We start from the raw sequence: 111,046 nt of genomic DNA on the forward strand, positions 1-111,046 counted from the left end.
CCCAGGCGTTGGGTTCGTCAAAGTAGGCCAGGCCATCGCTGTTGAAGGCGTCGATGCTGGGGTAATGCGGCTTCAGCACCCAATCGCCCCGGGCATTGATCAGCCCGTAGCGTTCTCCATCGAGCGATGCGGCCGTGGTGGGGGACTCGCCAAACGGCTTGGCATCGCGAAAGCGGGGTTCAATCACCCAGCGGCCCGCGCGGTCCACAAAGCCCTGGGTGCGCTGGTTGCTATCCTTTTTCCACAGCGTGGCGCGGGCCAGGCCGTTCGCGCCGAACAGGCCCAGTTCATGAAAAGCTTCGTCGCTGGTGGGCTGGCCCTCGCGGTTGATGGGGCGCCATGCATCCTGGCCCACCTGCACGGCACTCACCCCGTTGCGGAATGGGTGGGCGTTGTCGAAGGTCGGGGGGATGACCACCGCACCCGCCAGGTCTACAAAGCCCCAGCGGCCCCTGTCGCAAAAGCGCGCCAGTCCGTCTTCTGAAAAGTTGCGTGCGTTCTGCAGCGCGGGCGGCACGCGCCAGCAGCCTTCGCCATCGATATAGCCCCACAGCGAGTTGTCGGCCTGGGCAGCGCTGACCCAGCCGCCGCGCCCGTCGGCGTTGAAGCGCAATATCGCCTTCAAGCCTTCTGGTGGCACCACGGCCCGCCCGGGGTGGACGATGACCAGGGCCGGGCTCTGGCAACTGGGTTCCAGCGGAATGCTGGCCAGCCAGGGAGGGGCCGGTTCGGTGGTGATGTCGCTGTCTTCGTTCATTGTGCTCGGGGGCTCTCCGCGCGGCATCCTACCGAGGGTGTCTGGCCGGGCGCGTAACCATTTGCACGCCTTGGCAAATGCCCCACACCTTGGGCTGCACCTGACACCTTGGCGACTTTTTTCTACGTAGTTACCCTGATTTTTTGAACCATCCTGTCGATCTGCCCGGCCTTCGTTCGTCGTGCAGGTGAAGGTCCACCAACGGGCCCTCAACCCATCACTTTCAGGAGAACCCCATGCGATTCATGATCATCGTCAAAGCCACCGCCGAATCCGAACAAGGCTGCATGCCCAGCGCCGCCCTGATGGCCGAGATGGCCCGCTACCACGAAGAACTGGCCCATGCGGGCGTGCTGCTGGACGGCAGCGGCCTCAAGCCCAGCGCGCAGGGCTGGCGTGTGCGCTACACCGCCAGCGGCCGCACCGTGACCGACGGGCCGTTCACCGAAACCAAGGAACTCATCGCCGGCTACACCCTGATCCAGGTGCGCAGCAAGGGCGAGGCGCTGGAATGGACGCGCCGCTTTCCCAATCCGCGGGGTGAGGGGCTCGATGCCGAGATCGAAGTGCGCCAGCTCTTTGAGATGGAGGACTTTGCCGGCGTCGAAGGCGTGGAGAAATTCCATGACCTCGAAGCGATGCGCGGCTGAAACCAACCGGGAGGACCCTCTACCATGATCAAGAGCATTGCCCTTGTGCTGCTGGCGGCGCTGGGACTTTTCCTGGCGTTTGCTGCCACCCGCCCCGACACCTTCCGCGTGGAGCGCAGCCGCGTCATCTCCGCCCCGCCCGAGCGTGTGTACGGCCTCATCCACGACCTGCGCCAGTTCAACACCTGGAACCCGTACGAACGCAAGGACCCCGCCGCCAAGGGCGAGTACAGCGCCAACACCATCGGCCCCGGCGCGCGCTATGCGTGGCAGGGCGACAAGGTGGGCACCGGCAGCATGGAGATCGTCGATGCCACGGCCCCGGCGCGCGTGGCAATGAAGCTCGACTTTGTGGCCCCGTTCGAAGCCCACAACCAGGTCGAGTTCACGCTGCAGCCCGAAGGGGCAGGCACCACCCGCGTCACCTGGGCCATGCATGGCCCTGTGCCCTACCTGGCCAAGATTGCGCACCTGGTTTTCAACATGGACCGCATGGTGGGCCAGGACTTTGAAGACGGCCTGGTCAACCTGCAGGCTGTGGTGCAAAAGCCTGCCGGCTGAGCCCCATCCCCTGTTGCGCTTTGCAAAACCTTTCGTTTCGCTTTACCTTCCTTACTCCTCAGGAGCACCTCATGCACCAACAAATCTTCGTGAACCTGCCCATCGAGAACATGGCCCGCTCGCAGGCGTTCTTCCGCGCACTGGGCTATGACTTCAACCTCCAGTTCACCAACGACCAGGGCGCCTGCCTGGTGGTGGGCGAAAACCTCTTCGTGATGCTGCTGGTCAAGGACTTCTACCAGACCTTCACCAGCAAGACGATTGCCGATGCACGCACCACCTCCGAGGTGCTGGTGTGCTTCTCTTGCCAAAGCCGTGCAGAAGTCGATGCGCTGGTGGACAAGGCCGTGGCTGCGGGCGGCACCACCCCCCGCCCTGCGCAGGACCTGGGCTTCATGTACTCGCGCAGCTTTGACGACCTGGATGGGCACACCTGGGAGTTTGTGCACATGGTGGACGCCAGCAAGGCGCTGGGATGAGAACGTGTGAATGAATGCGCCGGATTCATTCACACCTTTTGATCGCGTGAAACCCTCTACCCTTCCCGACCGCGATGCCCTGCACCGCACCATCGACTCGGTGTGGCGTATCGAGGCCGCGCGCATCATCGCCAGCGTGGCGCGCATGACGCGGGACGTGGGCCGGGCCGAGGAGCTGGCGCAGGACGCCCTGGTGGCCGCGCTGGAGCACTGGCCTGCCACCGGCCTGCCCGCCAATCCGGCGGCGTGGCTGATGACCACGGCCAAGCGCCGCGCCATCGACCACCTTCGCCAGCAGGCGCTGCACACGCGTGAGAACGAAGCCCTGGGCCACGACCTCGAAGCGCTCGAAGCGCAGTACGCGCCCGACGTGGTGGAGACCCTGATGCACGTACAGCAGGACGACATTGGTGACGACCTGCTGCGCCTCATCTTCACCGCCTGCCACCCCGTGCTGCCCACCGAGGCGCGTGTGGCGCTCACCTTGCGGCTGTTGGGCGGGCTCACCACGGCTGAGATCGCACGCGCGTTTCTCGTGCCCGAGCCCACCGTGGCCCAGCGCATTGTTCGCGCCAAGCGAAGCCTGTCTGCGGCCCACGTTCCGTTTGAAGTGCCCGGCCCTGCGGAGCGCGCGCCGCGACTGGCCTCGGTGCTGGAGGTGATCTACCTCATCTTCAACGAAGGTTATGCCGCCACGGCGGGCGATGACTGGATGCGCCCCGCTTTGTGTGGCGAGGCGCAGCGACTGGTGCGCGTGCTGGCCAGCCTGGCGCCCGATGAGCCCGAGGTGCAGGGGCTGGTGGCACTGCTCGAAATCCAGGCCTCCCGCCTGCCCGCACGCACCAACGCACAAGGCCAGCCCGTGCTGCTGATGGACCAGGACCGTGCGCGCTGGGACCACCTGCTGGTGCGCCGGGGGCTGGCAGCCCTCGACAAGGCCGAGCAGCTGGCACGCATGGGCCATGCCTGGGGGCCCTATGCGCTACAGGGTGCGATTGCGGCCTGCCATGCGCGCGCGCACCGCGCACAAGACACCGACTGGCACCATATCGTGGCGCTGTATGACGCACTGCTGCAGGTGGCGCCCTCGCCTGTGGTCGCTCTCAATCGCGCCGTGTCGGTGGGCATGGCCCTGGGTCCGGCCGCAGCACTGGCCCTGGTGGATGAACTGGCCGCAGAACCCAGCCTGCGCCACTACCACTGGCTGCCCAGTGTGCGGGGCGACCTGCTGGCCAAGCTGGGGCGCCAGACGGAAGCTTGTGCAGAGTTTGAACGGGCCGCCAGCCTGACGCGCAATGCGCAGGAGAAGGCCTTGCTGCTGGCGCGAGCGCGAGCGTGATGGACATGCACTGCAGCCGGCGCGCTGCGTGAAGCAGGTCGGAGCAGGGCAGGATCAGCGTCGACGCTTCTGGGTGCGGCCGTGTGGCGTGGCCACCTTGGGCGCCAGACCCAGCGCGGCACGCGCCAGCGCATCGGCCGCCCCATTGCGGTGGCGGGGAACCCATTGCAGGTCCACCTGTGCAAACCGCTGCAGCACACGGCGCGCCTCGTCAAACAGCGGTGCCAGCCGCTCGATAGGCGCTACGGCCTGCTCGCCCAGTTGCTCCACCAGCACGCTGCTGTCGCTGAGCACCTGCACGGTGGTTGCAGTGGCCACCACCTGGGGTTCCAGCCACTGCAGCGCCCGCAGCAGCGCGCGCAGTTCGGCCTCGTTGTTGCAACCGGTGAAGGTCGTGGCTTCAGAAATGGTGTGTTGCGTGGCCCCACCGGGCCCCACCAGCACTGCCCCCAGCCCCATGCGCCCGGGGTTGGGCACGGCGCTGCCGTCGCAGTGCACCACCCAATGGGCGGGTTCGGTGGCCACGGCCTATTTGTAGAACGCTTCGACTTTGCCCTTGAGCTTGATCATCAATGGCTGGCCCTTGCGGTCCACCGTCTTGCCTGCGGGCACTTTCACCCAGCCTTCGCTGACGCAGTATTCCTCGACATCGCTGCGGTCCTTGCCGTTGAAGCGGATGCCGATGTCGTGCTTGAACACCTCCGCCACATGGTGCGGGCTGCGGGGGTCCACCGACAGGTGATCGGGCAAGGGGGGTGGCGTGGTGGAGGTGGTTGCGTCGGTCATGCAGAAGGCTCAGTGTGAAAAGGCAATGGGAAAGAAAACAAAAACGGAAAGCGCGGATTCTCCGGGATTTGGTCCTGCAGTGCTGCGCCAAGCCCCTGCCGCCCTACCGCGCGAGAGGCGCAACGCCGATCAGCCAGGCATGCGCCCAGAACGCAAAGCCCACCCAGGCCACAGCGCCCACCACCACGGCCACGCCCGTGCCCGCCGCAGTGCCGGGCGCGTAGCCGGTGTTCATCGCCCGGTCGCGCTGCCGTGCGGCCCGAAAGCTCAGCACGGCCCACAGCAAAAAGCTGCCAAACAGCAATACATCGGCCAGGTTGCCGTTGGACAGCAAATGTGCCAGCGCCCACACCTTCACGCCCAGCACCATGGGGTGGTGCAGCCGGGCCTTGATGGCATTGCGCGGCACGTAGGTGGCGGCCAGCAGGATGAAGGCAATGAGCGTCAGCAGCGACGCAGCGTGCCGCATGCCAATGGGCGGCACCCACAGCACCACCGGCTGCTGCCGCGCCAAGCCATAGCCCCACACGATGAGTGCCAGGCCCACGGCGGAGACCAGTGAATACAACCCCTTCCACGGCATCTCACCCATGCGTGCCAGCGTCTGCGTGCGCCAGCCATCGGCCACGATGCGCACCGAATGCACGCCCAGAAACAGCACCAGTCCAAGAACCAGGTACGCCATGGAAAAGCCTTTCATGTCATCGTGAATCTGCGTGCAGGTAGTGCGATGTCAGCAGGCTGCATCGCCCCCGCATTTGTTGCTGCGGATTATGGGCAGGGCGCCCGATGTACTCGCTGTGTGGGGGCTTGCGATGATTGCCACGCGCCGCCATCATGCCGCCCATGACCGCCAGCCCACCCGAAGATCCACCGCTGCGAGCCTTGCCCAACCTGGGCCCAGCGTCTGAGCGCATGCTCCACGCGGCGGGCATTTGCACCCCCGCAGCATTGCGTGCGCTGGGCGCCGTGCCCGCCTTTGTGGCCGTGCGCCAGGCCGGGCAGCAACCCAGCCTCAACCTGCTTTGGGCCCTGGAAGGTGCGCTCAGCGGACGCGACTGGAAAGCCGTGGCACTGCATGAACGCACCGCACTGCTCATGCAGCTGGACGACCTCAGCACACGGAATTTGCCCGGGTTTTACAAGTAAAAAGTGACCCTGGCGCTTTCCCATAAAGCGCTTGTAGCTATAAATTAGATAGCAAATTGGTGCGCGGGCCACGCCCCATCATTCCACCGCATGCTGCGCCAGCAGCGCCCCCACCTTGGGTTTGGCGCAGCGCTGCAGCGTTTGCAGCAGCGTGTAGCTGGGCTCCGCCACCCTCCAACGCGTGCGCAGGTCGTGCTGCATGCGCGCCAGCAGCGCAGCGGCCATCTCGGCATCGGCCAGCGCCCGGTGCGCCTGGCCCGTGCGCGGCAGGCCGTGGTAGTCCACCAGCGAGCCCAGCTTGTGGCTGGGCGCCTGCGGGTACAGCCGCCGCGACAGCAGCACCGTGCACGCAAACGGCTGCGGCGCGGGCAGCCCGGCCAGGGCCAGCTCGGCCTGCCAGAACTTGCTGTCAAACGAAGCGTTGTGCGCCACCATGGGCGCATCGCCCACAAAACGCGCCGCGTCCTGCATCACCTCCGCCGCATCGGGCGCGGCGTTCACCATCGCGTTGGTAATGCCGGTGAGCTGGGTGATGAACGACGGTATCCACACCCCCGTTTTCATCAGGCTTTGAAAACGGTCCACCACCTGCCCTTGTTCCAGCAGCACGATCGCCACCTCGGTCGCACGCGCGCCCTGGCCGGGCGAGATGCCGGTGGTTTCAAAGTCGATGACGGCGATGGGGGGCATGGAGTGGAGGTGCAAAAAGAAAGAATTGTGCCGCTGCACTTGGCCATCGTTGTGTGAACCGGACGGGAATGCGCGTTCTACACTGCCCCACGCACTTTTCTGGAAGGGCGATTTCATTGCCTTTGTGGCGACGCCCGGCGACCTGGGCCTGGTGCGCAAGGTGGCGCGGTCCTTTCGGTCCCACGCCGCGTTTGCGTCCGAGGGCATTGCGGCACCCCGGCGCATCCCCGGCGTGGACTATTCAGACCACGCGGCCTACCTCGACGCAGGCTATCCCGCGTTGATGGTGACCGACACCGCCCCCTACCGCTATCCGCACTATCACACCCGCCAGGACACCCCGGACAAGGTGGATTTCGACCGGCTGGCCCGCGTGGTTCAGGGGCTCGAAGGCGTGGTGCGCGACCTCGCGCATTAGGGCAACGCTGAACAAGTCCCTCGCGCACCGCGCATCCCTGCTTTGGGCGGTCTGCCGCGTTGCAAATCCTCGCGATAGCTACGGCCATCGCTGTGGCTTGCGCCTTGCATCCCATCCCAAACCATGGCGCGCGCCATCGCGGGGACTTGTTCAGCGTCGCCTTAGCCGGGCGCACCAAAGACCGAGGAGTCGCGGTGGGGGGAGTGATGCCATCGCACACGGTGGCGAGACTCTCTGGCACGGAAAGCCTTTTCTTGGCGCCCTGTAATGGCCTGTAATCGTCAGCGCGCATTCGGCTGCCTACATTGACTCCCCCGGCCCGACACATCGTCGATCTTCATCTTTGAGGAGTTCCACATGGCTACCACCGTCACCATCGCCCAAGACACCTCCCGCGAAATCGATCTCGGCAATTCCAACGGCATGAGCATTGCTGCTCCGGGTGCCAAGGCCAGCGTGCACGTCGACTATCAGAATCCGGCGGGCTCTGGAAACTACAGCAGCGCGATCAAGGGATCGGCCGGCTATGGCAATCCGTTGACGGTGCCCGCCGGTGGCACCAAGGCCGTTCTCAAGACGGATCTTGAATCGGAGCATGTGCGCGTCGGCGCCAGGGATGCCGGCATCACCGTCACCTATTGAACGTTCTGCGCGATCTTGCGCGGGTGCTTGTCAATCCCTCGCAGCGCGCGGATGCTCCAGAAAAAACCGCAGCATCTCCTGCGTGGCGTCCACGCCGCGTGGGTCGGTGTGGCTGCCGCCAGCGTGCCCGCCCGCCCACGCGTGGCCTGCGCCGTGCAGCACCCAGTGTTCTGCCACCACGGGGCTGGGCAATGCCCTGCTGGAAGAGGCCGGGCCTGGCCGCGCATACACCCTGCGCGTGTAGCCCTGCCCGCTGGCGGACTGGCCTGTGTGCACGGCCTCGACCGTCTGTGCTGCACCGCCTGGGGCGGTAGCCAGGGCGGCGAGCGTGGCCTGGACCAGTTGCTCGCCGTTGTGGGCGTGCACGGTGGTGTCGGCGTCGCCATGGAACACGATCATCGGCGGAGGCGGCAGTGCAGGGGCCTCGGCGGTGGGGTGGGTGGCGGCGCCGGGTTTGGCGCCGTTTTTCATGGCCGACAGCGCGCCCATCACGTTGTGTGCCGCGCCCGCCTGCAGGCCGGAGTGCACGCCCACAGCGGCAAACAGCTCGGGGTATTCGCGGCCCAGCAGTGCGGCCATGGCGCCGCCAGCCGACAGGCCCGCCACGTAGACGCGTTGCGCATCCACCGGGTGGCGCGCCATCACGTCCTGCAGCATGGCGACGAGCAGCGCGGGCTCGCCGCTGCCCCGGTGCTGGTCGCCAGGGCGAAACCAGTTCCAGCAGCCGTTGGGGTTGGCGCTGTGGGGTTGCTCGGGATACAGCACCAGGGCGTTGGCGGGGGCGGCTGCGTCGTTCATGCCTGTGCCGGTGGCAAAGTCCACGGGGTTCTGCGTGCAGCCGTGCAGCATCAGCACCAGCGGCATGGGGGTGCCTGCCGTGGCGCCCGGGGGCACGTACAGGTGGTAGTGGTGCGGGTGGCGCCGTGCATCGGCGTGGGTGAAGACCACGCGGGTGAAGCTGCCGGGCGGCTCAGCCAGCGGGTGATTGTTGGCGGCGGGGCGTGGTGCTGTGGGGGCCTTTGGCTCGGCCTGGGGGGTGGGGGCGCTGCGGTCGATGACCACGGCGTCTTCCACATCTTGCGCGGCGGCGGCGCTGCGCCAGCGTGGGGCCTCGTCGCCTGCGGGTGATGGCGCTTGCAACGGCGTAGCCCCTGCGCTGGCAGGTGTCGGTTCGTTGCTGTGGCGCGCCACGGCTGCGCCCAGGGTCTGCTGGATGGCCCGCGTGGCGTCGGCCAGCTGGCCACTGCGCACCAGCTGGGTGGCTTCGCCCATCAGGCGCTTGAGATTGAGGTTCCAGTCCATGGGGACTCCTTGTGTGGGTGGGCGCGCCAGCGGTGCGCTGCGGTCCGGGTCGGTGGTGTTCAATGCATGCGCCCGGCCAGGGCGGTCTTGACGGCCGCACTGGCATGGAACGCGCCCAGTACCGTCACCGAGGCAATCGTGGCCTGCGCCAGGGCGGGCGGCACGTCGTCGTCGATGCTGGCCAGGCCCAGCACGCGGATCTCCAGCGCCTGGCCCGCCGCCAATACGGCCTCCAGCTCGGCCCGGCCAAAACGCTGCAGCCCCAGCACAAGCATCTTGCGGGCCACCACCTGGCGCACGGCGTCGTTCTGGGCGGTCAGCTGGTTGCGGATGGCGGTGCGGATGAAGTCGGTGCGGTTGGCGTAAAAGCCTTCTGAGACCAGCAGGTCAATGTGGCCCAGGTCCACGAAGCCCAGGTTGATCGTGACCTTCTCGGACTCGGGCACCTTGCCGCGCGACGGGGCGATGGGAACGATGTTGTTCATCGGGGAAACTCCATAAAACATCCAATGGGATGGTGTATGGATGGCATGTGGATGCCTGGGCACGCTGTTTCAAGAGCCGTGGCCCAAAGAAAAAGGAGCCCGTGGGCTCCATGGCTCGGTGGTTTTGCTATGAAATATGTAGCTATTAGCGCTTGATAGAAAAGCGCTGGAGCCCATTTCTTCTTGAATTTCTGTGCAAGACGCTGACGGTGCTCCCGGCATCGCGGCAGGGTGCGGCGTGCCTCCGACCCCTGCCCCACCTTGGGGAAACAGCCGTCCGGGGGCCTAACGCTCAGCCTCTCAGTACAAGGTCAGTTCCTTGTGCTCGCCCAGGCTGCGCGGTGGCTCGCCCGTGATGGCGGCCTTGGCCATCTTGAAGAGCTGTACCATCTTGCTTTCATCCACATCCCAGTATTCGGCATGGCGGATGCGCACGGCCAGCAACGCCAGGTTGGGGTCGGACACGCCACCCGGGAACCACGCCTGGGCCATGGGGGACCACAGGGCTTGTTTTTGCGCAGGGTCGTCCACAGCGCGTGCCTGGCCCGACAGCGACACGTAGCTGTCGTCTTCCGGGTTGGCATACGACACGTTGACTTCGCCATCGGTCAGCAGGCGTTCGTACAGCTCGCCCGACTTGGGGATGAAGAAATACAGCTCGCCGTGTTCGTCAAACTGGCGGTTTTGCGTGGTGAGCGGGTGCGCGTGCAGCATGCCCGTGGAGGTGCGGTGCGTGAGCATGCCAAACCGAATGTCCTTGATGAGCTTCCACAAGGTTTCGTGGCCGGGGGTGTCGTGGTGCATGGGGGGCTTCCGTGAAATGGAGGGGTGCTATGACTCTAGGCCGCCTGCGCCCTGCGCCGCGTCGTCCCCCTGCCCGCCTGTGCGTGGGCGCTTGTCCGACATCCCGTCCGACCCGCCCAGACAGGATGGTCAGGACCGGGCGCTACCTATGCCGCCCGTGCGGCTGCACCGGTAGCTCCGCCTTGCGCAGCACCTGCCGTGCTGTCACGGTAAAGCGTGGTACGCCAGGTGGAGGGAAGGCGCTTCACGCCTTCTTCAAAAACTCCGACTTCAGCAGCATGCTGCCCAGGTCGGTCTTGCAGTCCACGTTGTGGCCATCGGCGCCATCCACGAGGCGGATGCTCTTGATCTTGGTGCCCTTCTTGAGCGTGGACGATGAGCCCTTGACCTTGAGGTCCTTCACCAGAATCACGGCGTCGCCATCGGCCAGGGGGTTGCCATTCGCGTCCCGCACGATGCCGTCGCCCGCTTCTGCGGCATCGGACTCGCCAGCATCGGCCACCTGCGGCCATTCAAAAGCGCAGTCGGGGCACACGTAGTTGCTGCCATCGGGGTAGGTGTTCTCCTGGCCGCATTGGGGGCAGGCGGGAATGGTGTGGGGCATGGTGGGTCCTCTCTGTGGTTGTTGTAGTGGTTGTGAAATCGGTGCGCAGAGTGTCGTCGCTTCAGAGCGGCGCCCGTTGCTCCAGCGCAAACGGCGGCAGGCCTTTGAGCAAGCGCTGGCCGTAGCTGGTGCGCGTCAGGCGCTTGTCGTAGCAGTACACATGCGCCATGTCTTCTTCGGTACGAATCGCGCGGCCCACCCATTGGGCCAGCCGAATCGCCGTGGCGGGCACCACCAGTTCGCTGAACGGGTCGCGGCCCACGGCGCGCAGCCATTCGGCGCGGGCCTCGCCCACGGGGTCGTCGGGTGGGGCAAAGGGCAGCTTGGTGATGAAGACCGATTCGCACAGGCGCCCGGGCAAATCCAGCCCCTCGCCAAACGACTGCATGCCAAAGATGACCGAGGGCTCGCCGTTCTCCACCCGCTCGCGGTGGCGGCGCAGCAGCTGCGTGCGCGGCAGCGCGTTCTGCACCAGCACCACGCTGCGCATGGCGGTGGGCAGCGCATCCACCGCCTGGCGCATCTGCTCGCGTGAGGTGAACAGCACCAGCGCGCCGTATTCCACGCGGGCAATGTCGTGCAGCAGCGCATCGACCATCTCGGTGGTGAACTGCGCGGCGTTCTTGGGGTCGGCGCGGGTCTCGGCCGCAATTAGCGTGCCCTGCGCGGCGTAGTTGAAGGGGCTGGGCACTTCCAGTGTTGTCGTTGCCTCGTCACCATGCAGGCCCGCCTCGCGCAGGAAGAAATCAAAGTGCCCGCAGCTGGTGAGCGTGGCCGATGTCAGCACCGCACCGCGCACCGCGCTCCACAGGTGGTTGCGCAGCGTGGTGCCAGGCAGGATGGGGCTGGAATGCGCCTTGACCACGATGAAGTCGCCATCCACCTCCAGCGTGAACCATTTGGCGGCCGGCACCGCGCCTTCGGGCGCGTCCTGCAGCAGTAACTGGGCCGTGGCGTGCAGCTCTTCCAGGCGTGGGGCCAGCATGCCGATTTGTGCGTACAGCGTGGACAGGCGCTTGGCCTCGTCGGGCTTGTCGCGCATCTCGGCGCGCAGGGCTTTGCTGATGGCGCGCAGGGCATCGAGAAAGCCCTCGGCACTGGCGGCCAGCAGGCCCAGCGGGGCAATCAACTGTTCAGGCAGCTCGCCCCGTGGCACGCGCACACGCGCCGGGCCCCAGGCGCTGGGCTGGCTCTTGAGCTGGGCGCCGTACACATCCATCACGATGCGCGCCAGGTCCTGCAGCGTCTGCCGCAGCTGGGCGGAATGTTTGGGGATGTCGGCAATCTCTTCGACCTCCAGCAGCGCGCCAATGCGCAGGCCCCGGCTGGACAGGCGCTCGATCCAGGTGATGCGCGACAAATCCATGCTGCACGCAAACTGGTCGAGCGCCGTGGCGGGCAGGTGGTGGGCTTCGTCCAGCACCAGGAGGCAGTTGTCCAGCTCGGGCAACACGCGCGCGCCCAGCGATGAAAGCAGCAAATCGTGGTTGGCCACGATCACCTGCGCACCCACCAGCTCCTTGCGTTTGTCGTAGTAGGTGCACTGGCTGAAAGCCGGGCAGTGTTTGCCGGTGCACGATGCGCCCTCGGCTGCCACGGGGCTCCACACCTCGGGCTCGGGCGGCGTGTCCAGGCTGTCGCGGTCACCATCCCAGGCGCCTTTCGACAAGGTTTGCGCCATCGTCGAATAGAACTGGATGCGCGCCTCGGTTTCGTGCCGGGGGCGCTTGGCGCGGGCGGCCGCTTCCTCCTCGGCAAACAGGTCGTCTTCGCCCTCTTCCTCCGCCTCGCCCGTGCCCGCCAGGCGGTCGAGCTTGAGCTTGCACACATAGCGCCCGCGCCCCTTGGCCAGCGCAAACTTGAAGGGCTGGGGCAGCAGTGCGGCCAGTGCGGGCAGGTCCTTGTTGACCAGCTGCTCTTGCAGCGCCACCGTGGCGGTAGAGATCAGCACCCGCGTGCCGCGCGACAGCGCCAGCGCAATGGCAGGCGCGCAGTAGGCCAGCGACTTGCCCACGCCCGTGCCCGCCTGGATCACGGCGATGGACCGCGTGGGCGCGTCTTCACCACTTTCTTCATCCACCTTGCCCAGCGTGGCGCTGCTGAACGTGCGCGCCACCTGCTCGGCCATCAGCCGCTGGCCAGCGCGGCTGCGAAAACCCTCGGTGGCTGACACCACCGCATCGAAAGATTCAAGGGCCTGCGCGGCCCACACCTGTTGAGACATACAGTAGTGTCGCATGCCGAAGACAGGTTGACGCTGGGCAGTGCCTTGTGGCGGATGGGCGGGCTGCCCCCCCGCAGCTGCCTTGAAAGAAAATCCCCGCACAGCTACAGGAGAGCAAAGATGCAGGGGGGAAATGCGTGGGGATTTGCGCTGAACTGCGGTTCGCTGCTGCGCTGCAGGCCATGGGCAATGGCAAGCGCAAGCTGTGTTCCGGGTGGGGCGAAAAGTGTGCAACGCATCCTGCTGCGGGTGCTGTGGTTTGCGGTGCTGCTGTGCATGGTGGGTGCATCGGGCGCATGGGCACAGCAACCCGCATCGTCGGCTGCCCAGGCAGGCAGCCCTGCGCGCCAGCAGTTGCTGGCGCAGGAGCTGGTGCCGCAGCACCCTGCCCGGTATGCATGGATGCGCGCGGCAGAGGCCCAGGGACAAGGGGCCGATGCGCTCTATCTGCGGCTTGCATTGCTCGACGAATGGTTGCTCGCCCTGGAAGGGCGGCCGGCGAAGGCCAGTCGCACCATCGAAGTTGCCATCGCTCACGGGCGCGAGGTCGATGCGGACGATCTGCAGCGCCGGGCGCGTGCGGTCTGGCCCTCCCTCCTCAAAGCCCAGCTACGGCCGCTATGGGACATGGACGGCCCCGATGTTCCGCTGCCGTCCGAGCTGGATGCCCTGGGCGCGGACAGCATTGCCCAAGAAGGCCCTGGCCTCTGGGTGCACCGGGCCAAAGATGGCCGGCCTCGGGGCCTTTACCTTTGGCTGGGCGTGCGCAATGGGCTGGGCGAGCCCGTGCCTTTGCCGGAGTTTGCGCTGCGCCTGGGCCGCCCCGGCCAGCAGGCGGCTGCGCCGTTGATGCAATGCTATTTGCCCCGGTACAGCACGCGGCAGTTCGTCCCGTCGCAAAGCACCCAGCATTACCTGTGCCGCGCGGGCGAGGGTGGTTTTGGGTTGCCGCCAACGGGCGTGGGGTGGCTGGCGCAGATGGGTGAGTGGTTCAGCCAGGGCGCGTCCCTGCAGACCGAAGTGCCCCAGCACGACCAGGCCTTGTCGCGCACGGGCCGAATCCTGGGCCAGGTGGACAACCCGGCGGTGGACGACTTCCTGCGTGGTGCCCGTGAATCCGCCGAGAAGCAGCAACAACTGCAAAAAGAACGGGCCCAGGCGGCGGCCGCAACGGCAAAGAAGGCCCGTGAAGCCACGCCAGCGCGCCGCTCTGCTGAGCCGCTACCGCTATGGCTCAAGCGGGTGGCGTTCTTGGGCGGGGTGGTGGGCGCATTGGTGCTCTATGGCCTGCTCGCGCACCACGTCAGCGTGGCAGTGGCGTCCGGGGTGCTGTGGTTGGGCCTGGCCATTCCGAGCGCGATCTACTTGCGTTCGATCTGGACCATGGGCGGGACCGACGGCTGGGGCAAACTCGTGGCCATCGTCCTGTCAGGTGCAGCCATCGCGGCGCCTTTTGTGGGAACGCTCGCCGCGTACACGGTTTACAAGCTGGTGGTGAGCGCGCGGGCGCGCCGCAAGGCGATCCTTTTCTTGATCGGCGTGATCGTGGTCATCGTGCTCAACGCGCTGGAGCGGTGGTTGTTCTGGTGACAGCAGGCTCCGCACGCCCGCAGCCGTGCAGGGCCTGGGCCTACAGTGCGGGGCGGCCAGCGGCGCTAGGGTGAAGGGACTCCACGTTGCATACCAAGGCCCCGCATGAAAACGACCCCCACAGCCCCCCGCAAGGAAGAGGAGATCATCCCCTCCGCTCCTGTGCCCGCCCGCACCGAGCGGCGCGTGAACACCACCCAGCCCCAGCCGCACCCTGGCAGCGGACCCGAAGACCTGAGCGGGCCCGAACCCCGCCTGCCCCACGAGCGCGACGAGGCGGTCAACATGACCGACGGCGAACCCGACGCCAAGATGGAGCAGGCCTACCGTGATGTGAAACGTGGCCTGCAGGACACGGACCGGGGGCCACCGGCCGACAAGGCGTACCAGAAGCAGAAACGGTAATGCTGCTAATTTGATAGCTATTTGCGATTGATGGATAAGCGCTAGAGGCCAATTCTTATCAGTTTTACGGCACCCGCGCCGCCCTGAACCAGCGCGGCAGGTGGTCATGGGCGTGCACCAGCGATTCAAGCACGCCGTGGCTGCGCTCCACCACCTCAATGCCCGGCGCTTTGAGGTCCGGCACGATCACTACCGCGACCCCTGCGGCTTGCGCTGCGCGTGCGCCGTTCTCGCTGTCTTCAAACGCCAGGCACTGTGCGGGGTCCACGCCCAGGCGCACAGCCGCCAGCTGGTAAAGGGCGGGGTCGGGTTTGCCGCGCGGCACCTCGTTGCCGCCAGCCCAGGCGTGAAAGTGCTGCAGCACGCCCACCCTGCCCAGGCGGTGCTCGATCTCGTCGCGCCGCGACGATGAGGCCACCGCGCAGGGCACGCCTGCTTGCCCCAAGGCGTGCAGCAGCGAGGCGGTGCGGGTTTGAGGGGAAACAGGGGCTCTGGCCCCGCGTCCCACAGGCGCGCAGCCACATCGGACTGCACCTGTTCGAACATCTGCGGACCACCCAGCAAAGCCGTGAGCATGGTGTCGGAGTCGGTGGAAGCGCGCCCCACCACTTGCAGGTAGTCGGCCTCTGCCAGTGCAATGCCCCGCGCCCGTGCGGCGTCCAGCCAGGCGCGCAGGGTCACGCGCTCGGAGTCGACCAGCAGTCCGTCCATGTCGAAGATGGCGGCGGTGAAGGGCGGGCGAGGTGTCTGCATCGAAATATGATGCCTGCAAAAACCACTGCTTCAGTCCATCCGAGGGAACATGGAAACCACGACGCGATTCACGCTGGTCTGCAAGAGCGATACCGATGCCGATGCACTGCATGCGGTTTTCAACACTCCCGATGGTGCCGGGCTTGAAGCGGCGGTCAGGGCCTTCTTCGCGGCCCGCAAGCTCACCATCCACCCCACGGACCACCTGGGCTTTGACCGCTACGAGCGTTCGGGCCTGGTGATCGACGCGGCATTCACCTCGGGCTCTGCCGATGTTGGTGATTTCATCAAGCCCTTGTCCAAGGTCTGCCATGCGCTGCATGCCGAGCTGGTCGATGATGAGGTCGCCCGCAAGCTTGAATATGGCTTCATCGACGGCAAGAAAAAGCCGCCCGTAGATGTCGTGGCCTTGATGAAGACCCTGGCCCCGACCGCCCAGCTCGGCCGTGTGGGAAAGATCATCGAGGCTGCCGAGCGCGAGCAGAACGACCCGACCTATGCCTTCATCCGCGCCATCGGGTTCTCCAAGAACCAGGCCACCGTGCAGGCCCTGCTGGAGAAGGGGGCCGACCCCAACAGCACATTCTCTTCCGGCTACTCCTGCCTGAACAAGGCCATCACCGACAAGCGCGTGAAGGTCGTGCAGCTCATGCTGGAGCATGGCGCCGACCCCAACCTGCCGCACAAGGGCTATCCCAACCTGTACGAGGCCTGTCGGTTCTCTGCACCCAAGATCGTGGACCTGCTGCTGCAGCACGGTGCCGACCCCGATGGGCGCGCTCAGGGCGCATCGGAAACCAGCTACCCCATCGAGATCGCCATCTACTACCACCAAGCCAAGATCGTGCAGTTGCTGCTGGACAAGGGCGCCACAACCCGCGGCCTGCCCAAGCTGGCCAATTTGCTGGAGCTCACGGCCCGCTCGTTCGACGCCATGTACGAGAACCTGGACGGCAAGCTCGCTATCCTGAAACTGCTGGTGCGCGACCCGGCGTGGAAGGCCGAACTCGTGCAACGCCGTGACCGGCTGACCGGAATGCTCCAGCAGTCTTTCGCTGCCTACAAGTACCAGACGCCCAAGGACCGCAAGGACTTCGACGACATCCTGGCTTTCATGGCGGCTGCTTGAAGAAATACTGCGGGCTCAGCCGCGCTGCTGCAGCGCCCGCTCGATCCGGTCACGCCGCACCGTCGTCTTGGGCACCTTGAACGGGAACCACGTGCGTACGTCCTCTTCGAGCCCGATGCCGTGCATGTAGTTGTAGATGGCCTTCTTGAGCGCGCCGCCCAGCGCGTCGTGGTCGACGCCCGTGGGGTCGATGAAGGCCACGTCGTTCTTGGCGAAGTCGCCCGGGGGCAGGGGCGCCAGCGTGACGCCGTATTCCTCGGGGTTTTTGCCGACGGGCGAGTGCACGGTGCAGGCAAAGCGGTGGAAGAACCCGCTCTGGATGCAGCCGTTGGCGAACAGCTGGCGCACGTATTCGAGCGCGTCCACGGTGTCCTGCACGGTCTGCGTGGGAAAGCCGTACATCAGGTACGCATGCACCAGGATGCCCGCGTCGGTGAACGCCCGCGTCACGCGAGCCACTTGGTCGACCGACACGCCTTTTTTCATCAGCGTGAGCAGCCGGTCTGACGCCACTTCGAGCCCGCCCGAGATCGCGATGCAGCCGCTGTCGGCCATCAGCTCGGCCAGGTCGGGCGTGAAGGTTTTTTCAAACCGCACATTGCCCCACCAGCTGATGCCTGCGTTGCGCGCGATCAGCTCGGTGGCCAGTGCCTTGAGCGCCTTGGGCGGTGCGGCCTCGTCCACGAAATGAAAGCCGGTCTGCCCCGTCTCGCGCACGATCTGCTCGATGCGGTCGGCCAGCACGGCGGCGCTGGCGCCCTCGTAGCGGCTGATGTAGTCCAGGCTCACGTCGCAAAAGCTGCACTTCTTCCAGTAGCAGCCATGCGCCACGGTGAGCTTGTTCCAGCGCCCATCGCTCCACAGGCGGTGCATGGGGTTGAGCATGTCCAGGAGCGATAGATAGCGGTCCAGCGGCAGGCCGTCCCAGGTGGGCGTTCCCACCTCGGCAAAGGCGATGTCGGCTTCCATCATGTTGATGTACTGCACCGCGCCATCGCCGCCTTCTCCATCATTGCGCACAAAGGTCCGCACCAATCGCTGGCGGCTGCGCTCGCCGCGCAGGTGCTCCAGCAGCGCCAGCAGCGGGCGCTCGCCCGCGTCCAGCGTCACGTAATCAAAGAAGTCGAACACACGCGGGTCGGCCAGTTCGCGCAGCTCGGTGTTCACAAAGCCGCCGCCCAGCACGGTGGCGATGTGTGGGTAGCGCGCCTTGATGGCCTGGGCGATGCGGAACGCCGCATACACGGACCCCGGGAACGGCACGGACAGCAGCACCACGGTGGGCTGGTGCTTGGCAATCGCTTCGTGCGTGAGCTGCTCCAGCAGCGCGTCCACCAGCGTGGGCGGCGCAGCGAGTGCTTGGGCCAGCGGGTCAAACGTGGGCTGGCTGCCCGCCAGTGATTCGGCGTAGCGCACGAACTCAAAGCGCTCGTCCACCGCGTCGCGCAGCACGTCGGCCAGGTCGTTCAGGTACAGCGTGGCCAGGTGCTTGGCCTTGTCCGTCAGGCCGAGCGCGCCAAAAGCCCAGCCCAGCGGGTCGCCGCCTTCGTCATCCACATACACATCCAGTGTGGCAAAGCGCGGGCCCTCGGGCAGGTAGTTCCGTCCCACGATGCGGTGCGCCAGCGTGCTGTCGCGGCCTTGCAAGAAGGCAATGGCGGGGCCGATGGTGACGAGGTAGCGGTCCTTTTGCGCCGCAAAACTTTGCACGGCGGGGCTCTGCTTTTTGGCGGGCAGCGCATCCACCTGGGCGGCCACCGCGCGCAGCCCTTCGGGCGAGAGCAGGCGCAGCACCAGCGCCAATGCCAGGTCTTCCTGGAACGCCGTCACCCCCCGCGAACGCAGAAAGCCCGTGAGGTAGGCGGTGGAGGGGTATGGCGTGTTCAGCTGCGTCATCGGGGGGATGACGGAGAGGACGCGCGGGGCGGGTGAGGCGGGGGCGACGGCAGACATGGTGGAAACAGGCAATGGGGCGATGCGGTGCCGCCGCAGGGGTCGTGGAACCCCCGATTATCCCGGCCCGGCTTTATCCCTGGTGGGCGGGGGGCGCCGGGGGCACCGCAGCCGCGTGGGGTTTGCCACAGGTCATCCCTGGTAGTTGTTCTTCACCCGCACATAGTGCTCGGCTGAATATTTCAGGTACGCAATCTCTGCATCGGTGAGCGCGCGCTGGCGCACCGCCGGGCGGCCGATGTAGAGGTACCCGCTCTCCAGCACCTTGCCGGGCGAGACCAGGCTGCCCGCGCCCAGCATCACGCGGTCTTCGATGATGGCGTCATCCATCACGATGGAGCCCATGCCGATGAGGCATTCGTTGCCGATGCGGCAGCCGTGCAGGATCACCGAATGGCCCACCGTGACGTAGTCGCCGATGACCAGCGGCGAGCCTTCGGGCTTGCTGGGGTTGCGGTGCGACACATGGCCCATGGTCAGGTCCTGCACGTTGCTGCACACGCCCACGGTGATGCGGTTCACATCGCCGCGCAGCACGGCGTTGCACCACACCGAGCTGTCGCGGCCCAGCGTGACGTCGCCGATGACCTGGGCAGAGTCGTGGATGAAAACGCCGGTGTCCAGGACCGGGGCGGTGTCGAGGTAGGGAGCGAGGGGCATCTTGGTGTCAGGCTGCGTGGAAAGAACGGGCGAGCGTAGTGCAAATTGCACCTCACGCTGGTTTGCTGGCCAGGGTGGTGGTGTGGGTCAGCGCGCTGGGGCGCGGCGAGGGGCAGGTTTCGCAGAGGTTGCAACAGGGGCTGCCGCTGCCTTGCCCGTGCTTCCAGCCTGGGATTTTTTTACGGGGGCCTTGGCCTCATGGGTGGGTGCAGCGTAGAACCCCAGGAACATGTCCACCGCATCTCCCACTACTTGCGCTTGCTGTGCGGCGCTCAAGGGTGGCTGGCCCATGGCCAGCTGGGGCCAGAACGCAAATGCCTTGACCATGCCCTGCAGTTGCTGCGCGGCGTAGGGAACATCCATGGTGGCGCGCAGGCGGCCATCTTGCTGGGCCGCGCGCAACCAGCGCGGCAGGCCCTCTTCCTTGGCCGAGAGCTTGGCGGTGATGCCGCGCGCGCGCTCGGGGGTGTGCATCATGTCGGCCATGGCCACGCGGCTCAGGTCGATGAAGCTCGCGTCGTTGAGCAGGCGCATCTTTTGCGCCAGCAGCTCCAGCAGCTGGTCGCGCAGCGGGCGCGTGGGGGTGTAGGCCAGTTCGTCGGGTGACTGGCTGCGCTCCCACATCAGCAGCAGGATGGCTTCGAACAGTTCTTCCTTGCTTGGGAAGTGGTTGTACACCGTGCGTTTGGACACATCCGCCGCTGCGGCCACGCGGTCCATGCTGGTGCCGTTGAAGCCGTGTTCGCGGAACTCGCCGATGGCGGCCTGCACGATGGCATCGCGCTTGCGGTCGGTCAGGCGAGGGGTGGGCTGGGAGGCGATCATGCGCAAATTTTACACCGGGTAGTTTACTTTTCTAAAAAGTGAACTACACTGTGCAGTGTAATTTCTATGTCGCAGATCTGGTGTCACTCTCCATCGTCCCCTGCCGCCGTCTGCTCCCGGCACTTTGTGTCGCCTTCGTTGTACTGATCGCCATGGCCTACAGCCTCTTTTCCCGCGCCGCCCAGCCGGTGGCCGCCTATGAACAGTCGCCGCAGTTTGCGGGTGGCAAATTTCGCAACGTGGCACCCCGCCATGCGCTGGGCGCCCTCAAGACGCTGGAGGTGATGTGGCGCTTTGCCACCGGTAAGCCCGACGACTCGGTTCCGCGCCAGCCCGTGCCGGTGTACGCGGTGATGCGGTCAGACCTGCTGGCCGCGCCCGACCTGAGCCTGTGGCGCCTGGGCCACTCCACCATGCTGCTCAAGATCAATGGCCAGTTCTGGCTGACCGACCCGGTGTTTTCCGAGCGTGCCTCGCCGTTCCAGTTCATGGGGCCAAAGCGCTTTCATGCACCGCCTATCACCATCGACGAGCTGCCGCCCATCACGGGCGTGGTCCTGTCGCACGACCATTACGACCACCTGGACTACGCCGCCATCCAGAAGCTGGCGCCCAAGGTCGAGCACTTCATCACGCCGCTGGGCGTGGGTGACCGACTCATCAGCTGGGGCGTGCCTGCAGCCAAGGTACAGCAGTTCGACTGGTGGCAGGGCACCACCATTGGCGGGCTGCAGCTGGTGGCCACGCCTGCGCAGCATTTCTCGGGCCGGGGCCTGTCGGACGGCAACAGCACGCTGTGGGCCTCGTGGGTGCTGATCGCGGGTCAAGGCGCTGACCAAGTCCGCGTCTTCTTCAGTGGCGACACGGGCTACTTTGACGGCTTCAAGGCCATCGGCGAGCGGTTCGGCCCGTTCGATCTGACGCTGATCGAAACGGGCGCCTACAACGCCGACTGGCCCGACATCCACATGCACCCCGAGGAGAGCCTGCAGGCCCATCTGGACGTGAAGGGGCGCCATCTGTTCCCCATCCACAACGGCACGTTCGACCTGTCGCTGCACCCCTGGGTGGAGCCGTTCGAGCGCATCACCGCGCTCGCGGCGGCAGCGCAGGTGCCGCTGGTGGCGCCCATCATGGGCGAGCGGCTGGACATCCGAGCGCCCGCACCGTCCACGCACTGGTGGCGCAAGGTGGAGCCGCAGGCCGAGGCCACGGCAGTGGACCGAAGCGTGGCCCTGGCCCCGCAGCCCGGCGCGTGGTGATTTACCGCATGCGCGCCAGCCCGCCCACCACGCGCGCGGCGGCCACGATCTCGGCTTCGCTATAGCCTGCATACCCCAACAGCCAGCCACGCCGCGTGGACTGCATCGCATAGCGCGATAGTGGCGCCAGCATCACCCCGGCGGTGAGCGCCTTGCGGCTCAGGGTCTCGTCGTCACTGCCTGGGGCGGCTTCGTACAGCAGGTGCATGCCCCGGTCGCTGGGCGCCAGCTGAAGGGCTCCGCCGCTCGCCTCGGCCAGCGCGTCAACCAGCACCCGCTGGCGCGCCTGGTACAGCTCGCGCATCTGCCGCAGGTGGCGCAGCAGGTGGCCTTCGGCAATGAAGCGCGCCAGCACCGCCTGGGTGTCGCCCGGTGCATGCCGGTCGGTGATGGCGCGGGCCATGGCAAAGGCCTCCACCAGTGCGGGCGGCACCACCACAAAACCCAGGCGCAGGCCGGGGTGCAGTGTCTTGCTGAAGGTGCCCACGTACAACACGCGCTCCGAGCCCGGCAGGCTGCACAGGGCGGGTACGCGCTGGGCAGCGCCGCCGTACTGAAACTCGCCGTCGTAGTCGTCTTCCACCACCCAGGCGTCGTGCGTGCGCGCCCATTGCAACAGGGCCTGCCGCCGGGCCAGGCCCATGCACACGCCGGTGGGGAACTGGTGCGTGGGCGTGACCACCGCCATGCGCGCGCCGGGCCACTGGGCCGCACCCTCGTCGATGCGAAGGCCCTGCGCATCCAGCGCCACAGGCCGCGCCAGCACGCCGTGGCCCAGCAGGCTGGCGCGGATGCCTGGGTAGCCAGGGTCTTCCACCAGCACCTCATCGCCCACGTCCAGCAGCAGCCGCGCGATCAGGTCGATGCCCTGCTGCGAGCCCGAGCACACTACCACCTGCGCCGCATCGCAGCGGATGCCGCGCGACGCCCACAGCCACAGTGCCACGGCCTGGCGCAGTTCGGGGTCGCCCGCAGGGTCCAGGTACTGTGCGCGTGCGCTGCGCTGGCCGGGGCGGGCCTGGCGTGCCAGGCGGTCCCACAGGGCAAACGGAAACGTGTCCACTTCGGGCGCGCCGATGCGGAATGCGCGTGCCGCCACATGCGGCGGGCGCCAGCGGGCAGCCGTCTCGGCAATGAGCTGCCCGCGCCGCGAGAGCCCACGCGGCGGCGCCACCAGCCCTTGCGGAGGCGGTGCGCCTGCGGCCTGCGAGACATAGGTGCCGTCGCCGACACGCGCCTCCACATACCCTTCGGCCTGCAGGCGCTGCACGGCCCACAGCACGGTGTTGCGTGACACGCCCAGGCTGGCTGCGTGCTCGCGCGACGGCGGCAGGCGCGTGCCCGCCGGCAGGCGGCCCTGTTCGATGGCGCTGCGCAGCTGTTCGTACACCTGCTGGCGCAACTGGCCCAGGCGCCCGTCCCGGGGGGCTGTGGTCTTGGGATTGGCTCCGGCAACTGGCATGAATTGGCCCCTTGGTTGTGGTGATGCAACCATAAACTGAAGAGCCATTTTAGAAATCCCGGGCTTGTGTTTCCTCCAAGGCCCGGCCACCGCAAGAAAGACCTATCCATGGCCGAGCACACCGCCACTATCACCTGGTCCCGTGGCAACGATGACTTTCTGGACAAGCGCTACCACCGCACCCACACCTGGCAGTTCGATGGCGGCGCCACCGTGGCCGCGTCGTCGTCACCCCATGTCGTGCCGCTGCCGTATTCCGACGCGGCAGCGGTGGACCCGGAAGAAGCCTACGTCGCGGCCCTGTCGAGCTGCCACATGCTGTGGTTCATGGACTTCGCCAGCCGCGCGGGCTATCGGCTCAACAGCTACGCCGACGCCGCCGTGGGCACCATGGCCAAGAACGCGCAGGGGCAGCTTGTCGTCACCCACGTGCAGTTGCGCCCCGTCACGCGCTTTGATGGGGCCCACGCGCCCAGCGCTGCCCAGCTGGACGACCTGCACCACCGCGCCCACACATCGTGCTTTCTGGCCAACTCGGTCAAGACGCAGATCGACTGCGCGCCCGTGCTCGAAGTGGATGGAGCCTGACATGACCATTGCCAACCGCCAGTTTCAAGTCACCGACCCGGCCGCGCAGCAGGGACTGGTGCAGGCCCAGCCCCTGGCCACCCTGGTCGTGTCGCACGAGGGCACGCTGCACGTGAACCATGTGCCTTTGTATCTGGACCCCTCGCGCGGACCGCACGGCACGCTGGTGGGCCATGTGGGGCGCGGCAACGGCGTGTGGCCGCTGCTGCCGCAGCAGGCCGTGGCCGTGTTCCACGGCCCCCAGGCCTATGTGTCGCCCTCGTGGTATCCGTCCAAGGCCATCGACGGCAAGCAGGTGCCCACCTGGAACTACGCCACCGTGCACGCCCACGGCACGCTCAGCGCGGTGGACGATCCAGTGCAGTTGCGCGCCATCCTGCACATTCTGAGCGAGCGGCACGAGGCGCACCGCCCCGACCCTTGGCGCATTGACGATGCCCCGCCCGACTACATCGACAAGCTGCTGGGCGCCATCGTGGGCATCGAGCTGGCGGTGGAGCGTTGGGAAGGCGTCTGGAAGGTGAGCCAGAACCGCACCGACACCGACCGCGCGGGCGTGGTGCAGGGCCTGATGGCCGAGGGCACATCTGCAGCACAAGACATGGCCGCGCTGGTGCGGGTGGCTTGATGCCTTGAGTACACGCAAGCATCAAAATTGATAGCTTGTGGCGCTTGATAGATAAGCGCTAGAGCCTGTTTTGACCATATTTTTTAGGTGGCTGAAATCGTTCATCACTGTTCGGGCTGAGCCTGGCGAAGCCGTGCGCGGCGCTTCGACAGCCTCAGTGTGAACGGGTTATGGACGAATCATCCCTCCAGCAGCTCCACCCGCAGCGCCACCACTGGCCCGGCCACCGCAGGGTGGGCGGCCAGTGCGTGCACGGCCAGGTCTACCGTGGCTTGGGCAACGGCATCGGTCAGCACCAGCACTTGGGGCTCGCTGCCCGTGGGCAGCGCTTTGTCGCAGGCCAGCTCCACACGCTGCACGGGCACGTGCTGCGCCGCCAGCCAGGCAGCCACGGCTTCGATCTGCTGGGCGCTGTGCACAGGCACGCGCAGGTAGTGGCGGGTGTGCACGGCTGCGCGGGGCAGCACGGCCAGTTGCTCGTCCACGGCCTCGGGATGAAACCCCAGGTGCGGCACGCGCTGCTGTGCACGGGTGCCATCCAGGCGCGCCACGTCCACCAGGTCGGCAATCACGGCCGATGCGGTTTGCTCGGACCCCGCACCCGCGCCGTAGAACATCGTCACACCCGACGCATCGCCCTTGACCATCACCGCGTTCATCGAGCCGTTCACTTGCGCCAGCAAATGTGCGGCAGGCACCAGCGCAGGTTGCACGCGCAGCTCCACGCCGTCCACATCGCTCTCTTTGCGCCGCTTGGCCACGCCCAGCAGCTTGATGCGAAAGCCCAGTTGCTCGGCGCAGGCCACGTCCAGCCCCTGCAAGCGGGTGATGCCCTCCACCTGCGCATCGGCAAAGCGCACCGGCATGCCGAACGCATTGGCCGCCAGCAGCGAGATCTTGTGCGCAGCGTCGACGCCCTCGATGTCAAACGTCGGATCGGCCTCGGCATAGCCCAGCGCCTGGGCCTGCGCCAGCGCTTCGGCAAAGCCAACACCCTCATCGCGCATCTTGCTCAGGATGAAGTTGGTGGTGCCGTTGATGATGCCCGCCACCCATTCGATGCGGTTGGCCGTGAGGCCCTCGCGCAGCGCCTTCACGATGGGGATGCTCACCGCCACCGCGCCTTCATAGGCCACGGCCACGCCGTGCTGGCGGGCGGCGGCAAAGATATCGTTGCCGTGCGTGGCCAGCAGCGCCTTGTTGGCCGTGACCACATGCTTGCCCGCGCGGATGGCGGCCAACACCCAGTCGCGCGCAGGGCCGGTGCCGCCAGCGGCTTCCACCAGCACATCCACATCGGGGTGTGTGGCCACCTGCATGGGGTCGTTGGTCAGGGCCACATCTTTGCCCACCACGCTCATGGCGCGGGCGAGGCTGCGGGCGCATACCACCACCAGCTTGATGTCCCGCCCTGCGCGGCCTGCGATGAGCGCCTGGTTGCGTGCCAGCACGCGAAAGGTGCCCGCGCCCACGGTACCAATGCCGATCATGCCCACACGCAGGGGGCGCATGGCCGCAGTGGGCGACTGCAACGACGGGGCTTCGAGGGACTGGACGGGATCTCGGTACATGGACTTCTCCGGCTAACGAACGAACAAACAAAAAAACCCAGCTGCCAGAGCTGGGTTTCGTGCATTCGTCTTGGGGGAGAAGAGAGCGATCACCAGGTGGCTGCCGAAACGGCCACCTGCGCGTGCTCAGGTGGCCGCGGTGGTAATGGTGGTAATCATTCGTGCATCCAGTGCCCGCTGTTCACCATTGGCCCGCGTGAGTGCGGGCGGCATCATGCCCATGCCTTGGAAGGCAGCGGCGCGTGCGGTGAAGGGGATGGAGGTGTACGACATGAAGGGCGCAGTGTACCGGATGCGTGCCGGGGCCCGTCAACCCGTTTCTGTGGGCCTGTGGCGCGAAGGACTCACCGACCTTCGGTGGCTGCCACGCGCACCATGCGGATCGCATCGAACGGGCAGCGCACCGCACACAGCGCGCACCCGGTGCAGCCCGGCGCATCGTGCAGGGTGGAACACTTGGGACCCCAGGGCCCCGTGCCTTGCACCTGCAGCGACAGCACATGCGGCGGGCACACCGCAATGCACCAGCCGCAGCCGGTGCAGCGCTGGGGGTCGATGGTGGGCAGTGCCTTGGGGGGGGTCGTGGTCATGTGGTGCGGTGCTGCTGGCAGTGTGCCCCTGGAGCGGGCTCCCCACAAGGAGCGCGCTACAGTGCCCCTCATGAACGCAGAACCCCACTCCACCATCACCCGCCATCTGTTGATCACCGGCCATGTGCAGGGCGTGGGCTACCGCTGGTCCATGGTGCAGGCCGCCGAACGCCTGGGCGTAAAGGGCTGGGTGCGCAACCGCCAGGATGGCCGCGTGGAGGCCTGCGCATGGGGCACCGAGCAGGCCGTGCTGGCCCTCATCGACTGGGCGCAGCAGGGGCCTGTGCATGCGCGGGTGGAACGTGTGGTGGTGGGCAATGTGCCCGATGGTGGCGAGGCCCCGCAGGGGTTTGTGCAGCGAGAGACGCTGTAGCTGCGCCGCTGCTATGGGCGCAGGCCCAGTTGCCTCAGCAACTCCATCGCCCCCGCAGGCGCTCGCTCTTTCGCGCCGTTGATGAAGTAGACGAACACATCGCGCGGCCGCTCGCCGCCGGTCCAGGTGCGCACGCCATCGGCCCACTGTGCAATCGCCTCGTGCGTGTAGCCGGTGGGCACATCGGCCTGGCTGCGCATCAGCCGCAGGTAGGCAAAATCGGCCTCTGCATCTGCGATGGCGGGAAACTTTTCGGAGTCCGTGTAGACAGGCACGCAGCCGTATTGGCGGGCCAGCGCCACGAACTCTGGCGTGGCAAAACTCGGGTGGCGCGCATCCAGGGCGTGGCGCAGCCGCAGGCCATCCACCTGTTGTGGCAGCAGGGCCAGAAAGGCCTCGAAGTCCCGTGGCTCAAACACCTTGGTCGGCATGAACTGCCACACGATGGGCCCGAGCTTGTGCTTGAGTTCCGAGATGCCGCTCTCCACAAACCGCGTGATCGACTCGCCTGCCTCCGCCAGCACGCGCCGGTGCGTGGCGAAACGGTTGGCCTTGAGCGAGAACAGGAAACCTTCGGGCGTTTCATCCCGCCACTTGGCGAAGGTGGGCGGCTTGAAGGTGCTGTAGTACGTGCCGTTGACCTCGATGGAGGTGAGCTGGCGGCTGGCGTACTGCAGCTCCTTGCTGTGCGCGAGGCCTGCGGGGTAGAAGTTGTCGCGCCAGGGCTCGAAGGTCCAGCCGCCGATGCCGATGCGGATGTTTTGGCTTCTGCTGCTACTGCCTGCGTTGGTGCTACCAGTGCTGTCCACGGTGTTCCCCTCATGAATCCACGGAAGGGCCACTGTAGCAGCGGCCTGCTGCGCCTGGAGAGCCCACAGAGCGGTGCTATGGCTGCGGGCCGGGCAGCTCGACCCGCGCCTCCAGCCCCGCACCATCCTCACGCGGCCCCAGCACCAGCCGGCCGCCCAGCGCCTGCGCCAGCTCGTTCGCAATGGCCAGGCCTAGCCCCGTGCCGCCTGTGCCGCGGTTGCGCGAGTCTTCCAGCCGCACATAGGGTTGGAGCACGGCGGCCAGGTCAGCTTCCGGTATGCCCGGCCCCCGGTCCAGCACGCGCAGCAGCCACTGGCCGTGATCTCCAGCCTCCAGACTCACTTCAGCCGCGCCCGCGAACTTGAGCGCGTTGTCCACCAGGTTGCACACCAGCCGGCGCAGGGCCTGCGGGCGCGAGTCGCAGGTGCCCGGGTCTGCGTGCAGCAGCGTCACGGGCAGGCCCGCATCGGCGTAGTCGAACGCAATGCTCTGCAGCAGCGCGCGCAGGTCCACGCGCTGTGGGGGCTCCTGGGCCGCCTGGGACGAGCGCGCGTAGGCGATGCCCTCTTCCACCAGCGACTGCATCTCGGCCAGGTCTGCGTGCAGCTTGCCCTGCAGCGCGGTGTCGTCCAGCAGGTCGGCGCGCAGGCGCAAGCGGGTGATGGGCGTTTGCAGATCGTGCGAGACGGCGGCCAGGATGCGCATGCGCTCCTCCAGGTGCGCCTGGATGCGCTGCTGCATGCGGTTGAAGGCCTGGGCAGCGCGCTGCACCTCGCGCGGGCCGTCCTCGGCCAGGGGCACGGCGGCGCGGTCGGCACCCAGCGCATCGGCCGCATCGGCAAGCGTGCGCAAGGGCCGCGTGGCCGCGCGTACGGCCCAGGCGCACAGGCCTACCAGCAGCGCCAGCTGTAGCGCCAGCGCGCCCAGAACCCAGGGCGAGACCTGCAACCGGGGCTCGTCCATGTCCACGGCCAGCGGCGTGCCGTCGCTCAACTGGAGCTGCAGGCGCAGCTCGGTGCCGGGCACGAGGGGGTCGACCACCCGCACCGTCTGGCCGGGGGGCAGCGTGGCGCCCACGGCGCCTGCAATCAGGCGGGCCAGGTCGGACGGGTCTTCGGGTGCGTCCAGCGGCGCGGTTAGCGCAAACCGGTAGTTGCGACGCGCCAGCCGGTCCACCCACTGCGCACGCTCCGCGGCGGGCAGGCGGTCCAGCATGGCCATGGAGCTGGCCACATCGCTCGCCAGGTACGACACCATGGCGCGGCGCATGGTCATGCTGCGCTCGGTGATCGCCAGCACGAAGGTCAGCGCATGCGCCAGCGCCAGGCCCAGTGCCAGCACCAGCAGGATGCGACCGAACAACGAGCGGGGCCACCAGCGCAGCGTCATGCGGCGGCTCCTCCCGGCGCGGGTGCGATTGCCGGTGCGGGCAACACGCCGGCGCAGAACACATAGCCCTCGTTGCGCACGGTCTTGATATAGCGTGAGCCGCGTACCCCGTCGCCCAGCCGCTGGCGCACGCGGCTGACCAAGAGGTCGATGGAGCGGTCGAACACATCGGCATCGCGACCCTGGGTGAGCTGCAGCAGCTGGTCGCGTGTGAGGATGCGCTGGGGGTGGTCCAGCAGCACGCGCAGCAGCCGGTATTCGGCGCCCGACAGCGCCACCACCGCGCCCGTGGCATCGAGCAGGTGGCGCGCCGTGGTGTCCAGCCGCCAGTCGCCGAACGCAAGGTGGCGCGCGGGCTCGGCCACCGCCAGGTTGGGCGGCAGCATGCGCGTGCGCCGCAGCACCGCGTGGATGCGCGCCAGCAGCTCGCGCGCGGCAAAGGGCTTGGTCAGGTAGTCGTCCGCGCCCAGCTCCAGGCCCAGGATGCGATCCGCCTCGTCGCTGCGCGCGGTGAGCATGATGATGGGCAGCGGCGGCGTGCCGGGGCTGCGCAGCTCGCGGCACAGCGCGATGCCGTCGGTGCCCGGCAGCATCAAGTCCAGTACCAAGAGGTCGATGCGTTGCGTGGCCAGCACCTCGCGCATCTGCCTGCCGTCGGCTGCCACGCTCACCTGCAGGCCCTGGCGCTGCAGGTACTCGGCCGCCAGCTCGCGGATGCCGGCGTCGTCATCGACGATGAGGATGTGGTCGGGCGGGGTCGTCGTCGTCATGGGCGCTGATTGTCCAGGCTTTGGCGCCTAGCGGTGAGGCCGGTACGGGCCCGCATGTATCTGAACTTGTCTGCCGGTGCCGCCGACACGCGCGCATACCAAAAGGCCTGTGCAGGACAAACCGCCGATACGTACGCTGGCTTCAATGCAGTCTTCCTGAACTTCACGAGGACTTGCCATGAAACCATCCTTCGCCCTGGCCGCCGCTGCGCTGGCCCTGGGCCTGGCGCACAACGCCAGCGCGCAAGAGGCTGCCACCCAGCCCGCCACGGCGCCGCACCCCAAGGCCCCGCTGGGCCGCTGGATCACCGAAAGCGGCAACCTGGAGGTGGAGATTGCTCCCTGCCCCACTAACGCCAATGGCACTGCCAGTGCGAACACCGGTGGCAGCAGCGGCACCAACACCCTCTGCGGCAAGGTGGTGCGCGTGCTGGCCAACCGGTCGATGAGTGCACCCGGCACCGAGATGGCCGCGGCCGACGCGCGGCCCGCGCTGGGCATGACGATGCTGTCCGGCCTGCGCGACAGCGGCAGCGGCGAGTACCAAGGCGAGATTTACAACCGCGAGAACGCCAAGACCTACCGCTCCACCCTCACCCCCGCTGAGCCCGACCAGCTGCTGGTGCGCGCGTATGTCGGTATCCCGCTGTTCGGCAAGACGCAGGTGTGGCGTCGCCCGGCCGCAGAGCGTGGGGGCGTGCAATGAGCATGGCCGCCACCTCCCCCTGGCTGGCCGTGGCCGCTGGCATGCTGACTGTGGGCGCGCCCTGCGTGCTGCCCATGTTGCCGGTGGTGCTGGGGGCGTCGGTGGCGGGCGGCCCAGCGCAGCGCACGCGTCCGCTGTTCATCGCGCTGGGGTTTGCGCTGTCGTTCGCAGCCGTGGCGCTGCTGTTCAGCAGCTTCACGCAGGTGCTGGGCTTGTCGCCCGAGGGCTTGCGCCGGTTCGCCGCCGCAATGCTGCTGGTGTTTGGCGTGCTCACGGTGTGGCCCAGGCCATTCCAGTGGCTGAGCCAACAGGCGGGTGGCGTGCTCAACCGAGCGGCCAGCCTGGGGATGGGCGCATCGGCGGGCAACTGGGGCGGGCTGCTGCTGGGTCTGAGCCTGGGTGCGGTGTGGACGCCCTGCGCCGGGCCGGTGCTGGCCTCCATCCTCGCGCTCATCGCCACGGAGCCGCCCGGGGTCAGCACGGCGGTGCTGTTGCTGGCCTATTCCACCGGCGCCGCGCTGCCCATGCTGGCCATCGCCTACGGCGGTCAGGCCGCGGCCAGTCATGTGCGCCGCATCTCGCGCCATGCACACCGCGTGCAGCAGGTTTTTGGGGTGGTGGTCATCGCCGTCGCGCTGGCCATGCTGCTGGAGGTGGATGGCCAGGTCACAGCGTGGCTGTCGCAGTTCTATCCCTCAAGTTTTGGAGGGCTGTAAGCGGCCCTCAGCAAGGAGTTTCACCATGACATCGCGCATTTCTTCACCCATCTCGTTTCAGCGCCGCACGTTCCTGGCGTCTGCAGCATCTGTGGCTGCCGCCGTAGCGGCACCCGCCCTCACCCACGCAGCAGGGCCCGCCGTCCAGGCGGCCACGCTGCCCGACTTTGGCGCGGCACCCGAGTTCACGGGCATCGAGCGCTGGCTCAACTCCGAGCCGCTCAGCCTGGCCCAGCTGCGCGGCCGCGTGGTGCTGGTGGACTTCTGGACGTATGCCTGCATCAACTGCATCCGCACGCTGCCCCACGTGAACCGTTGGGCCGAGCTGTACACGCCCCAGGGCCTCACCGTGGTGGGTGTGCACACGCCGGAGTTTCCGTTTGAGCGCACCACCAGCAACGTCGAGGTGGCCATGCGCCGCCATGGCGTGAAGCACCCCGTCGCGCAGGACAACCGCTACGGCACCTGGAAGGCCTACAGCAACCAGTACTGGCCCGCAGCCTACCTCATCGATGCGCAGGGCCGCATTCGCTACAAGCACTTCGGCGAAGGCGAATACGACCGCACCGAGGCCGTGATCCGCGCGCTGCTGGCGGCGCGGAGCTAGGCGTCTGGCTCCACCGTTCACCCATTTTTATCCCGTCATTTCTCTGCCCGCTCTCCACTCACCTTTGCAGGACTTTTGCACCATGCCGTACCCCCGCCTTCAATTTGCCCTGGTCACACTCGCCGCGGCCGCTGCCGCCCTCTGCATGGCCGCTGCCAGCCATGCGCAGGCACCGCAACTGCCACCACCGGACGCCACCTACCCCGCCACACTGCAACTGATGCAGGGCTTTCCGCCGCCGCCCGACAAGGTCGTGCGCCTGGCCAACATCCTCAAATACCCCAACGTGCGCTGGGCCGCGCACCACCTGCGCGAGCTGGGCCCCACGGCCGCCGTCTGGCGCGGCGCCGGCGCACCCAGCGCGCTACTCGCCGCAGCCCGCGCGCTGGACGATGCACTGCCGGTGCCCGACGGCAAGGGCGGCACCACCACGCTGGCTGACTGGCAAAAGGCCACCTACACCGATGGCCTGCTGGTGCTGCACCGGGGCCGTGTCGTGTACGAGCGCCACCACATCGGCATGCAGCCGCACCAGCCCCACGTGCTGTGGTCCATGAGCAAATCGCTCACCGGCCTGCTGGCCACTGAACTCATCCAGGAAGGCGTGATCGACCCGAAAGCGCTGATTCCCCGCTACCTGCCCGAGCTGGCCACCAGCGCCTGGGCCGATGCCACCGTGCAGCAGACCCTGGACATGACGACCGGCGTGCAATACGCCGAGAACTTTGCCGACCCTGCGTCCGGCGTTTTCCAGTACCTGGCCGCCGCAGGCCTGCAGCCCGCGCCGCCCGGCAGCAACGCCGCCAAAAGCATGGCCGAGTTCCTGCCCACGTTGAAGAAAGAAGGGGAGCACGGCACCGCGTTTGCGTACAAGTCGGTGGACACGGAAGTACTGGGCTGGCTGCTTCAGCGCGTGACGGGCAAGAGCTACGCCACGCTGCTGTCCGAGCGCATCTGGTCGCGCCTGGGCGCGCAGGAGGATGCCTATGTGTTTGCCGATGCGAACGGTGGCCAGTCCACCAGCGTCGGCGTGAACGCCACGCTGCGCGACTTGGGGCGCTTTGGAGAAATGCTTCGTGCCAATGGCAGCTTCAACGGCCAGCAGATCATCTCGGCCGCCACCATTGCCGAGCTGCGCAAGGGTGCCGATCCCACGAAATTCAGCAAGGCCCCCGGCACGGCCATGCGCACGGGCTACTCGTACCACAACCAGTGGTGGGTGCCGCACGATGCGGACGGTACGCTGGAAGCCAAGGGCCTGATGGGCCAGCACATCCACATCAACCCGGCGGCAGAACTGGTGGTGGTGAAGCTATCAACACACCCGGTGCCCAACACGGCCTTCACCCACGCGCTGGACCGGCAGGCGTTTGCTGCGCTGGCAGCGGCGGTGCGGGCTCGCTGAGGGTGAAGAAGAATCGGCCAAGGCGGCGCCCCCGGCGCTGCGCCTGAACCGTTAGCTACTTCACGAGCGTGGCGGTCAGCGTGATCTCTGGCACCGAGGCCAGCGCCTTCGACAGCGGGCAGTTGGCCTTGGCATCGGCCGCTAGCTTCTGAAAGGCCGCGTCGTCCATGCCCGGCACCTTGGCCGTGAGCGTGAGGGCGATGCGGTCAATCACAAAACCATCGCCTTCCTTGCTTAGCCGCACGCTGGCCGTGGTGTCGACGGTCTCGGTGGCGATGCCAGCCTTCTCGGCGGCAAAAGAAAACGCCATGGTGAAGCAGGCTGCATGGGCAGCGCCCACGATCTCCTCGGGATTGGTGCCCTTGCGGTCGTCGCCGAAGCGGCTGGCAAAGCCGTAGGGGTACTTGTCCAGTGCGCCGGTCTCGGTGCTGATCTGGCCCTGGCCGGACTTGCCGGCACCTTCCCAGTGAACGCTGGCTTTCTTTTCAGACATGGTGTGCTCCTTGTGGTGAATGGGGTGAACCGCCCATGTCACCACGCCCCGCCGCTCGGGCGTGTGGGACACCGTCGCGTCGTGCTGTCCATCTTGAACGTGCATCGTGGCGGGCATGGGTGCCCGTTGCAGCGCTAGTGTGGTGTTGCATGCTTGACGGCACATTGAAAGCCGATGGATTTTTGGTCAGGGCAAGGCGCAAGCCACAGCGACACCCGTAGGTATCGCGCGGATTTGCAACGCCGCCCTGGCCGAAAAGACCCGGTTAGAAGTGCCGGATAGCGTCCAACACCACACTAAACGTCTTCAATGAGGGGCTGGGTCCGCACCATGCGGATCGCATCAAACGGACACCGCACCGCGCACAAGGCGCACCCCGTGCAGATCGCAGCAGCAGGATAGAGCCAGGCGACCACGACAGCATTGCAGCTCAGCGCACGCAGCACCGCTGGTCGAGCGCTGCCGTGGTGGGCGGGCTGTAACCACCATCGAAGGCGGGTGCGCTGGCGATACCGTGCGTGCACGCCCCTGCAGCAGCAACAGTGCCTCCAGCATCATCCGGCACCTTCACATCCATGGACACGTCCAGGGCGTCAGCTACCGCTGGTCCATGATGCTGGCTGCCCAGCAGCGCGGTGTGCAAGTGCCGTGATGGCAGAGCCTGCGGAGCCTTGGGCAGGCCTTGTACAGAGGGACACGGTGTAGGAGCAGGGAGGTTGGTCAGCTTGCACCGTGTCGGGTGCCGCGCTGCTGCACCAACCGACGGATTGGTCTTGGTGACCGTTCAGCCCTTGCGCTGCAAGTCCCGAGCCCCATAAGCACAGTACCCAGGCTTGGGGCTCTTCTTTTGTGGGTGCAGCCGGCACGTCTCGGGCCGCTTGTCATACACCGTGCACAGCCGGGTCTTCGGGTCCAGAAAATTGCAGTCCCCGCTGGCCCGCCGCGCCATCGTGAAGATCGCGTTCTTGTGATTGAAGTGGTCAATCAACCGCGCCTTGAGCAGCCGCTTGGCAATGTGCCGCAGCTCTTCATGCTCGGCCTCGAACGGGTCTACCAGCTCAAGCCGCACCAGGTCGGGCAACAGCACTTCCAGCGGCATCGTGCAGCAGTTGGCCGCGCAGGTGTCGCACAGGCCTGCGCGGTAGCGGGTCCAGGTGTCGAGCCGGTCGACGTCAACGATGGCGATGGGATATCTCAACGATCAGACGTCGATATTGCCCGCCCGCAAAGCGTTCGTTTCAATGAAATCCCGCCGGGGCTCCACCTCATCCCCCATCAGCATCGTGAACACCCGGTCCGCCTCGATCGCGTCGTCGATCTGCACGCGCAGCAGGCGGCGCACGTTGGGGTCCATCGTGGTTTCCCACAGCTGCTCGGGGTTCATCTCGCCCAGGCCCTTGTAGCGCTGGCGGGATGTGCTGCGTTCGGCTTCGCTGATCAGCCACTTCATGGCCTGGCGGAAGTCGCCGACTTTTTCTTCCTTCTGCTTTTCGCCTTCGCCGCGCAGGGCCTTGGCGCCCTCGCCCAGCAGGCCGCGGAAGGTCTCTGCGGCTTCGGCCAGGGCGGCGTAGTCGGCGCCGTGCACGAAGTCTTGCGTGATGACGCTGCTCTTGATGTTGCCGTGGTGGCGGCGGCTGATGCGCAGCAGGGGCTTGTCGGTGCGGGCGTCGAACTCGCCAGCCACTTCGGCGGGGGCGCCGGTGGTGTTCAGTTCGCGCAGCTTGGCCTGCAGGGCCACGGCGCTGGCTTCAGCGTCGGCCACGGTGTCGAGCTTCAAGCTCACGCCGTCGGCAATGGCGCGCAGGGCTTCGGCGTCCATGAAGTTGCCCAGGCGCGCAATGACGCTCTCGGCGATCTGGTGCTTGCGCGCCAGTTCGGCCAGGGTGTCGCCGGTCAGCGTTTGTGGGTTGGCACCGCCGGTGGTCACGCTGGCGTGGTTGAGCGCAATGCGCAGCAGGAAGCCGTCGAGCGCGGGGGCGTCCTTCAGGTACAGCTCTTCCTTGCCAGCTTTCACCTTGTACAGCGGTGGCTGGGCAATGTAGATGTGGCCGCGCTCGACCAGCTCGGGCATCTGGCGGTAGAAGAAGGTGAGCAGCAGGGTGCGGATGTGGGCGCCGTCGACGTCGGCGTCGGTCATGATGATGATGCGGTGGTAGCGCAGCTTGGCCACGTCGAAGTCGTCGCCACCCGTGGTGCCCCCGGCCTTGCCGATGCCGGTGCCGAGGGCGGTGATCAGCGTGAGGATTTCGTTGCTGGTCAGCAGCTTTTCGTAGCGGGCTTTTTCCACGTTCAGGATCTTGCCGCGCAGCGGCAGGATGGCCTGGAACTTGCGGTCACGGCCCTGCTTGGCAGAGCCACCGGCGGAGTCGCCCTCCACGATGTAGATTTCGCACAGGGCGGGGTCTTTTTCCTGGCAGTCGGCCAGTTTGCCGGGCAGGCCCATGCCGTCGAGCACGCCCTTGCGGCGGGTCATTTCGCGGGCCTTGCGGGCGGCTTCGCGGGCGCGGGCGGCTTCCACGATCTTGCCGCAGATGATCTTGGCGTCGGCCGGGCGCTCCTGCAGGTAATCGGTCAGCAGCTTGCCCACGATGTCTTCCACGGGGGCGCGCACTTCGCTCGATACCAGCTTGTCCTTGGTCTGGCTGCTGAACTTGGGCTCGGGCACCTTTACGCTGAGCACGCAGCACAGGCCTTCGCGCATGTCGTCGCCGGTCACTTCGACCTTGGCCTTCTTGGCGAACTCGTTTTCTTCGATGTACTTGTTGATGACGCGGGTCATCGCGGCGCGCAGGCCGGTGAGGTGGGTTCCGCCGTCACGCTGGGGGATGTTGTTGGTAAAGCAGAGCACTTGCTCGCTGTACGCGCTGTTCCACTGCATCGCCACTTCCACGCCGATGTGGGTGCCAGGGATGCCGCCATACGTCTCGGCCGGGCGCTCGCCCGCTGCGTAGAACGATGTGGGGTGCAGGACGGTCTTGCCCTTGTTGATGAACTCCACAAAGCCGCGCACGCCACCAGCGCCCGAGAAGTCGTCTTCTTTGCCGCTGCGCTCGTCCTTGAGGCGAATGCGCACGCCGTTGTTCAAGAACGAGAGTTCGCGCAGGCGCTTGGCCAGGATCTCGTAGTGGAACTCGTTGTTCTCCTTGAAGATCTCGGTGTCGGGCAAGAAGTGCACTTCGGTGCCGCGCTTGTCGGTGTCGTCCAGCACCTGCATGGGCGAGACTTCCACGCCGTCCACCGTCTGCACGATGCGGTTCTGCACAAAGCCCTTGCTGAACTCCAGCGCGTGCACCTTGCCTTCGCGGCGCACGGTCAAGCGCAGCATCTTGCTGAGCGCGTTCACGCAGCTCACGCCCACGCCATGCAGGCCGCCCGAGACCTTGTAGCTGTTCTGGTTGAACTTGCCGCCCGCGTGCAGTTCGGTCAGTGCGATCTCGGCGGCCGAGCGCTTGGGCTCGTGCTTGTCGTCCATCTTCACGCCGGTCGGAATACCCCGGCCGTTGTCGGTGACGCTGATGGAGTTGTCGGAATGGATGGTGACGACGATGTCGTCGCAGTGGCCGGCCAGGGCTTCGTCGATGGAGTTGTCGACCACCTCGAACACCAGGTGGTGCAGGCCGGTGCCGTCGCTGGTATCGCCGATGTACATGCCGGGGCGCTTGCGTACGGCCTCCAGGCCTTCGAGGATGGTGATGGCGCCTTCGCCGTAGCTTTCGCTGGCCCCGGCCTGGTTGGTGTCGATCTTGGCGAGGGTGGGCTCAACATGGCCGGAGACGCCGGTGTCTTCGGGCTCGGAGGGGATGTTGTCAACGGTCATGGTGGGCCTTGGGATCCGTGGAAACCGGGGTTTCCAATGTGTCAATATGGGTCAAATTGGGCTCTGGCGCTTATCCAGTAAGCGCTAGCAGCTATCAAAACGGTAGTCGTCGTGGTCAGGCTGTGCAGCAGGGCGGGGGCCGCCTCAAATGCGCATTGGCATGACCACGTACTTGAAGCTGTCGTTCTCGGGGATGGTCAGCAGCGCAGAGCTGTTGCCGTCCGAAAGCTCCACCTTCACCATGTCCTGGCCCATGTTGGCCAGGGCGTCGATGAGGTAGGTCACGTTGAAGCCGATCTCGATGGTGTCGCCACCGTAGTCGATGTCGAGCTCGTCCACGGCCTCTTCCTGCTCGGCGTTGTTCGACGCCACGCGCAGGGTGCCGGGCTCCAGGTTCAGGCGCACCCCCTTGAACTTGTCGCTGGTCATGATGGCCGTGCGCTGCAGGCTGGCCAGCAGCGGGGCGCGGCCCAGGGTGATGCTGTTCTTGTGGTTCTTGGGGATCACGCGGTTGTAGTCGGGGAACTTGCCCTCGACCAGCTTGGTGACGAACTCCATGCCGCCAAAGGTGAACTTGGCCTGGTTGTTGGCGAACTGCATCTCGATGTGGGGCTGGTTCTCGCCGCCCGCATCGCTGAGCAAACGCTGCAACTCGATCACGGTCTTGCGCGGCAGGATGACTTCCTGCTTGGGCACTTCCACATCCAGCGTGGCGCTGGCAAAGGCCAGGCGGTGGCCGTCGGTGGCCACCAGGGACAGTTGCTTGCCCTCAGCCACGAACAGGATGCCGTTGAGGTAGTAGCGGATGTCCTGCACCGCCATGGCAAACGACACCTGACCGAGCAGGTCTTTCAGCGTCTTTTGGGGCACGGCGAACACGGGGCCGAAGGCGGCGGATTCCTGCACCAGCGGGAAGTCTTCTGCGGGCAGGCTTTGCAGCGTGAAGCGGCTCTTGCCGCCTTTCAGGATGAGCTTGGACTGGGCCGATTCGAGGCTCACGGTCTGGTCGCCCGGCATGGTGCGCAGGATGTCGATGAGCTTGCGCGCGCCCACGGTGGTGGTGAAGTCGCCGGTGTCGCCGCCCAGCTCAGCCGTGGTGCGGATCTGGATTTCGAGGTCGCTGGTCGTCAGCTGCAGGGCATTGCCCGTCTTGCGGATCAGCACATTGGCCAGGATGGGCAGCGTGTGGCGGCGCTCCACGATGCCAGCCACGGACTGCAGAACCGCGAGAACCTTGTCTTGTGTTGCCTTCAGGACGATCATGTCTTCAACCTCTTGTGGTTTTTGGGACGGTGCGTGGACAGCGGCACAGGTCGTGCCTCCCCCTGCTGTATAACCCGCCATTTTGCCCGTTTACCGGGCGGGTTCTTTTCGGGGTCTCTCCCACCGGTTGTCAGCCTTTCAGGGTCTGTTCCAGCACATGCAACTGCTGGTTCAACTCGGTCAGCTGCTGACGCTCGCCCGAAATCTTGCGCACGGCATGCAAAACGGTGGTGTGGTCGCGCCCGCCAAACAATTCTCCGATTTCGGGAAGACTCTTTTGCGTCAGTTCCTTGGCCAGGTACATCGCAATCTGGCGCGGCCGGGCAATGCTGGCTGGGCGCTTCTTGCTGTACATGTCGGCGACCTTGATCTTGTAATAGTCAGCCACCGTCTTCTGGATGTTTTCCACAGAAATCTGCCGGTTCTGAATCGACAGCAGATCGCGCAGCGCCTCGCGGGCGAGCTGGATGGAAATCTCTTTCTGGTTGAAGCGCGAATAAGCCAGGATCTTGCGCAGCGCGCCTTCGAGCTCCCGCACGTTGGAGCGCACGTTCTTGGCCACGAAAAAGGCCACTTCTTCGGGCATCTCGGTGCCTTCGACGCGGGCCTTGTTGATCAGGATGGCCACGCGCATTTCCAGCTCGGGTGGCTCGATGGCCACCGTCAGGCCCGAATCGAAGCGCGACACCAGCCGCTCGTGGATGTTGGCCAGGCCTTTCGGATACGTGTCCGACGTCATCACGATGTGAGACTTCTTGGCCAGCAAGGCTTCGAACGCGTTGAAGAATTCTTCCTGCGTGCGGTCCTTGTTGGCGAAGAACTGCACATCGTCGATCAGCAGCAGGTCGAGCGAGTGGTAGCGCTCCTTGAATTCATCAAAGGTGCGCCGCTGGTAGGCCTTAACCACATCCGACACAAACTGCTCGGCATGGATGTAGAGAACTTTGGCGTCGGGCTTGTCCTGCAGCAGGCGGTTGCCCACAGCGTGCACCAGGTGGGTCTTGCCCAAGCCCACGCCGCCATAGATAAACAGCGGGTTGTACAGGTGGCCGGGCATGCCCGCCACGTGCATGGCGGCCGAGCGCGCCATGCGGTTGGCCGTGCCTTCCACCAGCGTCTCAAAGGTGAGGCCTGCATTGAGCCGGTTGCGGAATGCGCCCGCTGAGGCTTCATCGCTGTGGCTCGATGGCGGTTCGGACTGCGTTGCGGTGTTCGATGGTTCAGACGCTGCGGGGCGTGCGTAAGTGCGTACAACGGATTCCCGCTGAGCGAGCGCTAACTCTAGGGTGACGGGCTGGCCATACAGGCCTTCGAGTAAAGCGGCGATGCGGCCCGCATACTGTGCCCGGATCCAGTCGAGCTTGAACCGGTTGCCCACCAGCACGGTGACCTTGGAGAAGTCTTCGGCCACCTGGGCAATCAGGGGCTTGATCCAGGTGTTGAACTGCTGCTCGGGCAGGTCTTGCGCCAGTTGCTCTACGCAGGCTTGCCACAGGCCCTGGCCGGCATCTGCACCGGGTGAATGTTGGGGGCTGCGGGAGGGTTCCTCGATCATTTCAGGGGGATTCTTGTTGTGGATAGGAGGAACGGGGCTGGGCGGCGGATTGTAGCTTGTCAAATAGTTATCCACAATTTGAAAACTGCGGTGGTCAGAGGTGTTGATAGTCGTTCAGGGGGCGCTGTGGTGCTGGCGTGTACCCATTGAAAACCGCAGCCGTAGTTGCCGTGAACCCGCGATAAGCTGCGATAAAACAAGCCGAAACGTGATCCGGAGATAAGCCTGCCAGCCAAAAGGCATTGCCAGCAGCTGGCTAGCCTGCGATAATCTCGGGTTTCCCTGAATGTGTTCAGGGTGATTTGACCCGGCGCGCCGTTATTTCTGCCCCGTGGATCTGCCGCCAAAGTCCTGTTGTACAGGGCGTGGCTGCGCAGATTGCAGGGGGTTCAAGAGCAGCAGTCCGGAACTGAACCTCAAGGAATAGCACCATGAAACGTACTTATCAGCCCTCCAAGACGCGCCGCGCGCGCACCCACGGTTTCCTCGTCCGCATGAAGACCCGCGGCGGCCGTGCCGTTATCAACGCACGCCGCGCCAAGGGCCGCAAGCGCCTGGCCGTCTAAGGCCGCTACGGTCTACGGCCTGCTCCCCGCCTGTTCCCGGCTTGTACCGCCAGGTTCCAAACGGGGCGCTTGCATGCACAGGCTGAAAACCCGTCCGCAGTTCCAGGCCACCATGGCGGGGGGCACTGTCTCCCGTACAGCGCATTTTGTGCTGCACCGTCTGGTGCTGGATGCCGAAGGTGCTGCGGCTGACCGCCAAGCCAGTGCTGCTTTACCCACAGGGCCCGGCTCCTTGCCACAACAGCAAGGGCCGCAGGCCCTGTTTGCCGTGCAGGGCGTCTGGCTGGGTGCCATGGTGCCCAAGCGCTGGGCGCGCCGCGCGGTGACCCGCAACACCATCAAGCGACAGATCTACACCGTGGGCGCCACGTTTGAAGCGCGGCTCCCGCAGGCCGCCCATGTGGTGCGTCTGCGCACGGCGTTTGACCGCAAGCAGTTCGTGAGCGCTACGTCCGACCAGCTCAAGCAGGCGGTGCGGGCAGAGCTGTTGCAGCTGTTTGGCTACGCCGCACGGCGTGCAGGTGGGGCCGGTGCTGCTTCCCCCGCGCAGCAACAAGGTGGTGTTGCAGAGCCGGTGGTGCCATGCTGATGCAGCGCCTCTTGATCGGTGTCGTCAAGGGCTACCGGCTGTTCCTGAGCCCTTGGCTGGGTTCGTCGTGCCGGTTTGAACCGACCTGCTCGGTCTATTCGCTGCAGGCGCTGGAGCAGCATGGCGCTGCGGCGGGTAGCTATCTCACGGTGCGCAGGCTGGTACGCTGCCACCCCTGGTGTGACGGGGGCCATGACCCGGTCCCGCAACAATTGCCGCGCAGCATGCGGCTTTTCTCGCGGCTTCATCCTTCCAACACCCAACCATCCTCACCAAAGAAGTCTTCATGAACGACATTCGCCGCACCATCCTGTGGGTGATTTTTGGCTTTTCCATGGTTCTGCTGTGGGACAAGTGGCAGCTGCACAACGGCAACAAAGCCACCTTTTTCCCCACCACGCCCGCCGTGACGGCACCCGCCGCTGCTGGCGCTGCGTCGGGCGCGACCGGGGCTGCCAGCGTGCCTTCCACGAGTGCACCCGTGGCCGCTGCAGCGACGGGGGCCTCCGCCGTGCCGGGCCAGCCAGCGGCTGCTGCGGCAGCACCTGCCCCCCGCGAGCGCATCGAGGTCAAGACCGACCTGTATCGCCTGGTGTTTGACAGCGAAGGCGGCTCGCTCACGCATGCCGAGCTGCTCAAGCACGCCGACATGGCCGACAAGGCCCGCAATTTCCTGTTGCTGGACGAAAGCGCCCAGCGCGTTTATGTGGCGCAAACCGGCCTGATCGGTGGCACGTTCCCCACCCACAAGACTGCCATGACCGTGGTGCCCGGCCCGCGTGAACTCAAGGACGGTGAAGATGAAATCAGCGTTCGCTTCGAATCGCCTGCACAGGGCGGCGTGAAGCTGGTCAAGACCTGGACCATCAAGCGTGGCGCCTATGACATCGCTGTCAAGCACGACATCGTCAATACGGGCAGCGCGGCGGTGTCGCCCCAGCTGTACCTGCAATTGGTGCGCGATGGCAACAAGCCTCCCGGAGAGTCGTCGTTCTACTCCACCTTCACCGGCCCGGCCGTCTACACCGACGCCAAGAAGTACCAGAAGATCGAGTTCAAGGACATCGACAACGGCAAGATCGACATCCCCAAGGACTCGCCCAACGGCTACGTGGCCATGGTGCAGCATTACTTCGCCACAGCATGGCTGCTGGCCGACGGTGTGCAGCGCGAGCCCTTCACTCGCAAGGTGGACACCAACCTGTACTCCGTGGGCATGCTGACCTCGCTGGGCGCCATCGAGCCCGGTGCCACCAAGACCATCGATGCGCGCCTGTTCGCTGGCCCGCAGGTCGAAACGATGATGGAAAAGCTGTACCCCGGCCTGGAGCTGGTCAAGGACTATGGCTGGCTCACCATCCTGTCCAAGCCGCTGTACTGGCTGCTGGACCAGCTGCACAAGCTGCTGAACAACTGGGGCTGGTCCATCGTCGCCCTGGTGCTGTTGCTCAAGATCGCGTTCTACTGGCTCAACGCCAAGGCCTACGCCAGCATGGCCAAGATGAAGGCCATCAACCCCAAGATCATGGAGATGCGCGAGCGCCTGAAGGACAAGCCGCAGCAGATGCAGCAGGAGATGATGCGCATCTACCGCGAGGAGAAGGTCAACCCTATGGGCGGCTGCTTCCCTATCATGATTCAGATCCCTGTGTTCATTGCGCTGTACTGGGTGCTGCTGTCCAGCGTGGAAATGCGCAACGCGCCCTGGATCGGCTGGATCCACGACCTCTCCACGCCTGACCCGTTCTTCATCCTGCCCTTGCTGATGACGGCCAGCTCGCTGCTGCAGACAGCCCTGAACCCCGCGCCGCCAGACCCGATGCAGGCCAAGATGATGTGGTTCATGCCGCTGATCTTCAGCGTGATGTTCTTCTTCTTCCCGGCCGGCCTGGTGCTGTACTGGCTGACCAACAACATCCTGTCGATTGCGCAGCAGTGGCTCATCAACACCCGCATGGGCGTGCCACCGCAATTTAACTTGCCGAAGTTCAAGTGATGCCGCAGCGGCAACGCTGACATCAATGAACTGACTCCCGAAAGGCCGCGCAAGCGGCCTTTTTCTTGCCCATCCACCCTGTACAGTCACCACCATGCTTGCCCGCCACCAAGACCCCATCGTCGCCATCGCCACCGCCCCGGGGCGTGGGGCCGTCGGCATCGTGCGCGTGTCAGGGCGCGGGTTGGATGCGCTGGTGCAGGCGGTTTGCGGGCGCACCCTCAAGCCCCGCGAGGCCACCTACCTGCCCTTTCGCGATGCGCAGGGCCAGGCCATCGACCAGGGGCTGGCGCTGTACTTTCCCGGCCCGCACAGCTACACCGGCGAAGACGTGCTGGAGCTGCAGGCCCACGGCGGCCCGGTGGTGCTGCAACTGCTGCTGGCACGCTGCCTGGAGGCGGGTGCCGCCACCGACCCTGCTACCGGCCAGCCCAATCTGCGCGGCTTGCGCGTCGCCCAGCCGGGCGAGTTCACCGAACGAGCCTTCCTGAACGACAAGATCGACCTGGCCCAGGCCGAGGCGATTGCCGACCTGATCGACGCCAGCACCGAGGCGGCTGCCCGCAGCGCCAGCCGCTCGCTGACCGGGGCTTTTTCGGCCGAGATCCATGGCCTGCGTGATGCCCTCATCCACCTGCGCATGCTGGTGGAGGCCACGCTGGACTTCCCTGAGGAAGAAATCGACTTCCTGCGCAAGGCAGATGCGCATGGACAGCTATCGAATTTGCAGCAAACATTGGCCTCTGTGATGCAGCGGGCGCGCCAGGGCGCGCTGCTGCGCGAGGGCATCAAGGTGGTGATCGCAGGCCAGCCCAATGCCGGTAAAAGCTCGTTGCTCAACGCGCTGGCGGGGGTCGAGCTGGCCATCGTCACCCCCATTGCAGGCACCACCCGCGACAAGGTGCAGCAGACCATCCAGATCGAAGGTGTGCCCCTGCACATCATCGACACCGCCGGCCTGCGCGACAGCAGCGACGAGGTGGAGCGCATCGGCATCGCCCGCGCCTGGGACGAAATTGCCGGGGCCGACGCGGTGCTGTTCCTGCATGACCTGGAGCGTGCGAATGCTCCTGAATACATAGCTGGTGACGCCGATATAGCAAGCGCCATGGCCCAAAAAATGCCCAAGAGCATTCCCGTGATTGACGTCTGGAACAAGCTCGACCGGGCGCCAGGGGCGGCTGCGGCGGCGGGTGAAAACGCCCGGCCTGGCGTGCACCTGTCTGCCCGGACGGGCGAGGGCCTGGATGGTCTGCGGCGCCTGCTTCTGGAAGTAGCCGGCTGGCAGTCTGCGCCGGAAGGCCTCTACATTGCCCGTGCCCGGCATGTGGAGGCTTTGCAGGCCGTGGGGGCTCACTTGCAAGAGGCGGCCGACCAGCTGCAGGCCCAGGGCCCGGCGCTGGATCTGTTGGCCGAAGAGTTGCGCCTGGCTCAGAATGCCCTCAGCGCCATCACCGGCGAGTTCAGCTCGGATGACCTGCTGGGCGTCATTTTTTCCAGTTTTTGTATTGGCAAATAGGTCCGCAGAAGTGCGACTGTTCGTGCAGTTTGAACGGGCTGGCCTCCGACCAGAACGCACAGGCCGCCGCCTGTCGCTTATGTTGTAAATGGACGTAAACAGCGCTTGTGCGCAATCTGTAACAAGGGTACTTTCGGCAAACCATGAATGTTCCCACGCCTGTTGTTTCCAAGGTAGACCTGCAAGGTCTGATCGATGCCATCGCACAGGCCAGTGCCGACGACAGCATGACCAACCCACTGACCCAGGCGCAGTGGGACATCCTCTCGTCTTACCTTCTGCCCGTGGTCATGCCCGCCGGACAGGTGTTGTTCACGCAGGGCGCTACAGACCGTACCTTGTATCTGGTGGAAAGCGGCAGCCTGAGCGTGCACTATCAGGACGAAAAAGAGCGCTTGCGTCTGGCGATCGTCGGGGCAGGCTCCGTGGTGGGCGAAGGTGCGTTTTTCTCGCACCGCTCCCGCAGCGCCACCGTGCAGGCCAGCGCGCCCTGCAAGCTGTGGAGCCTGACCGCCATCCGCTTCACCGAACTTTCCATCCGCCAGCCTGCCATTGCGCTGGGCCTGGTGATGGCCGCTGGGGCGGTACTGGCCAAGCGGCTGGGCAATCGCCGCCGCCGCGTTGCGGCCACCTGACAGACCACCGATGTGGTGGTGGCCTGCGGGCTTTTGCGGGGCAAGAATGGGTGTACAGCAAGTTACACTCAATTTGGATTTTTCTGGCGCCGTCCCGTAGAAAGCAAGCCATGTCTCTGTTCAGTTGGTTTAGCCGCAAACCTGCTCCCCCCAAGCCCCGGCCCATGGCCGAACCGTCGGGTCTGTTGAATGCCGATGCCACGGTACCGCTCTCGCCAGGCCGCCAGGGCAAACCGCTGGTGGAGCCCCTGCCTCCCGAGCACGCCGCCAACCGCAAGAACGAACGCATGGAGCGCCGCGAGCTGCTCTACACGGTGGTCCGCGACGCGATGGTGCGGGCCGGTGTGCTGTCGGCCAGCTACAAGTTCAAGGTGCTGTCGCTGGACCAGCGGGGGCGCCAGTTTCTGGTCATGATGGACCTGGCGCGTGAATACGGTGGAGAAACTGTGCGCCTGTCCGAAATCGAGGCGCTGATTGCCCAGACGGCCAAAACCCGCTACGACATCCTGGTAACCGCCGTGTACTGGCGCATCAATGACCACGTGGCAGTGGGTATCCCCCAGAAGGGGGTTGCGCCCCAGGGGGCTTCCCTGCAGGCAGCGCCACCGCTGGCCCGGCGGCCGGGTCCGGTGGCTACAGCACCCGCTCCGGTGGTGGCCACCCCGGCCCGCCCGGTGGCGCCCGTGCCGACAGCCGCCGCCACGGCCCCCGCGCCACTGCGCCCTCCCCTGACTGCTCCGGCGGTTGCGCCTGCTGCAGCGCCCACTGCGCCCGCCGCCGCACCACGCCCAGCACCACGGTACGAACCCATCGAGGCGGACGAAGTGGCGGCGTTCAAGCGCGCCCTGGCCTCGGCGGCAGGTACCACCGCCGCAGTGCCGCTGGCAGCGGCCAAGCCCGGTGTGCCTGTGCGTTCGGGGCCTTTGTTGCCGCCTTCGCAGCCCACGGGGTTTGAAGACACCGAAATGCCCGGGTCCGATGGCCCGGCCCCGGACCTGAGCAGCACCCAGTACGGCGAGCTGAACTGACCCTGCGGGCCGCAGCTCGTCGGACTCTGGGCGGCCGTGATCAGTGGCCCTCGAAGTCCACCAGCGTGTACAGCGGCAGGCCGGATTCGCGCAGCCGTTTGGAGCCTCCCAGCTCGGGCAGGTCCACGATGGCGGCGCCCTCGGTCACCGTCGCGCCCAGTTTCTCCAGCAGCTTGCGGCCCGCCATCATCGTGCCGCCCGTGGCAATGAGGTCATCGATCAGCAGCACGCGGTCGCCTGCCTTTACGGCGTCGGTGTGCAGCTCCACCGTGGCGCTGCCGTATTCAAGTTCATAGGTTTCCTCCACCGTGGTGAAGGGCAGCTTGCCCTTCTTGCGGATGGGCACAAAACCCACGTTGAGTTCATAGGCCACCACGGCACCCAGGATGAAGCCGCGTGCATCCAGCCCGGCCACCACATCCGGGCGCAGCGCCTTGTCCATGTAGCGGTGCACAAAGGCGTCGATCAGCACGCGGAACACCTTGGGGTCCTGCAGCAGCGGGGTGATGTCCCGGAACTGCACCCCGGGCGCGGGCCAGTCGGGTACGGTGCGGATGTGCTGGCGGAGGTATTCGTTGACGCTGAGTGGCTGCATGGGGTCGAGGGGGTAAAGAAAGGCTGCACGCGCAAACGTGCGCAGGCCAAAGGCCGTTGTGGGGCAAAGTGTATCCAGCCGGGGGTGGGTGCCCTGGGGGTGTGCCCGGAGCGCTGCAAGCCCCCATAATGTTTCCGTGCTGTTACACCCTTGGTAACGCCCCCCGTTGGACCACTCCACAACGCCGATCGGCCATGCCCATCTCCATCCTGCTGATCGAAAGCGATCACCACCACGCGCAGGCGGTGGTGGATGCGCTCGCAGACCCCTGGTCCGGCTGGCGGGTGGATGTGGCTCAGTCGCTGGCGCAGGCCCGGGACCACCTGGAGCACAGCAGGCCGGACATTGTGCTGGCGGCGCAGCGCAGCGTCGATGGCTCGGCCTTTGACCTGCTGCGGCTGCTCGATGGCGTCCCGGCCATGATCATCGTGCGCAAGGGCGCCGAGACCCATGCGGCCCAGGCCCTGCGCCACGGCTTTGATGACTATGCTGTGCAGGACCCTGCGCTGGACTACCTGCTGACCCTGCCCGCGCAGATCGATGCGGTGCTGGAGCGCAGTTCCAGCGCCCGTGCCCGGCTGGTGGCAGAGGCCATGCTGACGCGCCAGCACCGGTTGCTGCAGGCGATATCGCTCGCGCAGGCCATGTTCATCGCCAGTTCGGGCCCGCGCGCCGCGTTCGAGGCCCTGCTCAAGGAGCTGATGTCGCTCACGCAAAGTGCCTTTGGCCTGGTGGGCCAGGTACAACGTGCCGCCGACGGGCATCCCTTCCTGCGGGTGCATGCGATGACGGACATCAGTTGGGACGAGGCCTCCCATGCCCTCTATGCCCAGCACGCAGAAGAAGGCATGGTGTTCGACAACCTGCAGTCCCTGGTGGGCGCGGCGCTGGTGTCGGGCGAGCCGGTGCTCACCAACGATGCAGGCCACGACACGCGCAGCGCGGGCACGCCCCCGGGCCATCCCCCGCTGCACACCTACCTGGGGCTGCCCATCCATGCGGCGGGCGAACTGGTGGCCATGGTGGGCCTGGCCAATCGGCCCGAGGGGTATTCGGCGGCAGACGTGCAGTTTCTCCAGCCCCTGCTCAACACCGTGGGCCAGCTGGAAATGGCCCGCCGAGCCGAGCTGGCGCGCAGCGCGGTTGAGGTGGAACTCGCGCGCACCAGCGCGTTGCTGGCCGAGAAGACGCGCGCCCTCGAAGGCACGCTGGCCAGCGTGTCGCAAGGCATTACCAACGTGGATGCGGAGGGACGTATCCGCGTCTACAACCGGCGCTATCTGGAGCTGCTCGACCTGCCCGAATCCCTGCTGGCCGCCCAGCCCAAAGTCGAGGACGTGGTGCGGTTTCAGACCGAACGGGGCGATTTCGGCACCGGATTTGAGCTGATAGAACCCACAGCGCGCAACTATGTGGCGTCGGAATATGCGGCCCACGGTGGCAAGCTCACCATGCCGGACACCTATGTGCGGCGCACCCACAACGGCCGCTACATCGAAGTGCGCACCCGGGCCCTGGAGCCAGGGGGGCGCGTGCGCACTTTCACGGACGTGACCGACTACCTGAGCACCCTGGAGGCCTTGCGCCTGAGCGAATCGCGCTGGCGCAGCCTCACCCACCTGTCCTCCGACTGGTACTGGGAGCAGGATGCGCAGTTCCGCTTTGTGCGCCTGGACGGCAACCCCTACAACGATGCCGGTGTACCCGACGAGATGCACTACGGGCGCACGCGCTGGGAGCTGCCCAATACCTTTGTGAGCGAGGGCCAATGGCGGGAGCACCGCAGGCAACTGGAGGCGCACGAGGTGTTCCACGACTTTGAAATGCAACGTCTGACCGAAGACGGAAAGCCCGTGTGGGTCTCCATCAGCGGGGAGCCCATCTTTGATGGTGCTGGCCAGTTCACGGGCTACCGGGGCGTGGCGCGCGACATCACCGAACGCAAGCTGGCCGAGGCCGAGATCCAGCGCCTGGCCTTCTATGACGAACTCACCGGCCTTCCCAATCGGCGGCTGCTCATGGACCGGCTGGACCGCGCGGCCAACGCGTGTGCGCGGGAGGGATGCCACGGGGCTTTGCTGTTCCTGGACCTCGACAACTTCAAGGGCATCAACGACACCATGGGCCACGAGTGGGGAGACCGGCTGCTCGTGCAGGTGGGCGGGCGCATCGGCGCGTGCGTCCGCGCCACCGACACGGTGGCGCGTTTGGGTGGCGACGAGTTCGTGGTGGTGCTGCAGGGCCTCCACGCCGAGGTGGACGTTGCGGCCGCCGAAGCCGAGGCCGTGGCGCAAAAGGTGCTGGCGGCGCTGAATGAGCCCTACGTGGTGCAAAACAGCGAAGTGCACAGCACGCCCAGCATCGGCATTGCCCTTTTTCGCGGTGTGCAGCTGCCCGTGCAGGAGCTGCTCCAGCGCGCCGATCTGGCCATGTACCAGGCCAAGGCGCAGGGCCGCAACACGCTGTGTTTCTTTGACCCCGCCATGCAGGCGGCGGCGTCTGCGAGGTCGGCGCTGGAAGGCGACATGCGGCAGGGCATTCTGCGCAACGAGTTCCTGCTGCATTACCAGCCGGTGGTGGACGAGGCCGGCAAGGTGCTGGGGGCCGAGGCGCTGGTGCGCTGGAACCACCCGCAGCGCGGCATGGTGCCTCCCGGCGACTTCATCCCCCTGGCAGAGCAGACCGGACTGATCCTGGCGCTAGGGCGCCAGGTGCTGACCATGGCCTGCCGTCAGCTGGCGCTCTGGGCAACAGCGCCGCACACTGCGGACTGGACCGTGGCCGTGAACGTGAGCGCGCAGGAGTTTCGCCAACCCGGCTTTGCCGACGAAGTACTCAGCGTGCTGCGCGATTGCGGGGCGGACCCGGCCCACCTCAAGCTCGAACTGACCGAAAGCCTGCTGCTGCATGATGTGGAAGACAGCATCCTCAAGATGCAGGCGCTGCGCACGCTCGGCGTGGGCTTCTCGCTGGACGACTTTGGCACGGGCTATTCGAGCCTGAGCTACCTCAAGCGCCTGCCACTGGACCAGCTCAAGATCGACCAGAGCTTTGTGCGCGACGTGCTCACCGACCCCAACGACGCCACCATCGCCTGCACCATCATCACCCTGGCCCACAGCCTGGGCCTGGACGTGGTGGCCGAAGGGGTGGAAACCGAAGGGCAGCGCGCGTTCCTGTTGCGTAACGGTTGCCAGCAGTTCCAGGGCTACCTGTTCGGGCGGCCCGGGCCCGCCGAGCTTTTGTAGTTTGCTATTAAATGGATAGCTATTGACGCTTGATAGATAAGCGCTAGAGCCATATTTAATTCAAATTTTGGCGCCAGCCTCAGCCACTGGCACGCACTAGGCGAGAGATGCCAAGCAAGGGCCGCCCCGCAGCGAGGGCATCGTCCCCCTTCCCGGAGCGCGTAGCGCGTAGAGAGAAGGGGGAAGGCACGCGGTGCCTCAGGGGAATGTACCCTGCCTCTACCCCCGCAACAACTTGTCCTCCGCCAGCGCCAGCGCCGCCGGGTGCCCTGAGAGCACCAGCGTGTCGCCTTCGGCCAGCTGTGCGTCGTCCTCCGCTGCGCTGATGTGGCCGTTGCCACGCCGCAGGTTCACCACCCGAACGCCCATGGCGGGCAGGGCCAGCTGGCCCAGGCTGCGGCCCAGGGCCGTGGAGCCGGGCGGCAGGTTGATGGTGGACAGGCGTTCTTGGTCGCGCTCGTTGGCCGTGTCGTCGTCGGCGCCGTGGAAGTAGCCGCGCAGCAGGTTGTAGCGCGCATCGCGCTGGTCCTGCACCAGGCGCAGCACGCGGCGCATGGGTACGCCCACCAGGGCCAGCGCGTGGCTGGCGAGCATTAGCGAGCCTTCGATGGCCTCGGGCACGACCTCGGTGGCGCCCGCCTCTTGCAGCTTGTCCAGGTGCAGGTCGTCCTGCGTGCGCACCACCACGGGCACCTGTGGTGCGTGCGAGCGCGCGTTGGCCAGCACCTTCAGGGCGGCCGGCACGTCGATGTAGGTGATCGCCACCGCGCTGGCACGCACCAGGCCAGCGGCCATCAGCGCCTGCAGGCGGGTGGCGTCGCCATACACCACCGAATCGCCCGCAGCGGCGGCCTGGCGCACACGGTCCGGGTCCAGGTCCAGCGCCATGTAGGGGATGCCTTCATGCTCCAGCATGCGCGCCAGGTTTTGTCCGCAGCGGCCGTAGCCGCAGATGATCACGTGTTTGCTGGTGTTGATGGATTTGCGCGCGATGGACGTCATCTGCAGCGACTGCTGCAGCCAGTCGCTGGCCACCAGCTTCATCACGATGCGGTTGCTGTACATGATGAGAAACGGCGTCGCCAGCATCGACAGCACCATGGCGGCCAGGATGGGGTTCATCAGCGCGGGCTGCACCAGCCCGTTGGCCTGCGTGAGCGACAGCAGCACAAATCCGAACTCCCCCGCCTGGGCCAGGTAGAGCCCGGTGCGCAGGGCCACGCCCGTGGTGGCCCCCATGCTGCGGGCCAGCACCAGGATGATCCCCAGCTTGACCACCAGCGGCACCGTCAGCAGGGCCAGCACCAGCGCCCAGCGGTCCACCAGGATGTGCCAGTCCAGCATCATGCCGATGGTGATGAAAAACAGCCCCAGCAACACATCGTGAAACGGGCGGATGTCCGTGCCCACCTGGTGCTTGTACTCTGTCTCGGACACCAGCACGCCCGCGATGAAGGCGCCCAGCGCCAGGCTCAGCCCCGCCAGTTCGGTCAGCCAGGCCAGGCCCAGCGTGATCAGCAGCAGGTTGAGCATGAACAGCTCCTCGCTCTTGCGCCGCGCCACCAGCGTAAGCCACCAGCGCATGAACCGCTGCCCGCCCGTGAGCAGAATGCCCACCAGCACCGTGGCCTTGACCAGCGCCCACGCCAGCGCGGTCAGCAGCTGGTCTGACGAGGAACTCAGCGCGGGGATCAACACCAGCAGCGGCACCACGGCCAGATCCTGGAACAGCAGAATGCCCATCACGCGGCGGCCATGCTCGCTTTCGAGCTCAGCCCGCTCGGCCATGAGCTTGACCACAATGGCCGTGCTGCTCATCGCCATCACGCCCGAGAGCGCCAGCGCCGTCTGCCAGCCCATATCCCACACGCCGCCCACCCAGCGGGAGAGCACCAGTGCCGCGCCGGTGACCACCACCATCGTCAGCACCACCTGCATCAGCCCCAGGCCGAACACCTGGCGCCGCATGGCGCGCAGCTTGGGCAGGCTGAACTCCAGCCCGATGGCGAACATCAGGAACACCACGCCAAACTCGCCCAGGTGCCGCACCCCTTCCGAGTTCTGCGTCAGCGCCAGCGCATGGGGGCCGATGAGCACCCCCGCAGCCAGGTAGCCGAGCATGGGTGGCAGCTTGAGGCTGCGGCAGACCACAACACCCAGCACTGCGGCCAACAGATAAAGCAAGGTGAGGGCGAGTGAGGACATGGTTCGATGCTATCCGAGCCTTCCTGCGGCCCTCGGTGTTTTCTGTCCGAAGCAGGGTCCATGCCAGAGCCAGGGCAAAAAATCTGCCACCCGCGCAGGCATGCCCGGTCGATAGAATCCACCGGATGACCCCTGTGCCCGCCACGCTGCCCCCTTTTGACGCCGAACAGGCCCTGCGCCTGGCCCGCGAGACCTTTGACATCGAGGCGGCGGCGCTGACCGGGCTGGCGGCCCGCGTCGATGGCGTGTTTGCCGAGGCTGTGTTGATGGTGCTGCAGGCCCGTGGCCGTGTGGTGGTGATGGGCATGGGCAAAAGCGGCCACGTGGGCCGCAAGATTGCAGCCACGCTGGCATCTACGGGCACGCCGGCGTTTTTTGTGCACCCGGCCGAGGCCAGCCACGGCGATCTGGGCATGGTCACGGGCGACGACCTGGTCCTGGCGATCTCCAACAGCGGCGAAAGTGGTGAACTGACGGCCATCCTGCCCGTGCTCAAGCGCCTGGGCGCCCCGCTGATCGCGATGACCGGCGGGCTGCAGTCCACGCTCGCCCGCCATGCTGACCTGGTGCTCGACTGCAGCGTGGAGCGTGAGGCCTGCCCCCTGAACCTGGCCCCCACCGCCAGCACCACGGCCCAGCTGGCCATGGGCGACGCGCTGGCCGTGGCCCTGCTCGACGCCCGGGGCTTCCGCCCTGAAGACTTTGCCCGTTCGCACCCTGGCGGTGCGTTGGGGCGCAAGCTGCTCACCCATGTGAGCGATGTCATGCGCACCGGCAGCGAGGTGCCGCGTGTGGCTCCCGACGCCTCCTTCAGCGACCTCATGCGCGAAATGAGTGCCAAGGGCCTGGGCGCCTCGGCCGTCGTGGATGCCGCCGGCCAGGTGCTGGGCATCTTCACCGACGGCGACCTGCGCCGCCGCATCGAGGCCGGGGCCGACCTGCGCACTGCCACGGCGGGCCAGGTCATGCACCCCCACCCGCGCCGCATTGCCCCGGACGCCCTTGCGGTGGACGCCGCCGAAATGATGGAGGCGCATGCCATCACCAGCGTGCTGGTGGTGGATGCGGGAGGGGTGCTTACGGGGGTGGTGCACATCGGCGACCTGATGCGAGCCAAAGTCATATGACCTCACTTCAAATGACCCCCCTGAGTCGCTGCGCGCCTTCCCCCTTAGGGGACGCTCCCGGTGGCCCGGCGAAGCCGGTTCCACGGGTGCACTGGTCTTGGCTGTGCCCGTTCGATCTGCATGCCCCTTATTGAAATGACCCTGCCCGTGCTGCAATTTCCCCCCGAGCTGCTGCTGCGCGCCCAAGGCGTGCGCATTGCCTTCTTCGATGTCGATGGCGTGCTGACCGATGGCGGCCTGTATTTCAGCGAATCGGGCGAAACGCTCAAGCGCTTCAATACGCTGGACGGGCATGGGCTCAAGCTGCTGCAAAAGGCAGGCATCACGCCTGCGGTCATCACGGGCCGCGACTCCGCGCCGCTGCGCGTGCGCCTGAAGGCGCTGGGGGTCGAACATGCGGTGTTCGGCACCGAAGACAAACGCCCCGCCGCTGAGCAGATGCTGGCCACGCTGGGGCTGGACTGGTCCCAGGCTGCAGCGATGGGTGACGACTGGCCCGACCTGCCGGTGATGTGCCGCAGTGCTTTCGCGTGCGCCCCGGCCAACGCCCAGGCCGAAGTGCGCCACGCCGCCCATTTTGTGACGCAGGCCCGGGGCGGCGATGGTGCCGCGCGCGAACTGTGTGATCTGCTGCTGGTGGCCTCGGGCCGCTATGCCGCACTGCTGGCGGAGTACACCGCATGAACCGGGGTTTTCTGCGCTCTTTCCCCACCCGCCAGGTTGTCGTGCCGGGCCCGGAGGCAACACCGTGATGCGCAACTGGGTCCGCCAGGGCTGGGAACAGTTCTCGCTCTATCTGCCCGTCGTGCTCATGGGGCTGCTGGCGCTGGGCACCTGGTGGCTGGTGCGCAACGCGCCCATGCCCCTGCTGCCTGCCATCGAGCGCCAACAAGGCAACCAGCCCGACTATTTCATGAAGTCGTTCTCGGTAAAAAGCTTTGACGCGAGCGGGCGCCTGCAAAGCGAAGTGCAGGGCGAAGAAGCGCGGCACTACCCCGACTCCGACACGCTGGAGATCGACAAAGCGCGCATGCGCTCGGTGACGCCGCAGGGCCGCCTCACCGTGGCCACGGCAGACCGCGCCCTGACCAACGCCGATGGTTCGGAGGTGCAGCTGTTTGGCAATGCCATCGTCACGCGCGAGCCCCTGCCCGCCAAGCCTGGGTCACCCGCCCAGCCTCGGCTGGAGTTCCGCAGCGAATTTTTGCACGCTTACACCAACACCGAACGCGTGCGTTCCGACAAGCCCGTCACCCTCACGCGCGGCAATGATCGCTTCACGGCCGACGGCATGGACTACGACAACCTCGACCAGGTGCTGCAGCTGCGCGGACGTGTGCGTGGCGTGCTCCAGCCCGGCGCGGCCAAGCCCTAGTACGCCGCCCCGATCGGAGCCCGCATGACCACTCCCCTTGTCTTCATCACCGGCGCGTCCAGCGGCATCGGCCAGGCCCTGGCCCTGCGCTTTCACCGGTCGGGCTACCGCCTGGCCCTGGTGGCGCGCCGCACCTCTGAGGTCAAAACATGGGCTAGCGCTCAAGGAATAAGCGCTGACAGCTACGAAATTTATAGTGCAGATGTAGCCGTGACCGACAGCATCGTTGCTGCGGGCCGCGATTGCATCGCACGCCAAGGGGTGCCTGACGTGGTCATTGCCAATGCGGGTATCAGTGTGGGCATGGACACGGCAGTGCGCGACGACATCGACGTGATGGCACGCACCTTTGCCACCAACAACATCGGCGTGGCGGCCACCTTCCATCCCTTTGCGGACGCGATGGCGCAGCGTGGCAGCGGCACGCTGGTGGGCATCGGCAGCGTGGCAGGCATCCGTGGCCTGCCCGGGCATGGTGCGTATTGCGCCAGCAAGGCGGCCGTCATCAGCTACTGCGAGAGCCTGCGCGGGGAGATGCGCCCCCACGGAGTGCGTGTGGTCACCATTTCTCCGGGCTACATCGACACGCCGCTCACCCGCCAGAACCGCTACAGCATGCCGTTTCTGATGCAGGCCGATGACTTTGCGGACTGTGCCTTCCGGGCCATCACGGCGGGTGCCAGCTACCGGGTTATCCCCTGGCAAATGGGGGTGGTTGCCAAGTTGCTGCGCATGGTGCCGAACGTGCTGTTCGACAAGCTGCTCGCCGGGCGCCCGCGCAAGCGGCGGCAGAGCGAGCAGTAGGTCCTAGGTCCACCGGAGGTGGTTTTTGGCCGCCGGTTCGGGGCGGTCCTGGCTGCGATAGAAGCAAGGCGTGGCGGTCGTGCATGAAAAAAGCCCCCGAGGGGGCTTTCAGAGAAACGTCACTGGCCTGCTTTAGTAGCCGTTGCCACCACCGCCACCATAGCCGCCACCACCGCCGTTGCGGCCACCGCCGCCACCGCCGTTGCGGGAGCCAGAGCCGTAGGGGCTGCGGAATCCGCCTTCGCTGCGGCCACCGCCACCACCGCCGCCGTAACCGCCGCCGCCCTCGCGGCCGCCGCCATAGCCACCACCGCCGCCGCCTTCACGGCCACCGCCGTAACCGCCGCCACCACTGCGACCACCGCCGCCGCCGTAACCGCCACCACCGCCGCCAAATCCGCCACTGCGGGGTGGGCGGGGCTCCATGGGGCGTGCTTCGTTCACGACGATGCTGCGGCCACCCAGTGGCTGGCCATTCATGCCATTGATGGCGGCTTGGGCTTCCGCGTCACTGCCCATTTCCACGAAACCAAAGCCCTTGGAGCGGCCTGTGTCGCGCTCCATCATGACCTTGGCGCTGGTCACTGCGCCGAATTGGCCAAAGGCCTGTTCGAGATCGCTGTCGCGCACCGAGTACGGCAGGTTGCCGACGTACAGTTTGTTGCCCATTGAGGGACTCCTCAAAAACACATGGAAAAAGCGATGGAGTCCCGAAAACGCAGCCAGCTAATCTCAATGACGCTCTCAGCGCGAAACTGACGGATCACCGCAAACTTTAAGCGGGGGAAACCCCGCTGGCTCATTATGCGCCACACTTTTGCGGAAAAAGCAAGCGGCAATGCCGACTGTGGTGGCGATGCCGCGCAGGCATGAAAAAAGGAGCCCAGGGGCTCCTTTGTTTTGCCTTTGGCAGACCGCAAAGGTCTGCCAGCAAGGTCTTTTAGTAGCTGCTACGGCCACCGCCGTAACCACCACCACCGCCGCCACCGCTACGGCCACCGCCGTAACCGCCGCCGCCACCACCGCCGTAGCCGCCGCCACCACCGTTGCCGCCGCCGAAGCCGCCGCTACGGGGAGCGCGGGGCTCCATGGGACGGGCTTCGTTGACCACGAGGTCACGGCCGCCGAAATTGGTGCCATGCACGCCTTGGATGGCGGCTTGGGCTTCAGCATCGCTGCCCATTTCGACAAAGCCGAAACCCTTGGAGCGGCCGGTGTCGCGCTCCATCATGACCTTGGCGCTGCCGACCGAGCCGTACTGGCTGAAGGTCTGTTGCAGATCTTCGTCGCGGAAAGAGTAGGGCAGGTTGCCCACGTAAAGTTTGTTGCCCATGAAGGACTCCTGAAAAAACACAAAAACGCGATGGAGTCCGACGCAATCAACAAACCTGTGACGACTTCAAAGACGCGAAACTGACCATTCACCGCTAAGCTAACTGCTTTCCTGCAAGCAGAAAAGCGAACCCATTATTAATCACTTTATGAGGCGTGTGGGGTTTATTTCTGGATCAAGCCATCCATCCTGCACAAATTTGTGGGTATTTTGGAGCGTGCAACGGCGGTTTTCAGGGGAAACCCGCAGGGTCTGAACGGCCATCCGAACCTGGCCCGTCGCCACCTTTCGGCAACCACCCGCCTGTTTTCCCTGTCGGAAGCAGGGTAAAATCCGCGAGTCTTTGGGGAGTAGCCCGCCCGGCAGCGCAATGCGCCGGGGGCATGCGTCAACACACTTGGGTTCTTCGAAACCTATGGCGTATGCGGCTTTTGAGCTGGGCGAGACCATTGACTGCAAACCGATCCACATGGCCGGAGTCGGGGTGCAGTCAATGCGTTTTCCACCCATCCGGCCGGATAGGACCCCCTCCCCCATGGAAGCCTTCTTCATTTCTACCGCCATCGTCGCGCTCGCCGAGATGGGCGACAAGACGCAGCTGCTCGCGCTCGTGCTGGCCGCACGTTTCCGCAAACCCTGGCCGATCGTGCTTGGCATCCTGGTGGCGACCCTGGTGAATCACGGCTTGGCCGGGGCTTTGGGTGCCTGGGTGACCACGTTCCTCGGCCCCCAGGTGCTGCGCTGGATCCTGGGTGCATCGTTCATCGCCATGGCGGTGTGGATGCTGATCCCCGACAAGCTTGACGAAGGTGAGGCCGATGGCTCGCCGCGCTGGGGTGTGTTCGGCACCACGGTGGTGGCGTTTTTCCTGGCCGAGATGGGCGACAAGACGCAGATCGCCACCGTCATGCTGGCCGCGCAGTACAACGCCTACCTGTGGGTGGTGGCGGGCACCACGCTCGGGATGATGATCGCCAACGCGCCTGTGGTCTGGCTGGGCGAACGCATCACGCGCCGCGTGCCCATTCGCGCCGTCCATGTGGTCTCGGCGGTGATTTTTCTGGTGCTGGGGTTGGTGGCGATCTTCACGCCCGCCGGGTGAGCAGCAGCGGCCGTTTTGGTATATTTGCCAGACGCGCCGATTTGCCACAGCTTGCGGGCGCTTTATAAATCCTGCTAAAGACCCGTCCGACACATCCGCCCGGCCTCGTTTTTAGCGACGCCGGGTTTTTTTATGTCGTTTTTTGCCACGCCCCAGTCCATGCATTTTCCGGAGGTCCTGCCGCTGCAAAGCGGTGCGTCCATCCGCGACTACCACCTGGCCTACGAGACCTACGGCACGCTCAATGCCGACCGCTCGAACGCCGTGCTCGTGTGCCACGCCCTCAATGCCTCGCACCACGTCGCGGGCGTCTACGCCGGGCAGGACAAGAGTGAGGGCTGGTGGGACAACATGATCGGCCCCGGCAAGCCCGTGGACACCGACCGATTCTTCGTGATCGGCGTGAACAACCTGGGCTCCTGCTTTGGCTCCACCGGCCCCATGCACAACCATCCCGATACGGGCGAGGTCTATGGCGCGGACTTCCCGGTGGTCACGGTGGAAGACTGGGTCAACGCCCAGGCCCGCCTGCTCGACCGCCTGGGTATCGAGCAACTGGCCGCCGTGCTGGGTGGCAGCCTGGGCGGCATGCAGGCACTTTCGTGGACGCTGCAGTACCCCGAGCGCATGCGCCACGCGGTGGTGGTGGCCAGCGCCCCCAACCTCACGGCCGAGAACATTGCCTTCAACGAAGTGGCCCGCCGCGCCATCGTGACCGACCCGGACTTCCACGGCGGCCACTTCTACCGCCATGGCGTGATCCCCAAGCGCGGCCTGCGCATCGCCCGCATGATCGGCCACATCACGTACCTGAGCGACGACGTGATGAACGAAAAATTCGGCCGCCAGCTGCGCGAAGGCATTGACCTGAAGTACAGCACGCAGGACATCGAATTCCAGATTGAAAGCTACCTGCGCTACCAGGGCGACAAGTTCAGCGACTACTTCGACGCCAACACCTATTTGCTCATCACCCGTGCGCTCGACTACTTCGACCCCGCGCGCACCCACGGCGGCAACCTCACCCGGGCGCTGGCGCGCGCTACCGCACGCTTCCTGCTGGTGAGCTTCACCACCGACTGGCGCTTTTCGCCCAAGCGCAGCCGCGAGATCGTCAAAGCGCTGCTCGACAACCGCCGCAGCGTGAGCTACGCCGAGATCGATGCACCCCATGGGCACGATGCCTTTTTGCTCGATGACGCCCGCTACATGGGCGTGATGCGCTCTTATTTCGACAGCATTGCCAAGGAGTTGCAAGCATGACGGACAAAGCGGCAATGCAAGCCCTGGCGCGCCTGGTGCCCCCCGGCTCGCGCGTGCTCGACCTCGGTTGTGGCAATGGCGCCATGCTCGACTACCTGCAGCGCGAGCGCGGCTGCAGCGGCTATGGCGTGGAGATCGACGACGCCAACGTGCTGGCCTGCGTGCAGCGCGGCGTGGATGTGATCCAGCTCAACCTGGATGAAGGCCTCGCCATGTTCGACGACAACAGCTTTGACGTGGTGCTGCAGATCGACACGCTGCAGCACCTGCGCAATGCCGAAACCATGCTGCGTGAGACGGCGCGGGTGGGCCGCACGGGTGTGGTGGCGTTTCCCAACTTCGCGCACTGGCCCAACCGCCTGTCCATCCTGCGCGGGCGCATGCCCGTGACGCGGCGTCTGCCCTACCAGTGGTACGACACGCCGAACATCCGCGTGGGCACGTACAAGGACTTTGAGGTGCTGGCGACCAAGAACGACCTGCGCATCCTCGACTCTTTCGGCTTGCAGGAAGGACAGGCAGTGCGCTGGCTGCCTAACGCACGCGCGGGCACGGCCGTCTTTCACTTCGAACACGCGTAGCACTTACCGGGGTGTACGCCCCCGGCGACACGCCGCTGTCAAGCGCATCGGCTAAGGTGCGGACTCCGTTTGTTGGAGACCCGCATGAAACGCACTGCACTGCGCGCCGTGACTGCCGCCGCGCTGCTCACCACCTGGGCGCTGGGCGCCGTGGCCCAGGCCTGGCCGCCCACCCCCACCGTCATTGCCCACCGGGGTGCCTCGGCGCTGCGGCCCGAGCACACGCTGGCCGCGTACCAGAAGGCCATTGACGACGGCGCCGACATCATCGAGCCCGACCTGGTGATCACCAAGGACGGCGTGCTGGTGGCCCGGCACGAGAACGCGATTGCCATCCTGGGCGCCGACGGCTCGGTGAAGGAAGCCACCACCGACGTGGTGGACCGCCCCGAGTTCGCAGGCCGCAAAACCACCAAGACCATCGACGGCCAGGCCATCACCGGCTGGTTCACCGAAGACTTCACCCTGGCCGAACTCAAGACCCTGCGCGCCCGCGAGCGCATCCCCGCGCAGCGCCCGGCCAACGTGGCCTACAACGGCCAGTTCGAGGTGCCCACGCTGCAGGAAGTCATCGACCTGGCCAAGGCCCAGAGCGCGAAGACGGGCAGGACCATCGGCATCTACCCTGAGACCAAACACCCCACCTACTTCCAGTCCATCGGCCTGCCGCTGGAGGCGCCGCTGCTGGCGGCGCTGGAGAAGAACGGCTGGAACCACAAGGACGCGCCCGTGTTCGTGCAGTCGTTCGAGGTCAGCAACCTGCAGGCAATCCGCAAGCTCAGCAGCGTGCGTCTGGTGCAACTGGTGGCGCCCTCGGGCCGGCCGTATGACTTTGTGACGCAGGGCGCGGCCAACACGCGCGCTTATGCCGACCTCATCACGCCCGAGGGCCTCAAGCAGGTGGCCACCTATGCCAATGCCATCGGCCCGTTCAAGACGCTGGTGGTGCCGGTCAAGGATGGCGTGCCGGGCGAACCCTCCCCGCTGGTGGCGCGCGCCCGCGCCGAAGGCCTGGCCGTGCACATCTGGACGCTGCGGCCCGAAAACGCCTTTCTGCCCGCCGGGCTGAAAAAGGCGCCCGCCACCGATGGCACCGTGCGCGGCGACAGCGTGGGCGAGATCACGGCCTATCTGCGCGCAGGCATCGACGGCTTCTTCACCGATGACCCTGCCGTGGGCCGAGCTGCCGTTCAAGCATTCACGGCGACGAAGTGACAGGTGCCGGGCGCGGCTTGCCCGGCGCGGAGCGTGCCCCCTGGCGCTGCCCCAGTTGCCGCGCCTTTTCCACCCACTGCGCCAGCCGGTCGGTGCTGGCGCTGCGCACCGGGCCAAAACTGTGCACCTGCACGGGGCTGATGCCGCAGAACTCCAGGATGGCCTTCTTCATCTGGTGGTGCCCCGGCATGCGTGTGACCCAGCGAAAGTACCAGGGCGGCGAGTCCATGGTCACCAGCAGCTCGGCCGAGCGACCTGCCAGCAGCTTGTCCCACAGCGATGAGCCTTTGCGGTACTTGAAGGCATAGCCGGGCAGCAGCACGCGGTCGATAAAACCCTTGAGCAGCGCGGGCATGGCGCCCCACCAGATCGGATAGACCCACACCAGATGGTGCGCCCAGGTGATGTCGGCCTGCGCGGCCAGCAAATCGGGTTCCAGCGGCTGGGCAGCGCCATAGCCCTGGAACAGGGGGTTGAAGGTCAGCTGACCCACGTCCAGAAACCGCACCTGCGCCCCTGCGCGCCTGGCGCCCTCGGCATAGGCACGTGCCATGCCTGCGCACAGGCTCTCGGCGGTGGGGTGGCCCAGGATGACCAGAATGTTTTGTTGCTCTGCCACAGACGCTCCATCACGGTGTTGTTGATGGCGCCATGGTCACCCTGCCCCACGGGGCAGAGTCAAGCGGTCAGGTCAAGTCGCGGTGAATCTCGCAGCGCCCGCCTTGGTAGCTGCACCAAATTGCGCGGGGTTGTGCGCTGGAGGTGCCACCGCCAGTGTGGAGGGCGCAGCGCAGGCTTCGGGTGCCACGGGCACGGCCAGCGTGTCGCAGGTGTGCAGCTCGGCTTCCAACAGCGCCAGCTGCGCGTCCAGCGCTGACAGGCGCGCCAGCTCCTGCGCCACGGCGGCCCGCCGCCGGGCCACCAGTTGGGCCACACGGTTCCAGCCAGCAGCGGTGTCGATGTGGGGCAGCCCGTCCAGCTCCGACAGCCGAAAACCCAGCGCCTGGGCCTGGCGGATCAGCAACACGCGGGCCACATCGGCCTCGCCATAGTGGCGGTAGCTGCCCGCACGCGCCACCGTGCCCAGCAGGCCCCGGGACTCGTACAGCCGGATGGCCTTGGGCGTGGTGCCGGTGCGTTGGGCGAGTTCTCCGATGCGCATTGGGTGTCCTGGTAGGAGAGCAAAATACTATCAAATTAATAGCTACTGGCGCTTATCCATTAAGCGCTAGGTGACAATTTGGCTCATATTTTTCATGGGTGGAGCCTGGTTGAGGCTTGTCAAGGGCTGCTGGCCCCGATGCTGCACGATAAGCTGCTGCGCTCTGATTCCACCTTCCGCCCGCGCCCGCCATGCCCCAGTTTGCCGCCAATCTGAGCCTGATGTACACCGAGCTGCCGTTTCTGGACCGCTTTGCCGCTGCGGCGCGCGACCGGTTCACGGCGGTGGAGTTCTTGTTTCCCTACGCCTTCGAGCCCGCCGAGGTGGCGGCCCGGCTTGCGGACAACGGCCTGCAGCTGGTGCTGTTCAATGCCCCGCCTGGCGGCACCGACCGCAGCCGCATGGCGGCGGCGTGGGACCAGAACGCGCGCGGCACCGCAGCGCTGCCTGGGCATGAGGCCGAGTTCCGCGCGGGCGTGCAAGAAGCCCTGCGCTATGCCGAGGTGCTGGGCTGCCCGCGCATCCACGTGCTCTCGGGCATCGTGCCGCCCGGCGTGGAGCGCGAATCCCTCAAGGACCTGTGCGTTGGCAACCTGCGCTGGGCGGCGGCCGAGGCTGCGGGCGCGGGGTGCGACATCCTCATCGAGCCCATCAACCTGCGCGACATGCCGCGCTACTTTCTGAACCGGCAGGATCACGCGCACGAGCTGCTCGATGCGGCGCAGGCCCCCAACCTCAAGGTGCTGATGGACCTCTACCACTGCCAGATCGTGGAGGGTGACGTGGCCACCAAGCTGCACCAGTACCTGCCCACGGGCCGCGTGGCGCATGTTCAGATTGCCGGTGTGCCCGGGCGCCACGAGCCCGACCGGGGCGAGCTGCACTACCCCTTTCTCTTCGACACCATCGACGCGTTGGGCTACGGCGGCTGGGTCGGCTGCGAATACCGGCCCGCAGCGGGCACCTCGCAAGGCCTGGGCTGGATGACTGGGAATATCCGCTGAGTCGCTTTGCGCCTTCCCCCCCTACGCCTTCGTTGTGGGGCGGCCCTGGCTCGGCGTCCTCGGCTCGGGCAGTGCCAGTTTCGCAGGCCATGACTCACACATCGGCGGCGTTGGGGTACGCAGCTTTGCGTAAGGGAATGCGTGAATAAATGTAACAAGCCTCTGGACGTAGAGTGACCGCAGACCGGCGACAGCCGGCTTTGGGCTTTCAATCTCCAGGAGACACACTGCATGGCTGCTTCCCTTGCCAACAACCGTTCCGTCGCGCGCCAGGTCACGCTGACCGCCATTGCGCTGGTGGCCCTGGTGCTGGTGCTGGTGGGGCTGGCCATTGCCGTGCTGACCGAGCGCAGCACCCGCGCCCTGGTCGCCTCCAGTGTGGGCGACACCGCGCAGAGCGTGGCGCAGTCGCTGGACGCTGCCGACAACACCAACCGCGAGCTGGTGCAGCTCACCATGAAGGGCTTTCAGCGCTACTTCGAGGCCACCATGCAGCTCGACGAAGCCTCGGGCGAGCTGCGCAGCTATGGCGCGCTGGTCAACGAGGACTACGGCTCGGTCGATAAATTCGCTAACGAAACCGGTGGCATCGCCACGGTGTTCGCCAAGAAGGGCGACGATTTCATCCGCATCACCACCTCGGTCAAGAACGACAAGGGCGAGCGCCAGCAGGGCACGCCGCTGGGCAAGGACGACCCGGCCTATGCCACTGTGTCCAAGGGCGAGCCCTACACCGGCGTTACCGTGGTGGGCGGCAAGCCCTTCATGGGCCACTACCTGCCCGCCAAGGACGCTTCGGGCAAGGTGATTGCGCTGCTGTTCATCGGCAACGACATCAGCGTGTTCCACGCCATGCTGCAAAAGCAGGTAGCGCAGACCAAATTCTTCGAGCATGGCGGCACGTACGTGATCAACCCCGGCACCTCGCTCGACAAGGCGGTGTTTGTGTACCACCCCACCGCACGCGGCAAGCGTGTGCTGGAAGCCTACCCCCAGGCCCGCCCGTTTTTTGAAGCCTTGGCCGCATCGCCCGATGGTTTTGTTCGTGAAGCCGCCCCCGTGTTGGGCGCAGGCGCCGAAGACCCCTGGGCCCTGGTGCGCAAAACCGGCGGCGGCTGGTGGGTGGTGGCCGAGGTGGCCGACGGCGAGGCCATGGCCAGCCAGCGCCGCGTCACGCTCGCCGTGTGGGGCTTGATGGCCGTGGCCGTGGTGCTGCTGGCCATTGGCCTGTTCCTCATGCTGCGCCGGGGCGTAAGCCGCCCGCTGCAGGACCTGACCCAGGCCATCACCCTGGTAGCGCAGGGCGACCTGACAGAAGAATTCCGCACCACGCGGCGCGACGAAATCGGCGCGCTGGTGCAGGAGGTGGAAGGCATGCGCCAGCGCTACACGCAGATGCTGCAGCAGGTGCGCACGGCGGTGGACAGCATCACCACCGCCAGCGCCGAGATCGCCAGCGGCAACCAGGACCTGTCGGCCCGCACCGAGGCCACGGCCAGCAGCCTCGCGCAGACCGCGCAGAGCATGGAGCACCTTACCTCCACCGTGCGCCAGTCGGCCGACGCCGCGCGCCAGGCCAATCAGCTGGCCAGCACCGCCGCCGCCGTGGCCGCACGCGGTGGCCAGGTGGTGGGCGAGGTGGTCACAACCATGGGCGACATCAACCAAAGCTCGCGCAAGATCGCCGACATCATCGGCGTCATCGATTCGATTGCCTTCCAGACCAACATCCTCGCGCTGAATGCGGCAGTGGAAGCTGCCCGTGCTGGCGAACAGGGCCGGGGCTTTGCCGTGGTGGCCAGCGAGGTCCGCAGTCTGGCAGGGCGCAGTGCCGAGGCCGCGCGCGAGATCAAGGCGCTCATCGGCGCCTCGGTGGAGCGGGTGGAATCGGGCGCACGCCTGGTGCAGAACGCGGGCACCACCATGGACGAGATCGTGGGCTCGGTCAAACGCGTAGGCGACATCATTGGTGAGATCACAGCGGCATCGAGCGAGCAGTCCGACGGCATCGGCCAGGTCAACACTGCCGTGAACCAACTGGACCAGATGACACAGCAGAACGCTGCCCTGGTGGAGGAATCCGCCGCCGCAGCCCAAAGCCTGCGGGAGCAGGCCTCCCGCCTGGCGGGGGCGGTGCAGGTGTTCAAGCTCTCGCGGACCGAGGGCGCGGCCGGTGGCGGTATCGGCTACACCCAGCGCGCGGCCCTGGCCGCGCCCATTGCACAAACGGGCGAGGGCGAGGCGGTGCACGCCCCCGGCAGTGGCGCGCGCGCACCCGCCCAGTTGCAATAGCCCACTGCACCCGACCAATCGGCTGTGCGGCGGGGGCGCGTGGTCATCTGGCGGTTTGCGGTCTGCAGACCTTCGTTTATGCTGATCTGAAACCCCCCACCACACAGCCCACCCCCATCCATGGCCGCCCACGTTCCCACCATGCTGGTCATGATCATCGTGAGTTCGCTCATGATGGCCGCCTCCATGGCTGTGGTGGGCTGGGGGCGTCGGCGCGATGGCCTGGGGCGGTGGGCGGCCGCCCTGATGGTCAATGCCGTCGGGCATTTGCTGATCATGCTGCGGGGCCTGGTGCCGGATGTGGTGTCCATCGTGCTGGGCAACCTGCTGCTGTCCTGCGTGTTTGTGGGGATGATCGCCGCGATCTACCAGTTCCAGGGGCGCCCGTCACGGTGGCTGCTGCTGCTCACACCGTCGGCGCTGGTCACGTGTTTTGTCATCGTGTTTATCGACAACTTTCCGGCGCGCGCGAGTTTTGTGGGCCTGGTCATCGGGCTGCAGGCCGTGTGGGCTCTGGTAGCGGCCCTGGAGCGCCGCCATGCCACCGTGGGGCGCGGGCAGTGGCTGCTGGTGGCCGGGCTGGGCCTGGAGGCGCTGGTGCTGGGCGGCCGCGCGTTGCTGGCATTGGGCGAAAGCCAGACGGCCACCAGCATCCTCCAGGGCAGCCTGCTGCAGACGCTGACCTTCATGGCCACGTTTTCTGTGGTGCTCATCAGCTCCATGGGATTTGTGTTCATGTCACGCGACCGTGCCGACGAGAACAACCGCATCATGGCGGCGCTGGACCCGCTTACCGGCGTGGCCAACCGCCGCTCGCTGATCGCGGCGCTGGACCGCGACGTCTCGCGCGCCGTGCGCTCGCGCGAATCCATCGCGCTCATGATGGTGGACATCGACCACTTCAAGCGGGTCAACGACCGCTACGGGCACCCCGCCGGTGACCAGGTGCTGTGCAGCGTGGTCAATGTGCTGAGCGAGCGCGTGCGGGCGCAGGACCTGGTGGGCCGCTACGGGGGTGAGGAATTCATGGTGGTGCTGCCCGACACCACGTTGCTGGGGGCCGAGCAGCTGGCGCGGGAACTGTGCAAGGCGGTGGAGGAATCGCGTTGCCGCATCCGCGCAGTGGGCGGAGCCGCGCCAGATGCAACCACCGACGCGGCCCTGGGCATTGCCGTCACGGTCAGCATTGGCGTCTTTGGCGGCCGGCTGGAGCCCGGCGACAGCTGGGACATGCTGATCGCCGCAGCCGACCGTGCGCTCTACCAGGCCAAGGAAAACGGCCGCAACCGGGTGGAGGTGTCCACCAGCCTGCGGCGCCCCGCCTCCTTGGCGGCGGCACAGGCCAATCCCGACACGCATCCTGTTTCCCGGTATTGACCCCCAAGAGGGACGCGGGACGGGCCACGTTGGGCACACCACCCGAAGAAGAGCTGCGCCCCCTGCCACAGCGCTGCCAGACTATGTCGCGGGTGTATGGATACCTGCCATGGCGCCCGCACAGGCGTTGTGTTGGAATGCTGGTTTCGGTCCACAAGATCCGCCGTATTCAGGAGAGCTGCCCATGAACGCCCGAGTCCCCCCCCACGCCCTGCAACCCGCCCTGGCCCTCGAACGGGTCAGCCAAGCCTGGGACAACGATATTGTTCGCCAGCTCACCGACTACATCGCCATCCCCGCCAAGTCGCCCATGTTCTCGCCCGACTGGGCCGAGCAGGGCCTGCTCGACACCGTGGTGCGCAACGCCGCCGCGTGGGTCGAGTCGCAGAAGGTTGAAGGCCTCACGCTCGAAATCGTGCGCCTGGAAGGCCGCACCCCCGTGCTGTTTTTCGAGATCGACGCCACCCAGGCCGGCGCCACCGATACCGTGCTCATGTATGGCCACCTCGACAAGCAACCCGAGTTCAGCGGCTGGCGCAACGACCTCGGCCCTTGGACGCCCAAGTACGAAGACGGCAAGCTCTATGGCCGCGGCGGTGCCGACGACGGCTACGCGGTGTATGCCAGCATCGCCGCCGTTCAGGAATTGAAGCGCCAGAACGTGCCCCACCCGCGCATCGTGGGCCTGATCGAGACCTGCGAGGAAAGCGGCTCGCGCGACCTGCTGCCGTACATCGACGCCCTCAAGCCCCGTATGGGCAACGTGGCACTGGTGGTGTGCCTGGACTCGGGCGCTGGCAACTACGACCAGCTGTGGCTCACCACCAGCCTGCGCGGCATGGCCACCGGCACGCTCAAGGTCGAGATCCTCACCGAAGGCATCCACTCCGGTGACGCCTCGGGCCTGGTGCCCTCGTCGTTCCGCATCATGCGGCAGGTGCTCGACCGGCTCGAAGACAGCGCCACCGGCCGTCTCCTGCCCCAGAGCTTTCATTGCGAAGTGCCTGCCGACCGCCTGGCCCAGGCCCGCGCCACGGCGGGCATCCTGGGCGAAGAGGTGTACAAGCGCTTCCCCTGGGCGCACTACGACTGCGGCGGCTCCACCACCTTTGCATTGCCCACCACCACCGACCCGCTGCAGGCCCTGCTCAAGCGCACCTGGGAGCCCACGCTGAGCGTGACCGGCGCCGAAGGCTTCCCGGCCCTGCAGGACGCAGGCAATGTGCTGCGCCCCTACACCGCCTTCAAGCTCAGCCTGCGCCTGCCGCCCCTGGTAGATGCCGCCCAGGCTGTGCAGGAACTCAAGGCCTTGCTGGAAGACAACGCGCCCTACCGGGCCAAGGTCACCTTCCAGAGCATGAGCGGCGCCACAGGCTGGAATGCCCCCGCCACCACGCCCTGGTTCGAGCAGGCGCTCAACGCCGCCTCGCAGGCCCACTTCGGCGCACCCTGCGGCTACATCGGCCAGGGCGGCACCATCCCTCTCATGAACATGCTCAGCGAAGGCTTCCCCACCGCGCAAATGATGGTGTGTGGTGTGCTCGGCCCCAAAAGCAACGCCCACGGCCCCAACGAGTTCCTGCATGTGCCCTACGCCAAGAAGCTCACCGCCGCCGTGGCGCAGGTGATTGCAGGCATGGCACAGCAGGCGGTCGCACCTGCCGCAGCGGGCTGATAGGCGCGATCTTTTCAGCTTTCACCGTTCTTTCACACCCACGACTGACGCAAAAATGGGCATGGGCAGCCGGCACGCTCCAAGCGATGCGGCCGCTGCGTTCCGGTTTGCGCAAGTCCTCACACCCTTCTGGCAGGCACAGATCACCATGGACAAACGCGCTTTTCTCCACGCCTGTACGGCCACCACACTGGCCGCTGCGGTACACCCTCTCGTCCACGCCCAGGCGCCTGCGGCAACGGCGGGGGTTGCCGCTCCTGGCCCGCGCCACACGCTGTTGGGCACCAACAGCGAAGGCAAGCCTGTCGCACTGACCGACTTTGCGGGCAAGGTGTGCCTGGTGAGCTTTTTCACCGCTGGCTGCGCCCTGTGCACCAACGAGCTGCGGCTGATGCGCGAGTTCTATACGAACAACCGCCAGCGCGACTTTGTGCTGCTGGGCGTGAACATGGACGAAAAAAACGCGGACTTCATGCAGTACATCGAGCTGCTCAAAGTGTCCGTGCCTGCCGAGCAGCGCTTTCCGATTGCCTGGCGCAACGCTGTGGGGCACCAGGACAGCTTTGGCACCATCACCCGCCGCCCCACGCACTATGTGCTCAACCGCCAGCACCAGCAGGTGTTGCGCCGCGAAGGCAATTTTCTGCCCACGGATTGGGACGACCTCTGGGCCTCCATCGCCTGATGCGGGTTGCGCCACGCATGCTGCGTTCGGCCACCGCCGGGCCGTGCCGTACCGCCTTTTTATGGGATTGCCTTCCTGTTCTTTCCTGGTTGAGCGATTGCCCGCTCAACAGCACCGCCCGCCATGATCTCTGACGACCCCATTCCCTCCACCCTCACCACCTTCACCGCCAGCGATGGCGAAAACCTGGCTGTGCAGGACTGGCCCCTGCCCGAGGGCGAGCCCTGCCGGGGCACCGTGCTGCTGGTGCATGGCCTGGGCGAACATGTGGGCCGCTACGACGCGGTGGCCCGCCGCCTCAACGACTGGGGTTTTGCCGTGCGGGGTTACGACCAGTATGGTCACGGCGAATCCGGCGGGCCGCGTGGCGGCCTCACTTCGGACCTGCGCCTGCTGGATGACCTGGCCGACCTGGTGGACGCCACGCGCGCCCGCATGCCCGCAGGCCAGCCCCTCGTGCTGCTGGGCCACAGCATGGGCGGGCTTGTGGCTTCGCGTTTTGTGTCGTTGAAGATACGGCCTGTGGACGCCCTGGTGTTGTCATCCCCCGCGCTGGATGCGGGCCTGGGCGCCGTGCAAAAGCTGCTGCTGGCCACGCTGCCGCGCATCGCACCCAACCTGCGCGTGGGCAATGGGCTCGATGCGCAGTACCTCTCGCACGACCCGGCCGTGGTCGCGGCCTACCTGGCCGACCCGCTGTGCCACGACCGCATCAGCGCGCGCTTGGCCCGCTTCATTGCCGACGGCGGCCCCGCCACCGTGGCCCGCGCTGCGCACTGGAGTGTGCCCACGCTGCTGATGTGGGCGGGCAGCGACAAGCTGGTCAACCCTGCGGGTAGCCGTGCCTTTTCGGCCGCTGCACCCAAGGCCGTAGTGCATTCCCACTGCTTTGAGCCCTTGTTCCACGAGCTGTTCAACGAAAGCCCGGAACTGGCCGCGCCGGTGTTCGACCTGCTGCGGCAATGGCTGGTGCGGCGCTGCGCGGTGCCTGCAAGGCCGTAGGCAGGCGCCGGGTGGCCTGATTTCAGAGAAAACGGCTGGTCGCGCCAGTGCAATATGACCCGGTTGCTATTATTTTTGAAGTAGGCCGCCGAGCATCCCCAGCAGGTCGTTGGCATTGCCAAAACCGCCATGGGGCGCCTGTCCCTGGGGGCTCAGGTGGTCGACCAGGCCCGGCAACACCTGGGCCAGCTGCCCGGCGGCTGCACCGGGGGCCACACCCAGTTGCGCGGCCATCTGCGACAGGGGGCCACTGCCCAACACCTGCGACAGCTGCTCGCCCGAGATCGCCTGGTTGGGCCCGGCGCTCAGCCACGACGCAATCACGTTGCCCAGCCCGGCTTGCTGGAACTTGGCCATCAGCCCCGGCAGGCCGCCCACCGGGCCGTCGTTGCTGAGGAGGGACATGACGGCCTGCACCAGCTGCGGGTTTTGTGCGGCCAGGCTGATCAGCCCTCCCAGGCCACCACCGGCCCCACCCGCCGCAGCGGCGCCACTGCCGCCTTGCGACGCGTTGTTGATGACGGCACCCAGAACGGAATCGAGCAAACCCATGGTGTTCTCCTGTAGAGGAATGAAGGGCGGCAGTGCGCCAGCCCGGACGGAACCATCCATGGTACGCACCTCGGCGCCGCCTTCGTGTCAACAATCGTGAACGGGGTGACGCCGCTGGGGTGCCGCGCCACTACTTGGTGCGGGGTGGGCGCTTGTCGAGCAGCGGCGCACTCACACCTTGTACCCCCACCAGCCCCAGCACCGTGACCAGCGAGGTCTGGGCGCCCTTCCAGGCATCCGTCAGGTCGATCCACTCCGACAGTGCGTGGAAGCCGCCCGTCTTGCCGCCGCCCCCGATCACGATGGCGGGGATGCCCAGCGCCATGGGCACGTTGGCATCGGTGCTGGCACCGGCCAGCACCGTCTTGCGGCCAAAGGCGGTGTTGGCGCGCACGGCAGCCTCGACGATCAACGCGTCGGCGGCGATGCGGCCACCGGGCCGGTCGCCGATGAGCTTGGTCGATGCGCTCAGGGTGTTCACGCCCCAGCGTGCGTTCTCTTCGGTCACGGCGCTGTCCACGGCTGCCAGCACCTGCTTTTCGGTGGCCAGCAGCGGGGCCATTTCGTCGGAGCGGATGTCCACCGCCATGCGCGCATCCGGCGCGATGGTGTTGACCGATGTGCCGCCGCCCACGGTGCCCACGGTGAAGGTGGTCTTGGGGCTCTTGGGGGTGCGGATCTCGGCGATCTTGGCAATGGCGCGGCCCATGCCGTGGATGGCGCTGGGCACCTCGCCGAACGCGGCGTAGCTGTGGCCGCCCGGGCCCTTGAAGGTCACCTCGTGGCGGTGGCTGCCCGTGCCCAGCACCAGCACGGTGCCATCGGGCGCTGGCTCCAGCGCCACCATGCCGTCAATGTCGAGGTGTTCCTTGAACAGGTGCTTCATGCCGCGCAGGTTGCCCAGCTCTTCCTCGCCCACATTGCCCACAAACACCAGGTCGCCCACGGTGGCGATCTTCTGGTCGTTCAGCACCTTGAGCCACGACAGCAGCACGGCCAGGCCGCGCGTGTTGTCGGAAATGCCGGGCGCATAGAGCTTGCCGTCGCGCTCTTTCACCTTCACATCGGTGCCGGATGGGAACACCGTGTCCAGGTGGGCCGAGATGACCAGCTTGGGGCCGTTGCCCGTGCCCTTGCGCACGCCCACGACGTTGCCTTCGGCGTCGATCGCGGCGTTGGTCAGGCCCAGGGACTGGAGCCGGGCCAGGAAGGCTTCGGCGCGCTTTTGTTCCTTGAACGGAGGCGCCTCGATCTCGGTGAGCATGCGCAGGTCTTCGGTGGCGCGGTCGTGGTCGGCCTTCACGGCGTCGAGCAGCTGCAGGATCTGGGGCGCAGCCATGAGCTGGCCGTAGGCCTTGTCCACGGCGGGCCGCAGCGTGGTGGGTGTGGGCGCCACGGCGCCGAACTGCGCATGGGCGGCACCGGGCAGCAAGGCGGCGCAGGCGAGGGCCATGGCACCCGCAAGGGCTGTGGCACGGAAGGTATGGAGAGGGAGAGTCATGGTGATCCAGCGAAACACGAACACAAACGGAAGGGGTGAGCGGCCTGTCCAGCCATCGTGGATGGAGCCGTGGGCCGGCATGCAGGGCCACGCAATTGTTGGACCGAACCCCGCCCCTGGGCTCTGCTTTAATCTGCCCAGCCGACAGTTTTTCTTACATGCGCAAACACATCCCCAGCACCCGCGCCCTGCTTGTTTTCGATGCCGTGGCACGCCACCATGGCGTGAGCAAGGCGGCCGAAGAACTCTGCCTCACCCACAGCGCCGTGAGCCAGCAGCTGCGCCTGCTGGAGGGCCAGCTGGGCCTGCAGCTGGTGCAGCGCGGCGCACGCGGGTCCACGCTCACCGACGTAGGCCGCCGCTACCACGCGCAGGTGGTGGGCGACCTGCTGCGGCTGCAGAACCACACGCTCGAAGCCATGGCCCAGCGGCCCGATGGCGCGCGCCTGCTGGTGGGCTGTGTGCCCGTGTTTGCCGAGCGCTGGCTGCTGCCCCGGCTGCCTGCCTTCCTTGCGCAGCACAAAGGCTGCAGCCTGCACCTGCAGGTGTACCCCACGCAGATCTACATGGCGGAGATCCCGTTTGATGTGGCCGTGCAGTACAACGACGCGGCCTGGCCCGGCGTGGTACCAGCGCCCCTGATGCCCGAGGTCTGCGTGGCCGTGTGTGCCCCGCAGTCGCGCCACCGGCGTGCGACAGAGCGCGGCGATTTTCGGGCCGTGCCGCTGCTGCAGCTCAGCTCGCGCCTGGGGGCGTGGGACGACTGGCTGGCCCGTGCGGGCATCACGCGCATTCCGGGCCACACGTTGGGTGGCCACCGCTTTGATCTGTTCTCGATGCTGGTGGAGGCGGTGCGCGCCGACTTGGGGCTAGGCCTGGTGCCCCGGTATTTTGTGGAGCGCGAACTGCAATCGGGCGAGCTGGTGCTGGCCCACCCGCACCACGACAGCGGTGCGCGGGGCTACAGCCTGTTCGTGGCGCCGGGGCGCCTGGAAGACCGGGCGGTGGCGGCGTTTGCACAGTGGCTGCGCACCACGGTGGCCGCAGAAGGCGCTGTGGCTGAGGTGCCTTCAGACGCCGCGTGAAACGCGCTTGCGCTGCAGACCCAGCCAGGCCAGTGCCAGCCCCGTCACCACAATGGGCATCAGCGAACCGGCGTTCAGCAACGTCCAGCCCTGCGTCGTGACCAGCACGCCCGACGAGAACGCGCTCAGCGCCAGCGTGGCGTACACGCAGAAGTTGATGGCCGCCTGGGCGCGGTCCTTTTCTTCAGGGCGGTAGGCCGTCATGGCCAGCGTGGTGGAGCCCGTGAACAGGAAGTTCCAGCCCACCCCCAGGAAGAACAGCGCAATCCCAAAGTGGTGCAGCTCCACGCCCATCAGCGCCACCGCCACACACGCCAGGTTGAGCAACACCCCCGTGCCCATGATGGGCAGCACACCAAACCGCTTGATGAGGTGACCAGTGACAAAGCCGGGAGCGAACATGCCGATCACATGCCACTCCAGCACCAGTGCCGAGGCATCAAAGTCAAAGCCACACACCTGCATGGCCAGCGGCGTGGCCGCCATCAGCAGGTTCATCACCCCATAGCCCAGCGCAGCGCCCACAATGGCCACGATGAAGGCAGGCTGGCGCATCAGTACAGAGAGGGGGCGCCCCTGCTCGCGCTGGCCCGCAGCGTTGAGCACCACGGGTTGCACTTCGAACCGGATGGCTGCCATGCACAGCATGGACAACAGCGCCACGCCGATCAGCGCGATGTAGGCGCCCGCAAACGGCACCGGGAACAGCGTGCGCGTGGCGCTGGCCAGGTTGGGGCCTGCCACGGCGCCCAGCAGGCCACCGGCCAGCACCAACGACACGGCCTTCTCGCGGTAGTCCGGGGCCGCCAGCTCGGCGGCCGCAAAGCGGTACAGGCCACCGTTGGCGCTGTAGTAGCCCGCCACCAGCGTAGCGGTGCACAGCAGCCAGAAGCTGGCGCTGAACGCGGCCCAGGCACACAGCGCGGCCGACACCACGGCCACGGCCAGCCCGATCTGGAACGACACCTTGCGGCCCCAGCGCATCTGCGTCCTGGCCACCAGCGGCGTGGACAGTGCCCCGCCCACCACGTAGCCCATCACCGGCAGCGTGGCCATCCAGCCAAAGGGCGCCAGCTGCAGGCCCACCAGGCCATTGATGGCAATGAAGACAACGTTGTTGGTGAGGAAAAGGCCTTGGCACAGCGCCAGCAGCCACAGGTTCTTGTTCATGACAGGGCAGCGCCCGGGTTGGGCAAAAGGAAGGAACGAAAAGTGGGACAGCGTAGACGCAAGTCAAGGCCTGGCGGCTATGGGGTGCGCTGCGGAGGCGGGCCACATCAAAACCCGACTGGTTTGCTCCGGAATTGTGCACCGCCGTTGATGAAGATCAGCGGATGCGTGGGGTGTCCTCATTATGGTGGCGCCCAGTGCTGTGGCCCGGCCCGGGGCCCGCGTTTGAATGTTTGTGATGGAACCCCTGAAATCGATGGAGGCGGTGCTGCCTGAAGCTGCAACCCCCGGACTGGAACTCGTCTGCCCCGCCGGCAGCCTGCCCGCCCTGAAGGCCGCTGTGGACCACGGCGCCAACTGCGTCTACCTGGGCCTGCGCGACGCCACCAACGCGCGCAATTTTGCGGGCCTCAACTTTGACGAGGCCGCCATCGCCAACGGCATTGCCTATGCGCATGGTCGCGGCTGCAAGGTCTTCATGGCGCTCAACACCTACCCGCAGGCGGCCAACCCGGGGCCGTGGCGCAGCGCACTGGACAAGGCGGTGGACCTGGGCGTGGACGCGGTCATCCTGGCCGACCCCGGCCTCATGCACTACGCGGTGCAGCACCATCCCCGGCTGCGCCTGCACCTGTCGGTGCAGGGTTCGGCCACCAACTACGAGGCCATCAACTTCTACCGCGAGCAGTTCGGCATCGTGCGCGCCGTGCTGCCGCGCGTGCTGTCGATGGAGCAGGTGCGCCAGGTCATCGATCGCACGCCGGTCGAGATCGAAGTCTTCGGCTTCGGCAGCCTGTGTGTGATGGTCGAGGGGCGCTGCGCACTGTCGTCGTACGTGACCGGCGAATCGCCCAACACGCACGGCGTGTGCTCTCCGCCAAAGGCCGTGCGCTGGGTGGAAACGCCGCAGGGCCGCGAGTCGCGCCTGAACGGCGTGCTCATCGACCGCTATGCGCCCGGCGAGAACGCGGGCTACCCCACGCTGTGCAAGGGGCGTTTCGATGTGGGGGATGACGAGAACTACTACGCCATCGAAGAGCCCACCAGCCTCAACACGCTGGAGCTGCTGCCCCAGCTGCTCAAGATGGGCGTGCGCGCCATCAAGATCGAAGGCCGCCAGCGCAGCCCCGCGTATGTGGCGCAGGTCACCCAGGTCTGGCGCGAGGCCATGGACCAGTGCCTGGCCCACCCGCACCGCTATGCGCCCAAGACGCGCTGGATGGCCAGCCTGGACCAAGTGGCAGAAGGCCAGCAGCACACGCTGGGTGCCTACCACCGCCCCTGGAAATGATCAGGCGACAACCCCCTGAGCCGCTGCGCGGCTTCCCCCTTTCTCTCTACGCGCTTCGCGCTAGGGGAAGGGGGACAACGCCAGCGCACGCCAGCGAAGCGCCGCATACGCGGCTTGGCGGCCCTTGCGCGGCGTCCCCTGGCCTGCATCGCGCCAGATCGAAGGTCGGTGCGCCGCTTTGAATCCGAAATATCACGATGAAACCCCGGAGACCGCCCCATGAAACTCTCTCTCGGCCCGCTGCTGTACTACTGGCCCCGCGACACCGTGTTCGCGTTCTACGAAGCCATGGCCGCCACGCCTGTGGACGTGGTGTACCTGGGCGAGACGGTGTGTTCGCGCCGCCATGAGTTGCGCCTGGCCGACTGGCTGGCGCTGGCGCGCATGCTGCGGGGCGCGGGCAAGGAGGCGGTGTTGTCCAGCCAGGTGCTCATCGAGTCCAGCGCCGACGTGGGTGTGATGCACAAGATCACGGGCAACGGCGAGTTTCTGGTTGAGGCCAATGACATGGGCGCCGTGAGCTGTCTTGCGCGCGCACCCGCCGGGCCGCAGGCCTTTGTGGCCGGGCCGCACCTGAACCTCTACAACGCGCACTCGCTGCAATGGATGGCGCAGCAGGGCGCCACGCGCTGGGTGATGCCGCTTGAAATGTCGCAGGACGCGCTCGCTGCCGTGCTGGCGCAGCGGCCCGCAGGTTTGGAGACCGAGGTGTTTGCCTACGGCCGCATGCCGCTGGCCTACTCGGCGCGCTGCTTCACCGCCCGGCACCGCAACCTGCCCAAGGACGACTGCCAGTTCAGCTGCCTTGACCATGCTGACGGACTGCCGCTGCGCACGCGCGAGAGCGAGGGCTTTCTCGTGCTTAACGGCACGCAGACCCAGTCGGCCCGCGTCTACAACCTGGCCAACGAACTGGTGGCGATGCAGGCCCAGGGCGTGGACGTGGTGCGCCTGAGCCCGCAGGCCCAGCACATGCCGCAGGTGATCGCCGCGTTTGACGAAGCCCGCCGCGCAGTGGTTGCGAAAGAGACTCCTGAAAAGACCCCCGACTTTGTGGAGCGCATGCAGCCCTTCATGCCCGATCTGCCCTGCAACGGCTACTGGTTCGGGCGAGCGGGCCTGGAGCAGGGGCTGCATGGCGCTGTAGGTGGTGCTGCCGCGCGGCCTGCCATGCATCCATAACGCGAAGCGAATCACCGCATGTACCCCGGCGAACGTTTCAACAGCATCAGCCACCTGGTGGGCGCCCTGCTCGCCATGGCAGGCACGGCCTTGCTCATCACCCTTGCTGCACGCCTGGGCGATCCGTGGAAGGTGGTGGCGTTCAGCATCTACGGCGCCATGCTGGTGGCGCTGTACGCCGCCTCCACCGCGTACCACAGCGTGCGCCGGCGCACCATCAAGGCCGTGCTGCAAAAGCTGGACCACTGCAGCATCTACCTGCTGATTGCGGGCAGCTACACGCCGTTTGCGCTGGTGTCGCTGCGCGGCGCCTGGGGCTGGTCGCTGCTGGGCGTGGTGTGGGGCCTGGCCCTGCTGGGTATTGCCCAGGAGATCTGGTGGGCGCGTGGTGCACGCGTGCTGTCGCTGGTCATCTACGTGCTCATGGGCTGGCTGGCGCTCGTGGCCGTGGTGCCGCTGTGGCAGGCGCTCACGCCAGCCGGGTTTGCCTGGCTGCTGGCGGGCGGGGCCTGCTACACGCTGGGCATCGTTTTCTATGCGCTGGACCACCGCGTGCGCCACGGCCATGGGCTGTGGCACCTGTTTGTGCTGGGCGGCAGCGTCTGCCACTTCTTCACCGTTTTTTTCTACGTGGCCTGAGGGCCCGTCTTCTACTTATGGCTGCTTTCCCTTCTTCGCCGTCGCCTGCCGCGAACCCACGACTGGTGCCGCCGCCCGTGGGGGCTTTGCTGGCGCGCCTGCCCGCCTACCCCGGCTCGATGCTGCTGGTGACGGCGCTCAACCGGGCGCTCGCGCGGCACCTGCCCGATGACGTGGGCCGCTTGTTGCTCCACAAGAAGATGCGGGTGCAAGTGCGCGATGCGCGCGTGGCCTTCGACTTTGCCTGGACGGGCCAGCGTTTTGCACCCCACGCCCCGCTGGTGGCCCCAGCGGTGGCCGACGTGACGCTGAGCGCCACGGCCCACGACTTCCTGCTGCTGGCCCAGCGTCAGCAAGACCCGGACACGCTGTTCTTCAGCCGCCGCCTGTCGATGGAGGGCGACACCGAGCTGGGCCTGGTGGTGAAGAACGCGCTCGACGCGCTCGAACTTCCCGTGCTGGACCCGCGCCAGTGGGCGCAGAGGCTGGCGCCGCGCGAGGTGTTGGGCCACCTGCGGCGCCGCCTGGACCCAACACCACGCAACGGAGGATAAGCATGACCACCGACACCCATCCCCAGAACCACCCCTTGGTCTATTCCTGCTCGGGCTGCTCCAGCGCCGCCCAGCTGGCCAACCACGTGGCGTTGCAGCTCGACCGGCGCGGCGTGGCCGAGATGTCGTGCATCGCCGGGGTGGGTGGCGATGTCCCGCACCTCATGAAAACCGTGCGCTCGGGCCGGCCCATCATCGCGCTCGACGGCTGCCCGCTGGTCTGCGTCAAAAGCACGCTCGCGCGCCACGGCATCGCGGCCGGCCGGCATTACCAGCTGCAGCAGTACGGCGTGAAAAAACGCGCGCACGAAGACTTTGACCCCGTGCAGGCCGCGCTGGTGCTGGAGCAGGTGGAGGCCGATCAGCAGGCGCAGCCCTTGGTTCGTTCTGCCGCCGTGGAGCCCTCGCATGGCTGATGCTGCCCACACCCGCCGCATCATCGTCGCGATCTCGGGCGCCAGCGGCGCCGTGTACGGCGCGCGCCTGCTGCAGGTGCTGCAAGGCCAAAGCGGCATCGAGACCCACCTGGTCGTCTCCGACGCCGGCTGGCGCAACCTGCAGCACGAGCTGGACATGGACCGCCCCGCCGTCGAGGCCCTGGCCCAATGCGTGCACGACGTGGCCAACGTGGGCGCGGCCATCGCCAGCGGTTCGTTCCAGTGCCATGCCATGGTGGTCGCGCCCTGCTCCATGCGCACGCTGGCTGCCATAGCGCATGGGCTGGCCGACAACCTGCTCACGCGCGCGGCCGACGTAGCGCTCAAGGAGCGCCGCCGCCTGGTGCTGATGGTGCGCGAGTCGCCGCTGCACCTCACGCACCTGCGCAACATGGTGGCCGTGACCGAGATGGGCGGCATCATCTGTCCGCCGCTGCCCGCCTTCTACCTGCGCCCGCAGACCGTGGGCGAGGTGGTGGACACCAGCGTGGCGCGCGCGCTCGACCTTATCGATGTGCCGCACGACCTGGCGCCTCGGTGGCAGGGTCTGGAGCTGAACGCTTCTTAATTGATAGCTGTTTACGCTCATTGGACAAGCGCTAGCGGCCAATTTCATTCAAATTCTGGACCCGATATGGCCTACCGCGACCTGCGCGACTTCATGGCCCAGCTTGAAGCCACGGGCGACCTGCGTCGCGTGCACGAACCCGTCTCGCCCCACCTGGAGATGACCGCGCTCAGCGACCGCGTGCTGCGCGCAGGCGGCCCGGCGCTGCTCTTCACCCAGCCCACGGGCCACCGCATGCCGGTGCTCACCAACCTGTTTGGCACCACAGACCGCGTGGCCCGCGCCATGGGCGTGGCCGACCTGCGCGGCGTGCGCGCCCTGGGCGAACTGCTGGCCACCCTCAAGGAGCCCGAGGCCCCCAAAGGCTTCAAGGACATGCTGGGCATGGGCCAGCTGCTCAAGACCTTGTGGAACATGGCGCCCCATACCGTCACACGTGGCGCGCCCTGCCAGCAGGAGGTGTGGGAGGGACCGGACGTGGACCTCGCCCGCCTGCCTGTGCAGCACTGCTGGCCCGGCGACGTGGCACCGCTCATCACCTGGGGCCTGACCATCACGCGCGGCCCGCGCAAGGCGCGGCAGAACCTGGGCATCTACCGCCAGCAGGTGCTCTCGCGCAACCAGGTCATCGTGCGCTGGCTGGCCCACCGGGGCGGGGCGCTGGACTTTGCCGACCACTGCGCCCAGCACCCCGGCCAACCCTACCCCGTGGCCGTGGCGCTGGGGGCCGACCCGGCCACGCTGCTGGGTGCAGTGACGCCCGTGCCCGATGCGTTGAGCGAATACCAGTTCGCCGGCCTGCTGCGCGGTGCGCGCACCGAAGTCACGCCAGCGCTGGGCGTGCCGCTGCAAGTGCCCGCCACCGCCGAGATCGTGCTCGAAGGCCACATCCAGCCCGATGCCCATCACGCGAGCGGCTGGCAGCATGCGCTGGAAGGCCCTTACGGCGACCACACCGGCTACTACAACGAATGCGCCGAGTTCCCCGTCCTCACCGTGGACCGCATCACCCTGCGCAAGGACGCGATCTACCACAGCACCTACACGGGCAAACCGCCCGACGAGCCCGCCGTGCTGGGCCTGGCGATGAACGAGCTGTTTATCCCGCTGTTGCAAAAGCAGTTCCCCGAGATCGTGGACTTCTACCTGCCGCCCGAAGGCTGCAGTTACCGCATGGCCGTGGTCAGCATCCGCAAGGCCTACGCGGGCCACGCGCGGCGCGTGATGATGGGCGTGTGGAGCCACCTGCGCCAGTTCATGTACACGAAATTCATCGTGGTGGTGGACGACGACGTGGACGTGCGCGATTGGAAGGATGTGATCTGGGCCATCACCACCCGCATGGACCCGGCGCGCGACACCCTGCTGGTGGAGCACACACCCATCGACTACCTGGACTTCGCCTCGCCCGTGAGCGGCCTGGGCAGCAAGATGGGGATGGATGCCACGAACAAGTGGCCGGGGGAGACGCAGCGCGAGTGGGGCCGCCCCATGGCGATGGACGCCGCCGTGCAGGCGCGCATGCACGGGCTTTTTATGGCGCTGGGCCTGTGACACCACCGCGCACCGCGGCGGTGCAGAGCTCCCCAGTCACGTAGAAGACAAGCACGCCCCGCGTTGTTTGCGACGATGTGCCAGCCCCAGCACAGAGGGCTCTGCACCGGCGTCCCACGGATACCGCGATGCAGCACCGCGCACACCACAAGGAGACGACAGCAATGCAGCAGCCCGGCAGCATGATGGATCGGCCGTTACTGGTCTCGGCCATCCTCGAGCACGGTGAGAACCAGTACGGCGACCAGCAGGTCGTCTCGCGCGACACCGATGGCAGCCTGCACCGCTACCGCTTTGCCGACATGGCCCGGCGCGCCCGGCAGCTGGCCAACGCGTTGCAGGCGCTGGGCCTGCGCCCCGGCAGCGTGGTGGGGTCACTGGCCTGGAACAACCACCGCCACCTGGAGGCGTACTACGCCGTGTCGGGCAGCGGCATGGTCATGCACACCTGCAACCCGCGCCTGCACCCCGAGCAGTTGGCCTACATCGTCAACCACGCCGACGATGAGGTGGTGCTGTTCGACACCAGCTTTGCGCCGCTGGTGCGCGCCATTGCGGCGTTGTGCCCCCGCGTGCGGCACTGGGTGGCGCTGTGTGATTCCGACACGCTGGGCACCATCGACCTGCAAGGGGTGCCCGGGGTCGAGGCCTACGAGACACTGGTGGCCGGCCAGCATGACCGCTTTGAGTGGCCCGAATGTGATGAAAAGACCGGCGCAGCGCTGTGCTACACCTCGGGCACCACCGGCAACCCCAAGGGCGTGCTGTATTCGCACCGGGCGCTGGTGCTCAGTGCCCTGTCGGCCTGCATGCCGGGCGTGCTGAGCATCAGCGCGCGGGAGACCATCCTGCCCGTGGTGCCCATGTTCCACATCAACGCCTGGTGCCTGCCCTATGCGGCTTTGATTGGCGGGGCCAAGCTGGTGCTGCCCGGCCCGCGCCTGGACGCCGCCAGCCTGTACGAGCTGATGGAGTCCGAGCGCGTCACCGTCAGCGCGGGCGTGCCCACGATCTGGATGGGCCTCATCCAGCATGTGGAGCAGCACCAGCTGCGCTTTAGCACCATGCGCCGCACGGGCGTGGGCGGTTCGGCCATGCCCAAGGCGCTGATCGCCAAGTTCAACGACGTGTACGACGTGGAGGTGCGCCACGGCTGGGGCATGACCGAGACCACGGCCATCGCCACCATGAGCGTGCTGGGCGCTGCCGATGCCGAACTGCCGGCCGAAGACCGCCACTCGCTGGTGGCCAAGCAGGGCAAGTCGGTGTTTGGCATCGAACTCAAGCTCGTGGATGAAAACGGCGCCAGCCTGCCCCGCGACGGGGTGGCGCAGGGCGAGCTGATGGTGCGCGGCCAGTGGATCGTGGACCGGTACCACAAGGCCGAGCGTTCGGCGCTGGTCGATGGCTGGTTCCCCACCGGCGACATCGCCACCATCAGCCCCCAGGGCGTGGTGCAGATCCGCGACCGCACCAAGGACGTGATCAAGTCGGGCGGCGAGTGGATCAGCTCCATCGACCTGGAGAACGCCGCCGTGGCGCATCCGGCGGTGGCCATGGCCGCTGTCATCGGCGTCAAGCACCCCAAGTGGGACGAACGCCCGCTGCTCTTCATCGTGCGCAAGCCCGGCCAGTCGCTCGACAAGGCGCAGATCCTGGACTTCCTCGCAGAGCGGGTTGCCAAGTGGTGGCTGCCCGACGAAGTGCTGTTTGTCGAAAGCCTGCCGCTGGGCGGCACCGGCAAGGTCCAGAAAAACGAGCTGCGGCAACGCCATGGCTCGGTGTTCGGCGGCGATTGACATCGCCCCGCATTGACGCAGTTCCTACCCACCCACTCTACGGAGACACCCATGAACATGGTTCCCAGGAAATGGCCTCATCAATGGCTCAAGACCGGCGCCTGCGCCGCAGCGCTGGTGATGGCTGCGCACGCCGGGGCGGCCGAGACGGTAAAGATCGGCTTCATCGATCTGCTGTCCGGCCCGTTCGCGCTCACCGGCCAAAGCTCGCTCAACCAGCTGCGCGAGGTGGTGGCGCAGGTCAATGCTAAGGCGGGGCCCAACGAGCCCAAGTTCGAGGTGATGGACTTCGACAACAAGGGCACGCCGCAGGAGAGCCTGAACGCCCTGAAGGCCGCCACCGACCGGGGCGTGCGCTACATCACCCAGGGGGGCGGATCGGGGGTGGCGCTGGCGCTGGTGGACGGGCTCAACAAGCTCGCCGAGCGCGACCCGGAGCGCGCCACCGTGTACCTGAACTACGCCGCCATGGACCCGCAGCTCACCAACGAGCGCTGCAGCTTTTGGCACTTCCGTTTCTATCCATCGAGCGAGATGAAGATGGAGGCGCTGACCACCTACCTGCAAGGCCGCAAGGACGTGAAGCGCGTGTACCTGCTCAACCAGGACTACACCCACGGCCGCCAGGTCTCCAAGGCCGCCAAGGAATACCTGGCGCGCAAGCGGCCCGACATCGAAATCGTGGGCGATGACTTCATCCCCATCGCGCAGACGCGCGACTTTGCCCCCTATGTGGCCAAGATGGCCGCTGCCAAGGCCGATACGGTCATCACCTCCAACTGGGGCAGCGACCTGACGCTGCTGTTCAAGTCCTCGCGCGACTACGGCCTGAACATCAACTACTTCACCCTCAACGCCAACAACCCCGGCACGCCCGCGCAGATCGGGCCCTGGGGCGAAGGCAAGGTGGGGGTGATCTGGAACTGGGTGCACAACGCCCCCACGCCCGATCTGGAAAAGATCTACGTGGACTACAAGAAGAAGACCGGCGACGACTTTGTGTTTGCCGCGCACTGGAACAGCATGCACATGCTGCGTGAAGCCATGCGCAAGGCCCAGTCCACCGACGCGAAGAAGGTGGCCCTGGCCCTGGAAGGCATGACCTACAAGAGCCCCATGGGCGAGGTGCGCATGCGCAAGACCGACCACCAGCTCGAAGCGCCGCTGTACCTGGGCATCTGGGCCAAGCAGGGCAGCAAGGGCGTGAAGTACGACGCCGAGAAAACCGGCTATGGCTTCCGCTCCGAAGTGGCGTGGGATAACTACATCAGCGCCCAGCCAACGTCCTGCCAGATGAAGCGGCCGTCCTGAGCGCCCCGGCGCGCCACCGTGCCGCTCACGCGGCGCGGAATATCAGCCCAGCAGGCCCTTGGGCACCTTGTCTGCCTTTTTCTCCACCGGGTTGGCCAGCAGCCACTGGGCCGCGTACTGGCGCATGAACTCCTTGGCCTTCTCTGGCCGGGCCGTGAGCCACGCGTCGTAGGCGCCTTCGTTCAGGATGGCGGGCATGCTTTTTTCGCTGCCGGGCTGGCCGTAGCGGTGCAGCAGTGCGTGGTTGTTGGCGTTCACCGTGAGCAGGCTGTAGCTGATGATCACCTCGCCATCGGCCCCCTGCCAGCGCGCCCACAGGCCCGCCACGCCCATGGGCTTGCCGTCCACGCGCGCCACGCGGGTGGGCACGGCCTTGCCGCTGCGCAGGTCGTCTTCGTAAAACGCCACCATGGGCACGATGCAGCGCTGGCCATTCAGCCACGCGTCGCGGAACGCGGTGCCGGTGGAGGCGGTGTTGGACTTGGCATTGACCAGCTTGGGCGCGCGCAGCTTGGCATCGGATGCCGACTTGACCCAGTGCGGCACCAGGCCCCATTGCGCGGGCACGAGCACGCGTTCCGTGCTGGCGGCGGGTGCGTCTGTGGGCGTGTCTGCCGGGGGGCTGGGTTCGGCGTCGGCCGCCGCTTTGGCCACCACTGGCTGGGCGATGGCGGCTGCCGTGGCCGCATGCACGATGAAGAAGCCGGGCTTGCGTGGCCACAGGTGGCGTTCACCCAGGGCCTGCGGTGGCTCGACCGCAAAGGCCTCGCGGTAGGTGTCGGCGTGGGGCAGGGTTTCGTAATGGGTGCTCATGGGGCGATGGTAGCGTGTGGCGTTGAGGTTTCTTGCATGAAATAGGGCTCTGGCGCTTGTTTGATAAGCGCTAACAGCTATAAAAACAGAAGCATTTTCGAGCCCGCTGTGTCACCCATCCGGCCCGGTCCTGACTTGTATCAAGCCCGTTGTCGCCTGCGTTGTGACGCGCGCTGGCGCTGTTTTCACAATGCCCTCATGGACTTCGCACCTTCCTCTCTGGCCCTTCAATGGCGTGATCGCCTGCTGGCGTTCATGGACCGGTATCTGCTTCCCTACAACGCCGCCTGGCACGCGGCCGTGGCCGCGGCCGACTACCCGCCGCCGTTCCTGGAAGACCTCAAGGCGCTGGCGCGCGAAGAAGGCCTGTGGAACCTGTTCCTGCCCACGCTCGAGGACGACGAGCCCGGCACGCGGCTGTCCAACCTCGACTACGCGCCGCTGGCCGAGGCCATGGGCCGCCTGCCGTGGGCGGCCGAGGTGTTCAACTGCCACGCGCCGGACACCGGCAACATCGAGCTGTTGCACCGCTTTGCCACACCCGCGCAGCGCGCCCGCTGGCTGGTGCCGTTGCTGCACGGCCAGATGCGATCAGCCTTTGCGATGAGCGAGCCCGACGTGGCCTCGTCCGACCCCACCAACCTGCAGACCACGGTGCGGCGCGAGGGCGATGGCCTGGTGCTCTGCGGCCGCAAGTGGTTCATCACCGGCGCGGCGCATCCGCACTGCCAACTGCTCATCGTGCTGTGCCGCAATGCGGATGCCGATGGTGCAGACAGCCACCACCGCCACAGCATGGTGCTGGTGCCCGTGGACACGCCGGGTGTGCAGATCGTGCGCAACATCAGCGTGCTGCACCACCATGCGCCCGAGGGGCATTGCGAGATCCTGCTGCAGGGCGTGCGTGTGCCTGCGGACCACCTGCTGGGCGACTGGGGCGCGGGGTTTGCGATGGCGCAGGCGCGCCTGGGCCCCGGCCGTGTGCACCACTGCATGCGCACCATCGGCCAGTGCGAGCTGGCGCTGCACCTGGCCACTGAGCGAGCGCTGGAGCGCACGGCGTTTGGCAAGCCGCTGGCCGAGCAGGCCAATGTGCAGGAATGGCTGGCCGAGTCGCGCATCGAGATCGACCAGGCGCGCCTGCTGGTGCTGCATGCGGCCTGGCTGCTGGACCAGGGCGACGCTTCGGATGCGCGCACTGTGCGTGCCCAGGTTGCCGCCATCAAGGTGGTGGCCGCGCGCCTGCAGCAGCGCGTGGTGGACCGCGCCATGCAGATCTTTGGCGCCATGGGCCTGTCGCCCGACACGCCGCTGGCGGCGTTCTGGACCTGGGGCCGCGCGCTGCGGCTGATGGATGGGCCCGACGAGGTGCACCTGCGCACTGTGGCGCGGCACGAACTGCGTCAGGCGCGCGAGCAGCTCGGCACCTTAGCAGCCTACTTCACCACCCCGGAGCAGATGCGCGCGCCGCCACGGCTTAGTGCCTGAGCACCTGCACCGGACAGTGCGGCGGGAGTCAGGAGGACGCGGCCGAGGCCCGCGCGGCGCGCGGGCCGGAGGGCGCCACCACAACGCGGTTGCGCCCCAGCGACTTGGCGGTGTACAGCGCCTGGTCGGCGCGCTCCAGCGTCTGCTCCACCATGTCGCCGGGCAGGTGCAGTGCCAGGCCAGCCGATACCGTCATGCGCAGCACGCCGGCAGCGTGCGGAATCTCCATCGCGGCCACGGCCTGGCGCACGCGCTCCAGCAGGTCGCGGGCATCGTCCATCTGGGTGTCGGACAGCAGCAGCACAAACTCTTCGCCACCCCAGCGGGCCAGCACATCGGTGTCGCGCACGCTGGCCCGCACGATGCCCGCAAAGGCCTGCAGCGCCCGGTCGCCCGTGGCGTGGCCATGGGTGTCGTTGACGCGCTTGAAGTGGTCAATGTCCAGCTGGGCCAGCAGCAGGGGGCGGCCGTTGCGCAGGTTGCGGCGGCGTTCCAGCTCCATCAGGTCCTGCATGGCGCGGCGGTTGGGCAGGGCGGTCAGCTCGTCGCGGGTGGCCAGATCGCGGTTGACGGCGAGCGCCTGGGCCAGCGCCTCGCGCTGCTCCTGCAGCCGCGCGCGGATGCGCTGGATGCGCAGGTTCAGCGCAATGCTGCCCCCCAGCACGATCAGCACCATGAGCGCATAGGCGGTATCCAGGTAGCCAAACGGGCTGGCGTTAAAACGCGTGGTGGCCGCCACCGCACAGCCGAAGGCCAGCAGTGCATACACGCCGATGCCGATCACCTCGGCCACGGTCAGGCCAAAGGTGCCAAAGAACAGGATCATGGCCAGCACGGCGGGCACCACGCCCCGCGCATCGCCCGCCAGCACATAAGCCACGGCGCCGCTGGTGATGGTCCAGACCATCTGGGGCACGGTGAGTGAGGGGTCGCTGAGCCGCGCGGTCTCGCCCGAACGGATGAACGCGGTCATCACCACCATCCCGCCGACCGAGATGGCGGCCCACCATTGCACGGCAACGGCGTTCACTGCGCTGCTCGCCGTTGCCACCATCAGCATGACGCCCGCACTGCTGGTCATGAGCACCAGCGCGAGCAACGCCATGGCCACCAGCGTGCGCCGCCGACGGTCGGTGGAGAGAACCACGTCCCGAATGCGGTGCCAGCGGGAAGGTGTGCGCAAGGTGGGTGCTCCTGCCAGGGCGGTCGGGTGGCGTGTGGATGGGTGGGGCTGCGCTGCGGCGTGCAACGGGGCCTGGCCGTGCGCTTTTCATTCTAGGAGGGTCATCGCCCGGCGTACAGCCCTGCCCAGGCGCGGCCTGGGGTTTCGCCGAAGGACCCTGACCCCGTTAAGGATGTCCTGCATAACCCTCGCGAGTCGGTGGTAGTGCGGATCGGGATGGGCCGCAAGGCGTCTTTTTGCAGCCAATAGCCCAGCTATTGGCAAGAAAAGCAACGCAGCGGACCGCCCGAGACCGCGCTATCACAGACCGCAGGGAGTTATGCAGGTCATCCTTAAAGAAGGGTGAGTGCCGCCAAGGCGGCCAGCGGTGCGGTCTCGGCGCGCAGCACACGGGGGCCCAGCGTGACCGGGGCAAAGCTGTGTTGCAGTGCCAGGTCTTCCTCGGTGCTGGAGAGCCCGCCTTCGGGGCCGGAGAGAAACACCACGGGCCCGGCCGGGCCCGCCGCCGTGTGCAGCGGCGCCGTGCCCGCGCGCAGCGACAGCAGCAGGCGCTGCACGGTGGTGGCCTGGGCCTGGGCGCGTACCCAGCCGGCCAGGTCCACGGCGTTGTGCACCACGGGCACGCGGTTGCGGCCGCACTGCTCGCAGGCGGCCACGGCCACGGCCTGCCAGTGGGCGATTTTTTTCTCGGCCCGCTCGCCCTTGAGCTTGAGCACGCTGCGCTCGGCCACCAGGGGCGTGATGCTCGCCACGCCCAGCTCGGTGGCTTTCTCCACCAGCCAGTCCATGCGTTCGTTGGCGGTGATACCGGCCAGCAGGTGCACGGCGCGCGGGGCTTCACGTTCGGTGGCATGGTGGGCGCCCACCACCACGCGCACATCGCTGCGGCCCATCTTCAGTATCGTGGCGTCGAATTCGCCGCCCGGGTCGCCCTCGGCTTGCCCGCCGTGGAACAGCGTGATGGTGTCGCCCGGTTGCAGGCGCAGCACCTGTACGTGGCGCGCAGCGCCGGGGGGCAGGTCTAGCTCGGCGCCGGTGGCCAGAAGGGCCGGGCAATGGAAACGGGGCATTTGCTACTTAATTTATAGCTACTTGCGCTTGATTGATAAGCGCTAGAGCCTAATTTTATTCTGTTTTACTGCGTGCGCCCAGTCGCGCCGCTACATCCGGCCGTAGGCAAAGCCCACCACCGGCTCGGTGCCTTCGATCTGGTCGAGCATCTTGAGCAGCGGCCCCAGCTGCCGGTAGCGGTTGGCCGTGGCGCGGATGTAGGCCATGAAACGCGGCGCATCGGCCAGGTACTTGGGCTTGCCGTCGCGCAGGGTCAGGCGCGCAAAGATGCCGGCGACCTTGAGGTGGCGCTGCAGGCCCATCCATTCCACCGCACGGTAGAACTCGCCGAAGTCATCGCCCCAGCCGCTGGCGCTGCGCGCCCCCAGCAGTCCAGCCTTGCGCGCCTTCTCCCAGTAACGCACCGTAATGTCGATGACAAATTCCTCTTCCCAGCTGATGAACGCATCGCGCAGCAGGCTGGCGATGTCATAGGTGATGGGGCCATAGACGGCGTCCTGGAAGTCCAGCACCCCCAGGGGCGCGCCCTGTTCGGTGGGGGCCATCAGGTTCCGGGTCATGAAATCGCGGTGCACATAGACCTGAGGGGAGGCCAGATTGTGGGCCACGATGGCATCAAAGGCGCTGGCCAGCGTGGCCTGCTGCTTGTCGTCCAGCGTGACGCTGCGGTGCCTGGCCAGGTACCAGTCGGGGAACAGCGCCAGTTCGCGGCGCAGCAGCGCCTCGTCATAGGCCGGCAGCACGCCGGGCTGGGAGGCTTTTTGCCAGTCCAGCAGCACGTCGGTGGCCTGCTGGTACCAGGCGTAGGCGTCCTGGGGCTTTTCGGGGTTCAGCAGCTCAATCAGCGTCTGGTGGCCCAGGTCGGACAGCAGCATGAAGCCGGTCGGTTCATCGTACGCAAGGATCTCGGGCACGTTCAAACCGGCGGCGGCCATCAGGCCCTGCACCTGCACGAAGGGCTTGCAGTTTTCCTTGTCCGGCGGCGCATCCATCACGATGCGGCTGCAGCCCATGGCGCTGTCGATGCGCAGGTAGCGCCGGAAGCTCGCGTCCGCCGAGGCGGGGCGCAGCGTGGCGGGCAGTAGCTGGTGCGGGCCCACCAGGGGCGCCAGCCAGGCCTCGAAGGCTGTCTGGCGGGCCGCATCGGGCCAGGCCACGGTGGAAGTTGCGGGGGTTGCCACGGCCGTGCCCGGGGGCGGGCAGGCGGGAGAAGGGGAAGATGGGTGGCTCATGGATAATCCGATTTTACAAACCCGCTCCCCCCAGGCTCTGAGGTGGGCGGGTTCCTCCTTCTTTGATCCGCCCCTGCCCACCGCCCCACGTGCCACGCTGCAAGCCCCCCACCGTGCAGACATCCTCCCTCCGGCCCCGGCCCGCCAAGGCGAAGCCCGAGCGGCTGCGCGCTCCCGTACCCCGGGCCCTGGCTTATGGCGTGGCGCTGGCCTGGTGCGGTCTGCCGCTCTCTGTGCTGGCGCAGGCGCCTGACGCTGCCCCGCCTGCCAGTGCCTGGGATGCACCCCCTGCGCTGCGCACCTCGCCCCTGCTTCAGGAAAAGATTCCCGAGGCGGTCCGGCCCCAGCTCCCCGTTTTTGTGACGGGGGACCGGATCAGCGGCCAGACCGACCTGAACGCCGTCATCGAAGGCAATGCCGAATTGCGCCGGGGCGACACCGTGATCCGTGCCGACCGCCTGGACTACAACGTGCCCGAAGACCTGGCCAAGGCCAACGGCAAGGTGCGCATCAACCGCGCGGGCAACGTGTACGAAGGCACGGCGCTGGAGCTGCGGGTGGATGCCTTTGAGGGATTCTTCAGCGACGCCCGCTACCAATTTTTGGCCACCCAGGCGCACGGCGACGCCACGCGCGTGGATTTCATCGACCGCGACCGTGCCGTGGTGCACAACGCCACCTACACCACCTGCGAGCGCGGCAATGAAGAAAGCTGGCAGCCCGACTGGGTGCTGCGCGCCGCCAACATTCGCATCGACAACGAGGAAGAGGTCGGCACCGCCGAAGACGCGGTGCTGGAGTTCAAGGGCGTCTCTGTGCTGCCCATTCCGTACATCACCTTCCCGCTGTCGGACAAGCGCAAGTCCGGCCTGCTGCCGCCCACCATCGGGCTGGACAGCCGCGACGGGGTGGCGTACATCCAGCCCTACTACTGGAACATCGCACCCAACCGCGACGCCACGCTGCGCGCGGCACTCATGACCAAGCGCGGCGCCAACTTGGGGGGCGAGTTCCGCTACCTGGAGCCCACTTACACCGGCCAGATCAGTGCCGATGTGATGCCCACCGACCGCCTGCGCGACCGCATGCGCTGGAGCTTTTCGGGCCAGCACCAAGGCGCCTTTGACACGCCGATGGGCGGGCTGGGGCTCAATCTGAACGTCAACCGCGTGAGCGACGACAACTACTGGCGCGACTTTGGCCGGGCGTCCGACCTGCTGCGCCAGCGCCTGCTGCCGGGCGACGCCACGCTGTCGTGGGCGCGCAATGACATGTCCGCCAGCGTGCGCACCCTCAAGTGGCAGACCTTGCAGGACGTGACCTCCCCCATCGTGCCGCCGTATGACCGGCTGCCCCAGTTGCAGTGGCGCTATGCACCGTCGCAGCTGGGTGGCGGGCTCGATGCCAGCGTGGAGCTGGACACCACCCGCTTCCAGGCCGCCCGCGAGCTGACAGGCCAGCCCAATGCCAACCGCAGCTATGCGATGGCGCAGATCAGCCGGCCGTTTCTGGCGCCCGGTGGCTTCGTGACCCCGCGCCTGCAATTGCACGCCACGCAGTACCAGTTTGACTCGGCGCTGTCCAACGGGCAGCGTTCAGCCAACCGCACCCTGCCCACCTTCAGCCTGGACAGCGGGCTGGTGTTCGAACGCGATGCCGCTTACTTTGGCCGCGCCTTTTTGCAGACGCTGGAGCCGCGCGCGTTCTACACCTACACGCCTTACCGTGACCAGAGCATGCTGCCCGTGTACGACACGGCGGCCAATGATTTCAACTTCGCCACCATCTACACCGAGAACGCTTTCGGGGGTAACGACCGGCTGGCAGACAACAACCTGCTCACCTTGGGCGTGACCACCCGGCTACTGGACCCGAACACGGGCGCCGAGGCCGCACGCTTTGGCATTGCCCAGCGGCTGCGGTTCTCGGACCAGAAGGTCACCTTGCCCGGCGGTACCCCCGTGAGCGAGCGCCTGTCGGACCTGTTGCTAGGCGCGGGTATCAGCTGGACGCCCCAGTGGGGCTTTGACTCCACCGTGCAGTACAACCCCAAGACGGGGCGCTCCATCCGCTCGACCATCGGCGCGCGCTACAGCCCCGGCAATTACCGCACCGTGAGCGCGGCCTACCGCCTGCAGCGTGGCACCAGCGAGCAGATCGACATCGGCTGGCAGTGGCCGCTGAACGACCTGTGGGGCGACAAGGGCAAAGACCTGGGCGCAGGCCGTGGCCAGGGCGGCGGGCGCTGGTACAGCGTGGGCCGCCTGAACTACAGCCTGCAGGACCGCAAGCTGGTGGACACCGTGGTCGGCCTGGAGTACGACAGCTGCTGCTGGATTGGCCGTGTGGTGCTGGAGCGCCTGCAAAGCAGCGTGACCACCTCCAACACTCGCCTGCTGTTCCAGATCGAGTTCGTCGGCTTCTCGCGCCTGAGCCTGGGCTCCAGCCCCCTGGACACCTTCAAGCAGAATGTGCCGCGTTACCAGAACCTGCGCGAGCAGGTCACAACGCCCAGCCGTTTCAGCAACTACGACTAACGCCCAACGCTCCTACGCTTAACGCCATGAATCACCGTGTCATTGCACTGGCCATTGCCACCCTGGCTTCCCTGCTCTCCCAGGGCGCCCTGGCCCAAGGGCTGCGCCCTTCCGGCGCACCGTCGGGCAAAGGGCTGACGGCGCGCCCGGCGGCCGCACCATCGATCACGCTGCCTGCAGAAACGGCGAGTGGTAGCAGCAGCTCGGCACCCCGGCAGGCGGATTTCATTGTCGCCGTGGTCAATTCCGAGCCCGTGACCAACAACGAGGTCCGCGCGCGCCTGGCCCGCGCCGAAGCCCAGCTGGCCCAGCAAGGGGGTGCCATGCCGCCCCGGGAGCTGCTGGCGCGCGAGGTGCTGGAGCGCATCATCCTGGAGCGCGCACAGCTGCAGCAAGCCAAGGAATCGGGCCTCAAGGTGGATGACTACGCCGTGTCGCAGGCCGAACAGGGCGTGGCCCGCCAGAACAACATGTCGGTCGATGACCTCTACCGCCGCCTGGCGCGGGACGGCATGGGCAAGGAGCGCTTCCGCGAGGAATTGCGCAACCAGTTGCTGCTGCAGCGCCTGCGCGAGCGCGAGGTGGAGGCGCGCGTGAAAGTCACCGACCTGGACATCGACCAGTACCTGCGCGAGCAGCAAAAGGGCAACGACGTCGCTTCGATGGAGATCAACCTGGGCCATGTGCTGGTGCTGGTGCCCGAGAACGCGAGCCCCGTGCAGGTGGCCGAGCGCCAGGCACGCGCCCAGCGCGCGGCCGACAAGGTGCGCGCGGGGGAAGACTTTGCGGCCGTGGCCCGCGAGTTTTCGGATGCGCCCGAGGGACAGCGCGCGGGCGGCCAACTGGGCATGCGCCCGGCCGACCGGTATCCCGAGCTGTTTGTGAACTCCACGCTGGGCCTGCCTGTGGGCAGCATCGTCGGGCCCGTGCGCTCGCCAGCGGGCTTCCACGTGCTCAAGGTGATCGAGCGAGTCACGGCTGGCGTGCCCACCACGGTGGTGCAAAACCATGCCCGCCACATCCTGCTGCGCACGGGGCCGCAACTTTCCGAAAGCGCCGCCGCCGCTCGCCTGGCCGACTACCGCCGCCGTGTGCAGATGGGGCAGGCCGATTTTGCGGCACTGGCCCGCGAGCACTCGCAGGACGGTAGCTCCAAGGAAGGTGGCGACTTGGGCTGGGCCACCCCCGGCCGCTATGTGCCTGAGTTCGAGCAGGCCCTGAACGCCCTCAAGCCCGGCGACATCAGCGAACCCGTGGTTTCGCGTTTCGGCGTGCACCTGATCCAGCTGCTGGAGCGCCGCGAGGCCAAGCTCACCCAGCGCGAGCAGCGCGACATGGCGCGCGACACCGTGCGCGAGAAGAAACTGGACGAGGCCTACGCCACCTGGGCGCAGGAGCTGCGCGGACGCGCGTATGTCGAATACCGCGACCCACCGCAGTGACCGATCGATGATCAGACAGGTAAGCACGCGTTGAAACACATCCCCCGCAAGCGCTTCGGACAGCATTTTCTGTCCGACAAGGGCATCATCGAAGATATCGTGCAGGCCATTGCGCCCCAGCCAGGCCAGCCCATGGTTGAGATCGGTCCGGGCCTCGCGGCGCTGACCCAGCCCCTGGTCGAGCGCCTGGGGCGCCTCACGGTCATCGAGCTGGACCGCGATCTGGCCTTGCGCCTGCGGCTGCACGGCCAGCTGGAAGTGATCGAGTCCGACGTGCTCAAGGTGGACTTCACCGCGCTGGCACTGGCCATGCGCGAGAAAGCCGCGTTGCCCAGCCTCAAGCTGCGCGTGGTGGGCAACCTGCCCTACAACATCTCTACGCCCATCCTGTTTCACCTGCTGGACCATGTGCAGGTGATTGAAGACCAGCACTTCATGCTGCAAAAGGAAGTGATCGACCGCATGGTGGCCAAGCCCGCCACCAGCGACTATGGGCGCCTGTCAGTCATGCTGCAGTGGCGCTACGCCATGGAAAACGTGCTGTTCGTGCCGCCTGAGAGCTTTGACCCACCCCCACGCGTGGACAGCGCCGTGGTCCGCATGGTGCCGCACGCAGAGCCTGCGCCTTTGTCGGTGCCCCTGCTGGAAGAACTGGTGCAGGTCGCCTTCAGCCAGCGCCGCAAGCTGCTGCGCCACACCCTGGGCCGCTGGCTCGAAGCGCGCCAGTTCGCCGGCACCTTCGACACCCAGCGCCGCGCCGAGGAAGTGCCCGTGGCCGAATACGTGACGCTGGCGCAGGTTTGCTCTTGAATTGATAGCTGTTGGCGCTTGATGGGCGCGCGCAAGGCGCCATTTTTGCCGTAGATGCGATGGCGTCGCGCCTACAGCTTCGGCCCCTCATTTCGCCACGACCCTGGCAACTGTCACGGCCCAGGCCAGTGACACCGCGCAAGGGCCGCCCCGCCGCGCTGGTGTCGTCCTCCTTCCCGGCGAAGCCGAGAGAAGGGGGAAGCGGCGTAGCCGCTCAGGGGGATATACCGAGTTACGCCGCGCTCAGCCAGTAACCCGCGTTGAAAGGGCTGCTCATGCGCAGCGCCATCGGGGAGACATCGACAAGCTTGTCGGTCGGCATTTTTTCGGCGGAATCCGTGCCGATTTCAATGCCCTCGACACCTTGTTGGGTGCCGGTAGCCTCGTTCGCCCGTTCTGCTTGGCTGGTGGATGCAGAACGGGCTACAGAAAAGAATAGAAACACCGGAACGGTATCTTGCGGTCGCCCCAGTAGTCGGCGGCGTCGCGGAAGATATCGAGCAGTTGTTCACGCGCTTCCTTGTCGAACTTGCCCGTGGCGGGGATCTGCTCCAGCACCACGATGAAACCAGGCTGCGGGCCCGATTTATGCAAGGGATCCGTCATGCAGTCGTACAACGCATCAAAGTTCTTGCCGAAGTGCGACGGGAAGGTGAATTGCCCGGCAATCAGGTCCAGCACATCCTGCTTGGACTGCGCGTGGGCCAGGTTGGCGTACAAGAAATGGTGACCCATGGAGGTGGCCGCATCCTGCAGGTCCTGCACGCGGAAAGCGCGAATGGACTGCACGATGTTGGTGCGCACGCCACGCAGTGGCGTTTCCAGGTCTTTACGAAGTGGCGTCTGCATCTCCGCTACTCTTTCTTTTTAAAGTCCACAAACTTCTGGCATTTCGCAGGGCTGCGGGATGCAGCCTGCGGGTGGGGGATTCAAGGGGGCGCGCTTACCGCTGCCAGCGTATCTCTGGCCTGCGTGCAGCGCAACGGGGGTCACTCGACGATCTCGCGAAAACTGGCGTAGTGATCGCTGGTGTAGTAGCAGGCGTCCGGAACCCGGGGCTTGCCGCCACACACAATGCGCCGGGCTCCCCGGTTGCGCGATCCTGGTGTTCTGACGGTGTACTCACGGTAGTAGCCCCGCTTGTGGGCGGGCAACAGCCGCTCGCGATTGCCAAAAACTGTTCCGTCCTTGTCATACGGAAAGGGCCCTCCTTCACGGATCAGCGCATACGTCGCCCGCCCTTGGGGCGGCAACTCGGCCAATGCGATAGGGGGGATGGAGCCGTCGGTGGACGGGGAGTTCCGGGCATGCCCCGCTACCGGGGACAACACGAACGCAACACCCAAAACACACAAAAACCCTGCTTTGCGCGCCCGGGTGGCTACAGCCTTCAGCATCAACGAACCTTTCAGAAACTACGGGTTAACCCGAAATTTCGAGCCGCTAGTGTCGCTCAACGGCCCCCAAAAAGCAAGCGTCTGCACAAAGATTGGGCAGACGCTGTAGGGAAAAACAAGCTCTTTAAGTTAGCGCTTGCTATCAATTTTTGGCTTATCTTGACACGTTGGCATCGGCCACGGTAAGTGCTGTCATGTTCACAATGCGGCGCACGGTGGCGCTGGGCGTCAGGATGTGGACCGGCTTGGCCGCGCCCAGCAGCACGGGGCCGATGGCGATGCCGCCGCCTGCGGCGGTCTTGAGCAGGTTGTAGGCGATGTTGGCTGCGTCGATGTTGGGGAACACCAGCAGGTTGGCGTCACCCGTGAGTTCGCTGCTGGGCATGAGGGCCGCACGGGCCTTGCCGTCCAGCGCCACGTCGCCATGCATTTCACCGTCCACTTCCAGCCAGGGGGCTTGCTGGCGCAGCAGTTCGAGCGTCTGGCGCATTTTGACGGCGCTGGGGTGGTTGCTGGTGCCGAAGTTGGAGTGAGACAGCAGCGCGGCCTTGGGCTTGACGCCAAAGCGCATCATTTCCTCGGCAGCCAGGGCGGTGATCTCGGCCAGCTCCTGGGGGGTCGGGTCGTAATTGACGTGGGTGTCCACCAGGAACACCTGGCGGCCGGGCAGCATGAGTCCGTTCATGCAGGCGTACACCGGCACATCCTGCGCCGTGCTGTCGGCGCCGCCCGCGTGTTTGCCGATCACCTGGTCGATGTAGAGCAGGTGGTTGGCCGTGGTGCCCCAGGTGCCGCAGATCAGGCCGTCCACCTCGCCCTTGTGCAGCATCATGGCGCCGATGAGCGTGAGGCGCCGGCGCATTTCGATCTTGGCGACCTGCTGGGTGATGCCCTTGCGCTCGGTCATGCGGTGGTAGGTCTGCCAGAAGTCGCGGTAGCGGTGGTCGAAGTCGGTGTTGACCACGTCGTAGTCCACGCCTTCCTTCAGGCGCAGGCCGAATTTTTCGATGCGCTGGGCAATGATGGCGGGGCGGCCGATCAGCGTGGGGCGCGCCACTTTTTCGTCCACCACGATCTGTGCGGCGCGCAGCACGCGCTCTTCTTCGCCTTCGGCGTAGGCCACGCGCTTCTTGGCGGCAGTGCGGGCGGCGTCGAAGATGGGTTTCATCGTCGTGCCGGAGGCGTAGACAAAGGTCTGCAGCCGGTCGCGGTACGCGTCCATGTCGGCGATGGGGCGCTGGGCTACGCCGCTGTCCATGGCGGCCTGGGCCACGGCCGGCGCAATCTTCATCATCAGGCGCGGGTCGAACGGCTTGGGAATCAGGTATTCGGGGCCGAACGACAGCTTCTCGCCCACGTAGGCTGCGGCCACCACTTCGCTCTGCTCGGCCTGGGCCAGCTCGGCAATCGCGTGGACGGCGGCAATCTCCATCTCATCGGTGATGGTGGTGGCGCCGCAGTCCAGCGCGCCGCGGAAGATGTACGGGAAGCACAGGACGTTGTTGACCTGGTTCGGGTAGTCCGAACGCCCCGTGGCCATGATGATGTCGCTGCGCACGCTGTGCGCCAGCTCGGGCGTGATTTCGGGGTTGGGGTTGGCCAGGGCGAAGATCACCGGGCGCTCGGCCATGGTGGCCACCATCTCGGGCTTGAGCACGTTGCCCGCCGACAGGCCCAGGAACACGTCCGCGCCCACCATCACCTCGGCCAGCTTGCGCGCGTCGGTCTTTTGCATGAACTGGCGCTTGTCGTCGTCCATCAGCTCTTCGCGGCCCTCGTAGACCACACCAGCCAGGTCGGTGACAAACACATTTTTGCGCTGCACACCCACCTTGAGCAACAGGTTCAGGCAGGCCAGCGCCGCTGCACCCGCGCCGCTGGTGACCAGCTTCACCTCCTCGATCTTCTTGCCCGCCACCTTCAGCGCATTCACGATGGCCGCCGCCACCGTGATGGCCGTGCCGTGCTGGTCGTCGTGGAAGACCGGAATCTTCATGCGCTTGCGCAGCTCGCGCTCCACGTAGAAGCAATCGGGGGCCTTGATGTCTTCGAGGTTGATGGCGCCGAAGGTCGGCTCCAGCGCGGCGATCACTTCCACCAGCTTCTGGGGGTCTTTTTCGTCGATCTCGATGTCGAACACATCCACGCCGGCGAATTTCTTGAACAGAACGCCCTTGCCTTCCATCACCGGCTTGGAGGCCAGCGCACCGATGTCGCCCAGGCCCAGCACGGCGGTGCCGTTGGTGATGACGGCCACCAGGTTGCCGCGCGAGGTGTAGCGGAAGGCATTGGCCGGGTCCTTGACGATTTCTTCGCAAGGTGCGGCCACACCGGGCGAGTAGGCCAGCGCCAGGTCATGCTGGTTAACCATCTGCTTGGTGGCGGCAATGGCGATCTTGCCGGGCTTGGGAAACTCGTGGTACTCGAGAGCGGCACGGCGCAACTGGGCGCGCTTGTCGGAATCGTTGTTGTTCTGGGCCGTGGTGTTTTCGGGCATTCAATTGTCTCCAGCTTGGGGTGTCAATGCCACGCCGGTTCAAGCAGGTCCGGCGCAGGTTGTCAGCTTTCGTAAGGGTGGGCGATTGTAGGCCGCGTTCGGTAAAAACCCTAGTAAGCGAATCTGCTTACATGGGAAATTCAGCTTTGCCGTCTGGGTTGGAATGCGGCGGATCGCTCCAGCGCGAGGTGCAACCTTTACGCAACCGCTGCCGAAGTGGTCTGGAACTCCACTTCGAGCCCGTCCGGCCTGGAGCTTCGAGCTGCGAAGCTGTGGGCTTCACCACAATCGTTCCCAGCCAGGGCTGTTTTGCGGTCAGCGCAGTCCATGGCCGAGATACGGAAAAAAGACCGCAGAAATAGACTGCAGCGGTCCTTCTGTCATCGACGGTTTTCAGTCCGTTTCCAGCTCCAGCGGGCAACAGATCGAAGCGGGCGCTATCGTTAGCGGTGCTTCCCATGGCGCAAGCTGTTAGCCAAACAGCGCCTCATAGCGGGCGATGTTCGGCGAGCGCGTATCCGGCATGCTGGGCACCAGCATCCACTGCACACTTCCCAATTGCGGGTGGCTCAGGGTGTACGTTGCCTGAGAAAGCCTTGGAACATCTGGTCCATGAAATAGCAGTGTGAACGGTGTCCGAAATTGCTCTGGCAAATGGCCGCGCGCCCGTTCGGTAGCTTCTACCAAAACCAGCTCCACAGGGCCATGCTGTGTCAGTGCGACGAAGGGACTGCCCACCAGGGTGTTGACGGATTCAAAAGTGGTGCTCATCGATGGCGTGTGTTGAGGGATCACAAAAGGGTTGGATACAGGCCATTGAGTCGCCAGAATGGGCTGGTATCCACGACCCACTCAACATCCTACAGCCGAGAATCCACTGTGTATTTGCTATCTGAACCATTCGCCCTGCGTGAGAGGGCCGACGACGATCAGCCTTTTCTGCTGGAACTCTATCTATCTACCCGCGATGACCTCCAGCAGGCCATCCCCGACCTCGCGATGCTCCAGCAGTTGATAGCCATGCAGTTCAATGCACAGGAGACCGGCTACCGCCACCAGTTCCCCTTGGCCCGCCAGTTGGTACTGCTGCGTTCCGGCCAGCCAATAGGGCGCATGGTGGTAGACGCCTCACCCGAACAATTGCGTCTGGTGGATATCGCCATTGCGCCGCCAGCTCGCCGCAGCGGCGCTGCAATGGCTGCGTTGGCTGCGCTGCAGCGCCATGCAGCAGCGCAGGGCCTGCCACTGTGTCTGGCGGTAGGGCGATACAACGGTCCAGCGCAGTGTCTGTATCAAAAATGCGGATTCACTTCCGTGACCGAAGACGATCTGTTCGTACAGATGATCTGGAGAAGCACTTCGCAGTGAGACCTGCCAGCGCAATCGCCCCGTTGTTGAAGCCATCTTCGACGGGGGAAATGAAGTGTGCCTGACCGCGTAGCGCTTGCAGGCAACGCCATCCGTGGGGCGGTTCCTGCATCGACAACGGGGACACACTGCAAGTAGATCACGGTGCCGGGGGCCGCAGAACAAGCTGCGGCGCTTGCTGGCCACCTGGCTGCAGACAATCCATGCCCCAGACCAGGTGCCCCACCGCAGCTATGCGACAGCCGCATAGCTGCCCACGCCGCACGCAGCGACCGCAGCGCTGCTTGCGCGAGACCGTCCAACGATCTCAGTTGCGCGATGGGAAGATGCCTTCCATGCAAATGATGTAGTTGAGGCCCAGATACGGCTGCATGTTGGACACCATGGCTGTGGTCGTCACGGGGGCGGCCAACGGCTGGCCGCCGGTATTGGCGCCCACCGTCACCGCACCTGTGCCACCAATGGCGGTGCTGACGCCGCCCAGGTTGACAGGACCCGTTGCGGTCGGTGAGTAGATGGATGCGCTGCTCGGGCCACTCGGCGATGCGCTGAGGAAAGAGCCATTGGCGGGAGTCGTGCTGGTGCCCGTGGTGCCCGTGGACGCCTGCAAATGCGTTGTGCCCGTGAGCCCTGCGGGGTCGAAGGTGGCCGGGTGCGTGTGCGGTGGCAGATTCGAGGCATTGAGTGTCACCGTCACCGAGCCCGTGCCAATCACAGTGTTGTTGTTGGTACCCGCCTTCTCGCCTTGTGCGATGGGGGTCAATCCTGGTCCAGGGGCTTGTGATCCGACGGGGACCCTGCCCCGCAAATCCGGCAGGCCGAAGGTGTTCACGCCATCCCCCCCGTACGTGGTTCCCAGCAAGGCGAACATGGCTGAGTTTTGCTGAATAGGAACCGTCTGTCCGTTGCAGAACGCCCAGCCGCGCGGCGCGTAGTTGAAACCGACCGGCATGATCATCCCCATAAATGCTTCCATGAGTTCTCCTCCATTAGTGAGTGATAGGCTCAGGAATACTATGACGGCAACACGGGAGCGGTCAACGAATATGCTGCAAGAGGCATTTCACACACGCGAACGCACTCCCCGGCCCGTCACCCCATCGGAGGGACTTTGAACAGGCCCTGAGCGTGCGCGGCGCTCTATCGGCTGCTCGGAAAGCTGAACACCGCGCCCTCGCGCACACCGGCGCTGGGCCAGCGCTGCGTGATGGTCTTGCGCTTGGTGTAGAAGCGCACGGCATCCGGGCCGTAGGCGTGCAGGTCGCCAAACAACGAACGCTTCCAACCGCCGAACGAGTGGTAGGCCACGGGCACGGGCAGCGGAACGTTCACGCCCACCATGCCGACCTGGATGTGGTCGGTGAAGTAGCGGGCGGCCTCGCCGTCGCGGGTGAAGATGCAGGTGCCGTTGCCGTATTCGTGGTCGTTGATGAGCTGCATGGCTTCCTGCAGCGTTTTCACGCGCACCACGCCGAGCACGGGGCCGAAGATCTCTTCCTGGTAGATCTTCATGCCGGGCTTGACGTTGTCGAACAGGCACGCGCCCAGGAAGTAGCCTTCCTCATGGCCCGCAACCTTCACGCCGCGGCCATCGACCACCAGCGTGGCACCCTCTGCCACGCCCTGGTCGACATAGCCCTTCACCTTCTCGAAGTGCGGCTTGGTGACCAGCGGGCCCATGTCGTTGCTGTTGTCGGTGCCTGGGCCGACCTTCATCTTGGCGATCTCGGTCTTCAGGCCCGCGATCACGGCGTCGCCCACTTCGTCGCCCACGGCCACCAGCAGCGGGATGGCCATGCAGCGCTCGCCGCACGATCCGTAGGCCGCGCCCATCAAGGCGCTCACGGCGTTGTCCACATCCGCGTCGGGCATGAGCACGGCGTGGTTCTTGGCGCCGCCCAGGGCCTGCACGCGCTTGCCGTGTTTGCCGCCTTCGCTGTAGATGTATTCGGCAATCGGCGTGGAGCCGACAAAGCTCACGGCCTTCACGCGCGGGTCCTGCAGCAGCGTATCGACGGCCAGCTTGTCGCCGTTGACCACGTTCAGCACGCCGGGCGGCAGGCCCGCTTCCAGCGCCAGCTGGGCGATGAACAGCGTGGAGGATGGATCGCGCTCGGAGGGCTTGAGCACAAAGGTGTTGCCACACGCCACGGCCATGGGCCACATCCACAGCGGCACCATGGCCGGGAAGTTGAAGGGTGTGATGCCTGCGGTGACGCCCAGCGCCTGGAACTCACTCCACGAGTCGATGCTGGGGCCCACGTTGCGGCTGTGCTCGCCCTTGAGCAGCTCGGGCGCGTAGCTGGCGTATTCCACATTTTCGATGCCGCGCTGCAGCTCGCCATGTGCGTCGGCCAGCACCTTGCCGTGTTCGGCGGTGATCAGGGCGGCGATCTTGTCGGCGTTTTCTTCGAGCAGGACTTTCAGCTTGCTCATCACACGGGCGCGTTTCAGGGGCGGCGTGTTGCGCCAGGCCGGGAAGGCGGCTTCGGCCGAAGCAATGGCGGCCTCCACCGTAGCCTTGCTGGCCAGCGCCACGCTGGTGGTCGACTGGCCCGTGGCGGGGTTGAACACCGGCTGCGTGCGCGCCGTGTCCGCAACGATCTTGCCGTCGATCAGGTGGCCGACGGTGGTGGTGACGTTCTTGTCGTGGTTCATGGCAAAAATATGGGTAAAAAGTGCTGCTAGCGCTTATCTAGAAAGCGCTAGCAGCTATTGAATCAGGAGTATTCCCGCTGGCGGATGAAACGGCGCGCGCCAGGCCAGCGGCCGCCGTGCACGGGCCGGGGGTGTGTCATCACGCCGTTTCAGCCAGGGCATCGCCCAGTGCGTTGATCAGGCGGTCGATTTCGGCCTTCTCGCTGATGAAGGGCGGCGCCAGCTGGATGGTGTCGCCACCGTAGCGCACGTAAAAGCCCTTCTTCCAGCAGTTCATCGCAATTTCATAGGGGCGGCGGGCCGGCTCGCCCGGCAGCGCGGCAATGGTGAAGCCAGCAGCCAGCCCAAAGTTGCGGATGTCAGCCACATGCTTGGCGCCCTTCAAGCTGTGCACGGCTTGCTCGAAGTACGGCGCCAGCGCGTTCACGCGGCCGATCATGTCTTCCTTCTGCAGGATGTCGAGCGCCGCAATGCCCGCCGCGCAGGCCACAGGGTGGGCCGAGTACGTGTAGCCGTGCGCAAACTCCAGCATGTACTCCGGGCCGCCCGCCGCCATGAAGGTGTCGTAGATCTCCTTGGTGGCCACCACGCCGCCCAGCGGTTGCGCGCCATTGGTCACCTGCTTGGCAAAGTTCAGGATGTCGGGCGTCACGCCGAAGGCTTCGGCCCCGGTCCAGGCGCCGCTGCGGCCAAAGCCGCTGATCACTTCATCAAAAATCAGCAGGATGTTGTTCTGCGTGCAGATCTCGCGCAGGCGCTGCAGGTAGCCCACGGGCGGGATCACCACACCGGCCGAGCCCGAGAAAGGTTCCACGATCACGGCGGCAATGTTCGATGCGTCGTGCAGCGCAATCACGTCCAGCAGGCGGTCGGCCAGCTCTTTGCCGGTAGGCGGCATGCCTTTGTGGAACGAGCCAGCGGGCGGTTGGGTGTGGGGCAGGTGGTCGGCTTCAATGCCCTGGCCGAACATCTTGCGGTTGGCAACAATGCCGCCCACCGAGATGCCACCGAAGTTCACGCCGTGGTAGCCCTTTTCGCGGCCGATCAGGCGGGTTTTGCTCGCCTGGCCCTTGTTGCGCCAGTAAGCGCGCGCCATCTTCAGCGAGGTGTCGGCCGACTCGGAGCCCGAGCCGGTGAAGAACACATAGTCCAGGCCCGCAGGCGTCAGTTCCTTGACCCGGTTGGCCAGCTCGAACGACAGGGGGTGGCCGAACTGGAAGGCGGGCGCGTAGTCCAGCTTCATCGCCTGCTTGCCAATGGCCTCGGCGATCTCGCGACGGCCATGGCCCAGGCCCGCACACCACAGGCCCGAGAGGCCATCAAAAATCTTGCGACCGTCCGCGTCGGTGTAGTAGGCGCCGCTGCCCTCCACGATCATGCGCGGGTTGGCCTTGAACTGGCGGTTAGCCGTGTAGGGCATCCAGTGCGCGTCCAGCCACTCGGCGTCCATGCGGGGGCCTTCGGCACCAGCGGCGGGTTTTTCGATGTTGACGAAGCTCATGGGGTTCTCCAGTGCAAATGCGGCGAAAAAAGGCGGGCAACCCCAGCGGTCTGGGGCTTGACGTAGGGCATTGTTGCGCTGCCTGTTAATCTCTCCAATACTCCAATATCAATGTTTACTTGACGGTTTATGCAAGTAAAAACACCTCCACCCCACACTTCCCCCAAACACCGCGCCGTACTGGGCCAGCTCAGCGACATGGACCTGCGCCTGCTGCAGGTGTTCAAGAGCGTGGTCGAGTGCGGCGGCATGTCGGCCGCCGAGCTGGAGCTGAACATTGGCACCAGCACCGTCAGCCGCCACATGAAGGACCTGGAGACCCGCCTGGGCCTCACCTTGTGCCGCCGGGGCCGGGCCGGTTTTGCCCTCACGGCCGAGGGGCAGCGCGTGTACGACGAGACCCTGCGCCTGCTGTCAGCCGTGGACGCCTTTCGCAGCAGCATCGATGACATCCACCGCCGCATGGGCGGGCGGCTGGAGGTGGCGGTGTTCGACAAGACCGCCAGCAACCCGGCCGCGCACATCGGCGATGCGATTGCGCTCTTTGCCAGCCAAGCGCCCGAAGTCAGCCTGCAGATGCACGTGGCGTCCATCCCGGCCATCGAGCGCGGGCTGATCGACGGCAGCTTCCACGTGGGCATCATCCCGGCGCACCGCACGTCGCAAAGCCTGGCCTATGCCGACCTGTTTGCCGAAACGATGTTGCTGTACTGCGGTGCGCGCCACCCGCTGTACGGCACCGACCATGCTGCGCTCACCTGGGAATCCCTGCGCGCCTACCAGTTTGCGGGCCTGGGCTACCACTCGCCCAACATGGAGCTGAGCCACAGCACCCGCCTGCCGCGCAAGGCCACCGGGTTCGACCAGGAGTCGATTGCCACGCTGATCCTCTCAGGCCGCTACCTGGGATTTTTGCCCGACCACTACGCCGAAGGCTTCGAGCGCCAGGGGCTCATGCAGGCCGTTCTGCCCGCGCAGTTCCACTACCGCTGCCAGTTTGTGAGCGTGCTGCGCAAGTCGCCGCAACCGCCGAGGGCGGCGCAGGCGTTTGCACAATGCCTACTGGAGGCCCATGGTTGATGACTTGCCCGCAGCGCGGCGCAGGCAGACAATGCCAGCTCTTTGGCGCTTTTGAGCGGGGCACACCATGGCAACCATTTCTTCGATTGGCAGTTCCGGCCTGCAGGCCGCGCAGTTGCGGCTGGATGCCTCGGCCAACAACGTGGCCAACATGAACACCCCCAACTACCGCCGCCAGGTGGTGGCGCAGGAAGAGGCCGCCGACAGCGCTGGCGTGCGCGCCACCGTGCAGCGCCAGCAAGAGGCCGAGGGCGTGGCGCTGGAGAAGGAGGCGGTCGAGCAGATGTCGGCCACCTACGCCTTCAAGGCCAATCTGCAGACCATCAAGGCACAAGACGAAATGATGGGTTCGCTGCTCGACGTGAAGGCCTGAGTCGTTTCTCCCGCGCTCCCGGCAATGCCCCGCCAGCCGGGGCATTGTTGTTTCCAGCGCCAGCGCTGGAGTGGCCTCGGGCGACCTCAGCTGGCTACAGCCAGCCCGGCCAGCCGGTGAACGAGCCAGCGTTGAAAGGCCAAGCCGGTAGCGGTGCGGCTGCGCAAGGGAATGCTGTACATGGGGGCTCCTTCGTACGGGTGGTTCAGACGTTGGTTCAAACGGCCTGCAAGGCGGCTGGGCTGGGTGCCTGTGTGGCGTCGTCAGCGCCGCGCCGGGCAGCCCGGTCCCAGGCCTTTTCATGGAAGAAGAAGGCCACCGCCTGCACCGTGGGCTCCAGCAGGCTCAGTGTCAGCGAGGCCCACAGGTTGCCCGTGACGGCATAGGCCACCAGGGCGGCCACGCAGATGTGGATCACGTAGTAGCTACCCGTCTTCATCAGCATGGTTTTGTTCTGGCGGGCAGCGCGGCGGATGTGGGACATGGCGGACTCCTTTTCACTTCTTCATCAGGGCCTGCCGTGGTGAGCAGGGATGTTGAAATGGTAGTAATTCTCAATAGCGTTGGCTAATTGATCATCACTAAGCCGGAGATAGCCACTATCAAGCGGCCATGCATCCCGGTCGGGCGGCGCCATGCCAACCAAACTGGTTCAGCGCGTGAACCAGTTCACCGATGGGGCTCAAAAAAAGCCGCTCCGCGCCATGCCCCCGTTGCTATGATGGCCGCTCTTTTCAACCCCCTCTTTTGCTTTGGGAGCACACATGGCCCTCATGGACTTCATCAAGAAACAGTTCATTGACATCATTCAATGGACCGAAGAGGGGGACGGCACGCTGGCCTGGCGCTTCCCCATGGCGGGCATGGAAATCCAGAACGGCGGCACGTTGGTGGTGCGCGAGTCGCAGATGGCCATCTTCGTGAACGAAGGCCAGGTGGCCGACGTGTTTGGTCCCGGCACCTACAAGCTCACCACGCAGACGCTGCCGGTGCTCACGTACCTGAAGAACTGGGACAAGCTCTTCGAGTCCCCCTTCAAGAGCGATGTGTACTTCTTCAGCACACGCCAGCAGATCGACCAGAAGTGGGGTACGCCCCAGCCCATCACGATCCGCGACAAGGACTTTGGCGCCGTGCGCCTGCGCGCGTTCGGCAACTACGCCTTCCGCATTGCCGACCCCAAGGCGTTCCACACCGAAATCTCGGGCACGCGCGAGTCGTATCCCGTGGCCGACCTGGAAGGCCAGCTGCGCGGCCTGGTGCTGCAGAACATCAGCAACGCCATTGCGGGCAGCGGCCTGCCGTTCCTCGACCTGGCGGCCAACCAGGTGATGTTTGCGGAGGCGATGGTCAAGGAACTGGCGCCCATCTTTGCCAAGCTGGGCATCTTGATCGAATCTCTCACGGTGCAGAACGTCTCGCTGCCCGAAGAGCTGCAAAAGATCCTCGACCAGAAGATCGGCATGGGCATGGTCGGCAACGACATGGCCAAGTTCATGCAGTACCAGACCGCGCAGGCGATCCCGAAGTTCGCTGAAGCCAGTGGCGGTGGTGGCGGCATTGCGGGCGATGCGATGGGCCTCGGCGCGGGCGTGGCGCTGGGCCAGGTGCTGGCGCAAAACCTGCAGCAGGGCCTGCAGACCCCGGTGGCACCCGCTGCTGCTGCGGCAGCGCAGGCCGCTGCGGCCCCGGTGGGCGTCAAGCCCGAAGAGGTCATGGCAACGCTGGAGAAGCTGGGCGAACTCAAGTCCAAGGGCATCCTGACCCAGGAAGAGTTTGACGCCAAGAAGGCTGAGCTGCTCAAGAAGCTGGTCTGAACCCGGTTGCTATCATAAATATAGCTGCTTGCGCTGGAGGGATAAGCGCTAGAGGCCAAAAAGGCCTCAAAGCCGTGTAGCGCGGCGCAGGCAGCAGCCCCACGATGGCCACCGACCCCACACAGCGTTACTACCGCGCGCCCTGCCCGGGCTGCGGCGCGCCGGTTGAATTCCGCAGCGCGCAGTCCACGCACGCCGTCTGCGGCTACTGCCAGAGCACCGTTGTGCGCAGCGGCGACGTGCTCACGCGCCTGGGCAAAATGGCCGAGCTGTTCGACGACCACAGCCCCCTGCAGCTCATGGCCAGCGGGCGCATCCAGCTCGACGGCAAGGATGTGCCCTTCACCCTGGTGGGTCGCCTGCAATACAAAGGCGATGCAGGGGTCTGGACCGAATGGGCCGCCTTCCTGAACGACGGCACCCTGGCCACGCTGGGCGAGGACAACGGTGCCTATGTCTTCACGCGCCCCATCGACCCCGGCCGCGAAATGCCTGCGCCCGAGCGCTTTCGCATCGGCACCACCACCGCCATCAACGGCAAGCCCTACAGCGTGGCCTACACCGGCCAGGCATCGCTGATCTCTGCCCAGGGCGAGCTGCCCAAGCTGCCGCCGCTGGGCCAGCCGTTCGGCATGGTCGAGCTGCGCAGCGCCGACGGTGAAGTGGTCAGCATCGACTACGGCCACACCCCGCCCAACGTGGAGCGCGGCAAATCGGTACTGCTGGAAGACCTGCAGCTCCAGGGCCTGAAAGACGAATCCGCCAAGGACGAAAAAGGCCGCCAGTTCAACTGCCCGCACTGCGGCGCGCCCGTGCAGGTGAAGCTGACGGGCACCAAAAGCATCACCTGCGGTTCCTGCGCCAGCATCATCAGCCTCGATAGCGGCGTGGGCGGCGAACTGCGCTCGGCCGAGCAGGACGAGCCCGTGCAGCCCCTCATTCCGCTGGGCAGCAAGGGCCAGCTGCAGGGTGTGCACTGGCAGGTGGTGGGTTTTCAGCACCGCATGGGCGTGGAGCCGGGCGACGACGAACACTTTGGCTGGAGCGAATACCTGCTCTACAACCAAAAGCGCGGGTTTGCCTTCCTGGTCGATTCCGAAGAAGGCTGGAGCATGGTTCGCCCCACCACCGGCGCGCCGCAGCTCTCGTCCAACGGCCGCACCGCCACCTACATGGGCACCAAGTACGAGCTCAAGTACACCTACGAGGCCGAAACGACCTACGTGCTGGGCGAGTTCTACTGGCAGGTCACGCGGGGCCAGAAAACCAGCAACCGCGACTTTGCCAGCGCCAAGGGCCTGCTGTCGCTGGAGCAAACGCCCAATGAAGTCACCTGGTCCGCCGGCGACAAGCTCGCCAGCGACACGGTGGCCAAGGCCTTCAAGCTCGAAGACAAGGCCGATGCCCTGCAGCGCGACGACCCCGGCCCCTTCACCGCCAAGTCGGGCCTGGGCTGCGGCACCATCATCCTGATTGCGATCATCATCATCATCCTGCTGATCATCCTGAGCAATTGTTCGGGGTCGTCGGGCAGCGGCTACCGCAGCTCGGGCGGCTCGTTCGGCGGATACTCGTCCGGCGGAAGCCACAAGTAGGCGGGCGCTTCAAGGCGCCCGCCTGCAGACAGATCCATGAGCCCCGTCTTCACCACCCCACCACCACCTACACACCACCGTTTCAAGGAGTTCACACCATGATGGGAATCGAATGGCTCCGGCCCGCAGCCTTCCTCGGGTCCATGCTGTACGCGCTGATTGGCGTGGTCATTTTCTGGCTGTGTTTTGTCATCGTGGACAAGATCACGCCCTACGACCTGTGGCGCGAGATCGTCGAGAAACAAAACAAGGCCCTGGCCATGGTGGTGGCGGCGATGTGCCTGGGGATCAGCATCATCGTGGCGGCGGCCATTCACTGACGCACCTTGCCTGAAACGGCACGCGCCCCTACGGCGCGCCGGTACCTGCCTTGCAATCCGACCTGACTTCTCCTGCCTCGCCGTCCGAGGCCCCGGGCGCCGCCGCCGGCCCCCGCCCCATCGAAATCGCCCTGCTCATCAGCGTGTTCGTGGTGGCCGCCTGCGGCCTGCTGTACGAGCTGGCTGCGGGCGCGCTGGCGTCGTATGTGCTGGGCGATTCGGTGCTGCAGTTTTCCACCATCATCGGCACCTACCTGTTTGCCATGGGCGTGGGCTCGTGGCTGTCGCGGTACTTCGAGCGGCAACTGCCCGCGCACTTCTTGCGCATCGAATTGCTGGTGGCGCTGATTGGCGGAGCCTTGCCAGCCACGCTGTTCCTGGCCAATGCGTACACGCCCGGCGCTTTCCGGTTTCTGCTGTACGGCATGGTGTTGATGGTGGGCACGCTGGTGGGGCTGGAGATCCCCCTGGTGATGCGCATCTTGAAGCGCAACGTGGCGCTCAAGGACCTGGTCTCGCAGGTGCTCACGTTTGACTACCTGGGCGCGCTGGCGGTGTCGATGGCGTTTCCGCTGCTCCTGGTGCCGCACCTGGGGCTCATCCGCACGGGGCTGCTGTTTGGCGTGATGAATGCGGCCGTCGCATTGTGGGCGGTGTGGCTGTTTCGGCACGAGCTGCGGCGCATCAAGGCGCACCTGGCGGCGTGCGTGATGGTGCTGGGCATCTTGCTGGGCGCGCTGGCAGGGGCCGATCACATCACCACCTTTGCCGAAGACAAGTTCTACCAGGACCGCATCGTGTTCAGCACCGCATCGCCCTACCAGCGCATCGTGGTCACGCAGGGGCGCGCGGGCCACCGGCTGTACCTCAATGGCAACCTGCAGTTTGCGCAGGCCGACGAGTACCGCTACCACGAGGCCCTGGTGCACCCCGCCATGGCCGCCCACGGTGCACCGAAGAAGGTGGCGGTGCTGGGCGGCGGCGATGGCATGGCCGTGCGCGAGATCCTCAAGTACCCCTCGGTCGAGTCGGTGACGCTGGTGGAGCTGGACCCGGCGATGACAAAAATCTTCAGCGAGAACCCGCGCCTGGCGCAGCTCAACGGCCAGGCGCTGCAGAACCCGAAGGTGAAGATCATCAACACCGATGCGTTTGGCTGGCTGCAGCAGACGACCGATGTTTTTGACGTGATCGTGGTCGATTTTCCGGACCCCACCAATTTCTCCATCGGAAAGCTCTACACCAACAGCTTTTATGCCCTGCTGGACCGCCGCCTGGCCGCCAGCGGCTATGCGGTGGTGCAGACCACATCGCCCCTGGTGGCGCGCAAAAGTTACTGGACGGTGGCGCAGACCATTGAATCGGTTGGGTTGCGCACGGCGCCCTACCACGCGCACGTGCCCAGCTTTGGCGAATGGGGCTTCATCGTCGCCAGCCGCAGGCCCTGGCGCCTGCCGGAGGCACTGCCAGCCGATTTGCGGTTCTTGGGTGCCGACACGCTGCCGCTGTTGTTCGACTTTCCGCTCGACATGGCGCGCGTGCCTGCCGAGGTGAACCGGCTGTCGAACCAGGCGCTGGTGCACACGTACGAACGCGAGTGGGGAAAACATTGAGAAGCCCCCCTGAGCCGCTT

General features: G+C 66.2%; 108 protein-coding genes, 3 pseudogenes and 1 riboswitch (1 of these 112 cut by a window edge). Of the genes and pseudogenes, 61 read left to right on the forward strand and 50 right to left on the reverse strand.

Annotated elements, in window-relative coordinates; all coding sequences use genetic code 11:
- Positions 1–757: the start of a WG repeat-containing protein gene (locus tag AC2YJX_RS09935; RefSeq protein WP_487255948.1), read on the reverse strand. 2,051 nt of this gene lie to the left of the window's left edge; only the first 757 of its 2,808 coding nucleotides appear in the window; its start codon is at positions 755–757; its stop codon lies off the left edge, out of view.
- 236 nt (positions 758–993) lie between these two features.
- Between AC2YJX_RS09935 and AC2YJX_RS09940 the strand changes: the two genes are divergently transcribed.
- The 4 genes from AC2YJX_RS09940 (at position 994) to AC2YJX_RS09955 (ending at position 3,786) form a co-directional block, all read left to right on the forward strand.
- On the forward strand, positions 994–1,407 hold the full coding sequence (locus AC2YJX_RS09940) for a YciI family protein (protein ID WP_121508052.1): 414 nt from the start codon (positions 994–996) through the stop codon (positions 1,405–1,407).
- Positions 1,408–1,431: 24 nt separating this feature from the next.
- Positions 1,432–1,968, forward strand: coding sequence for an SRPBCC family protein (locus AC2YJX_RS09945; RefSeq protein ID WP_487255949.1), 537 nt, complete (start codon positions 1,432–1,434; stop codon positions 1,966–1,968).
- 71 nt (positions 1,969–2,039) lie between these two features.
- On the forward strand, positions 2,040–2,447 hold the full coding sequence (locus AC2YJX_RS09950; RefSeq protein WP_228897064.1) for a VOC family protein: 408 nt from the start codon (positions 2,040–2,042) through the stop codon (positions 2,445–2,447).
- Positions 2,448–2,493: 46 nt separating this feature from the next.
- Entirely contained in the window at positions 2,494–3,786 is a 1,293-nt protein-coding gene (locus AC2YJX_RS09955; protein WP_228897065.1) for an RNA polymerase sigma factor, read from the forward strand.
- Positions 3,787–3,840: 54 nt separating this feature from the next.
- Here the strand turns inward: AC2YJX_RS09955 and AC2YJX_RS09960 are convergent, their stop codons facing one another.
- The 3 genes from AC2YJX_RS09960 to AC2YJX_RS09970 all read right to left on the reverse strand — a co-directional run bounded on the left by AC2YJX_RS09960 (position 3,841) and on the right by AC2YJX_RS09970 (position 5,257).
- Positions 3,841–4,311, reverse strand: a complete 471-nt coding sequence (locus AC2YJX_RS09960; RefSeq protein WP_255354178.1) for a ribonuclease HI family protein — start codon at positions 4,309–4,311, stop codon at positions 3,841–3,843.
- Positions 4,312–4,314: 3 nt separating this feature from the next.
- The gene (locus AC2YJX_RS09965) at positions 4,315–4,572 is read right to left on the reverse strand and encodes a DUF3297 family protein (RefSeq protein ID WP_010464995.1); all 258 of its coding nucleotides are present in this window, start codon (positions 4,570–4,572) and stop codon (positions 4,315–4,317) included.
- 103 nt (positions 4,573–4,675) lie between these two features.
- Entirely contained in the window at positions 4,676–5,257 is a 582-nt protein-coding gene (locus tag AC2YJX_RS09970; protein WP_055393683.1) for an NnrU family protein, read from the reverse strand.
- 161 nt (positions 5,258–5,418) lie between these two features.
- Between AC2YJX_RS09970 and AC2YJX_RS09975 the strand changes: the two genes are divergently transcribed.
- Positions 5,419–5,721 (forward strand): TfoX/Sxy family protein, encoded by a 303-nt coding sequence (locus AC2YJX_RS09975; protein ID WP_055393703.1) that lies wholly within the window; start codon positions 5,419–5,421, stop codon positions 5,719–5,721.
- A 78-nt stretch (positions 5,722–5,799) separates the two neighbouring features.
- On the opposite strand, the gene AC2YJX_RS09980 is transcribed toward AC2YJX_RS09975, so the two are convergent.
- Entirely contained in the window at positions 5,800–6,411 is a 612-nt protein-coding gene (locus AC2YJX_RS09980) for a 3'-5' exonuclease (RefSeq protein WP_487255950.1), read from the reverse strand.
- A gap of 49 nt (positions 6,412–6,460) precedes the next feature.
- Between AC2YJX_RS09980 and AC2YJX_RS09985 the strand changes: the two genes are divergently transcribed.
- Both AC2YJX_RS09985 and AC2YJX_RS09990 read left to right on the forward strand, forming a co-directional pair.
- On the forward strand, positions 6,461–6,829 hold the full coding sequence (locus tag AC2YJX_RS09985; protein WP_487255951.1) for a M28 family peptidase: 369 nt from the start codon (positions 6,461–6,463) through the stop codon (positions 6,827–6,829).
- A 357-nt stretch (positions 6,830–7,186) separates the two neighbouring features.
- Positions 7,187–7,471, forward strand: a complete 285-nt coding sequence (locus AC2YJX_RS09990; RefSeq protein WP_487255952.1) for a hypothetical protein — start codon at positions 7,187–7,189, stop codon at positions 7,469–7,471.
- 30 nt (positions 7,472–7,501) lie between these two features.
- On the opposite strand, the gene AC2YJX_RS09995 is transcribed toward AC2YJX_RS09990, so the two are convergent.
- The 5 genes from AC2YJX_RS09995 to dinG all read right to left on the reverse strand — a co-directional run bounded on the left by AC2YJX_RS09995 (position 7,502) and on the right by dinG (position 12,890).
- Positions 7,502–8,773 carry an extracellular catalytic domain type 1 short-chain-length polyhydroxyalkanoate depolymerase gene (locus AC2YJX_RS09995; protein ID WP_487255953.1) on the reverse strand — a complete coding sequence of 424 codons (1,272 nt, stop codon included), beginning with the start codon at positions 8,771–8,773 and terminating at the stop codon, positions 7,502–7,504.
- Between the two features lie 59 nt (positions 8,774–8,832).
- Positions 8,833–9,258, reverse strand: a complete 426-nt coding sequence (locus AC2YJX_RS10000) for a CopG family transcriptional regulator (protein ID WP_487255954.1) — start codon at positions 9,256–9,258, stop codon at positions 8,833–8,835.
- Between the two features lie 300 nt (positions 9,259–9,558).
- Complete coding sequence (locus AC2YJX_RS10005; RefSeq protein ID WP_487255955.1) at positions 9,559–10,062, reverse strand: pyridoxamine 5'-phosphate oxidase family protein; 504 nt, start codon at positions 10,060–10,062, stop codon at positions 9,559–9,561.
- A 244-nt stretch (positions 10,063–10,306) separates the two neighbouring features.
- Entirely contained in the window at positions 10,307–10,666 is a 360-nt protein-coding gene (locus AC2YJX_RS10010) for a zinc ribbon domain-containing protein YjdM (protein ID WP_487255956.1), read from the reverse strand.
- Between the two features lie 61 nt (positions 10,667–10,727).
- A complete protein-coding gene (gene dinG / locus AC2YJX_RS10015; RefSeq protein WP_487255957.1) occupies positions 10,728–12,890 on the reverse strand; it encodes an ATP-dependent DNA helicase DinG in 2,163 nt (720 codons plus the stop codon).
- Positions 12,891–13,118: 228 nt separating this feature from the next.
- On the opposite strand from dinG, the gene AC2YJX_RS10020 reads away from it, so the two are divergent.
- Together AC2YJX_RS10020 and AC2YJX_RS10025 are read left to right on the forward strand one after the other, a co-directional pair.
- Positions 13,119–14,480 (forward strand): hypothetical protein, encoded by a 1,362-nt coding sequence (locus AC2YJX_RS10020; protein ID WP_487255958.1) that lies wholly within the window; start codon positions 13,119–13,121, stop codon positions 14,478–14,480.
- A 105-nt stretch (positions 14,481–14,585) separates the two neighbouring features.
- Positions 14,586–14,885 carry a hypothetical protein gene (locus tag AC2YJX_RS10025; protein ID WP_121421725.1) on the forward strand — a complete coding sequence of 100 codons (300 nt, stop codon included), beginning with the start codon at positions 14,586–14,588 and terminating at the stop codon, positions 14,883–14,885.
- Positions 14,886–14,949: 64 nt separating this feature from the next.
- On the opposite strand, the pseudogene AC2YJX_RS10030 reads toward AC2YJX_RS10025, so the two are convergent.
- Positions 14,950–15,638: pseudogene (locus AC2YJX_RS10030) on the reverse strand (HAD family hydrolase).
- Between the two features lie 49 nt (positions 15,639–15,687).
- Here AC2YJX_RS10030 and AC2YJX_RS10035 point away from each other — a divergent pair.
- Complete coding sequence (locus AC2YJX_RS10035; RefSeq protein WP_487255959.1) at positions 15,688–16,767, forward strand: ankyrin repeat domain-containing protein; 1,080 nt, start codon at positions 15,688–15,690, stop codon at positions 16,765–16,767.
- A gap of 15 nt (positions 16,768–16,782) precedes the next feature.
- Here AC2YJX_RS10035 and AC2YJX_RS10040 read toward each other — a convergent pair whose 3' ends face one another.
- From AC2YJX_RS10040 to AC2YJX_RS10050, 3 genes and pseudogenes are all read right to left on the reverse strand, one after another.
- Complete coding sequence (locus AC2YJX_RS10040; protein ID WP_487256099.1) at positions 16,783–18,663, reverse strand: B12-binding domain-containing radical SAM protein; 1,881 nt, start codon at positions 18,661–18,663, stop codon at positions 16,783–16,785.
- Between the two features lie 189 nt (positions 18,664–18,852).
- Positions 18,853–19,380 (reverse strand): gamma carbonic anhydrase family protein, encoded by a 528-nt coding sequence (locus tag AC2YJX_RS10045; RefSeq protein WP_487255960.1) that lies wholly within the window; start codon positions 19,378–19,380, stop codon positions 18,853–18,855.
- Positions 19,381–19,590: 210 nt separating this feature from the next.
- A pseudogene (locus AC2YJX_RS10050) lies at positions 19,591–20,205 on the reverse strand (TetR/AcrR family transcriptional regulator); the annotation flags it as partial.
- 152 nt (positions 20,206–20,357) lie between these two features.
- On the opposite strand from AC2YJX_RS10050, the gene AC2YJX_RS10055 reads away from it, so the two are divergent.
- Complete coding sequence (locus AC2YJX_RS10055; RefSeq protein ID WP_487255961.1) at positions 20,358–21,467, forward strand: MBL fold metallo-hydrolase; 1,110 nt, start codon at positions 20,358–20,360, stop codon at positions 21,465–21,467.
- 1 nt (position 21,468) lies between these two features.
- Here the strand turns inward: AC2YJX_RS10055 and pdxR are convergent, their stop codons facing one another.
- Positions 21,469–22,929, reverse strand: coding sequence for a MocR-like pyridoxine biosynthesis transcription factor PdxR (pdxR, locus tag AC2YJX_RS10060; protein ID WP_487255962.1), 1,461 nt, complete (start codon positions 22,927–22,929; stop codon positions 21,469–21,471).
- 108 nt (positions 22,930–23,037) lie between these two features.
- Here pdxR and AC2YJX_RS10065 point away from each other — a divergent pair, with 108 nt between their 5' ends.
- Positions 23,038–23,517: an OsmC family protein gene (locus AC2YJX_RS10065; protein WP_218300732.1), complete on the forward strand. Its 480-nt coding sequence runs from the start codon at positions 23,038–23,040 to the stop codon at positions 23,515–23,517.
- Position 23,518: 1 nt separating this feature from the next.
- A complete protein-coding gene (locus AC2YJX_RS10070) occupies positions 23,519–24,145 on the forward strand; it encodes an FMN-binding negative transcriptional regulator (protein ID WP_228897078.1) in 627 nt (208 codons plus the stop codon).
- Between the two features lie 179 nt (positions 24,146–24,324).
- On the opposite strand, the gene AC2YJX_RS10075 is transcribed toward AC2YJX_RS10070, so the two are convergent.
- The 3 genes from AC2YJX_RS10075 to AC2YJX_RS10085 form a co-directional block, all read right to left on the reverse strand.
- Complete coding sequence (locus AC2YJX_RS10075) at positions 24,325–25,716, reverse strand: homoserine dehydrogenase (RefSeq protein WP_487255963.1); 1,392 nt, start codon at positions 25,714–25,716, stop codon at positions 24,325–24,327.
- A 126-nt stretch (positions 25,717–25,842) separates the two neighbouring features.
- The gene (locus tag AC2YJX_RS10080) at positions 25,843–25,989 is read right to left on the reverse strand and encodes a hypothetical protein (protein WP_158603283.1); all 147 of its coding nucleotides are present in this window, start codon (positions 25,987–25,989) and stop codon (positions 25,843–25,845) included.
- 71 nt (positions 25,990–26,060) lie between these two features.
- The gene (locus AC2YJX_RS10085; RefSeq protein ID WP_121421715.1) at positions 26,061–26,306 is read right to left on the reverse strand and encodes an ATP-binding protein; all 246 of its coding nucleotides are present in this window, start codon (positions 26,304–26,306) and stop codon (positions 26,061–26,063) included.
- Between the two features lie 70 nt (positions 26,307–26,376).
- On the opposite strand from AC2YJX_RS10085, the gene AC2YJX_RS10090 reads away from it, so the two are divergent.
- Positions 26,377–26,679, forward strand: a complete 303-nt coding sequence (locus AC2YJX_RS10090) for an acylphosphatase (RefSeq protein WP_228897081.1) — start codon at positions 26,377–26,379, stop codon at positions 26,677–26,679.
- A gap of 11 nt (positions 26,680–26,690) precedes the next feature.
- Here AC2YJX_RS10090 and AC2YJX_RS10095 read toward each other — a convergent pair whose 3' ends face one another.
- From AC2YJX_RS10095 to AC2YJX_RS10105, 3 genes are all read right to left on the reverse strand, one after another.
- The gene (locus tag AC2YJX_RS10095) at positions 26,691–27,488 is read right to left on the reverse strand and encodes a DUF72 domain-containing protein (RefSeq protein WP_487255964.1); all 798 of its coding nucleotides are present in this window, start codon (positions 27,486–27,488) and stop codon (positions 26,691–26,693) included.
- 76 nt (positions 27,489–27,564) lie between these two features.
- The gene (locus AC2YJX_RS10100) at positions 27,565–28,878 is read right to left on the reverse strand and encodes an ATP-binding protein (RefSeq protein WP_487255965.1); all 1,314 of its coding nucleotides are present in this window, start codon (positions 28,876–28,878) and stop codon (positions 27,565–27,567) included.
- Entirely contained in the window at positions 28,875–29,648 is a 774-nt protein-coding gene (locus tag AC2YJX_RS10105; RefSeq protein WP_487255966.1) for a response regulator, read from the reverse strand. The genes AC2YJX_RS10100 and AC2YJX_RS10105 overlap by 4 nt, the downstream gene beginning before the upstream one ends.
- Positions 29,649–29,826: 178 nt before the next feature.
- On the opposite strand from AC2YJX_RS10105, the gene AC2YJX_RS10110 reads away from it, so the two are divergent.
- From AC2YJX_RS10110 to AC2YJX_RS10125, 4 genes are all read left to right on the forward strand, one after another.
- Positions 29,827–30,354: a DUF2147 domain-containing protein gene (locus AC2YJX_RS10110; RefSeq protein WP_218300738.1), complete on the forward strand. Its 528-nt coding sequence runs from the start codon at positions 29,827–29,829 to the stop codon at positions 30,352–30,354.
- A gap of 2 nt (positions 30,355–30,356) precedes the next feature.
- Positions 30,357–31,070: a cytochrome c biogenesis CcdA family protein gene (locus AC2YJX_RS10115; protein WP_255577809.1), complete on the forward strand. Its 714-nt coding sequence runs from the start codon at positions 30,357–30,359 to the stop codon at positions 31,068–31,070.
- Positions 31,071–31,095: 25 nt separating this feature from the next.
- Positions 31,096–31,677, forward strand: a complete 582-nt coding sequence (locus tag AC2YJX_RS10120; RefSeq protein WP_431151342.1) for a thioredoxin family protein — start codon at positions 31,096–31,098, stop codon at positions 31,675–31,677.
- An 82-nt stretch (positions 31,678–31,759) separates the two neighbouring features.
- The gene (locus AC2YJX_RS10125; RefSeq protein ID WP_487255967.1) at positions 31,760–33,082 is read left to right on the forward strand and encodes a serine hydrolase domain-containing protein; all 1,323 of its coding nucleotides are present in this window, start codon (positions 31,760–31,762) and stop codon (positions 33,080–33,082) included.
- Positions 33,083–33,137: 55 nt separating this feature from the next.
- Here AC2YJX_RS10125 and AC2YJX_RS10130 read toward each other — a convergent pair whose 3' ends face one another.
- The 7 genes and pseudogenes from AC2YJX_RS10130 to dnaA all read right to left on the reverse strand — a co-directional run bounded on the left by AC2YJX_RS10130 (position 33,138) and on the right by dnaA (position 40,210).
- A complete protein-coding gene (locus AC2YJX_RS10130) occupies positions 33,138–33,575 on the reverse strand; it encodes an OsmC family protein (protein ID WP_055401254.1) in 438 nt (145 codons plus the stop codon).
- Between the two features lie 296 nt (positions 33,576–33,871).
- A pseudogene (locus tag AC2YJX_RS10135) lies at positions 33,872–33,958 on the reverse strand (4Fe-4S binding protein); the annotation flags it as partial.
- 47 nt (positions 33,959–34,005) lie between these two features.
- Positions 34,006–34,218 carry a hypothetical protein gene (locus AC2YJX_RS10140; RefSeq protein ID WP_228897090.1) on the reverse strand — a complete coding sequence of 71 codons (213 nt, stop codon included), beginning with the start codon at positions 34,216–34,218 and terminating at the stop codon, positions 34,006–34,008.
- Positions 34,219–34,359: 141 nt separating this feature from the next.
- Positions 34,360–34,773 carry a YkgJ family cysteine cluster protein gene (locus AC2YJX_RS10145; RefSeq protein WP_228897091.1) on the reverse strand — a complete coding sequence of 138 codons (414 nt, stop codon included), beginning with the start codon at positions 34,771–34,773 and terminating at the stop codon, positions 34,360–34,362.
- A gap of 3 nt (positions 34,774–34,776) precedes the next feature.
- Positions 34,777–37,392, reverse strand: a complete 2,616-nt coding sequence (gene gyrB, locus AC2YJX_RS10150) for a DNA topoisomerase (ATP-hydrolyzing) subunit B (protein WP_055401225.1) — start codon at positions 37,390–37,392, stop codon at positions 34,777–34,779.
- Between the two features lie 144 nt (positions 37,393–37,536).
- Entirely contained in the window at positions 37,537–38,655 is a 1,119-nt protein-coding gene (gene dnaN / locus AC2YJX_RS10155; RefSeq protein ID WP_055401227.1) for a DNA polymerase III subunit beta, read from the reverse strand.
- Between the two features lie 130 nt (positions 38,656–38,785).
- Positions 38,786–40,210 carry a chromosomal replication initiator protein DnaA gene (dnaA, locus tag AC2YJX_RS10160; protein ID WP_121421707.1) on the reverse strand — a complete coding sequence of 475 codons (1,425 nt, stop codon included), beginning with the start codon at positions 40,208–40,210 and terminating at the stop codon, positions 38,786–38,788.
- Between the two features lie 431 nt (positions 40,211–40,641).
- Between dnaA and rpmH the strand changes: the two genes are divergently transcribed.
- The 7 genes from rpmH (at position 40,642) to AC2YJX_RS10195 (ending at position 46,543) form a co-directional block, all read left to right on the forward strand.
- Entirely contained in the window at positions 40,642–40,776 is a 135-nt protein-coding gene (gene rpmH / locus AC2YJX_RS10165; RefSeq protein WP_005798102.1) for a 50S ribosomal protein L34, read from the forward strand.
- 73 nt (positions 40,777–40,849) lie between these two features.
- The gene (locus tag AC2YJX_RS10170; protein WP_055401229.1) at positions 40,850–41,365 is read left to right on the forward strand and encodes a ribonuclease P protein component; all 516 of its coding nucleotides are present in this window, start codon (positions 40,850–40,852) and stop codon (positions 41,363–41,365) included.
- Entirely contained in the window at positions 41,362–41,655 is a 294-nt protein-coding gene (gene yidD / locus AC2YJX_RS10175) for a membrane protein insertion efficiency factor YidD (protein WP_176889075.1), read from the forward strand. Before AC2YJX_RS10170 ends, yidD begins: the two co-directional genes overlap by 4 nt.
- Positions 41,652–43,361, forward strand: coding sequence for a membrane protein insertase YidC (gene yidC, locus AC2YJX_RS10180; RefSeq protein ID WP_121421705.1), 1,710 nt, complete (start codon positions 41,652–41,654; stop codon positions 43,359–43,361). Before yidD ends, yidC begins: the two co-directional genes overlap by 4 nt.
- 94 nt (positions 43,362–43,455) lie before the next feature.
- Entirely contained in the window at positions 43,456–44,880 is a 1,425-nt protein-coding gene (mnmE, locus tag AC2YJX_RS10185; protein WP_487255968.1) for a tRNA uridine-5-carboxymethylaminomethyl(34) synthesis GTPase MnmE, read from the forward strand.
- Between the two features lie 143 nt (positions 44,881–45,023).
- Positions 45,024–45,515: a Crp/Fnr family transcriptional regulator gene (locus AC2YJX_RS10190; RefSeq protein WP_055401233.1), complete on the forward strand. Its 492-nt coding sequence runs from the start codon at positions 45,024–45,026 to the stop codon at positions 45,513–45,515.
- Positions 45,516–45,625: 110 nt separating this feature from the next.
- Positions 45,626–46,543, forward strand: a complete 918-nt coding sequence (locus AC2YJX_RS10195; RefSeq protein ID WP_487255969.1) for a hypothetical protein — start codon at positions 45,626–45,628, stop codon at positions 46,541–46,543.
- Positions 46,544–46,583: 40 nt separating this feature from the next.
- Here the strand turns inward: AC2YJX_RS10195 and AC2YJX_RS10200 are convergent, their stop codons facing one another.
- Positions 46,584–47,138, reverse strand: coding sequence for an adenine phosphoribosyltransferase (locus AC2YJX_RS10200; protein WP_121421703.1), 555 nt, complete (start codon positions 47,136–47,138; stop codon positions 46,584–46,586).
- Positions 47,139–47,332: 194 nt separating this feature from the next.
- Between AC2YJX_RS10200 and AC2YJX_RS10205 the strand changes: the two genes are divergently transcribed.
- Positions 47,333–50,386, forward strand: coding sequence for an EAL domain-containing protein (locus AC2YJX_RS10205; RefSeq protein ID WP_228897094.1), 3,054 nt, complete (start codon positions 47,333–47,335; stop codon positions 50,384–50,386).
- 219 nt (positions 50,387–50,605) lie between these two features.
- Here the strand turns inward: AC2YJX_RS10205 and AC2YJX_RS10210 are convergent, their stop codons facing one another.
- The gene (locus AC2YJX_RS10210) at positions 50,606–52,591 is read right to left on the reverse strand and encodes a monovalent cation:proton antiporter family protein (RefSeq protein WP_055401241.1); all 1,986 of its coding nucleotides are present in this window, start codon (positions 52,589–52,591) and stop codon (positions 50,606–50,608) included.
- Between the two features lie 125 nt (positions 52,592–52,716).
- Here AC2YJX_RS10210 and AC2YJX_RS10215 point away from each other — a divergent pair, with 125 nt between their 5' ends.
- The 4 genes from AC2YJX_RS10215 to AC2YJX_RS10230 all read left to right on the forward strand — a co-directional run bounded on the left by AC2YJX_RS10215 (position 52,717) and on the right by AC2YJX_RS10230 (position 55,897).
- Positions 52,717–53,718, forward strand: coding sequence for a KpsF/GutQ family sugar-phosphate isomerase (locus AC2YJX_RS10215; protein ID WP_228897095.1), 1,002 nt, complete (start codon positions 52,717–52,719; stop codon positions 53,716–53,718).
- Between the two features lie 120 nt (positions 53,719–53,838).
- A complete protein-coding gene (locus AC2YJX_RS10220; protein WP_121421700.1) occupies positions 53,839–54,402 on the forward strand; it encodes a KdsC family phosphatase in 564 nt (187 codons plus the stop codon).
- A gap of 67 nt (positions 54,403–54,469) precedes the next feature.
- Positions 54,470–55,093, forward strand: a complete 624-nt coding sequence (gene lptC, locus AC2YJX_RS10225; protein WP_121421699.1) for an LPS export ABC transporter periplasmic protein LptC — start codon at positions 54,470–54,472, stop codon at positions 55,091–55,093.
- A 24-nt stretch (positions 55,094–55,117) separates the two neighbouring features.
- Positions 55,118–55,897 carry an SDR family oxidoreductase gene (locus AC2YJX_RS10230; protein WP_487255970.1) on the forward strand — a complete coding sequence of 260 codons (780 nt, stop codon included), beginning with the start codon at positions 55,118–55,120 and terminating at the stop codon, positions 55,895–55,897.
- A 132-nt stretch (positions 55,898–56,029) separates the two neighbouring features.
- Here AC2YJX_RS10230 and rbp (AC2YJX_RS10235) read toward each other — a convergent pair whose 3' ends face one another.
- Both rbp (AC2YJX_RS10235) and rbp (AC2YJX_RS10240) read right to left on the reverse strand, forming a co-directional pair.
- The gene (gene rbp, locus AC2YJX_RS10235) at positions 56,030–56,566 is read right to left on the reverse strand and encodes an RNA-binding regulator (protein WP_121508090.1); all 537 of its coding nucleotides are present in this window, start codon (positions 56,564–56,566) and stop codon (positions 56,030–56,032) included.
- Between the two features lie 271 nt (positions 56,567–56,837).
- Positions 56,838–57,230: an RNA-binding regulator gene (gene rbp / locus AC2YJX_RS10240; RefSeq protein ID WP_100408622.1), complete on the reverse strand. Its 393-nt coding sequence runs from the start codon at positions 57,228–57,230 to the stop codon at positions 56,838–56,840.
- Between the two features lie 333 nt (positions 57,231–57,563).
- Positions 57,564–57,756, forward strand: a riboswitch (yybP-ykoY riboswitch).
- A 9-nt stretch (positions 57,757–57,765) separates the two neighbouring features.
- On the opposite strand from rbp (AC2YJX_RS10240), the gene AC2YJX_RS10245 reads away from it, so the two are divergent.
- The 4 genes from AC2YJX_RS10245 to AC2YJX_RS10260 all read left to right on the forward strand — a co-directional run bounded on the left by AC2YJX_RS10245 (position 57,766) and on the right by AC2YJX_RS10260 (position 61,391).
- Positions 57,766–58,332 carry a TMEM165/GDT1 family protein gene (locus AC2YJX_RS10245; RefSeq protein WP_121421696.1) on the forward strand — a complete coding sequence of 189 codons (567 nt, stop codon included), beginning with the start codon at positions 57,766–57,768 and terminating at the stop codon, positions 58,330–58,332.
- Positions 58,333–58,464: 132 nt separating this feature from the next.
- Positions 58,465–59,595 carry a homoserine O-succinyltransferase MetX gene (metX, locus tag AC2YJX_RS10250; RefSeq protein WP_487255971.1) on the forward strand — a complete coding sequence of 377 codons (1,131 nt, stop codon included), beginning with the start codon at positions 58,465–58,467 and terminating at the stop codon, positions 59,593–59,595.
- Positions 59,592–60,176, forward strand: a complete 585-nt coding sequence (gene metW / locus AC2YJX_RS10255; protein WP_462386457.1) for a methionine biosynthesis protein MetW — start codon at positions 59,592–59,594, stop codon at positions 60,174–60,176. The genes metX and metW overlap by 4 nt, the downstream gene beginning before the upstream one ends.
- An 84-nt stretch (positions 60,177–60,260) precedes the next feature.
- The gene (locus AC2YJX_RS10260; protein WP_487255972.1) at positions 60,261–61,391 is read left to right on the forward strand and encodes a glycerophosphodiester phosphodiesterase; all 1,131 of its coding nucleotides are present in this window, start codon (positions 60,261–60,263) and stop codon (positions 61,389–61,391) included.
- Here the strand turns inward: AC2YJX_RS10260 and AC2YJX_RS10265 are convergent.
- The gene (locus AC2YJX_RS10265; RefSeq protein WP_487255973.1) at positions 61,375–62,010 is read right to left on the reverse strand and encodes an NAD(P)H-dependent oxidoreductase; all 636 of its coding nucleotides are present in this window, start codon (positions 62,008–62,010) and stop codon (positions 61,375–61,377) included. The genes AC2YJX_RS10260 and AC2YJX_RS10265 overlap by 17 nt on opposite strands.
- Before the next feature lie 72 nt (positions 62,011–62,082).
- Positions 62,083–62,553 (reverse strand): MerR family transcriptional regulator, encoded by a 471-nt coding sequence (locus AC2YJX_RS10270; protein ID WP_487255974.1) that lies wholly within the window; start codon positions 62,551–62,553, stop codon positions 62,083–62,085.
- Positions 62,554–62,744: 191 nt separating this feature from the next.
- Between AC2YJX_RS10270 and otnI the strand changes: the two genes are divergently transcribed.
- The 6 genes from otnI to AC2YJX_RS10300 all read left to right on the forward strand — a co-directional run bounded on the left by otnI (position 62,745) and on the right by AC2YJX_RS10300 (position 70,588).
- On the forward strand, positions 62,745–63,557 hold the full coding sequence (gene otnI / locus AC2YJX_RS10275) for a 2-oxo-tetronate isomerase (protein WP_487255975.1): 813 nt from the start codon (positions 62,745–62,747) through the stop codon (positions 63,555–63,557).
- A 231-nt stretch (positions 63,558–63,788) separates the two neighbouring features.
- Entirely contained in the window at positions 63,789–65,849 is a 2,061-nt protein-coding gene (locus AC2YJX_RS10280; protein WP_487255976.1) for a methyl-accepting chemotaxis protein, read from the forward strand.
- 120 nt (positions 65,850–65,969) lie between these two features.
- The gene (locus AC2YJX_RS10285; RefSeq protein ID WP_487255977.1) at positions 65,970–67,226 is read left to right on the forward strand and encodes a GGDEF domain-containing protein; all 1,257 of its coding nucleotides are present in this window, start codon (positions 65,970–65,972) and stop codon (positions 67,224–67,226) included.
- 184 nt (positions 67,227–67,410) lie between these two features.
- On the forward strand, positions 67,411–68,901 hold the full coding sequence (locus tag AC2YJX_RS10290; protein WP_487255978.1) for a M20 family metallopeptidase: 1,491 nt from the start codon (positions 67,411–67,413) through the stop codon (positions 68,899–68,901).
- A gap of 148 nt (positions 68,902–69,049) precedes the next feature.
- Positions 69,050–69,586, forward strand: coding sequence for a peroxiredoxin family protein (locus tag AC2YJX_RS10295; RefSeq protein ID WP_487255979.1), 537 nt, complete (start codon positions 69,050–69,052; stop codon positions 69,584–69,586).
- Between the two features lie 123 nt (positions 69,587–69,709).
- Entirely contained in the window at positions 69,710–70,588 is an 879-nt protein-coding gene (locus AC2YJX_RS10300; protein WP_487255980.1) for a lysophospholipase, read from the forward strand.
- 69 nt (positions 70,589–70,657) lie between these two features.
- Here the strand turns inward: AC2YJX_RS10300 and AC2YJX_RS10305 are convergent, their stop codons facing one another.
- Positions 70,658–71,140, reverse strand: a complete 483-nt coding sequence (locus tag AC2YJX_RS10305) for a YidB family protein (RefSeq protein WP_099732291.1) — start codon at positions 71,138–71,140, stop codon at positions 70,658–70,660.
- A gap of 130 nt (positions 71,141–71,270) precedes the next feature.
- A complete protein-coding gene (locus AC2YJX_RS10310; RefSeq protein ID WP_487255981.1) occupies positions 71,271–72,641 on the reverse strand; it encodes a M20/M25/M40 family metallo-hydrolase in 1,371 nt (456 codons plus the stop codon).
- 158 nt (positions 72,642–72,799) lie between these two features.
- Between AC2YJX_RS10310 and AC2YJX_RS10315 the strand changes: the two genes are divergently transcribed.
- The gene (locus AC2YJX_RS10315; protein WP_487255982.1) at positions 72,800–73,726 is read left to right on the forward strand and encodes a LysR family transcriptional regulator; all 927 of its coding nucleotides are present in this window, start codon (positions 72,800–72,802) and stop codon (positions 73,724–73,726) included.
- Here the strand turns inward: AC2YJX_RS10315 and AC2YJX_RS10320 are convergent.
- Positions 73,712–74,896, reverse strand: a complete 1,185-nt coding sequence (locus AC2YJX_RS10320; protein ID WP_487255983.1) for an MFS transporter — start codon at positions 74,894–74,896, stop codon at positions 73,712–73,714. The genes AC2YJX_RS10315 and AC2YJX_RS10320 overlap by 15 nt on opposite strands.
- A gap of 256 nt (positions 74,897–75,152) precedes the next feature.
- Here AC2YJX_RS10320 and ubiU point away from each other — a divergent pair, with 256 nt between their 5' ends.
- From ubiU to AC2YJX_RS10365, 9 genes are all read left to right on the forward strand, one after another.
- Positions 75,153–76,187 carry a ubiquinone anaerobic biosynthesis protein UbiU gene (gene ubiU, locus AC2YJX_RS10325; RefSeq protein ID WP_176889074.1) on the forward strand — a complete coding sequence of 345 codons (1,035 nt, stop codon included), beginning with the start codon at positions 75,153–75,155 and terminating at the stop codon, positions 76,185–76,187.
- 219 nt (positions 76,188–76,406) lie between these two features.
- Positions 76,407–77,369: a U32 family peptidase gene (locus AC2YJX_RS10330; protein WP_487255984.1), complete on the forward strand. Its 963-nt coding sequence runs from the start codon at positions 76,407–76,409 to the stop codon at positions 77,367–77,369.
- 18 nt (positions 77,370–77,387) lie between these two features.
- Positions 77,388–78,008, forward strand: a complete 621-nt coding sequence (gene trhA / locus AC2YJX_RS10335) for a PAQR family membrane homeostasis protein TrhA (protein ID WP_487255985.1) — start codon at positions 77,388–77,390, stop codon at positions 78,006–78,008.
- 17 nt (positions 78,009–78,025) lie between these two features.
- Positions 78,026–78,562 (forward strand): ubiquinone anaerobic biosynthesis accessory factor UbiT, encoded by a 537-nt coding sequence (gene ubiT / locus AC2YJX_RS10340; protein WP_487255986.1) that lies wholly within the window; start codon positions 78,026–78,028, stop codon positions 78,560–78,562.
- 2 nt (positions 78,563–78,564) lie between these two features.
- Positions 78,565–78,978 carry a putative zinc-binding protein gene (locus AC2YJX_RS10345; RefSeq protein WP_487255987.1) on the forward strand — a complete coding sequence of 138 codons (414 nt, stop codon included), beginning with the start codon at positions 78,565–78,567 and terminating at the stop codon, positions 78,976–78,978.
- A complete protein-coding gene (locus AC2YJX_RS10350) occupies positions 78,971–79,567 on the forward strand; it encodes a UbiX family flavin prenyltransferase (RefSeq protein WP_487255988.1) in 597 nt (198 codons plus the stop codon). Before AC2YJX_RS10345 ends, AC2YJX_RS10350 begins: the two co-directional genes overlap by 8 nt.
- Before the next feature lie 66 nt (positions 79,568–79,633).
- Entirely contained in the window at positions 79,634–81,121 is a 1,488-nt protein-coding gene (gene ubiD, locus AC2YJX_RS10355; RefSeq protein WP_487255989.1) for a 4-hydroxy-3-polyprenylbenzoate decarboxylase, read from the forward strand.
- Between the two features lie 164 nt (positions 81,122–81,285).
- A complete protein-coding gene (locus AC2YJX_RS10360) occupies positions 81,286–82,920 on the forward strand; it encodes a long-chain-fatty-acid--CoA ligase (RefSeq protein ID WP_487256100.1) in 1,635 nt (544 codons plus the stop codon).
- A 51-nt stretch (positions 82,921–82,971) separates the two neighbouring features.
- Entirely contained in the window at positions 82,972–84,231 is a 1,260-nt protein-coding gene (locus AC2YJX_RS10365; protein WP_487255990.1) for a branched-chain amino acid ABC transporter substrate-binding protein, read from the forward strand.
- 42 nt (positions 84,232–84,273) lie between these two features.
- Here AC2YJX_RS10365 and AC2YJX_RS10370 read toward each other — a convergent pair whose 3' ends face one another.
- Positions 84,274–85,044, reverse strand: coding sequence for an SOS response-associated peptidase (locus AC2YJX_RS10370; protein ID WP_487255991.1), 771 nt, complete (start codon positions 85,042–85,044; stop codon positions 84,274–84,276).
- A gap of 198 nt (positions 85,045–85,242) precedes the next feature.
- On the opposite strand from AC2YJX_RS10370, the gene AC2YJX_RS10375 reads away from it, so the two are divergent.
- Positions 85,243–86,532: an acyl-CoA dehydrogenase family protein gene (locus tag AC2YJX_RS10375; RefSeq protein ID WP_487255992.1), complete on the forward strand. Its 1,290-nt coding sequence runs from the start codon at positions 85,243–85,245 to the stop codon at positions 86,530–86,532.
- A 28-nt stretch (positions 86,533–86,560) separates the two neighbouring features.
- Here the strand turns inward: AC2YJX_RS10375 and AC2YJX_RS10380 are convergent, their stop codons facing one another.
- The 3 genes from AC2YJX_RS10380 to AC2YJX_RS10390 form a co-directional block, all read right to left on the reverse strand.
- Positions 86,561–87,715: a diguanylate cyclase gene (locus tag AC2YJX_RS10380; RefSeq protein ID WP_228897118.1), complete on the reverse strand. Its 1,155-nt coding sequence runs from the start codon at positions 87,713–87,715 to the stop codon at positions 86,561–86,563.
- Between the two features lie 332 nt (positions 87,716–88,047).
- Entirely contained in the window at positions 88,048–88,785 is a 738-nt protein-coding gene (locus AC2YJX_RS10385) for a 16S rRNA (uracil(1498)-N(3))-methyltransferase (protein WP_121508112.1), read from the reverse strand.
- 90 nt (positions 88,786–88,875) lie between these two features.
- Entirely contained in the window at positions 88,876–90,018 is a 1,143-nt protein-coding gene (locus AC2YJX_RS10390; protein WP_487255993.1) for an aminoglycoside phosphotransferase family protein, read from the reverse strand.
- Positions 90,019–90,182: 164 nt separating this feature from the next.
- Here AC2YJX_RS10390 and AC2YJX_RS10395 point away from each other — a divergent pair, with 164 nt between their 5' ends.
- Genes AC2YJX_RS10395 through rsmA form a run of 3 tightly spaced genes read left to right on the forward strand, consistent with a single transcriptional unit; the run spans position 90,183 to position 94,807 of the window.
- Positions 90,183–92,555 carry an LPS-assembly protein LptD gene (locus AC2YJX_RS10395; RefSeq protein ID WP_487256101.1) on the forward strand — a complete coding sequence of 791 codons (2,373 nt, stop codon included), beginning with the start codon at positions 90,183–90,185 and terminating at the stop codon, positions 92,553–92,555.
- A 26-nt stretch (positions 92,556–92,581) separates the two neighbouring features.
- Complete coding sequence (locus tag AC2YJX_RS10400; protein WP_121508114.1) at positions 92,582–93,997, forward strand: peptidylprolyl isomerase; 1,416 nt, start codon at positions 92,582–92,584, stop codon at positions 93,995–93,997.
- Between the two features lie 30 nt (positions 93,998–94,027).
- Positions 94,028–94,807 (forward strand): 16S rRNA (adenine(1518)-N(6)/adenine(1519)-N(6))-dimethyltransferase RsmA, encoded by a 780-nt coding sequence (rsmA, locus tag AC2YJX_RS10405; protein ID WP_487255994.1) that lies wholly within the window; start codon positions 94,028–94,030, stop codon positions 94,805–94,807.
- Positions 94,808–95,039: 232 nt separating this feature from the next.
- On the opposite strand, the gene AC2YJX_RS10410 is transcribed toward rsmA, so the two are convergent.
- The 5 genes from AC2YJX_RS10410 to AC2YJX_RS10430 all read right to left on the reverse strand — a co-directional run bounded on the left by AC2YJX_RS10410 (position 95,040) and on the right by AC2YJX_RS10430 (position 99,472).
- Positions 95,040–95,252 (reverse strand): hypothetical protein, encoded by a 213-nt coding sequence (locus tag AC2YJX_RS10410; protein ID WP_147433275.1) that lies wholly within the window; start codon positions 95,250–95,252, stop codon positions 95,040–95,042.
- A complete protein-coding gene (locus tag AC2YJX_RS10415; protein WP_010464776.1) occupies positions 95,231–95,656 on the reverse strand; it encodes a barstar family protein in 426 nt (141 codons plus the stop codon). Before AC2YJX_RS10415 ends, AC2YJX_RS10410 begins: the two co-directional genes overlap by 22 nt.
- Positions 95,657–95,796: 140 nt before the next feature.
- Positions 95,797–96,204: a guanyl-specific ribonuclease gene (locus tag AC2YJX_RS10420; protein WP_055398013.1), complete on the reverse strand. Its 408-nt coding sequence runs from the start codon at positions 96,202–96,204 to the stop codon at positions 95,797–95,799.
- Between the two features lie 154 nt (positions 96,205–96,358).
- Entirely contained in the window at positions 96,359–98,701 is a 2,343-nt protein-coding gene (locus AC2YJX_RS10425) for an NADP-dependent malic enzyme (RefSeq protein ID WP_121421673.1), read from the reverse strand.
- 471 nt (positions 98,702–99,172) lie between these two features.
- Positions 99,173–99,472 (reverse strand): DUF6916 family protein, encoded by a 300-nt coding sequence (locus AC2YJX_RS10430; protein WP_228897123.1) that lies wholly within the window; start codon positions 99,470–99,472, stop codon positions 99,173–99,175.
- Between the two features lie 108 nt (positions 99,473–99,580).
- On the opposite strand from AC2YJX_RS10430, the gene AC2YJX_RS10435 reads away from it, so the two are divergent.
- Complete coding sequence (locus AC2YJX_RS10435) at positions 99,581–100,069, forward strand: GNAT family N-acetyltransferase (protein WP_158603285.1); 489 nt, start codon at positions 99,581–99,583, stop codon at positions 100,067–100,069.
- Between the two features lie 307 nt (positions 100,070–100,376).
- On the opposite strand, the gene AC2YJX_RS10440 is transcribed toward AC2YJX_RS10435, so the two are convergent.
- The 3 genes from AC2YJX_RS10440 to aptA form a co-directional block, all read right to left on the reverse strand.
- The gene (locus AC2YJX_RS10440; RefSeq protein ID WP_121508118.1) at positions 100,377–101,045 is read right to left on the reverse strand and encodes a phage tail protein; all 669 of its coding nucleotides are present in this window, start codon (positions 101,043–101,045) and stop codon (positions 100,377–100,379) included.
- A gap of 164 nt (positions 101,046–101,209) precedes the next feature.
- Positions 101,210–102,727, reverse strand: coding sequence for a CoA-acylating methylmalonate-semialdehyde dehydrogenase (locus AC2YJX_RS10445; protein ID WP_487255995.1), 1,518 nt, complete (start codon positions 102,725–102,727; stop codon positions 101,210–101,212).
- A gap of 139 nt (positions 102,728–102,866) precedes the next feature.
- On the reverse strand, positions 102,867–104,228 hold the full coding sequence (gene aptA / locus AC2YJX_RS10450) for an omega-aminotransferase AptA (RefSeq protein ID WP_055398024.1): 1,362 nt from the start codon (positions 104,226–104,228) through the stop codon (positions 102,867–102,869).
- A 129-nt stretch (positions 104,229–104,357) separates the two neighbouring features.
- On the opposite strand from aptA, the gene AC2YJX_RS10455 reads away from it, so the two are divergent.
- Positions 104,358–105,308, forward strand: coding sequence for a LysR family transcriptional regulator (locus AC2YJX_RS10455; protein WP_487255996.1), 951 nt, complete (start codon positions 104,358–104,360; stop codon positions 105,306–105,308).
- Positions 105,309–105,375: 67 nt separating this feature from the next.
- Positions 105,376–105,681, forward strand: coding sequence for a flagellar basal body protein (locus AC2YJX_RS10460; protein ID WP_055398029.1), 306 nt, complete (start codon positions 105,376–105,378; stop codon positions 105,679–105,681).
- 217 nt (positions 105,682–105,898) lie between these two features.
- Here AC2YJX_RS10460 and AC2YJX_RS10465 read toward each other — a convergent pair whose 3' ends face one another.
- Complete coding sequence (locus AC2YJX_RS10465; protein WP_055398031.1) at positions 105,899–106,165, reverse strand: DUF2061 domain-containing protein; 267 nt, start codon at positions 106,163–106,165, stop codon at positions 105,899–105,901.
- A gap of 280 nt (positions 106,166–106,445) precedes the next feature.
- On the opposite strand from AC2YJX_RS10465, the gene AC2YJX_RS10470 reads away from it, so the two are divergent.
- The 4 genes from AC2YJX_RS10470 (at position 106,446) to AC2YJX_RS10485 (ending at position 111,026) form a co-directional block, all read left to right on the forward strand.
- Positions 106,446–107,498, forward strand: a complete 1,053-nt coding sequence (locus tag AC2YJX_RS10470) for an SPFH domain-containing protein (RefSeq protein ID WP_121508904.1) — start codon at positions 106,446–106,448, stop codon at positions 107,496–107,498.
- 104 nt (positions 107,499–107,602) lie between these two features.
- On the forward strand, positions 107,603–109,093 hold the full coding sequence (locus tag AC2YJX_RS10475; RefSeq protein ID WP_487255997.1) for a DUF4178 domain-containing protein: 1,491 nt from the start codon (positions 107,603–107,605) through the stop codon (positions 109,091–109,093).
- Between the two features lie 98 nt (positions 109,094–109,191).
- Positions 109,192–109,413: a DUF350 domain-containing protein gene (locus tag AC2YJX_RS10480; protein ID WP_055398038.1), complete on the forward strand. Its 222-nt coding sequence runs from the start codon at positions 109,192–109,194 to the stop codon at positions 109,411–109,413.
- Positions 109,414–109,463: 50 nt separating this feature from the next.
- A complete protein-coding gene (locus tag AC2YJX_RS10485) occupies positions 109,464–111,026 on the forward strand; it encodes a polyamine aminopropyltransferase (protein WP_487255998.1) in 1,563 nt (520 codons plus the stop codon).
- Positions 111,027–111,046 lie beyond the last annotated feature (20 nt).

It is taken from the genome of Acidovorax sp. SRI_002 (assembly GCF_057586455.1).

Excerpts from the sequence above, each read along its gene's own strand:
- AC2YJX_RS09945 (WP_487255949.1), top strand. The coding sequence starts at position 1,432 with ATGATCAAGAGCATTGCCCTTGTGCTGCTGGCGGCGCTGGGACTTTTC.
- AC2YJX_RS10040 (WP_487256099.1), bottom strand. The coding sequence starts at position 18,663 with ATGACGCAGCTGAACACGCCATACCCCTCCACCGCCTACCTCACGGGC.
- AC2YJX_RS10035 (WP_487255959.1), top strand. The coding sequence starts at position 15,688 with ATGGAAACCACGACGCGATTCACGCTGGTCTGCAAGAGCGATACCGAT.
- aptA (WP_055398024.1), bottom strand. The coding sequence starts at position 104,228 with ATGAGCTTCGTCAACATCGAAAAACCCGCCGCTGGTGCCGAAGGCCCC.
- rbp (WP_121508090.1), bottom strand. The coding sequence starts at position 56,566 with ATGGGCAACAAACTGTACGTCGGCAACCTGCCGTACTCGGTGCGCGAC.
- otnI (WP_487255975.1), top strand. The coding sequence starts at position 62,745 with ATGCCCCAGTTTGCCGCCAATCTGAGCCTGATGTACACCGAGCTGCCG.
- lptC (WP_121421699.1), top strand. The coding sequence starts at position 54,470 with ATGCGCAACTGGGTCCGCCAGGGCTGGGAACAGTTCTCGCTCTATCTG.
- AC2YJX_RS10385 (WP_121508112.1), bottom strand. The coding sequence starts at position 88,785 with ATGCCCCGTTTCCATTGCCCGGCCCTTCTGGCCACCGGCGCCGAGCTA.
- AC2YJX_RS10120 (WP_431151342.1), top strand. The coding sequence starts at position 31,096 with ATGACATCGCGCATTTCTTCACCCATCTCGTTTCAGCGCCGCACGTTC.
- AC2YJX_RS10200 (WP_121421703.1), bottom strand. The coding sequence starts at position 47,138 with ATGCAGCCACTCAGCGTCAACGAATACCTCCGCCAGCACATCCGCACC.
- AC2YJX_RS10070 (WP_228897078.1), top strand. The coding sequence starts at position 23,519 with ATGACCATTGCCAACCGCCAGTTTCAAGTCACCGACCCGGCCGCGCAG.
- AC2YJX_RS10085 (WP_121421715.1), bottom strand. The coding sequence starts at position 26,306 with ATGACCACGACCCCCCCCAAGGCACTGCCCACCATCGACCCCCAGCGC.
- AC2YJX_RS10105 (WP_487255966.1), bottom strand. The coding sequence starts at position 29,648 with ATGACGACGACGACCCCGCCCGACCACATCCTCATCGTCGATGACGAC.
- AC2YJX_RS10460 (WP_055398029.1), top strand. The coding sequence starts at position 105,376 with ATGGCAACCATTTCTTCGATTGGCAGTTCCGGCCTGCAGGCCGCGCAG.
- AC2YJX_RS10115 (WP_255577809.1), top strand. The coding sequence starts at position 30,357 with ATGGCCGCCACCTCCCCCTGGCTGGCCGTGGCCGCTGGCATGCTGACT.
- AC2YJX_RS09940 (WP_121508052.1), top strand. The coding sequence starts at position 994 with ATGCGATTCATGATCATCGTCAAAGCCACCGCCGAATCCGAACAAGGC.
- AC2YJX_RS10290 (WP_487255978.1), top strand. The coding sequence starts at position 67,411 with ATGAACGCCCGAGTCCCCCCCCACGCCCTGCAACCCGCCCTGGCCCTC.
- AC2YJX_RS10445 (WP_487255995.1), bottom strand. The coding sequence starts at position 102,727 with ATGAACCACGACAAGAACGTCACCACCACCGTCGGCCACCTGATCGAC.
- AC2YJX_RS10430 (WP_228897123.1), bottom strand. The coding sequence starts at position 99,472 with ATGAGCACCACTTTTGAATCCGTCAACACCCTGGTGGGCAGTCCCTTC.
- AC2YJX_RS10370 (WP_487255991.1), bottom strand. The coding sequence starts at position 85,044 with ATGAGCACCCATTACGAAACCCTGCCCCACGCCGACACCTACCGCGAG.
- AC2YJX_RS10465 (WP_055398031.1), bottom strand. The coding sequence starts at position 106,165 with ATGTCCCACATCCGCCGCGCTGCCCGCCAGAACAAAACCATGCTGATG.
- AC2YJX_RS10000 (WP_487255954.1), bottom strand. The coding sequence starts at position 9,258 with ATGAACAACATCGTTCCCATCGCCCCGTCGCGCGGCAAGGTGCCCGAG.
- AC2YJX_RS10365 (WP_487255990.1), top strand. The coding sequence starts at position 82,972 with ATGAACATGGTTCCCAGGAAATGGCCTCATCAATGGCTCAAGACCGGC.
- AC2YJX_RS10075 (WP_487255963.1), bottom strand. The coding sequence starts at position 25,716 with ATGTACCGAGATCCCGTCCAGTCCCTCGAAGCCCCGTCGTTGCAGTCG.
- AC2YJX_RS10230 (WP_487255970.1), top strand. The coding sequence starts at position 55,118 with ATGACCACTCCCCTTGTCTTCATCACCGGCGCGTCCAGCGGCATCGGC.
- AC2YJX_RS10350 (WP_487255988.1), top strand. The coding sequence starts at position 78,971 with ATGGCTGATGCTGCCCACACCCGCCGCATCATCGTCGCGATCTCGGGC.
- AC2YJX_RS09980 (WP_487255950.1), bottom strand. The coding sequence starts at position 6,411 with ATGCCCCCCATCGCCGTCATCGACTTTGAAACCACCGGCATCTCGCCC.
- AC2YJX_RS10170 (WP_055401229.1), top strand. The coding sequence starts at position 40,850 with ATGCACAGGCTGAAAACCCGTCCGCAGTTCCAGGCCACCATGGCGGGG.
- AC2YJX_RS10080 (WP_158603283.1), bottom strand. The coding sequence starts at position 25,989 with ATGTCGTACACCTCCATCCCCTTCACCGCACGCGCCGCTGCCTTCCAA.
- AC2YJX_RS10285 (WP_487255977.1), top strand. The coding sequence starts at position 65,970 with ATGGCCGCCCACGTTCCCACCATGCTGGTCATGATCATCGTGAGTTCG.
- AC2YJX_RS10360 (WP_487256100.1), top strand. The coding sequence starts at position 81,286 with ATGCAGCAGCCCGGCAGCATGATGGATCGGCCGTTACTGGTCTCGGCC.
- AC2YJX_RS10260 (WP_487255972.1), top strand. The coding sequence starts at position 60,261 with ATGAAACGCACTGCACTGCGCGCCGTGACTGCCGCCGCGCTGCTCACC.
- ubiU (WP_176889074.1), top strand. The coding sequence starts at position 75,153 with ATGGAGGCGGTGCTGCCTGAAGCTGCAACCCCCGGACTGGAACTCGTC.
- rpmH (WP_005798102.1), top strand. The coding sequence starts at position 40,642 with ATGAAACGTACTTATCAGCCCTCCAAGACGCGCCGCGCGCGCACCCAC.
- AC2YJX_RS10345 (WP_487255987.1), top strand. The coding sequence starts at position 78,565 with ATGACCACCGACACCCATCCCCAGAACCACCCCTTGGTCTATTCCTGC.
- AC2YJX_RS10475 (WP_487255997.1), top strand. The coding sequence starts at position 107,603 with ATGGCCACCGACCCCACACAGCGTTACTACCGCGCGCCCTGCCCGGGC.
- gyrB (WP_055401225.1), bottom strand. The coding sequence starts at position 37,392 with ATGACCGTTGACAACATCCCCTCCGAGCCCGAAGACACCGGCGTCTCC.
- AC2YJX_RS10280 (WP_487255976.1), top strand. The coding sequence starts at position 63,789 with ATGGCTGCTTCCCTTGCCAACAACCGTTCCGTCGCGCGCCAGGTCACG.
- AC2YJX_RS10440 (WP_121508118.1), bottom strand. The coding sequence starts at position 101,045 with ATGGAAGCATTTATGGGGATGATCATGCCGGTCGGTTTCAACTACGCG.
- AC2YJX_RS10320 (WP_487255983.1), bottom strand. The coding sequence starts at position 74,896 with ATGAACAAGAACCTGTGGCTGCTGGCGCTGTGCCAAGGCCTTTTCCTC.
- AC2YJX_RS10100 (WP_487255965.1), bottom strand. The coding sequence starts at position 28,878 with ATGACGCTGCGCTGGTGGCCCCGCTCGTTGTTCGGTCGCATCCTGCTG.
- ubiT (WP_487255986.1), top strand. The coding sequence starts at position 78,026 with ATGGCTGCTTTCCCTTCTTCGCCGTCGCCTGCCGCGAACCCACGACTG.
- AC2YJX_RS10210 (WP_055401241.1), bottom strand. The coding sequence starts at position 52,591 with ATGTCCTCACTCGCCCTCACCTTGCTTTATCTGTTGGCCGCAGTGCTG.
- AC2YJX_RS10245 (WP_121421696.1), top strand. The coding sequence starts at position 57,766 with ATGGAAGCCTTCTTCATTTCTACCGCCATCGTCGCGCTCGCCGAGATG.
- mnmE (WP_487255968.1), top strand. The coding sequence starts at position 43,456 with ATGCTTGCCCGCCACCAAGACCCCATCGTCGCCATCGCCACCGCCCCG.
- AC2YJX_RS10480 (WP_055398038.1), top strand. The coding sequence starts at position 109,192 with ATGATGGGAATCGAATGGCTCCGGCCCGCAGCCTTCCTCGGGTCCATG.
- AC2YJX_RS10305 (WP_099732291.1), bottom strand. The coding sequence starts at position 71,140 with ATGGGTTTGCTCGATTCCGTTCTGGGTGCCGTCATCAACAACGCGTCG.
- dnaN (WP_055401227.1), bottom strand. The coding sequence starts at position 38,655 with ATGATCGTCCTGAAGGCAACACAAGACAAGGTTCTCGCGGTTCTGCAG.
- AC2YJX_RS10010 (WP_487255956.1), bottom strand. The coding sequence starts at position 10,666 with ATGCCCCACACCATTCCCGCCTGCCCCCAATGCGGCCAGGAGAACACC.
- AC2YJX_RS10045 (WP_487255960.1), bottom strand. The coding sequence starts at position 19,380 with ATGCCCCTCGCTCCCTACCTCGACACCGCCCCGGTCCTGGACACCGGC.
- AC2YJX_RS09995 (WP_487255953.1), bottom strand. The coding sequence starts at position 8,773 with ATGGACTGGAACCTCAATCTCAAGCGCCTGATGGGCGAAGCCACCCAG.
- AC2YJX_RS10220 (WP_121421700.1), top strand. The coding sequence starts at position 53,839 with ATGCCCCTTATTGAAATGACCCTGCCCGTGCTGCAATTTCCCCCCGAG.
- AC2YJX_RS10425 (WP_121421673.1), bottom strand. The coding sequence starts at position 98,701 with ATGCCCGAAAACACCACGGCCCAGAACAACAACGATTCCGACAAGCGC.
- pdxR (WP_487255962.1), bottom strand. The coding sequence starts at position 22,929 with ATGCCAGTTGCCGGAGCCAATCCCAAGACCACAGCCCCCCGGGACGGG.
- metX (WP_487255971.1), top strand. The coding sequence starts at position 58,465 with ATGTCGTTTTTTGCCACGCCCCAGTCCATGCATTTTCCGGAGGTCCTG.
- AC2YJX_RS10125 (WP_487255967.1), top strand. The coding sequence starts at position 31,760 with ATGCCGTACCCCCGCCTTCAATTTGCCCTGGTCACACTCGCCGCGGCC.
- AC2YJX_RS10055 (WP_487255961.1), top strand. The coding sequence starts at position 20,358 with ATGGCCTACAGCCTCTTTTCCCGCGCCGCCCAGCCGGTGGCCGCCTAT.
- AC2YJX_RS10205 (WP_228897094.1), top strand. The coding sequence starts at position 47,333 with ATGCCCATCTCCATCCTGCTGATCGAAAGCGATCACCACCACGCGCAG.
- AC2YJX_RS09975 (WP_055393703.1), top strand. The coding sequence starts at position 5,419 with ATGACCGCCAGCCCACCCGAAGATCCACCGCTGCGAGCCTTGCCCAAC.
- AC2YJX_RS10270 (WP_487255974.1), bottom strand. The coding sequence starts at position 62,553 with ATGCGCATCGGAGAACTCGCCCAACGCACCGGCACCACGCCCAAGGCC.
- AC2YJX_RS10390 (WP_487255993.1), bottom strand. The coding sequence starts at position 90,018 with ATGAGCCACCCATCTTCCCCTTCTCCCGCCTGCCCGCCCCCGGGCACG.
- AC2YJX_RS10295 (WP_487255979.1), top strand. The coding sequence starts at position 69,050 with ATGGACAAACGCGCTTTTCTCCACGCCTGTACGGCCACCACACTGGCC.
- AC2YJX_RS09950 (WP_228897064.1), top strand. The coding sequence starts at position 2,040 with ATGCACCAACAAATCTTCGTGAACCTGCCCATCGAGAACATGGCCCGC.
- AC2YJX_RS10375 (WP_487255992.1), top strand. The coding sequence starts at position 85,243 with ATGGACTTCGCACCTTCCTCTCTGGCCCTTCAATGGCGTGATCGCCTG.
- AC2YJX_RS09990 (WP_487255952.1), top strand. The coding sequence starts at position 7,187 with ATGGCTACCACCGTCACCATCGCCCAAGACACCTCCCGCGAAATCGAT.
- AC2YJX_RS10130 (WP_055401254.1), bottom strand. The coding sequence starts at position 33,575 with ATGTCTGAAAAGAAAGCCAGCGTTCACTGGGAAGGTGCCGGCAAGTCC.
- yidC (WP_121421705.1), top strand. The coding sequence starts at position 41,652 with ATGAACGACATTCGCCGCACCATCCTGTGGGTGATTTTTGGCTTTTCC.
- AC2YJX_RS10310 (WP_487255981.1), bottom strand. The coding sequence starts at position 72,641 with ATGACTCTCCCTCTCCATACCTTCCGTGCCACAGCCCTTGCGGGTGCC.
- AC2YJX_RS10420 (WP_055398013.1), bottom strand. The coding sequence starts at position 96,204 with ATGCTGAAGGCTGTAGCCACCCGGGCGCGCAAAGCAGGGTTTTTGTGT.
- AC2YJX_RS10110 (WP_218300738.1), top strand. The coding sequence starts at position 29,827 with ATGAAACCATCCTTCGCCCTGGCCGCCGCTGCGCTGGCCCTGGGCCTG.
- AC2YJX_RS10330 (WP_487255984.1), top strand. The coding sequence starts at position 76,407 with ATGAAACTCTCTCTCGGCCCGCTGCTGTACTACTGGCCCCGCGACACC.
- dinG (WP_487255957.1), bottom strand. The coding sequence starts at position 12,890 with ATGTCTCAACAGGTGTGGGCCGCGCAGGCCCTTGAATCTTTCGATGCG.
- trhA (WP_487255985.1), top strand. The coding sequence starts at position 77,388 with ATGTACCCCGGCGAACGTTTCAACAGCATCAGCCACCTGGTGGGCGCC.
- AC2YJX_RS10215 (WP_228897095.1), top strand. The coding sequence starts at position 52,717 with ATGACCCCTGTGCCCGCCACGCTGCCCCCTTTTGACGCCGAACAGGCC.
- AC2YJX_RS10415 (WP_010464776.1), bottom strand. The coding sequence starts at position 95,656 with ATGCAGACGCCACTTCGTAAAGACCTGGAAACGCCACTGCGTGGCGTG.
- AC2YJX_RS10065 (WP_218300732.1), top strand. The coding sequence starts at position 23,038 with ATGGCCGAGCACACCGCCACTATCACCTGGTCCCGTGGCAACGATGAC.
- AC2YJX_RS09965 (WP_010464995.1), bottom strand. The coding sequence starts at position 4,572 with ATGACCGACGCAACCACCTCCACCACGCCACCCCCCTTGCCCGATCAC.
- rbp (WP_100408622.1), bottom strand. The coding sequence starts at position 57,230 with ATGGGCAACAAACTTTACGTGGGCAACCTGCCCTACTCTTTCCGCGAC.
- AC2YJX_RS10455 (WP_487255996.1), top strand. The coding sequence starts at position 104,358 with ATGCAAGTAAAAACACCTCCACCCCACACTTCCCCCAAACACCGCGCC.
- AC2YJX_RS10190 (WP_055401233.1), top strand. The coding sequence starts at position 45,024 with ATGAATGTTCCCACGCCTGTTGTTTCCAAGGTAGACCTGCAAGGTCTG.
- AC2YJX_RS10400 (WP_121508114.1), top strand. The coding sequence starts at position 92,582 with ATGAATCACCGTGTCATTGCACTGGCCATTGCCACCCTGGCTTCCCTG.
- AC2YJX_RS10005 (WP_487255955.1), bottom strand. The coding sequence starts at position 10,062 with ATGCACCACGACACCCCCGGCCACGAAACCTTGTGGAAGCTCATCAAG.
- AC2YJX_RS09970 (WP_055393683.1), bottom strand. The coding sequence starts at position 5,257 with ATGGCGTACCTGGTTCTTGGACTGGTGCTGTTTCTGGGCGTGCATTCG.
- AC2YJX_RS10470 (WP_121508904.1), top strand. The coding sequence starts at position 106,446 with ATGGCCCTCATGGACTTCATCAAGAAACAGTTCATTGACATCATTCAA.
- AC2YJX_RS10300 (WP_487255980.1), top strand. The coding sequence starts at position 69,710 with ATGATCTCTGACGACCCCATTCCCTCCACCCTCACCACCTTCACCGCC.
- dnaA (WP_121421707.1), bottom strand. The coding sequence starts at position 40,210 with ATGATCGAGGAACCCTCCCGCAGCCCCCAACATTCACCCGGTGCAGAT.
- AC2YJX_RS10195 (WP_487255969.1), top strand. The coding sequence starts at position 45,626 with ATGTCTCTGTTCAGTTGGTTTAGCCGCAAACCTGCTCCCCCCAAGCCC.
- ubiD (WP_487255989.1), top strand. The coding sequence starts at position 79,634 with ATGGCCTACCGCGACCTGCGCGACTTCATGGCCCAGCTTGAAGCCACG.
- AC2YJX_RS10090 (WP_228897081.1), top strand. The coding sequence starts at position 26,377 with ATGAACGCAGAACCCCACTCCACCATCACCCGCCATCTGTTGATCACC.
- metW (WP_462386457.1), top strand. The coding sequence starts at position 59,592 with ATGACGGACAAAGCGGCAATGCAAGCCCTGGCGCGCCTGGTGCCCCCC.
- AC2YJX_RS10315 (WP_487255982.1), top strand. The coding sequence starts at position 72,800 with ATGCGCAAACACATCCCCAGCACCCGCGCCCTGCTTGTTTTCGATGCC.
- AC2YJX_RS10025 (WP_121421725.1), top strand. The coding sequence starts at position 14,586 with ATGAAAACGACCCCCACAGCCCCCCGCAAGGAAGAGGAGATCATCCCC.